99 protein-coding genes and 1 pseudogene (1 of these 100 only partly in view) are annotated in these 113,164 nt (G+C 68.3%); 42 read left to right on the forward strand and 58 right to left on the reverse strand.

Features of this window, described 5'->3' with window-relative positions; translation table 11 throughout:
- The 9 genes from ABE85_RS17690 to ABE85_RS17730 all read right to left on the reverse strand — a co-directional run.
- Positions 1–266: the 5' end (the start) of a class I SAM-dependent methyltransferase gene (locus ABE85_RS17690; protein ID WP_067277506.1), read on the reverse strand. Its footprint begins 460 nt before the window's first position; 266 of the gene's 726 nt are visible here — the first part of the coding sequence; it begins with the start codon at positions 264–266; its stop codon lies beyond the left edge, outside the window.
- A gap of 68 nt (positions 267–334) precedes the next feature.
- Positions 335–1,567: a glycosyltransferase family 4 protein gene (locus tag ABE85_RS17695; RefSeq protein ID WP_067277508.1), complete on the reverse strand. Its 1,233-nt coding sequence runs from the start codon at positions 1,565–1,567 to the stop codon at positions 335–337.
- Positions 1,568–1,600: 33 nt separating this feature from the next.
- Positions 1,601–2,749 (reverse strand): glycosyltransferase family 4 protein, encoded by a 1,149-nt coding sequence (locus ABE85_RS17700; RefSeq protein ID WP_231993114.1) that lies wholly within the window; start codon positions 2,747–2,749, stop codon positions 1,601–1,603.
- Positions 2,746–4,050 carry a lipopolysaccharide biosynthesis protein gene (locus ABE85_RS17705; protein ID WP_067277517.1) on the reverse strand — a complete coding sequence of 435 codons (1,305 nt, stop codon included), beginning with the start codon at positions 4,048–4,050 and terminating at the stop codon, positions 2,746–2,748. Before ABE85_RS17705 ends, ABE85_RS17700 begins: the two co-directional genes overlap by 4 nt.
- Positions 4,047–5,300: a DegT/DnrJ/EryC1/StrS family aminotransferase gene (locus tag ABE85_RS17710; protein ID WP_067277520.1), complete on the reverse strand. Its 1,254-nt coding sequence runs from the start codon at positions 5,298–5,300 to the stop codon at positions 4,047–4,049. The genes ABE85_RS17705 and ABE85_RS17710 overlap by 4 nt, the downstream gene beginning before the upstream one ends.
- The gene (locus ABE85_RS17715; RefSeq protein WP_082938715.1) at positions 5,297–5,857 is read right to left on the reverse strand and encodes a hypothetical protein; all 561 of its coding nucleotides are present in this window, start codon (positions 5,855–5,857) and stop codon (positions 5,297–5,299) included. The genes ABE85_RS17710 and ABE85_RS17715 overlap by 4 nt, the downstream gene beginning before the upstream one ends.
- A gap of 8 nt (positions 5,858–5,865) precedes the next feature.
- The gene (locus tag ABE85_RS17720; protein WP_067277524.1) at positions 5,866–6,969 is read right to left on the reverse strand and encodes a DegT/DnrJ/EryC1/StrS aminotransferase family protein; all 1,104 of its coding nucleotides are present in this window, start codon (positions 6,967–6,969) and stop codon (positions 5,866–5,868) included.
- Complete coding sequence (locus tag ABE85_RS17725; protein ID WP_067277531.1) at positions 6,966–7,562, reverse strand: acyltransferase; 597 nt, start codon at positions 7,560–7,562, stop codon at positions 6,966–6,968. Before ABE85_RS17725 ends, ABE85_RS17720 begins: the two co-directional genes overlap by 4 nt.
- A 1-nt stretch (position 7,563) precedes the next feature.
- Entirely contained in the window at positions 7,564–8,628 is a 1,065-nt protein-coding gene (locus ABE85_RS17730; RefSeq protein WP_067277533.1) for a Gfo/Idh/MocA family protein, read from the reverse strand.
- A 53-nt stretch (positions 8,629–8,681) separates the two neighbouring features.
- On the opposite strand from ABE85_RS17730, the gene lysS reads away from it, so the two are divergent.
- Positions 8,682–10,223, forward strand: coding sequence for a lysine--tRNA ligase (gene lysS, locus ABE85_RS17735; protein ID WP_067283006.1), 1,542 nt, complete (start codon positions 8,682–8,684; stop codon positions 10,221–10,223).
- A 237-nt stretch (positions 10,224–10,460) separates the two neighbouring features.
- Here the strand turns inward: lysS and ABE85_RS17740 are convergent, their stop codons facing one another.
- Positions 10,461–10,745, reverse strand: coding sequence for a DUF4148 domain-containing protein (locus ABE85_RS17740; protein WP_067277536.1), 285 nt, complete (start codon positions 10,743–10,745; stop codon positions 10,461–10,463).
- Between the two features lie 328 nt (positions 10,746–11,073).
- Between ABE85_RS17740 and ABE85_RS17745 the strand changes: the two genes are divergently transcribed.
- Positions 11,074–11,328 (forward strand): hypothetical protein, encoded by a 255-nt coding sequence (locus ABE85_RS17745; protein WP_067277540.1) that lies wholly within the window; start codon positions 11,074–11,076, stop codon positions 11,326–11,328.
- A gap of 20 nt (positions 11,329–11,348) precedes the next feature.
- Positions 11,349–11,756, forward strand: a complete 408-nt coding sequence (locus ABE85_RS17750; RefSeq protein ID WP_197507047.1) for a putative toxin-antitoxin system toxin component, PIN family — start codon at positions 11,349–11,351, stop codon at positions 11,754–11,756.
- 38 nt (positions 11,757–11,794) lie between these two features.
- Here ABE85_RS17750 and ABE85_RS17755 read toward each other — a convergent pair whose 3' ends face one another.
- From ABE85_RS17755 to ABE85_RS17780, 6 genes are all read right to left on the reverse strand, one after another.
- Entirely contained in the window at positions 11,795–12,583 is a 789-nt protein-coding gene (locus ABE85_RS17755; protein WP_067283012.1) for an enoyl-CoA hydratase, read from the reverse strand.
- Between the two features lie 85 nt (positions 12,584–12,668).
- Positions 12,669–13,793 carry a DUF3108 domain-containing protein gene (locus tag ABE85_RS17760; protein WP_067277543.1) on the reverse strand — a complete coding sequence of 375 codons (1,125 nt, stop codon included), beginning with the start codon at positions 13,791–13,793 and terminating at the stop codon, positions 12,669–12,671.
- Positions 13,778–15,544: a M61 family metallopeptidase gene (locus ABE85_RS17765; protein WP_067277546.1), complete on the reverse strand. Its 1,767-nt coding sequence runs from the start codon at positions 15,542–15,544 to the stop codon at positions 13,778–13,780. Before ABE85_RS17765 ends, ABE85_RS17760 begins: the two co-directional genes overlap by 16 nt.
- A 112-nt stretch (positions 15,545–15,656) precedes the next feature.
- Positions 15,657–16,127: a DUF3429 domain-containing protein gene (locus ABE85_RS17770; protein WP_067277549.1), complete on the reverse strand. Its 471-nt coding sequence runs from the start codon at positions 16,125–16,127 to the stop codon at positions 15,657–15,659.
- Positions 16,128–16,185: 58 nt separating this feature from the next.
- On the reverse strand, positions 16,186–16,983 hold the full coding sequence (locus ABE85_RS17775; RefSeq protein WP_231993115.1) for a DsbC family protein: 798 nt from the start codon (positions 16,981–16,983) through the stop codon (positions 16,186–16,188).
- 49 nt (positions 16,984–17,032) lie between these two features.
- Positions 17,033–18,142 carry an FAD-dependent monooxygenase gene (locus ABE85_RS17780; RefSeq protein WP_067277550.1) on the reverse strand — a complete coding sequence of 370 codons (1,110 nt, stop codon included), beginning with the start codon at positions 18,140–18,142 and terminating at the stop codon, positions 17,033–17,035.
- A 148-nt stretch (positions 18,143–18,290) separates the two neighbouring features.
- Here ABE85_RS17780 and ychF point away from each other — a divergent pair, with 148 nt between their 5' ends.
- On the forward strand, positions 18,291–19,382 hold the full coding sequence (ychF, locus tag ABE85_RS17785; protein ID WP_067277552.1) for a redox-regulated ATPase YchF: 1,092 nt from the start codon (positions 18,291–18,293) through the stop codon (positions 19,380–19,382).
- Positions 19,383–19,448: 66 nt separating this feature from the next.
- Here the strand turns inward: ychF and ABE85_RS17790 are convergent, their stop codons facing one another.
- From ABE85_RS17790 to ABE85_RS17800, 3 genes are all read right to left on the reverse strand, one after another.
- The gene (locus ABE85_RS17790; RefSeq protein WP_067277556.1) at positions 19,449–20,273 is read right to left on the reverse strand and encodes a hypothetical protein; all 825 of its coding nucleotides are present in this window, start codon (positions 20,271–20,273) and stop codon (positions 19,449–19,451) included.
- Positions 20,274–20,483: 210 nt separating this feature from the next.
- A complete protein-coding gene (yddG, locus tag ABE85_RS17795) occupies positions 20,484–21,386 on the reverse strand; it encodes an aromatic amino acid DMT transporter YddG (protein ID WP_067277565.1) in 903 nt (300 codons plus the stop codon).
- The gene (locus ABE85_RS17800) at positions 21,373–22,326 is read right to left on the reverse strand and encodes an AraC family transcriptional regulator (protein ID WP_067277575.1); all 954 of its coding nucleotides are present in this window, start codon (positions 22,324–22,326) and stop codon (positions 21,373–21,375) included. The genes yddG and ABE85_RS17800 overlap by 14 nt, the downstream gene beginning before the upstream one ends.
- A 93-nt stretch (positions 22,327–22,419) precedes the next feature.
- Between ABE85_RS17800 and ABE85_RS17805 the strand changes: the two genes are divergently transcribed.
- Positions 22,420–23,193 carry an SDR family oxidoreductase gene (locus tag ABE85_RS17805; protein ID WP_067277576.1) on the forward strand — a complete coding sequence of 258 codons (774 nt, stop codon included), beginning with the start codon at positions 22,420–22,422 and terminating at the stop codon, positions 23,191–23,193.
- 57 nt (positions 23,194–23,250) lie between these two features.
- On the opposite strand, the gene ABE85_RS17810 is transcribed toward ABE85_RS17805, so the two are convergent.
- Positions 23,251–24,669 (reverse strand): ATP-binding protein, encoded by a 1,419-nt coding sequence (locus tag ABE85_RS17810; protein WP_157522574.1) that lies wholly within the window; start codon positions 24,667–24,669, stop codon positions 23,251–23,253.
- Positions 24,666–25,331, reverse strand: a complete 666-nt coding sequence (locus ABE85_RS17815; protein ID WP_067277580.1) for a response regulator — start codon at positions 25,329–25,331, stop codon at positions 24,666–24,668. The genes ABE85_RS17810 and ABE85_RS17815 overlap by 4 nt, the downstream gene beginning before the upstream one ends.
- Before the next feature lie 232 nt (positions 25,332–25,563).
- Between ABE85_RS17815 and ABE85_RS17820 the strand changes: the two genes are divergently transcribed.
- Complete coding sequence (locus ABE85_RS17820; RefSeq protein ID WP_067277582.1) at positions 25,564–26,367, forward strand: MipA/OmpV family protein; 804 nt, start codon at positions 25,564–25,566, stop codon at positions 26,365–26,367.
- Between the two features lie 75 nt (positions 26,368–26,442).
- Here ABE85_RS17820 and ABE85_RS17825 read toward each other — a convergent pair whose 3' ends face one another.
- The 24 genes from ABE85_RS17825 to ABE85_RS17940 form a co-directional block, all read right to left on the reverse strand.
- Entirely contained in the window at positions 26,443–27,468 is a 1,026-nt protein-coding gene (locus ABE85_RS17825) for a methionine synthase (protein WP_067277584.1), read from the reverse strand.
- A 50-nt stretch (positions 27,469–27,518) separates the two neighbouring features.
- Entirely contained in the window at positions 27,519–28,514 is a 996-nt protein-coding gene (locus ABE85_RS17830; protein WP_067277586.1) for a DUF1852 domain-containing protein, read from the reverse strand.
- A gap of 45 nt (positions 28,515–28,559) precedes the next feature.
- Positions 28,560–29,153 (reverse strand): FMN reductase, encoded by a 594-nt coding sequence (msuE, locus tag ABE85_RS17835; protein WP_067277587.1) that lies wholly within the window; start codon positions 29,151–29,153, stop codon positions 28,560–28,562.
- A gap of 115 nt (positions 29,154–29,268) precedes the next feature.
- On the reverse strand, positions 29,269–30,138 hold the full coding sequence (locus tag ABE85_RS17840; protein WP_082938717.1) for a family 16 glycosylhydrolase: 870 nt from the start codon (positions 30,136–30,138) through the stop codon (positions 29,269–29,271).
- A gap of 79 nt (positions 30,139–30,217) precedes the next feature.
- Positions 30,218–31,468, reverse strand: coding sequence for an extracellular solute-binding protein (locus ABE85_RS17845; RefSeq protein WP_067277589.1), 1,251 nt, complete (start codon positions 31,466–31,468; stop codon positions 30,218–30,220).
- Between the two features lie 53 nt (positions 31,469–31,521).
- A complete protein-coding gene (locus ABE85_RS17850; RefSeq protein ID WP_067277591.1) occupies positions 31,522–32,418 on the reverse strand; it encodes an MOSC N-terminal beta barrel domain-containing protein in 897 nt (298 codons plus the stop codon).
- A 7-nt stretch (positions 32,419–32,425) separates the two neighbouring features.
- The gene (locus ABE85_RS17855; protein WP_231993116.1) at positions 32,426–33,829 is read right to left on the reverse strand and encodes a glycoside hydrolase family 30 beta sandwich domain-containing protein; all 1,404 of its coding nucleotides are present in this window, start codon (positions 33,827–33,829) and stop codon (positions 32,426–32,428) included.
- A gap of 153 nt (positions 33,830–33,982) precedes the next feature.
- Positions 33,983–34,612: a diguanylate cyclase gene (locus ABE85_RS17860; RefSeq protein ID WP_067277593.1), complete on the reverse strand. Its 630-nt coding sequence runs from the start codon at positions 34,610–34,612 to the stop codon at positions 33,983–33,985.
- A gap of 131 nt (positions 34,613–34,743) precedes the next feature.
- Positions 34,744–35,850, reverse strand: coding sequence for a glycosyl hydrolase family 43 (locus ABE85_RS17865; RefSeq protein ID WP_067277594.1), 1,107 nt, complete (start codon positions 35,848–35,850; stop codon positions 34,744–34,746).
- Between the two features lie 101 nt (positions 35,851–35,951).
- Positions 35,952–37,940 (reverse strand): RICIN domain-containing protein, encoded by a 1,989-nt coding sequence (locus ABE85_RS17870; protein WP_067277596.1) that lies wholly within the window; start codon positions 37,938–37,940, stop codon positions 35,952–35,954.
- 165 nt (positions 37,941–38,105) lie between these two features.
- Positions 38,106–39,953 carry a glycoside hydrolase family 2 protein gene (locus ABE85_RS17875; RefSeq protein WP_067277598.1) on the reverse strand — a complete coding sequence of 616 codons (1,848 nt, stop codon included), beginning with the start codon at positions 39,951–39,953 and terminating at the stop codon, positions 38,106–38,108.
- A 98-nt stretch (positions 39,954–40,051) separates the two neighbouring features.
- Positions 40,052–41,062 (reverse strand): galactofuranose ABC transporter, permease protein YjfF, encoded by a 1,011-nt coding sequence (gene yjfF, locus ABE85_RS17880; RefSeq protein ID WP_067283023.1) that lies wholly within the window; start codon positions 41,060–41,062, stop codon positions 40,052–40,054.
- Entirely contained in the window at positions 41,059–42,162 is a 1,104-nt protein-coding gene (locus ABE85_RS17885; RefSeq protein WP_082938718.1) for an ABC transporter permease, read from the reverse strand. Before ABE85_RS17885 ends, yjfF begins: the two co-directional genes overlap by 4 nt.
- Positions 42,159–43,814 (reverse strand): sugar ABC transporter ATP-binding protein, encoded by a 1,656-nt coding sequence (locus tag ABE85_RS28475; protein ID WP_067277600.1) that lies wholly within the window; start codon positions 43,812–43,814, stop codon positions 42,159–42,161. The genes ABE85_RS17885 and ABE85_RS28475 overlap by 4 nt, the downstream gene beginning before the upstream one ends.
- A complete protein-coding gene (locus ABE85_RS17895; protein WP_409072588.1) occupies positions 43,814–44,752 on the reverse strand; it encodes an ABC transporter substrate-binding protein in 939 nt (312 codons plus the stop codon). The genes ABE85_RS28475 and ABE85_RS17895 overlap by 1 nt, the downstream gene beginning before the upstream one ends.
- A 217-nt stretch (positions 44,753–44,969) precedes the next feature.
- On the reverse strand, positions 44,970–47,744 hold the full coding sequence (locus ABE85_RS17900; RefSeq protein ID WP_067277616.1) for a TonB-dependent receptor: 2,775 nt from the start codon (positions 47,742–47,744) through the stop codon (positions 44,970–44,972).
- 337 nt (positions 47,745–48,081) lie between these two features.
- A complete protein-coding gene (locus ABE85_RS17905; RefSeq protein WP_067277618.1) occupies positions 48,082–49,539 on the reverse strand; it encodes an extracellular solute-binding protein in 1,458 nt (485 codons plus the stop codon).
- Positions 49,536–50,375, reverse strand: a complete 840-nt coding sequence (locus ABE85_RS17910; RefSeq protein ID WP_067277620.1) for a carbohydrate ABC transporter permease — start codon at positions 50,373–50,375, stop codon at positions 49,536–49,538. The genes ABE85_RS17905 and ABE85_RS17910 overlap by 4 nt, the downstream gene beginning before the upstream one ends.
- The gene (locus ABE85_RS17915) at positions 50,372–51,340 is read right to left on the reverse strand and encodes a carbohydrate ABC transporter permease (RefSeq protein ID WP_231993117.1); all 969 of its coding nucleotides are present in this window, start codon (positions 51,338–51,340) and stop codon (positions 50,372–50,374) included. Before ABE85_RS17915 ends, ABE85_RS17910 begins: the two co-directional genes overlap by 4 nt.
- Positions 51,337–52,500: an ABC transporter ATP-binding protein gene (locus ABE85_RS17920; RefSeq protein WP_067277622.1), complete on the reverse strand. Its 1,164-nt coding sequence runs from the start codon at positions 52,498–52,500 to the stop codon at positions 51,337–51,339. Before ABE85_RS17920 ends, ABE85_RS17915 begins: the two co-directional genes overlap by 4 nt.
- Before the next feature lie 139 nt (positions 52,501–52,639).
- A complete protein-coding gene (locus tag ABE85_RS17925; protein WP_067277631.1) occupies positions 52,640–53,725 on the reverse strand; it encodes a 1,4-beta-xylanase in 1,086 nt (361 codons plus the stop codon).
- Positions 53,726–53,738: 13 nt separating this feature from the next.
- Complete coding sequence (locus ABE85_RS17930) at positions 53,739–54,791, reverse strand: aldose epimerase family protein (RefSeq protein WP_067277633.1); 1,053 nt, start codon at positions 54,789–54,791, stop codon at positions 53,739–53,741.
- Positions 54,788–56,002 (reverse strand): galactokinase, encoded by a 1,215-nt coding sequence (galK, locus tag ABE85_RS17935; protein ID WP_067277636.1) that lies wholly within the window; start codon positions 56,000–56,002, stop codon positions 54,788–54,790. The genes ABE85_RS17930 and galK overlap by 4 nt, the downstream gene beginning before the upstream one ends.
- Complete coding sequence (locus ABE85_RS17940; RefSeq protein ID WP_082939062.1) at positions 55,999–57,141, reverse strand: UDP-glucose--hexose-1-phosphate uridylyltransferase; 1,143 nt, start codon at positions 57,139–57,141, stop codon at positions 55,999–56,001. The genes galK and ABE85_RS17940 overlap by 4 nt, the downstream gene beginning before the upstream one ends.
- Before the next feature lie 201 nt (positions 57,142–57,342).
- On the opposite strand from ABE85_RS17940, the gene ABE85_RS17945 reads away from it, so the two are divergent.
- The 3 genes from ABE85_RS17945 (at position 57,343) to ABE85_RS17960 (ending at position 60,957) form a co-directional block, all read left to right on the forward strand.
- Entirely contained in the window at positions 57,343–58,350 is a 1,008-nt protein-coding gene (locus ABE85_RS17945; RefSeq protein ID WP_067277641.1) for a transcriptional regulator, read from the forward strand.
- A gap of 128 nt (positions 58,351–58,478) precedes the next feature.
- Entirely contained in the window at positions 58,479–59,654 is a 1,176-nt protein-coding gene (locus ABE85_RS17955; RefSeq protein WP_197507049.1) for a family 43 glycosylhydrolase, read from the forward strand.
- A gap of 13 nt (positions 59,655–59,667) precedes the next feature.
- Positions 59,668–60,957: a sialidase family protein gene (locus ABE85_RS17960; RefSeq protein ID WP_157522577.1), complete on the forward strand. Its 1,290-nt coding sequence runs from the start codon at positions 59,668–59,670 to the stop codon at positions 60,955–60,957.
- Between the two features lie 76 nt (positions 60,958–61,033).
- On the opposite strand, the gene ABE85_RS17965 is transcribed toward ABE85_RS17960, so the two are convergent.
- Positions 61,034–63,304, reverse strand: coding sequence for an aminotransferase class V-fold PLP-dependent enzyme (locus ABE85_RS17965; RefSeq protein ID WP_067277652.1), 2,271 nt, complete (start codon positions 63,302–63,304; stop codon positions 61,034–61,036).
- A gap of 103 nt (positions 63,305–63,407) precedes the next feature.
- Here ABE85_RS17965 and ABE85_RS17970 point away from each other — a divergent pair, with 103 nt between their 5' ends.
- A complete protein-coding gene (locus ABE85_RS17970; RefSeq protein WP_067283033.1) occupies positions 63,408–63,869 on the forward strand; it encodes an Lrp/AsnC family transcriptional regulator in 462 nt (153 codons plus the stop codon).
- A gap of 196 nt (positions 63,870–64,065) precedes the next feature.
- Here the strand turns inward: ABE85_RS17970 and ABE85_RS17975 are convergent, their stop codons facing one another.
- Both ABE85_RS17975 and ABE85_RS17980 read right to left on the reverse strand, forming a co-directional pair.
- Positions 64,066–64,707 (reverse strand): NrsF family protein, encoded by a 642-nt coding sequence (locus tag ABE85_RS17975; RefSeq protein ID WP_067277654.1) that lies wholly within the window; start codon positions 64,705–64,707, stop codon positions 64,066–64,068.
- Positions 64,704–65,249: a sigma-70 family RNA polymerase sigma factor gene (locus ABE85_RS17980; RefSeq protein WP_409072549.1), complete on the reverse strand. Its 546-nt coding sequence runs from the start codon at positions 65,247–65,249 to the stop codon at positions 64,704–64,706. Before ABE85_RS17980 ends, ABE85_RS17975 begins: the two co-directional genes overlap by 4 nt.
- A 185-nt stretch (positions 65,250–65,434) precedes the next feature.
- On the opposite strand from ABE85_RS17980, the gene ABE85_RS17985 reads away from it, so the two are divergent.
- The 8 genes from ABE85_RS17985 to ABE85_RS18020 all read left to right on the forward strand — a co-directional run bounded on the left by ABE85_RS17985 (position 65,435) and on the right by ABE85_RS18020 (position 74,879).
- On the forward strand, positions 65,435–65,713 hold the full coding sequence (locus tag ABE85_RS17985; protein WP_067277658.1) for a DUF2282 domain-containing protein: 279 nt from the start codon (positions 65,435–65,437) through the stop codon (positions 65,711–65,713).
- Between the two features lie 25 nt (positions 65,714–65,738).
- Entirely contained in the window at positions 65,739–66,587 is an 849-nt protein-coding gene (locus tag ABE85_RS17990; protein ID WP_067277662.1) for a DUF692 domain-containing protein, read from the forward strand.
- Positions 66,584–67,393 carry a DNA-binding domain-containing protein gene (locus ABE85_RS17995; RefSeq protein WP_067277663.1) on the forward strand — a complete coding sequence of 270 codons (810 nt, stop codon included), beginning with the start codon at positions 66,584–66,586 and terminating at the stop codon, positions 67,391–67,393. The genes ABE85_RS17990 and ABE85_RS17995 overlap by 4 nt, the downstream gene beginning before the upstream one ends.
- Positions 67,390–67,875: a DoxX family protein gene (locus tag ABE85_RS18000; protein ID WP_067277664.1), complete on the forward strand. Its 486-nt coding sequence runs from the start codon at positions 67,390–67,392 to the stop codon at positions 67,873–67,875. The genes ABE85_RS17995 and ABE85_RS18000 overlap by 4 nt, the downstream gene beginning before the upstream one ends.
- A gap of 165 nt (positions 67,876–68,040) precedes the next feature.
- Positions 68,041–68,331 (forward strand): co-chaperone GroES, encoded by a 291-nt coding sequence (gene groES, locus ABE85_RS18005; protein WP_067277665.1) that lies wholly within the window; start codon positions 68,041–68,043, stop codon positions 68,329–68,331.
- 51 nt (positions 68,332–68,382) lie between these two features.
- On the forward strand, positions 68,383–70,020 hold the full coding sequence (gene groL / locus ABE85_RS18010; RefSeq protein WP_067277666.1) for a chaperonin GroEL: 1,638 nt from the start codon (positions 68,383–68,385) through the stop codon (positions 70,018–70,020).
- Positions 70,021–70,282: 262 nt separating this feature from the next.
- Complete coding sequence (locus ABE85_RS18015; protein ID WP_082938720.1) at positions 70,283–72,409, forward strand: DUF1631 family protein; 2,127 nt, start codon at positions 70,283–70,285, stop codon at positions 72,407–72,409.
- Positions 72,410–72,518: 109 nt separating this feature from the next.
- A complete protein-coding gene (locus tag ABE85_RS18020; RefSeq protein WP_197507051.1) occupies positions 72,519–74,879 on the forward strand; it encodes a patatin-like phospholipase family protein in 2,361 nt (786 codons plus the stop codon).
- Between the two features lie 36 nt (positions 74,880–74,915).
- On the opposite strand, the gene yihA is transcribed toward ABE85_RS18020, so the two are convergent.
- The gene (gene yihA, locus ABE85_RS18025) at positions 74,916–75,596 is read right to left on the reverse strand and encodes a ribosome biogenesis GTP-binding protein YihA/YsxC (protein ID WP_409072589.1); all 681 of its coding nucleotides are present in this window, start codon (positions 75,594–75,596) and stop codon (positions 74,916–74,918) included.
- 568 nt (positions 75,597–76,164) lie between these two features.
- Between yihA and ABE85_RS18030 the strand changes: the two genes are divergently transcribed.
- From ABE85_RS18030 to ccsB, 3 genes are all read left to right on the forward strand, one after another.
- A complete protein-coding gene (locus ABE85_RS18030) occupies positions 76,165–76,785 on the forward strand; it encodes a cytochrome c (RefSeq protein ID WP_067277674.1) in 621 nt (206 codons plus the stop codon).
- A 126-nt stretch (positions 76,786–76,911) separates the two neighbouring features.
- The gene (locus ABE85_RS18035; RefSeq protein WP_231993119.1) at positions 76,912–79,059 is read left to right on the forward strand and encodes a cytochrome c biogenesis protein ResB; all 2,148 of its coding nucleotides are present in this window, start codon (positions 76,912–76,914) and stop codon (positions 79,057–79,059) included.
- Between the two features lies 1 nt (position 79,060).
- Positions 79,061–80,482 (forward strand): c-type cytochrome biogenesis protein CcsB, encoded by a 1,422-nt coding sequence (gene ccsB / locus ABE85_RS18040; protein WP_082938722.1) that lies wholly within the window; start codon positions 79,061–79,063, stop codon positions 80,480–80,482.
- 83 nt (positions 80,483–80,565) lie between these two features.
- Here ccsB and ABE85_RS18045 read toward each other — a convergent pair whose 3' ends face one another.
- The 4 genes from ABE85_RS18045 to ABE85_RS18055 are packed head-to-tail and all read right to left on the reverse strand — an operon-like array spanning position 80,566 to position 86,188.
- Positions 80,566–81,069, reverse strand: a complete 504-nt coding sequence (locus tag ABE85_RS18045) for a hypothetical protein (RefSeq protein ID WP_197507053.1) — start codon at positions 81,067–81,069, stop codon at positions 80,566–80,568.
- Positions 81,015–81,332: a hypothetical protein gene (locus tag ABE85_RS27675; RefSeq protein WP_157522580.1), complete on the reverse strand. Its 318-nt coding sequence runs from the start codon at positions 81,330–81,332 to the stop codon at positions 81,015–81,017. The genes ABE85_RS18045 and ABE85_RS27675 overlap by 55 nt, the downstream gene beginning before the upstream one ends.
- Positions 81,333–81,334: 2 nt before the next feature.
- Entirely contained in the window at positions 81,335–83,584 is a 2,250-nt protein-coding gene (locus ABE85_RS18050) for an RHS repeat-associated core domain-containing protein (RefSeq protein WP_067277679.1), read from the reverse strand.
- A gap of 3 nt (positions 83,585–83,587) precedes the next feature.
- A complete protein-coding gene (locus ABE85_RS18055) occupies positions 83,588–86,188 on the reverse strand; it encodes an RHS repeat domain-containing protein (protein ID WP_197507055.1) in 2,601 nt (866 codons plus the stop codon).
- Between the two features lie 252 nt (positions 86,189–86,440).
- Between ABE85_RS18055 and msrP the strand changes: the two genes are divergently transcribed.
- The 4 genes from msrP (at position 86,441) to ABE85_RS18080 (ending at position 89,152) form a co-directional block, all read left to right on the forward strand.
- Positions 86,441–87,430, forward strand: coding sequence for a protein-methionine-sulfoxide reductase catalytic subunit MsrP (msrP, locus tag ABE85_RS18065; protein WP_067277686.1), 990 nt, complete (start codon positions 86,441–86,443; stop codon positions 87,428–87,430).
- 19 nt (positions 87,431–87,449) lie between these two features.
- A complete protein-coding gene (locus tag ABE85_RS18070) occupies positions 87,450–88,133 on the forward strand; it encodes a sulfite oxidase heme-binding subunit YedZ (RefSeq protein WP_082938724.1) in 684 nt (227 codons plus the stop codon).
- Positions 88,134–88,182: 49 nt separating this feature from the next.
- Positions 88,183–88,704 (forward strand): GNAT family N-acetyltransferase, encoded by a 522-nt coding sequence (locus tag ABE85_RS18075; protein WP_067277688.1) that lies wholly within the window; start codon positions 88,183–88,185, stop codon positions 88,702–88,704.
- A gap of 211 nt (positions 88,705–88,915) precedes the next feature.
- Entirely contained in the window at positions 88,916–89,152 is a 237-nt protein-coding gene (locus tag ABE85_RS18080) for a hypothetical protein (protein WP_157522583.1), read from the forward strand.
- Between the two features lie 247 nt (positions 89,153–89,399).
- On the opposite strand, the gene ABE85_RS18085 is transcribed toward ABE85_RS18080, so the two are convergent.
- Positions 89,400–89,870 carry an NUDIX hydrolase gene (locus tag ABE85_RS18085; protein ID WP_197507057.1) on the reverse strand — a complete coding sequence of 157 codons (471 nt, stop codon included), beginning with the start codon at positions 89,868–89,870 and terminating at the stop codon, positions 89,400–89,402.
- A gap of 57 nt (positions 89,871–89,927) precedes the next feature.
- On the opposite strand from ABE85_RS18085, the gene ABE85_RS18090 reads away from it, so the two are divergent.
- From ABE85_RS18090 to ABE85_RS18115, 7 genes and pseudogenes are all read left to right on the forward strand, one after another.
- Positions 89,928–90,758, forward strand: coding sequence for an APH(3') family aminoglycoside O-phosphotransferase (locus tag ABE85_RS18090; protein WP_409072550.1), 831 nt, complete (start codon positions 89,928–89,930; stop codon positions 90,756–90,758).
- A gap of 153 nt (positions 90,759–90,911) precedes the next feature.
- Positions 90,912–91,883 (forward strand): annotated as a pseudogene (locus ABE85_RS28480) (FAD-dependent oxidoreductase); the annotation flags it as partial.
- 84 nt (positions 91,884–91,967) lie between these two features.
- Positions 91,968–92,336, forward strand: coding sequence for a dihydroneopterin aldolase (locus ABE85_RS28485; protein WP_067283054.1), 369 nt, complete (start codon positions 91,968–91,970; stop codon positions 92,334–92,336).
- A gap of 5 nt (positions 92,337–92,341) precedes the next feature.
- Positions 92,342–93,379 (forward strand): tRNA 2-thiocytidine(32) synthetase TtcA, encoded by a 1,038-nt coding sequence (gene ttcA / locus ABE85_RS18100; protein ID WP_082939065.1) that lies wholly within the window; start codon positions 92,342–92,344, stop codon positions 93,377–93,379.
- 152 nt (positions 93,380–93,531) lie between these two features.
- Positions 93,532–94,173 carry a DUF4136 domain-containing protein gene (locus ABE85_RS18105; protein ID WP_231993120.1) on the forward strand — a complete coding sequence of 214 codons (642 nt, stop codon included), beginning with the start codon at positions 93,532–93,534 and terminating at the stop codon, positions 94,171–94,173.
- A gap of 131 nt (positions 94,174–94,304) precedes the next feature.
- On the forward strand, positions 94,305–95,678 hold the full coding sequence (gene glmU / locus ABE85_RS18110) for a bifunctional UDP-N-acetylglucosamine diphosphorylase/glucosamine-1-phosphate N-acetyltransferase GlmU (RefSeq protein WP_067277693.1): 1,374 nt from the start codon (positions 94,305–94,307) through the stop codon (positions 95,676–95,678).
- A 195-nt stretch (positions 95,679–95,873) separates the two neighbouring features.
- Positions 95,874–96,350 (forward strand): hypothetical protein, encoded by a 477-nt coding sequence (locus ABE85_RS18115; RefSeq protein WP_067277696.1) that lies wholly within the window; start codon positions 95,874–95,876, stop codon positions 96,348–96,350.
- A 15-nt stretch (positions 96,351–96,365) separates the two neighbouring features.
- Here ABE85_RS18115 and ABE85_RS18120 read toward each other — a convergent pair whose 3' ends face one another.
- Positions 96,366–97,196 carry a transposase gene (locus ABE85_RS18120; protein ID WP_067277698.1) on the reverse strand — a complete coding sequence of 277 codons (831 nt, stop codon included), beginning with the start codon at positions 97,194–97,196 and terminating at the stop codon, positions 96,366–96,368.
- 193 nt (positions 97,197–97,389) lie between these two features.
- Complete coding sequence (locus ABE85_RS18125) at positions 97,390–97,872, reverse strand: thioredoxin family protein (RefSeq protein ID WP_067277701.1); 483 nt, start codon at positions 97,870–97,872, stop codon at positions 97,390–97,392.
- Positions 97,873–98,050: 178 nt separating this feature from the next.
- On the opposite strand from ABE85_RS18125, the gene ABE85_RS18130 reads away from it, so the two are divergent.
- The 7 genes from ABE85_RS18130 to ABE85_RS27680 all read left to right on the forward strand — a co-directional run bounded on the left by ABE85_RS18130 (position 98,051) and on the right by ABE85_RS27680 (position 102,715).
- Positions 98,051–98,965 carry a DUF808 domain-containing protein gene (locus tag ABE85_RS18130; protein ID WP_067277709.1) on the forward strand — a complete coding sequence of 305 codons (915 nt, stop codon included), beginning with the start codon at positions 98,051–98,053 and terminating at the stop codon, positions 98,963–98,965.
- Positions 98,966–98,970: 5 nt separating this feature from the next.
- Positions 98,971–99,213, forward strand: coding sequence for a hypothetical protein (locus ABE85_RS18135; RefSeq protein ID WP_067277712.1), 243 nt, complete (start codon positions 98,971–98,973; stop codon positions 99,211–99,213).
- 44 nt (positions 99,214–99,257) lie between these two features.
- Entirely contained in the window at positions 99,258–99,869 is a 612-nt protein-coding gene (locus ABE85_RS18140) for a UPF0149 family protein (RefSeq protein WP_067277715.1), read from the forward strand.
- 82 nt (positions 99,870–99,951) lie between these two features.
- Positions 99,952–101,451, forward strand: a complete 1,500-nt coding sequence (locus ABE85_RS18145) for a M48 family metalloprotease (protein ID WP_067277718.1) — start codon at positions 99,952–99,954, stop codon at positions 101,449–101,451.
- Between the two features lie 41 nt (positions 101,452–101,492).
- Entirely contained in the window at positions 101,493–101,948 is a 456-nt protein-coding gene (locus tag ABE85_RS28055) for a hypothetical protein (RefSeq protein ID WP_197507059.1), read from the forward strand.
- 118 nt (positions 101,949–102,066) lie between these two features.
- Complete coding sequence (locus tag ABE85_RS28060) at positions 102,067–102,363, forward strand: helix-turn-helix domain-containing protein (RefSeq protein ID WP_197507061.1); 297 nt, start codon at positions 102,067–102,069, stop codon at positions 102,361–102,363.
- 1 nt (position 102,364) lies between these two features.
- Positions 102,365–102,715, forward strand: a complete 351-nt coding sequence (locus tag ABE85_RS27680) for a hypothetical protein (RefSeq protein WP_157522586.1) — start codon at positions 102,365–102,367, stop codon at positions 102,713–102,715.
- A gap of 155 nt (positions 102,716–102,870) precedes the next feature.
- On the opposite strand, the gene ABE85_RS18150 is transcribed toward ABE85_RS27680, so the two are convergent.
- A complete protein-coding gene (locus ABE85_RS18150; RefSeq protein ID WP_067277721.1) occupies positions 102,871–105,540 on the reverse strand; it encodes a prolyl oligopeptidase family serine peptidase in 2,670 nt (889 codons plus the stop codon).
- 213 nt (positions 105,541–105,753) lie between these two features.
- Here ABE85_RS18150 and ABE85_RS18155 point away from each other — a divergent pair, with 213 nt between their 5' ends.
- The 3 genes from ABE85_RS18155 to ABE85_RS18165 all read left to right on the forward strand — a co-directional run bounded on the left by ABE85_RS18155 (position 105,754) and on the right by ABE85_RS18165 (position 107,152).
- Positions 105,754–106,359 carry a hypothetical protein gene (locus ABE85_RS18155; protein WP_197507063.1) on the forward strand — a complete coding sequence of 202 codons (606 nt, stop codon included), beginning with the start codon at positions 105,754–105,756 and terminating at the stop codon, positions 106,357–106,359.
- A 73-nt stretch (positions 106,360–106,432) separates the two neighbouring features.
- Entirely contained in the window at positions 106,433–106,726 is a 294-nt protein-coding gene (locus ABE85_RS18160) for a hypothetical protein (protein WP_067277723.1), read from the forward strand.
- A 42-nt stretch (positions 106,727–106,768) separates the two neighbouring features.
- Entirely contained in the window at positions 106,769–107,152 is a 384-nt protein-coding gene (locus tag ABE85_RS18165) for a VOC family protein (RefSeq protein WP_067277726.1), read from the forward strand.
- A gap of 41 nt (positions 107,153–107,193) precedes the next feature.
- On the opposite strand, the gene uvrA is transcribed toward ABE85_RS18165, so the two are convergent.
- The gene (uvrA, locus tag ABE85_RS18170) at positions 107,194–112,830 is read right to left on the reverse strand and encodes an excinuclease ABC subunit UvrA (RefSeq protein WP_067277729.1); all 5,637 of its coding nucleotides are present in this window, start codon (positions 112,828–112,830) and stop codon (positions 107,194–107,196) included.
- Between the last annotated feature and the right edge of the window lie 334 nt (positions 112,831–113,164).

Here is a 113,164-nt window from a genome sequence, read left to right on the forward strand (position 1 = left end):
GGCAGCAGACCCAGCCGCAGCATGTCCATCAGATTGCCGCCGGCGCCGCAGCCGACCTCGGCCATGCGCCAGTCGCCCAGCGGCACCGCCGGATCCGCCAGCGCGGCGCGGTGCGCGGCCAGCAGGCGCAGCATCGCGGCCTGGCGCTCATGCAGCATCTGCCAGACCTCGGGACGCAGCAGGCTGTAGCGCTCCAGACCCGCCAGCCGCTGGTCGCGGCGGGCGTAACGCTGGGCGATGGCCTGGAGTTCTCGGTCCTGGGTCATGTCGTCGTCGGCGGAACGCCGTGGTGAGGACTGCGTTGATCGGGACTGCGGAGACAGGGAAAGACGGTTCAGGACACCGCGTCGATGAATCGCTGCGCCAGGACAGGATAGGTGTGATTCGCCAGCACGAACTCGCGACCGCGCCGGCCCATGGCGGCGCGCTCTTCAGCCGTGACGGCGGCGAGCTGGAGCAGGCCCTCGGCGACCGCCTTCGCATCCTGCGGCGGCACCGTCAGGCCAGCGCCGGCCTCGGCGACGGGGTCATTGCCGGCCTCCACCGAATGCAGCACCGGCCGCTGCGCCATCATGTAGTCCATCAGCTTGTTGGGCGCGATGCCGAAGCGATAGATCGGCGTGCGCTGCCAGCCGATGTAGGCGATGTCGAAGCCCTTCAGCAGCGACGGGATCTGCGCCTTCGGGATCGGGGGGAACATCGCGACGTTCGTGATTCCCTCGTCGCGCACGCGCGCTTCGAGTTGGTCCCGCAGGTGCCCGCCGCCGACAAGCACGAAGCTCAACGCGGCGCCCTCCGCGCCATGCGCGTCCTTGAGCCGTTTCGCCGCGTCGAGCAGCACGTCCAGCGCGTTGGGCTCGCCCATCGAGCCCGCGTAGCCGACGACGGTGCGTCCCGCCGCGCGCTCGGCGGCCAGGTGCGCCTGGATCGCGGCGTCCAGCGGCTCGCCCTGCCCGGACCATTCGTCCAGCGTGATGCCGTTGGGCACGATGTGCAGCTTCTTCAGGTCGAGGCCGTGCGCGGCCATGTGCTGATGCACCTTGGGCAGCATGGACACGACGACGTCGGCATCGCGGTAGGCGTCGTTCTCCGCCTTCTGGCAGAGCATCGCGAACGGGTGCCACTTCGACATGCCCGACAGCTCGATCGGCGACAGCGGCCAGAGGTCGTGCACCTCGTACACCAGCTTGGCCTTGGCGAGCTTCGCGACGCGGCGCGCGACCCAGACGTCCATCGGGTAGGTGCTGGACGCGATCACGACGTCCGGCGCGAATTCGCGCGCCAGGATGTCGGCGTCCTTCCAGACCTGGCGGCAGAAGGACCAGATGTTCTTCACCCGGCCCGTGCCGTTGCCCTGGTACTCGGGCGTGTCGTAGAAGAGGTAGTTCACGCCGTTCAACGCGGCCATGCCGGGCTCCGGCTGGGTCGTGCGGACATGCGAGTACGACGCGCCCAGGATCAGCGCCTGGTGCCCGGCCCGGACCCATTCGCGGGCGAGATAGAACGGGCGGAATTCCATGCCGTGCATGGGCGAGCCGGCGTAGTGGTTGATCAGCAGGAGCTTCATGGGGAGGAGAACGGCATGCTCGGACGGGAATGCTCAGAAGCGCTTCAGGCGCTCGACGAAGGTCTTGACGGCGGGCCCGAACATCGCGTGCTCGGCGACCCACGCGCGGTTGGCGGCGCCCAGACGGTCGGCGTCGACCGAGTGCCCGGCCACGTCGGACTGTCCGACCATCAGTTGCAGGCGGTCGGCCAGCGTGGCGAGGTCGTCGCCGTCCTTCAGGATCAAGCCGTGACGACCCAGCAGCTTCGCGTTCGGGTGCATCGCCGCATCGATGCTGGCGATGCCGCCGGTGCCCAGCACCTCGTCGTTGGCGGGCAGGTCGGACAGGATGGGCAGGCACTCGTGGGCCATGGCCTCCAGCACGGAGACCGACACCGAGTCGCTCTGCGGCAGGCTCAGGAACCAGCGCGCCGGCGCGTAGCGGCGGCCTTGCGACGTCGCATCGACGCGACCGATGAACTCGACTCGGTCCGTGAGCCCGAGCGACGCGACCTGCGCCTCCAGCGCGCCGCGCAGCGAGCCGTCGTTGCCGACGACCAGGCGCGCCTCCGGCTGCTTCGCGGCGATCGCGGCGAAAACCTCCATCACGCGATGCGGCCGGTAGATCGGCTCCAGCCCGCGGTTGGTGAAGAACAGCCAGGGCTGCTTGCGGACGTTCTGCTTGGGCAGTTGCTCCAGCCCGAACGGGAAGGTCATCACCTCGGCCGCGCCGAGCTCACGCATGCGGGCGCTCATGTGCTCGGAATCGGAGGTGGTGATCGCGCAGGCCTGCAGCACCTTGGTCGTGAGCCAGCGGTAGGCCCAGCCCTGGTCGGGCGTGACCAGGATGTCGCTGCCCCAGGCGGAGCCGGCGATCCTCGCGCGCAGCTTCCAGCCGCGGCGCGCGGCCCAGGCCAGCGTGCCGTGCGAGGTCAGGTAGTGCGCGTGCAGCCAGTCGGCATCGACCCGCTTGAGCCAGGCGCCCAGCGCCGGCAGCTGCCTGAGCACGGCGATGTTGCCGCCGGCATGCGCGGGATCGGTGTTCATCGCCAGGCGGCGGTCCTCGGGGATCAGGAACTGGAACTCCGGCGCGAAGCCGCGCGTGGACGCCGCCCACAGTTCGACCTCCCGCTGCTGGGACAGCGCGCGGGCCCATTTCAGGAGGTGGGGACTCTCGCCGTCCCCGATCAGGACCAGTCTCATGCAGGCACTCCGTGCAAGGCGGGTCGCGGCGCCGAGCCGCGCACCAGCCATGCGAGATAGATCGCGAAATAGATGGGCAGCAGCACGGCGATGGCGGCCAGCGCCGTCGTCAGCGCACCGCCGGTACTCAGGACCAGCGCGACCGGCAGCACGTACAGCGCATTGCCGACCAGGCTGAAGACCAGTGCGCCGCGCTGCCGGCCGGTGACCATCGGCGTGACCGTCAGCGGCGCGGCGATGAAGTGCGCCGCGACATAGGGGGCGAGCCAGCGGCCGTACTCGCCGGCGCGGGCCCAGTCCGCTCCGAGCAGCCAACCGAACAGCGCGGGACCGATGGCGATCAGCACGACCATGCAGGGCAGCGCGACCATCGCCAGCAGCTTGATGCCGCGCCGCAGGCGCGGGCGCAGGTCGATGCCGCGCTGCCAGTCGCGGGCGAGCTCGCCGAGCAGGGCTTCGGACAAGGCGCCGCCGACCAGCGTCGCCGGCGCTTTCACGAGGCGCACCATCAGCGCGTAGTAGCCCGCCGTCGCGGCATCGGCCCAGGCGGCGATCATCGCCAGCACCAGCGTCTCCTGCGCCGCGTTGACGAAGGCATGCGGGCTGTTGAGCAGCGGGAACTGCTTGTAGCGCCAGCCCAGGCGACGCAGGTGTCGCCAGTGCCAGGTCTTGCCGGCCCGGTCCAGCCGCGTCGCACGGCGCCAGCGGGCGCCGCGCCGCAGCAGCCACAGCGGCGCGAGCAGCGCGGCCAGGCTCTGCGACAGCACCAGCGCCGCCACGCCCGCGAATCCGCCCAGCGCGGCCGCGGCCTGGGCCGCCGCCATCACGCTCTGCTGCAGCACGCGGGCCTGCGCGATCACGTCGATGCGGCCCTGGCGGTTGTTCCAGAGGCTCAGCGCCTGCTGCATGCCGGCCAGCGCGACCACCGGCGCGAGCATCAGCAACCACGGGTCCAGCTGGTCGAGGGACACCCAGCGCCCGCCGAGCTTGGCGTGGTGCGCCATCAGCAGGTGCCAGCCCGTGGCGCCGACTGCCGTGAGCAGGCCCATGCCCAGCGCGATCCACAGCGCCAGCTGCAGCACCAGCGCGGCCTCGCCGTCGCGGCGCGGCAGGACGATGGCGAATTCGTAGCGCGCGTTGGCGATCGTCGCGAGGTTCGCGGCCAGCGCCACGAACAGCGCCCAGTGTCCGAGCGCCTCCGCGCCGTACCAGCGCGTCAGCAGCGGCGCGATCAGCATCGGGATCGCCTGCGTCAGCATCGAGGCGCCGGCCAGCTGCGCGAAACGGCGGCGGACGGTCATCGGACCTTCCCCCCGTGGCGTTCCGCGATCGCGCGCAACGCGGCGCGTTGCGACGGGCTCAGCCGCGCATGACGACCCAAGGGCAGGTTGAGCACGGTGCGCGCGGCGCGCTCGCCGTTCGGGCACTCGCCCTCGGTGTAGCCGAAACGGCGGCAACCGCGCGGATGGACGACGTCGTCGAACCAGGTGCCGCCGACGACGCCCGCCTCCTCCAGCGCGGCGATCGCGGCGTCGCGCGTCGCGGCGTCACGCAGCAGCAGCGGGTACCTGAGCAGCACCGCGCCGGGCGCACGGACGGGCCACTCCCAGCCCGGCAGATTCGCCAGCAGCGCGTCGTAGTCCTGCGCCTGCGCGCGGCGCAGCGCATGGACCTCGTCGAAGCGGCCCGCCTGCATCAGGCCGATGGCCGCGCTCAGCGGGTGCAGGCCGGCACGGTAGTCGGGCTGCGTGTCGCCGGCGACCTCGCTGTCGGGCGTCTTCGCGACCACGCCCAGCATCCGCGACGGCGCCCGCAGCAGCGCGACCAGCGCCTGCAGCGCGGGGCGCGGCAGGCTCATGGTCAGGCGGTGCCAGCACAAGGTCAGCAGCTGCTTGAAGACCGTCGACGTCGCGGGCGCCTGCAGCACGGGCATGCGCGCCGCGAAGCGCTCGCGCAAGGCGGGGTCGTGGATCACCAGCGCGCCGCCGATGCCGGTGGTCAGCGGCTTGGAATACTCGAAGCTGAAGAACGCCGCATGCCCCAGCGTGCCGACCTCGCGGCCGATCGCGTCGGTGCTGCCCCAGGCGTGGGCGGCGTCCTCGATGAACACGACGTCGGGGTGTTTCGCCCGCAACGCGTCCAGGCCCTCGGTGACGAGGCCGAAGTTGTGCGGCACGACGACGAGGCGCGTCGCCTCGCTGATGGCCTGGGAGATCGCGTGGGGCGTGGGATTGAAATCGTCCCGCGCGATGTCGACGTAGCGCACCGCCAGCCCGAGGTGCATGAAGACGTTGGGCACGACGACGCAGGTGTAGCCCGGCAGCAGCACTTCCGAGCCGGCCGGCAGGTCCAGCGACGCGGTGAACGCATGCAGCGCCGCGCGGCCCGTGCCGAAGAGCCGGACCTCGCCGGCCTGCGCCGGATCCAGGCGCAGGCTGCGCGCGAACGCGGCGCGGAAGTCCTCGCCGCTGGCCGCGCCGCGGCGCAGCCAGTGCCGGAGCGCGCCGGGCAGATCGCGCCAGCGCAGCGCGCCGGCGACGTGACCCTTCACGGGGCGGTCGACGGCGGCCTGGCCCCGTCGATCCGGTGGAGCGGGCGGGCCGGCACGCCGCCGTAGACCCAGCCGCTGGGCAGGTGGCCGCGCACCACCGCGTGCGCCGCGACGACGACGCCGTCGTCGATGAAGCTGCCCGGCAGCACCGTCACGCGGGCGCCGATGAACACGTTGCTGCCGATGCGGATCTCGCCGCGCCGGTAGTGATCGCGGAACAGGCCGGTGGCCGTCACCGCGTTGGACTCGCAGAACAGCATCAGGCCGGGGCCGATGGCGACGTCGTCGCCGATGCTCAGGCACTGGTCGCCGACCAGCAGGTAGCCGCCCGGCGCGACATGGCTGCGCGCGCCGATCACGAAGCGGCCCTGGCCGGTGGCGAGGATCTGCACGTCGCGGTACAGGATGGATCCCGCGCCCAGCGTGCTGCCCGCGCCGCAGCGCACGCGCGCGCCGGGGTGGATCTGCGCGCGGGTGCCCACGTCCAGGCCCAGCCATGCCGCGACCCGCGCCCGCATCCGGGCGCGTACGGCATCCAGCGTGTAGCCGATCAGCATCGGGGCGGTCAGGTCAGCGCAGCCCGGAGCGCGGCGACGACCTGGTCCTGCTGCGCCTCGCTCAGGTCGGGACTCATCGGCAGGCTCATCACGCGCCGCGCGGCGGACTCGGCGTTGGGCAGCGGTGTCGCGACGCGGCAGCGCTGCTCGTAGGCTGGCTGCCGGTGCAGCGGTTTCGGGTAATGCACCGCGGTCGGAACGCCGGCCTGCTTCAGCGCCTCGGCGATCTCATCGCGGCGGTCGACCTGCACGGTGAACTGCGCCCAGACGCAATCGCGGTCCTCGCGCACCGCCAGGCGCTGCACCGGCAGTTCGCCGATCAGGCGCTGGTAGCGCTCGCCGATCGCCAGGCGCTGCGCGATCTCCCAGTCGAAGCGTTCCAGCTTGCCCAGCACCACCGCGCATTGCAGCGTGTCCATGCGGCCGCCGACGCCCACCCGCGTGTGCGTGTAGCGCTGGCTCTGGCCGTGGACGCGGATCTCACGCGCGGCCTGCGCCAGCGCGTCGTCGTCGGTGAACAGCGCGCCGCCGTCGCCGTAACAGCCCAGCGGCTTGCTCGGGAAGAAGCTGGTCGCGCCCCAGGTCGACAGGCCGCCGCTCTTCCTGCCCTTATAGGAAGCGCCGAAGCTCTGCGCGGCGTCCTCGATCACGGGGATGTTGCCGTGCTTCGCCGCGATCGCATTGATCGCGTCCATGTCGCAGACCTGGCCGTAGAGGCTCACCGGCATGATCGCCTTCGTGCGCGCCGTGATGGCCGCCTCGATCAGCGTCGCGTCGAGGTTGCAGCTGTCGGGCTCGATGTCGACCAGCACCGGCACGCCGCCCAGCAGCACGATGGTCTCGACCGTCGCGGCGAAGGTGAAGGGCGTCGTGATGACTTCGTCGCCGGGCTGCAGATCCAGCGCCATCAGCGCGATCAGCAGCGCCTCGGTGCCGCTGGCGACGGTGATGCAGTGCTTCGTGCCGACGTAGGCGGCCAGCGCGGTCTCCAGCTCCTTGACCTCGGGGCCCATGATGTACTGGCCGTGGTCCAGCACGCGCTGGATGCGCGCGTCTATCGTCGTCTTCAGCGCGGCGTACTGCGCCTTGAGATCGATGAAGGGAAGGCTCATGACTGGGGATCCTGGGGCGTGACCAGCATCAGCGTCTGGCCGTCGAGTTCGTAGAGGTCGCCGCCGGCGGGGCAGGTCGCGCGCCCGTGGCCGTCGACGGGCAGATCGAGCTTCTCGCCGTGCCGGCTCATCCAGCCGATCTGGCGGGCCGGCACGCCGACCATCAGCGCATGCGGCTTCACGTCGCCCTTGACGACCGCGCCGGCGCCGACGAAGGCGTACTCGCCGATCGTCGCGCCGCAGACCACGGTGCAGTTCGCGCCCAGCGTCGCGCCGCGCTTCACCAGCGTGCGGCGGTACTCGCTCTTGCGCGGCACGGCCGAACGCGGGTTGTAGACATTGGTGAAGACCATGGACGGACCGCAGAAGACGTCGTCCTCCAGCGTCACCGCGTCATAGACCGACACGTTGTTCTGGATCTTCACGTTGCGGCCTATCGTCACGTCGTTGCCGACGTAGACGCCCTGCCCCAGCGAGCAGCCCTCGCCGACGCGCGCACCGGCGCAGACATGGCTGAAGTGCCAGACCTTGGTGCCCTCGCCGAGCTGCGCGCCGTCGTCGACGACGGCCGAGGCGTGTTGCCAGAACGCCATGTCAGAACACCAGCGGCAGGCCGACGCGCTGGCCGTCGCGCGCGCTGCGGTAGCAGGCGATCAGCAGTTCCAGCGAGCGCAGGCCCTCGTAGCCGTCGACCTGCGCCTGCGCCTCGCCGCGCAGCGTCTGGATGACGTTGTCGTAGTACGCGGCGTGGCCGAAGCCGTAGACGCTGGTCGTCTCGTAGCTGGCGTTCTTCACCAGCTCGTCGTCGGGATGCGGCGTGTCGAAGGCCCAGTGCTCGATCTTGTTGACCGCGGTGCCGCCGATCTTGACCGTGCCCTTCTCGCCGAGGATGGTGATCGAGCCTTCCAGGTTCTGCGGGTAGGTCAGCATCGTCACGTTGATGCTGGCCAGGCCGCCGTGGCGCAGGCGCAGCGCCAGCACGCCGGTGTCCTCGGCCTCGATGTCGCGGTCCAGCGTGGCGGTGTAGGCGTGGACGTTGTCCACCGGGCCGACCAGCCAGTCCAGCAGGTCGACGTAATGGCTGGCCTGGTTCATGAAGGCGCCGCCGTCCATGTCCCAGCGGCCGCGCCAGCGGGCGGCGTCGTAATAGCTCTGCGGGCGGGTCCAGAACACGTTGACCGTGCTCATGAAGATGCGGCCGAAGCGGCCTTCTTCCAGCGCCTTCTTCACCAGTTGCACGGTCGCGTTCAGGCGGTTCTGCTTGACGACGAAGAGCTTCACGCCCGCGTCGCGGCAGGCACGGACCATGGCCTGGCCTTCCTCGAACTTCGTCGCCATCGGCTTCTCGCTGAGCACGTGGCGGCCGGCCTGGGCGCAGGCGATGGCCTGCTGCGCGTGCAGCCCGCTGGGCGTGGACAGCACGACCAGGTCGGCGTCCGAGCCCGCCAGCAGCGCGTCCAGCGAGGCGAAGCCGCGGTCGGCCGGCAGGCCGGTCTGGGCCAGCGCGGCCAGCACGGCGTCGGGGCGCGTATCGCAGACGGCGACCAGCTCCGCGCGGCCCTGATGCCGGGTCAGCGCGTCGACGTGGTTCTTCGAAATTCGGCCGCAACCGACCAGGGCGACGCGGACCGGGCGGTCCAGGATGGGGAACTGAGGCATGGGGCGCGATTTTAAGAGCCTAAAATCGCGCCCTGCCCTTTTTGCAGCCCACGATGAGCCAGCCCCAAGACCCCCAGACCGGCAACGACACGCCGGCGCCCGCCCAAGACGAGAACAAGCTGATCGCAGAACGCCGCGAGAAACTCGCCGCCGTCCGCGAAAAAGCCAAGGCCAAGGGGGTCGCGGCCTTCCCCAACGACTTCAAACCGCAGCACCGCGCGCAGCCGCTGCAGGCCCGGTACGGCGAGCTCTCCAACGAGGAACTCGAGCCCCAGGCTGTCGCCGTGACCGTGGCCGGCCGCATGATGCTCAAGCGCATCATGGGCAAGGCCAGCTTCGCCACGCTGCAGGATGCCACCGGCGCGATCCAGCTCTTCCTGTCCAAGGACGCGTTGGGCGAAGAGCTCTACGCCGACTTCAAGCACTTCGACCTGGGCGACATCCTGGGCGCGGAGGGCACGCTCTTCCGCACCCGCACCGGCGAGCTGTCGGTCAAGGTCACGACCCTGCGCCTGCTGACCAAGTCGCTGCGCCCGCTGCCGGACAAGTTCCACGGCATGGCCGACCAGGAGCAGAAATATCGCCAGCGCTATGCCGACCTGATCTCCGACGGCAAGGCGCGCGACCGCTTCGTCGCGCGTTCCAAGGCCGTGTCCTCGATCCGCTCGTACATGGTCGAGAACGGCTTCCTGGAAGTCGAGACGCCCATGCTGCACCCGATCCCGGGTGGCGCGAACGCCAAGCCCTTCATCACGCACCACAACGCGCTGGACCAGGAGATGTACCTGCGCATCGCGCCGGAGCTCTACCTGAAGCGCCTGGTGGTGGGCGGTTTTGAACGCGTCTTCGAGATCAACCGCAACTTCCGCAACGAGGGGATCAGCGTCCGGCACAACCCCGAGTTCACGATGATGGAGTTCTACGCGGCCTACTGGACCCACCAGGAGGTCATGAGCTTCACCGAGGAAGTGATCCGCCACGCCGCGCGCGCCGCCACCGGCAGCGCCCAGGTCACCTACGCCGGCAAGCCGGTCGACCTGGAGAAGCCGTTCACGCGCCTGTCGGTGCGCCAGTCGCTGATCGTGCACGCGGGCGTGAGCGAAGCCGAGGCCGACGACGCCGACGTGCTGCGCGCGAAGCTCAAGGAACTGGGCGAGGAAGCGCCCAAGCACTGGGGCCTCTCGGCGCTGCAGTTCGGCATGTTCGAGGCGGCGGTCGAGGAGAAGCTCTGGGAGCCGACCTTCATCGTCGACTACCCGGTGGAGGTCTCCCCGCTGGCGCGTGCCTCGGATGCGGACCCGACCATCACCGAGCGTTTCGAGCTCTTCATCACCGGTCGCGAGTACGCCAACGGCTTCTCCGAGCTGAACGATGCCGAGGACCAGGCTGCGCGCTTCCAGTCGCAGGTGGCCAACAAGGATGCGGGCGACGAGGAGGCGATGTTCTTCGACGCCGACTTCATCCGTGCGCTCGAGTACGGCATGCCTCCGACGGGCGGTTGCGGCATCGGCATCGATCGTCTGATGATGCTGATCACCGACAGCCCCTCGATCCGCGACGTGATCCTCTTCCCGGCGCTGCGCCGCGAGGCTTGAGTCAAACGCGCACCACCTGACCCCATTCAACGTGCAGTCAACGACTGCGAGTGGGGCCGGAATGGTGCTGGAGGTTCGCGGACGCGAGGCCTCCTGCACCGTGGAGTGCCCGCGCTTGGCCTCACGAACGCAAGCCTTCATGAACGAAAAAAGGACACCCACACGGGTGTCCTTTTTCTTTGCTGGCCCCCCAGGCCGGCCGGTGCATCCGGCAGTGTCGAGGGGGAAGCGTCAGGCTTACTTGGCCGAGTTGCCTTCGGTGGCGGCGCCCTTCTTGGCGGCGGTCTTCACGGCGGCCTTCTTGGCGGCGATCTGGGCCGAGGTCGGCGAATTGATGCCGTTCTCCAGCGAGCCGACGCCTTCCTGCTCGGACGTCAGCGCGGCGAGTTCACCGGATTCACGAGCGGCTTGCAGCTCGGCGATGACTTCGGCGCGGGTCTTCTGGACCGGTTCGGCGGCGAAGGTGGCGCCGGCGGTCAGGAAGGCGGCGGCAATCAGGGTGGTCTTGATCAGGGTGTTCATGGCGGGCTCCTAGCGGTTCGTTGCACCGGACTCCGCACTCCGCGTCGTCCATGGGTTGAACTCTAGGCGCCGCCGCCTAGGGGAAACACTAGGCAATCTGGAAAGATCCGTTCACGGATTGTCAACAATCCCTCAATCGCACACTTAGCGTACAGCGGTCGGGGTCAAGGATTGTTTCAAAAAGATGCTGCCTAGGCAGGGACCACCCTCCCGGAATCGCGGTAATCACGATGCGTTTCCACCACGGGGCTTCAAACGCGTCATCCGCCGCGCTGCTAATAATCACGACATCAGACGCTCGCTCCGGCTGCGTCACGAAGGACTGCCAATGACCACGTTTGAATTCAAGTTGGAACTTTCCGATCGCTTTGCGCGAGATGCCCTGGCCGCAGGCTTCCTGAATGCGAAGGCGGTTCGCGCGCTCATCAAGGACGCCATGGCGCGTCGCGCTGCACAGGAGTTGCTGGACGGTGCCGCCCGCGGCCAGGTAGCGATGTCCAAACCGATGTCGATGAAGGCGATCCAGGCCGAAGTGAATGCCGTGCGCCGTGAGCGCGATTCGAAGGGCGCCATCGGGAAATGAGCGGTCGCGCACGTTGGGTCGTGGACACCAACGTGCTGGTGTCCGCGTTTCTCTGGGGCCGCAATCCCGCCAGGATCATCGAAGCGGTCGCCGAAGGCGAGGTCCAGCTGTTCACCAGCAAGGCACTTCTGGACGAGCTCGCCGCAACACTCGCGAAGAAAAAGCTTGCGAAGGCGGTATCAGCGACCGGTTTTTCTTCGGAGGAACTCGTCGCGCGCTATCGACAGTTCTCCACGCTGATCACTGCCCGGCGACTGGCGTTCACCGCCTGTCGCGATGTTGATGACGACAAGGTGCTTGCCTGCGCGATAACAGCGCGGGCCGTGTTGATCGTGTCTGGCGACGACGATTTGCTATCGATGAAAGACTTCGACGACATCCCGATCATGACGGTGGCGCAGGCGCTGAAAACGCTGCCCGACCGTTGACCGAGTCGCGGCGACGTTCGCCAGCGACTCGGAATCGATCACTGATGCTTGAACGCCGGCGCCCGCTTCGCCAGGAACGCGTCCATGCCTTCGCGCTGGTCGTCGGAGCCGAACAGCGCGTGGAAGTAGCGCCGCTCGATCGCGACGCCGTCGGTCAGCGGGCCCTGGTAGGCCAGGTTGACCAGCTCCTTGATCAGCATCGTCGACGGGCCGCTGAAGCCGTTGATCGTCTCCGCCGCCGTCAGCGCCTCGGCCATCAACTGATCCGCCGGCACCACGCGCGACACCAGCCCGGCGCGTTCCGCCTCGGCCGCGTCCATCATGCGGGCCGTCAGCAGCATGTCCATCGCCTTGCTCTTGCTGACCGCGCGCGGCAGGCGCTGCGTGCCGCCCGCGCCGGGGATGATGCCCAGCTTGATCTCCGGCTGGCCGAAGCGCGCCGTGTCCGCCGCGATGATGAAGTCGCACATCATCGCCAGCTCGCACCCGCCGCCCAGGGCAAAACCTGACACCGCGCCGATCACCGGCTTGCGGACCTGCAGGATGGTCTCCCAGTTCTTCGAGATCAACCCGCTCTTGAACGCCGACATGAACGTGTGCGGCGCCATCGTCGGAATGTCCGCGCCGGCCGCGAAGGCGCGCTCGCTGCCGGTCAGCACGATGCAGCCGATGCCGTCGTCCGCGTCGAAGGCCAGCAGCGCACGGCCCAGTTCGTCCATCAGCGGGTCGCTCAGCGCGTTCAGCTGCTTCGGGCGGTTCAGCCGGATCACACCGGTCTTGCGATCGCCGGCGCCGGCGACCTCCACCAGGATGTTCTCGAACGTCACGCCGGTCAGGGCTGCAATCATGGGATGTCTCCTCGTACTGGAATGGCGGCAACTATAGGGGCGACGAAGAAAGCGCCCGTGACGCTCAAGTACCCGCGCCGGATGTGCCGGATGCGGCGGGAGCGCCCGGAGCGGCAGACGCCGAGGGCGCCGGCGCCAGCGCCTGCTTGGGCGGCGCCTTCAGCACCAGGTCGATGTGGGTGCGCGGGTCGGTCGGACGGTTCTGCCAGATCCGCACCCGCACCGGCAGGTACTGCAGCGACGGCGCCAGCCAGAACTCGGCCTGCATGTCGCCGCGCGTGTCGCTCATGTCCGAATCCACGTGCCACGCCGGGATGGGACCCAGCGGCGTCGCGACCTCTTCCAGCCCCGTCACCTTGTAGCGCCACAGATGCACGTTGCGCGGCAACGCCAGCGGTTGCTGGATCAGCAGGTCGCCCTGCGCGGCCTGGCGGCCGGTCAGGAACAGCCAGGTAAGCTGCACGAACTGGCTGGCCGCGTCCTGCGTGCCGTCGGGCACCGGCGCCCGCCGGCCGTTGGCCAGGCGCACGCCGCCGAGATCGAAAAGCAAGGTCGTCTGCCGGTTCCCGCCCGCGAGCCCGCCGGTCACCTCGTCGAAACGACGCGGCGCGAGGCCCAGCGGCGTGATGTCGCCGTCGCTGCTCATCCGGCGCGACATCAGCGGTGCGATCTTCGGGCCGATCCAGGCTTCGAGATGCACCTGGTAGTGCGAGCCGTCCCGCAGCCATTGCACGCGGGCATCGCCGTACACGGGGCCGCGGAAGTCGCCGGTCAGCTTGTAGTCGAGCTCGGTCGACAGCGGCCATTCGATGCCCGGCATCCACTCGCCGACCGCGTCGGACACCGCGAGCGCCGGCGGCATCGCCAGCGCCTGCAGCTCAGGCGTCGGCTCGCTGGCGGCGGGATCGCGCGGCAGCGGCGCCGGGCCGTCGCCCAGCGCGGGCATCGATTCGATGTGGCGTTGCGGCGCGCCCTGCGGTCCGTCCTTGGGCGGCGTGGTGGCCGGCGGCGGCGGCGGGGCCGGCGCCAGTTCCCGGATGAACGCCGCCTGCAGCCGCTCGGGCTCCGGCGTCCCGGGCGTCCACGCGTCGTGGAGCTCTCGCGCGCCGCTCAGCAGCCAGAGGTGGGCACCGATGACCGCCGCCGTGAGCCCGGCGAGGGGGAGCCGATGTCTCAGCCCCCCAGCCATGCGCGCCGCAGGCTTTGCGCGCGCGCCGGCGCCTTGTCGAGCAGGCCCAGGCAGACCGGCCGCGCGGCACTGTCCTGCAGCGGCAGGGTCAGGGCCAGCGTCAGCATCCGCTGGTCACGCGCCACCAGCAGCTCCAGCCGTTGCGGGTCGACGTGGTTCAGCGTCAGCGGCAGGTCCTCGAGCCTGCGCACGCGCCAGCCGTTGCAGGCGACGATCTCGTCCCCCGCGCTCAGTCCTGCGGCCAGTCCGGCGCTCTCGAGCAGCACGTTCTTGACGATCACGATGCCGTCGTTCTCCGACACCCGCAGCCCCAGGCGCTGCGCCAGCGTCGGCTTGTCCAGGCACCAGCGCACGCCGACGCGCTCCAGCAGCTGCGGCAGCGGCAGGTCCTCGGTGCCGTGCACCCAGGTCGACAGCGTCTGCGCGATCGCCTCGCCGCCGATGTCGACCAGCTTCTGCAGGATGGTCGCCTCGCTGACCGGACCGCCGCCGGTGTCCTTCCACAGGCCGCGCATCAGGTCGTCCACCGACTGCGGCTTCTCGCATTTCTCCGCGCCGCGCAGCGACAGGTCCAGCGCCAGCGCCACCATCGAGCCCTTGGCGTAGTAGCTGACCACCGCGTTGGGCGTGTTCTCGTCCTGGCGGTAGTACTTGGTCCAGGCCTCCAGGCTTGAGCGCGCCACGCTCTGGTGCTTGCGGCCCGGCGCGCCCAGCACCTGCGTGAGCGTGTTGCCGATCAGCTTCAGGTAGCGGGCCTCGTCGATCAGGCCGGCGCGGACCAGGAAGAGGTCGTCGTAGTACGAGGTGAAGCCCTCGAAGAACCAGAGCAGCTCGGTGTAGTTCTCCTGCTCGTAGTCGTAGCGCTCGAACACGTCCGGCCGCAGCCGCTTGACGTTCCAGGTGTGGAAGTACTCGTGGCTGATCAGGCCGAGCAGCTTCACGTAGCCGTCGCTGGTCTCGGACTGCCCCAGGCGCGGCAGGTCGCGCCGCGCGGCGATCAGCGCGGTGCTGGCGCGGTGCTCGAGCCCGCCGTAGCCGTCGTCCGTGCAGTTGAGCAGGAACACGTAGCGCGACATCGGCGGCTTGCTCTTGCCGCCGTGCCAGAAGGCGATCTGCGTCTCGCAGATCTTCTGCGCGTCGCGCAGCAGCCGCTCGCCGTCGAAGATCGGCAGCGCGCCGGACACGACCAGCTCGTGCGGCACGCCGCCGGCGACGAATTCGCCGCGCCAGAACGGGCCCAGCTCGAACGGATGGTCGGCGAGCTCGTCGTAATCGGCGGCCTCGAACTGCAGCGGCGCGTCCTCGACCGGCGCCATCGCCGTGGCGACGTCCCAGCCCGCGGGCAGGCCGGCCAGCTCGACGCGATGCGGCAGATCGTCCTTGCCGTGCGCGCGCAGGCACAGGCCGGTCGCGTTGAAGAAGCCGCGCTGCGCGTCCAGGAAGGCGGCGCGCACGGAGGTATCGAAGGCGTAGACCGGGTAGCTGACGACCAGCGCGCCGCGGCCCGCGCAGTCGAATTCCCAGCGGTTCTTCGCCGTCTGGGTGACGAGCACCTCGCGCTGTCCCTGGCGCGCCGTCACGGCGCCGAGGTGGCGGGAGAACTCGCGCACCAGGTAGCTGCCCGGGATCCAGACCGGCAGGCTCAGGGTCTGGCGCGCCTCGGGCGCCGGCACGGTCAGCGTGACTTCGAAGCGGTGCGCCTGCGGGTCGGCGACGGCGATGCGGTAGTGGATCGTGGGACGAGCGGTCATGAGGAACAGCCTACCAAGCCCGGCGGCCGCATGGTGCGCGACCGGGCGGTTCTCGTTCAAATGAACCGGACCAGGGTTCGTCCGGATCGACGCCCCCGAGGGTTCTGGGGAATCAGGTGCCCTGGGCGGCGATGAAGCAGCTGAGCGCAGCCACGGCGCTCAGCCGGAAGCGCAGCGTCAGCCAGGGCGAGGCGCCCAGCGACGGGTACAGCTTGCGGTCGGCGACGTAGCAGGCGATCAGCAGGAAGCCCTCGATCACCAGCCCGGCGTACGGGGGCATCGTCGAGGCGATCCAGGCCAGCAGCGCCGGCACGATGCCCCAGATGAAGGGCGCGGGCGACGGGATGCTCTGGCGCATGCCCAGGCCCCAGTGGATCGCCCCCAGGAAGGTGATCACGATGGCCGCGTAGCGCGACAGGCCGTCGGTGACGTAGGGGTGCGCGTCCTCCCGCACCAGCCACACCAGCGCCGCGCCGAGCACGAAGGGGATCAGGCCCGCATAGCCCAGTCGCGCGGCGATCGGGTTGACGGAGGCCGAGGCGGCGTGCACCGGAGCGGCGTGGTGGTGGGTGCGGTCGGTCATCGGGAGCGGTCAGTGATCAGTCAAGGATCAGGCGGGATGCCATCGGGATTCGATGGGATCAGGACTTCTTCTGGTTCTTGTCCGCTTCCTGGATCGCCTGGAAGCGTTGCTCGAGCTGCTGCGGGCTGATCGCGCCCGGGGCGCGGGTGCCGTTCTCGAACAGGATGGCGGGCGTGCCGTTGACGCGGATCTTCTGGCTCAGGGCCAGGTTGCGCTGGATGGCGGAGCTGTCGCATTTCGGATCGGCCGGCGGGGCCATCGCGCCGTCGATCATCCAGTTGCGCCAGGCGACGGTGTTGTCCTTGGCGCACCACATGGTGCGCGACTTCTCCGGCGAGTCCCCGCCGAGGATGGGGATCACGAAGGTGTAGACGGTGATGTTGTCGACCTCTTGCAGCGACTTCTCGAAGCGCTTGCAGTAGCCGCAGTTCGGGTCGGCGAAGACGGCGATGCGGCGCTTGCCGTCGCCCTTCTTCCAGACGATCGCGTCCTTGAGCGGCAGCGAGGCGAAGTCGATCGCGGTGAGCTTGTCGACGCGCTCCTGGGTGAGGTTCTTGCGGTTCTTCAGGTCGAGGATCTCGCCCTCGACGAGGTACTGGCCGCCGGCATCCGTGTAGCGGATCTCGCTGCCGATGCGGACTTCCCACAGCCCGGCGATGGGGCTGGGGCGGATCTCGTCGATCTTGATCTCCTTGGGCATCATCGCGGTGAGGTTCTTGCGGATGGTGTCCTCATTGGCCTGGGCCGAACAGCCGTACAGGCCGAGCGCGGCCAGCGAGGCGGCCAGGGCCAGGGTCTTGCGGGAGATCCTGCGGGAGCGCTTGAGGGCGGAGGACGTGGGGAACATGGACGTCATGTGAACTTTCGAAGGCTTTCAGGTGAACGGATGACACCGTTCAGTGCGTTCAGTGGCCGAGCGCGCGCGCCGTGAGCCATTTCTTGAGCGGGCCGGCGCGATCGACCAGGCGCAGGCCCTCGTTGCGCAGCCGGGCGAGGACCGGCGCCTGGCTGGCGAAGCCGCGCAGCAGGCCGTCGGTCAGTTCCCCCATGGCCCAGGTCGGGGCGATGCGGGCGCGGGCGTAGCGGCGCAGCAGCTTCTCGTCGCCGAGGCTGCGCCAGGATTCGCGACGGACGATGACATCGACCAGCGCCTCGACGTCGGCCAGGCCGAGGTTCAGACCCTGCCCCGCCAGCGGATGGACGAGGTGGGCGGCGTCGCCCAGCAGCACCCAGCCGGGGCCGCACAGCGCGTCGGCGCGGCACAGCTGCAAGGGCCAGGACTGGCGCTCCCCGGCCAGCTTCAGCGTGCCGGCGGCGCCGCCTGTGGCTTCCAGCAGGGCGGATTCGAATTCGGCCGGGCCGGCGGCCATCAGGCGGCGGGCCTCGTCCTTGGGCAGCGACCAGACCAGGCCGTAGCTGTGGCCGGGTTCGGGGCGATCGAAAGGCAGCAGCGCCAGCACGTCCGGCGATCGGAACCATTGCCACGCCTGACCCTGGTGCGGCTTGCTGGCGATCAGCCGGGTGGCGACGCCCATGTGGCCGTAGTCGTGGCGCTCGTAGTGCACGCCGAATTCCTGGGCGGCGCCGGTGTCGCGGCCTTCGCACAGGGCCTGCAGCGTGGCGGGGACGGGTTCGGTCACGCGCTGCACGTGCGGGGCGAAGCGCAGCGCGGCGTCGAGCTGGTCCTCCAGCGCCGCGGCGTCGACGATGTGGGCGAGCTCGCCCGCGCCCTGCTGCCAGGCGCTGAAGTGCAGTTCCGCGCCGGCGCGGTCGCCGTGGATGCGCATGTCGTGCACGGGGGTGCGGGCGTCCTCGGCGAGGCCTTCCCACACGCGCAGCCGGGTGAGCAGCGCGACGGAGGCGGCATTGAGCGCATAGGCGCGGACGTCCGCGGAGGACGAGGGGGCGGTCGGCCGGGCCAGCAGGGCCACGCGCAGGCCGCGGGCGCCGAGCGCCAGCGCCAGGCTGCGACCGACGCAGCCGTTGCCGCGCACCAGGACGTCGAACTTTTCCATGGAGGACGATTGTAGGCAGGGGCGATGAGCCCGTCCCGGGCGGACCTCCAGACGGCGCGGACCGCCCGATGGGCGACTAAAATGCCGGTTTCGCCCGCGCGCTGCCGCAGGCCACCCCCGCTTCCAGCATTTCCCCCGAAAGCCAACCATGAGCCTCAAATGCGGCATCGTGGGCCTGCCCAACGTCGGCAAGTCCACCCTCTTCAACGCGCTGACCAAGGCCGGCATCGCCGCCGAGAACTATCCCTTCTGCACGATCGAGCCGAACGTGGGCATCGTCGAGCTGCCCGATCCGCGTCTGGGGAAGCTGGCGGAGATCGTGAAGCCGGAGCGCATCGTGCCGGCGATCGTCGAGTTCGTGGACATCGCGGGTCTGGTGGCGGGCGCGTCCAAGGGTGAAGGCCTGGGCAACCAGTTCCTGTCGCACATTCGCGAGACGGACGCGATCGTGAACGTCGTGCGCTGCTTCGAGGATCCGAACGTGATCCACGTCAACGGCAAGGTGGACCCGATCTCCGACATCGAGGTGATCCAGACCGAGCTGTGCCTGGCGGACCTGGGGACGGTGGAGAAGAGCCTGCACCGCTACAACAAGGTGGCGCGCGCGGGCGACAAGGAGGCGGCGGCGCTGGTGAAGGTGCTGGAGAAGTGCCAGGTCGCGCTGGACCAGGCCCTGCCGGTGCGGTCCATCGACTTCAGCAAGGAAGAGGTGGTGATCCTGAAGCCGCTGTGCCTGATCACGGCCAAGCCGGCGATGTTCGTGGGCAACGTGGCGGAAGACGGGTTCGAGAACAACCCCTTCCTGGACCGCCTGAAGGAGTACGCGGCCAAGCAGAACGCGCCGGTGGTGGCGATCTGCGCGAAGACCGAGGCTGAGCTGTCGGAGATGGAAGACGAGGACCGTGCGATGTTCCTGGCCGAGATGGGCCAGGACGAGCCGGGTCTGAACCGCCTGATCCGCGCGGGCTTCAAGCTGCTGGGCCTGCAGACCTACTTCACGGCGGGCGTGAAGGAAGTGCGGGCCTGGACCATCCACGTCGGCGACACGGCGCCGCAGGCGGCCGGCGTGATCCACACTGACTTCGAACGCGGTTTCATCCGCGCGCAGACGATCGCCTTCGACGACTTCATCCAGTTCAAGGGTGAGCAGGCCGCCAAGGACGCCGGCAAGATGCGCGCGGAAGGCAAGGAATACGTGGTCAAGGACGGCGACGTGCTGAACTTCCTGTTCAGCAGCTGATCGCTCTTCCCGGTCCCCAAGACGCCCGCTCATGCGGGCGTTTTTCATTGCCTCTCCGACTTGTGCTCAATGCGGTGCCTGCAGGTCGGAGACCAACTCCGACTTTGTCGCCCGTTCGAGCTGTTTCCGCTTGAGCTTCAGCTTCTCCAGCATGAAGCCGTTGGTCAGTTCAAAGTTTTCCAAGAGCCAGTGCCAGGTCTTGACATAGAGCTTCATGCGCGGACGGTTCGCGACCAGTCCTGGATCCCCTCGGTCCGAGAACTCCTCAAGGCGATCGTCGATCAGCGCCGGCGTTGACGACACCTGGCGCCCGACAAGCATCAACTCGTAGTGCGTCGATTCGGATTTGAACTGAGGGAGCTTCCTCAGAATCGCGGCGTAATCCTCCAGCTGTCGCAAGTGCTTTGTGTTGAGCGAGATCGCCGGTCGCTTGATCTCAATGACGATGCATTTGTTGATCTTCCGACCTGTCGAGTCGAAAGTAGGAAATTTCCTCGCCAGAAACAGGTCGGGCTGACGCTTCGCCCCAGGCAAGTCGCTCGGACTGTCGACGTCATCCTCATCCAGCTCTGAACGCGAGATCAGATCGTCACGCAACGATTTCGCAATGCTGGTGAAACTGTCGTCCTCGGCCCCGAGCGTCTCGTACTGGGGACCAAACAGCCAAGTGTTGTTCTCGATGATCCGCTGCAGGTCGGGGGTCTCAAGCACATCGCGATAGTGCTCCGTCATCAGATGCCGCATCTGCTCGACGAGCGTCGATTTTCGTTGGAGTACTTCGATCGTTGCCGCGATGTTTTCCAGCGACGATTTGCCCCATTGATTCATCAGCGAAGCGATGTCGCAGGACTCGCCGACTTCGGATAACTGGTCGAGTTCATTCGTTCCCATCGCCTCATCCACCTTCAATGATCACAACAGCGATCATTAAAAGCCTGCCTGGCGGGTGCGAAATTGAAGCGCCGAAGTACCCGTTGCGCACACGCCGCAGGTGCGGGGTCAGTCTTTGCAGAGTTGAGACCGGAGATGACCTGGATAGGTCGGTCGCGGAAGAACCAGACCGACCGACAGGCGAAGCGGATCAGCCGCGGAACGCCCTGTTCAAGCGCTTGCCCGCGCGGATCGTAGACCGACTCCGGCGATCAGCGATCCCACGGCCACCAGGGCCGCACCGGCCCAGAAGATGATAGGCAGCGGCGCGCTGAGCAGCACCGAGGCGAACAGCGCCGACATCAGCGGCGTGCCGTTCGCCGCGAGGCCCAGCACGTGGATGTTCCCGCGCAGCACGCCGATGTTCCACAGCAGGTAGGCGAGCGTCACCGCCGCGCTCGCGAGCGCGACCTGGATGACGACGTGCGTCGACCAGTTCATGGTCGCGCGCTCCGCGTTGAACGCGTGCACGATCCAGAAGCCCACCGCGCTCAGTGCCATGAAGAACCAGAGCGCGTTCTTGCCTTGGGCCATGTGCTTCGTGCAGGTGCTGTAGAGAGCCCACACGATCGCGCCGATGAAGGCCAAGCCGTAGCTGAGCGGATTCGACGCGGCGTTGTGGAAGAAGCGGCTGAGCGACAGCCCCTCCGCCGGCGAGGACGCCGTGATCACGCCGATGAAAGCGAGTCCCAGGCCGGCGAGCATCAGCGCGTTCAACCGCTTGCGATCGGCGATCGCGGAGCACAGCACGGTGAGGCTGGGCCAGAGGTAGTTGACCATGCCGACCTCGATCGCCTCGTGGCGCGTGCGCGCGAATCCGAGCGCCAGCACGAAGCAGAGCTCGTATCCGACGAACAAGGCCGCACCGAGCCAGAGATAACGCCGCGGCAGCTCCCGCAGCGAGGTGCGCGTCGGCAGGAGCAGCAGCGCGGACACCGTGAACAGGACAGCGGGCGCGCCGGTCCGGCCGAGGAATTCGATCGTGCTGCGCGTGACCCCGACGGAGGTGCTCCAGAACAGGATGGCCACGAGGCCCAGCAGCGTGGCGCCCTTCGACAGGTCAGACTTCGACATTCATGCTTTCGTTCGGGGCGAGGTGCTCGGCGACGTTTCTGGCGAATCTTCCGGGAGGCATGCCCACGTGCCGCGTGAACGCCACGCCGAACGGACCGACCGCGCTGTAGCCGACGCGCTCGGCGATCTCCGCGATCGACAGCTCGCGCTGCCGCAGCCATTGTTTGGCCAGCGCCATGCGCCACGCGAGCAGATAAGCCATCGGCGCGACGCCGATCGCACGGCTGAAGCGCTCGAAGAAGGCGGAGCGCGACATCGACGCCTCCTTCGCAAGCTCGACCACCGTCCACGGCAGCGCGGGCGCCTCATGCATGCGCCGCAGCGCCTGCGCGAGCTTCGGATCGGCGAGGCCGCGCACCAGACCCGGCGTCTCCGCCGTGCTGGCCGTCGACCGGAAGGCCTCGATCAGGAGCACTTCCAGCAGGTGCGACATCACGATCTCGCGCGCCGGCCGATGGGCGCGCGATTCGTCGCCCACGAGCTGGACCAGCGTCGACAGCCGGCTTTCCCCGCGCACGTGGACCCACTGCGGCAGCAGCGACACCAGCAGCGCCGCGTCCGGCGAGCCGAGCACGCAATGGCCGACCAGCATCCGCAGATCGACCTTCCCGTCGGGATCGCCGATGCGGGCGCCGCCGGGCATGGGAACGATCGGGGTCGTGACGGGCTCGTCTTCGCGCGGCGGCTGGCGGTCCAGGCTGGAGGTCGCGAAACCGCGCGCCGCCGGAAGCAGCACGAAGTCGCCCGGCTGGACCGTGATCGTCTCGCTGCGCGACGCCCCGTCGATCGTCAGATGGCAGGCGCCTTCGAGTACGACGAAGTAAAACGGCCGGCCCGTCTCGCTGCGGCGCACGGCCCACGGCGCCGAGGCCACGACGAGCTTGGAGAACGGCGCCTGCGGCCGCAACAGGGACACGACTTCGGCCAACGGGTCGATCATCTGGACGATCTCGACAAAGGAATGGACTCGACAGTGTAGTCAGTCCGGAGGCTGATCCCTATCGTGTGGACATCCCCAACCCAGGAGTTCCTGATGTCCCATACGTCCACCGTCCTGATCACCGGCTGCTCATCGGGCTTCGGCCTCGAGACCGCGCGCTTCTTCCTCGACAAGGGCTGGCGCGTCGTCGCCACGATGCGCACGCCGCGCGAGGACCTGCTGCCGCGCTCCGAGCTGCTGCGCGTACTGCCGCTCGACGTCACCGATGCCGAGAGCATCCGCCAATGCCTCTGGGACGCCGGTCCGATCGACGCGCTGGTCAACAACGCCGGCGTCGGTCTGCTGGCGCCGCTGGAGGCCGTCGACATGGACAACGCCCGCGCGCTCTACGAGACCAACGTGCTCGGCACGATCGCGATGACGCAGGCGGTGCTGCCGCAGTTCCGCGAGCGCCGCGCCGGCGTGGTGGTGAACGTCACGTCGAGCGTGACGCTGAAGTCGCTGCCGCTGCTGTCGGTCTACACCGGCAGCAAGGCGGCGGTGAATGCCTTCACCGAGTCGCTCGCGCTGGAGCTCGAGCCTTTCAACATCCGCGCACGGCTGGTGCTGCCGGGGCGTTCGCCGAGCACGAGCTTCGGCGACAACGCGCGCAAGCTGATGCCCGAGACCGTGCCTGATGCGTATGTCGCGTTCCGTGACGCCGTCTTCGCCGCGGTCCGCGATGCGTCGGCGCCGATGACCTACGCGCAGGACGTGGCCGAGGCCGTCTGGCGCGCCGTCACGGATCCGCAGGCGCCGATGCGCATTCCGGCCGGAGCGGATGCGGTGGCGGTGGCGCAGGCACTGGCGTCGACCTCGGCGAGCTGAACGTGAGGGGCTGACCGCGAGGGGCTCACCGCGACGTGCCGCGACGTGCCGCAACGATCACGGCGCGTGCGGCCCGTCGCCCTCCCGGGCCAGGCGCCACAGCAGCGTCACCTTGAGGCCCGTCCCCCCGAGGCCCGGCGACAGCTTGACCCGTCCCCCCAGCTGGCGCGCGGCGGCCAGCACGATGGACAGGCCGAGCCCCGAGCCCGAGGTGGACACGCTCGCCGCGTGGCCGCGCCAGAAGCGCTCGAAGACCTGCTCGCGGTCGCCGTCGGCGATGCCCGGCCCGTCGTCGCTGACGCTGATCGCGCACCAGTCGTTCTCGCCGCGTTCCAGCACCGCCTCGACCTGTCCCCCGGCGCGGCCATGGCGGATGGCGTTGCTGACGAGGTTGTGGACGATGGTCTCGACGCCGTGTTCCGGCACCCAGGCGATCAGGCTGTCGCAGCCCTGGTAGCTCAATTCGATCCCGCGCGTGGCGGCGTCGCTCGCATGGAGCGCCAGACAGTCGCGCATCAGGTTCGCCAGATCGATGCGTGCCCGGCGCGCGCCGTCGCCCGCCTCCAGGCGCGCCAGCACCAGCAGCTGGTTCACCAGTCGCGCCGAGCGTCCCACGCCCAGGCCCAGGCGCTGCATCGCCTCGTCGCGTTGCGGTCCCTGCGGCGATTGCTTCAGCGTGTCGTACTGGGCCGAGATGACGGCCAAGGGCGTCCGCAACTCATGCGCGGCATCGGCGAGGAAGGCCCGCTCCCGCAGCAGCAGCTCGGACAGCCGCGCCAGCGTGTCGTTGAGCGCGTCGGCCATCGGCATCAGCTCGCGATGCGGCGGATCGAGGTGGACCGGCGCCAGGTCGCCGACCTGCCGCGCCGCGAGGCTCTCCGACAGCCGCCGCAACGGCGCCAGGCCTGTCCAGACCGCCAGCCAGATGGGCAGGAAGAGCAAAGGGATGCAAGCCAGCAGCTGGGCCAGCGCGGTCGCGTTGAAGGTGCCGGCGCGGAGCATCCTGATGCGCATCTCCCGGGTCTGCGCCACCAGGATCACGCGAGCGCCGCCCAGGGACACCTCGCGATGCACCCGCCACCGTCGGCCGTCGACGTCGGCATCGAAGAAGCCGTCGGCGACCTCCGCCCGGAAATCCGGCAGCGGCACGCCGCCGCGCGCGATCAGCGCGTGCGCGCCGTCCCGGATCTCGAAGCCGTAGGGCGCGCCGTCCACGCCCGACATGATCCCGTCTTCCACCAGCTTCAGGCGCGCGCTCTCCAGCGCCGAATGCAACGACAGGCCGGGGTCGTTGAGCACGCTGTCGATCACGTGCGACATCGCGCGCATCTCCTTGTCGAAGTCCCCCGAGTCCGACCAGGTCGAGGCACTGAACGAGATGCCGGTCACCACCACCCAGACCACCGCGTAGGCGCCCAGCAGGGAGAAGAGCTGCCTGCGGGCGATCGACGGTCGCGTCAGCCAGCGGCGCATCATTCGGCCAGGCTGTAGCCCACGCCGCGCGTGGTGAGGATGCGGGTCTCGCCCAGCTTGCGGCGCAGGTTGGCGATGTGCCACTCCAGCGCGCCGAAGTCCAGCGGCTCCGACAAGGGCGACACGGCTTGCGCGAGGCGATGCTTGGGCACGACTTCGCCCGGACGCCGCGCCAGTTCCGCGAGCACGCCGAATTCCTTGGGCGACAACGCGACGAGGGTGTCGTCCAGCATGACCTCGTGGCGCGCGGTGTCGATGCGCAGCGGGCCTATCGTCCAGATCGCGGTCGCATAGCCGCCCGCGCGCCGCGTCACGGCACGGATGCGCGAGGCCAGTTCCTCCGCGGCCACCGGCTTGAGGACGTAGTCGTCGGCGCCCGCGTCCAGCCCCGCCACGCGCGTCTCCAGCGCGTCGCGCGCCGTCAGCACGATCACCGGGACCTTCAGGCCCTGCTGGCGCCAGTGCGTCAGCAGCTTGAGGCCGTCGCCGTCCGGCAGTCCCAGATCGAGCAGCACGCAGGCGAAACGCGCCGCGTCGTCGCCGTCGGTCAGCGCACGGGCCGGCGCCACGCCGCGCACCCATTCGCTCGTGAGCCCGCAACCGGCCAGCGCGCGCTGCACGTCGGCCCCGAGATCAAGGTCGTCTTCAACGAGGAGGAGGTGCACCGGCGGGGCCCGAATGGCTGCGAAGGAGTCAGTCTAGCCAACGCCAACCCAGGACTTGCCCAGGCCGGCCGCCCCCCCTCTCGCCCCGAGGCGCTTCGGCCTCTCCCCGGCTTCCCCTGGGCATTTCCTGGGCGTCGGCTTTGAACAATCCCGTCACGTTCTCCCGACCCGTCGTGGCCACCGGCGCCAGCAGCGCCCACGGCACCGGCATCCCTCGACTCACCACTGAACCATGACCTCACTTCACCAGTTCCGACTCACGCTCACGGCCGCCCTGCTGGCCTATGGCTGCTCCGCCTTCGCCCAGGAGGCCGCCCCACCGCTGGGCCTCAGCGGCCAGGTCGGCGTCGCCGCCGTGAGCACCTCGACCTATCTCGGCAGCCCGAACCGCGTGACGCTGCCGGCGCTCGACCTCGGCCTGAGCTATCGCACCCGCGACTGGGGCCACATCGATCTCGACGGGCGCTCCGGCCTGAGCTGGAACACCGAGATGGGCGCGTTCTGGGGCGGTATCCTGCTGGGTGTCGATCCGGGCCGCAAGGAGCGCAAGCCGAGCGGCGGCTTTCCGATCCCCGGCGACGCGCGCCTCAAGGGCATGGGCGACATCCGCAGCAGCGCGCAGGTCGGCGCGATGGCGGGCTACGGCCCGGTCGGCGTCATGGTCCTGAAGTCGGTCGGCAGCCGCGGCCGCGAGGGCGCGCAGTTCAGCCTGCTGGCCCGGCACGCGATGCCTGTGGGCGACCGGCTCTCCCTCACGCTGGACGCCAGCGCGACCTGGGCCGACCGCAAGCAGATGCAGGCCTACTTCGGCGTCACGCCGGCGCAGTCGGCCGCCAGCGGCTTCGCGGCCTACGCGCCCAAGTCCGGCCTGGAGAAGGCGGACCTGGCGGTGGGCGTCGAATACAAGATCGCCGATCACTGGACGGTGAAGGGCAACGTCGGCGCGACGCGCCTGCTCGGCGATGCTCGTCGCAGTCCGATCGTGAGCAAGCCCACGGTGGCCACCGTCGGAGCCGGTGTGGCCTACCAGTTCTGATCGAACGGCTGAGCGATAGCAGGGCGATCGCAGAGCAATGGCAGAGCCAGGGCGGCAAGGACGCCCCGGCGGGCGTCACGCCCGGGCGAGCCGCTCCTTTGCCAGCCTCGTGCCTTCTGCCAGCGCCTGCAGCTTGCGCCACGCCACGTCCCGCGCCATCGGCGCCAGGCCGCAGTTCGTGCAAGGGAACAGGCGCTCCTTCGGCACGAACTGCAGCGCCCGGCCGATGGTGTCGGCCACCTCCTCGGGGGTCTCGACCACGTCGCTGGCCACATCGATCACGCCGACCATCACGTCCTTGCCGGCCAGCAGCTTCATCAGGTCGGGCGGCACGTGGGAGTGGATGCATTCCAGGCTCACCTGGTCGATGCGGCTGCTGGCCAGCGCGGGGAACACCGTCTCGTACTGGCGCCATTCGTCGCCCAGGGTGCTCTTCCAGTCGGTATTGGCCTTGATGCCGTAGCCGTAGCAGATGTGGACGGCCGTCGTGCAGGTGAGGCCCTGCGCCGCGCGCTCCAGCGCCTCCACACCCCAGTCGGCGGCGTCCTTCATGTAGACGTTGAAGGCGGGCTCGTCGAACTGGATGATGTCGACGCCATCGGCCTGAAGCGCCAGGGCCTCCTGGTTGAGCAGCTCGGCGAACGCGAAGGCCAGCTTCACCTTGTCGCCGTAGAAGCGGTCCGCCACGGTGTCGACGATGGTCATGGGGCCCGGCAGCGTGAACTTCAGTTTCTTCTTCGTGTGCGCACGCGCCAGCTGCGCCTCGAAGGCATGCACGCGGCCCTTCAGGCGCAGGGCCGACACCACCTGCGGCACCATCGCGTCGTAGCGGTTGTCGCGGATGCCCATCTTCACCTTGTTCTCGAAGTCGATGCCGTCGACCTGCTCGAGGAAGCCGTGCACGAAGTGCTGTCGCGATTGCTCGCCGTCGCACACGATGTCCAGGCCGGCGTCCTCCTGGGCCTTGATCCACAGCAGGGTCGCGTCGGCCTTGGCCTGGCGGAGCGCGTCGCCTTCTGCTGTCCATCGAGGCCAGAGCTTGTTGGTTTCAGCGAGCCAGGCCGGCTTCGGCAGACTGCCGGCGATGGAAGTTTCAAACACAGGGGATTCCTTTCAGGCAAAGAGGGATGCGGCGAGTGATGTCGGCGGATTCACTCGGCGGGTTGGAGATCGACATGGGCCGCCCATTGGTCGAGCAGGTGCCGGTAGGGCTTGATGAACTGCTCCTCCGCGAACTTGCCCTGCTTGACGGCGAGCTGACTGCGCTCTTCCCGGTCGTAGACGATCTGCGTCAACGAGTAGTCCTGGTGCTTCAAGCTCGGTTGGTAGAACTGCCCCGCCGCAGAATTGGCGTTGTAGATCTCCGGGCGATAGATCTTCTGGAAGGTTTCCATCGTGCTGATGGTCCCGATCAACTCCAGGCTCGAGTAGTCGCCCAGCAGGTCGCCGAAGAAGTAGAAGGCCAAGGGCGCGACGCCGTTCGGCGGCATGAAGAACCGGACCTGCATCCCCATCTTCGCGAAGTACTGGTCGGTCGACGAGCGATCGCTCTGTTGGTACTCGACGCCCAGCACGGGGTGGACGTTCCCCGTGCGCCGATAGGTCTTGCTGGTCGAGGCGCTGATGCAGATGACCGGCGGCTTGTCGAATCGCGCCTGGTAGGCACTGGAGTTCGCGAACTCCTTGAACAGCTTGCCGTGCAGGTCGCCGAAGCCTTCCGGCGTTCCGAATTCGGGGCGGTCGAGGTTGTACGCCGGCAGCAGGACGCTGAAGTCGTAGTCGCGCACGTAGGAGGAGAAGTTGTTCCCCACGATGCCGGCGATGCGCTGGCCGGTCTTCCTGTCGAGGATGCGGGGCTGGAGGATCTCGATCAGCGGAAATGCCTGATCACCGCTGGCCGTCTCGAGGTTCATCTCGACCGAGATGATGTCGAGCTCGACCGTGTAGCGATCGCCGCTCGGGTTGTCCCAGGACGCCAGGTCGTTGAAGCGGTTGTCGATCATCCGCAGCGTGTTGCGCAGGTTCTGCTGCCGACGCTCTCCACGGGCCAGGTTGGCGAAGTTGGTCGTGATGCGCGTGCTGTCCGACGGCTGGTAGTCCTCGTCGAAGCGGAGGCTCTTGAGGCTGAAGGTGAAGGCTTCGTTCATGGCGGTGGGGTCGGCTGATGGCTGGGAGAGGCGTCGATCGCGGGGTCAGGCCACGGCCACGGCCACGGCCATGTCCTGAGTCCGACGGGCCGGGACGTGGCGCGCCAGATCGATCAGCGGCAGCGCCCGCTGGACCGCCAAGGTGGCGCGCTGAAGCAGCGCTTCGTCCCGCAGACGGTGGTCGACGAATTCCTTGTCGGTCGCGTAGACGCCCAGCGGCAAGGTGCGCGCTTGGAAGAAGCTGAACAGGGGTCGCAGCTGGTGGTCGATGACCAGGGCGTGGCGATCGCTGCCGCCGGTGGCGGCCAGCAGGACCGGCTTGTCGATCAGGGCGTCCTGATCGATGAAGTCGAAGAAGTGCTTGAACAGGCCCGTGTACGCGCCGCGGAACACGGGCGTCGCCACCACCAGGACGTCGGCCTGCTCGACCTCCACCAGCGCCCGCTCCACCGGGTCGGGCAACTGGGAGCGCCAGACCGCGCCGGCGAGGTCGGGCGCCAACTGACCCAGCTCGATCAGCCGCTGTTCGACGGGGACTGCTTCGGCAATCAGGTCCAGCAGATGCTCTGCCAGGGCGGCGGATTTGGAGGGGCGTTGCAGCCCGCCGGAGACAGCGACTAAACGGAGTGGACGGTTCATAGGAAGCGGATGCTATCCAGTGAACCTCATGAAGTTAAATGGTTTAATCTCACGAATCCATGAAAACGGCTCATCTGAATGATGGCGCGCATTCACGTCGCCATCGTCCAGCCGCTCACTTCGCCGTCTGATACACCTTCACATATTCGATCTCGTACCCGATGGGGAAGATCCTGTCGTCGATCTCCCCGCCGAGGTCGCCGCCGATCGCGAGGTTGAGGATCAGGAACTGCGGCTTGTCGAACGGCCATTGCGCCGTTCCCTGGCCCAGGTTCGGATAGGCCGCATGGACCTGGCCGTCGATGCCGAAGCGGATCTCCTGGGGCGTCCACAGCATCTGGTAGTTGTGGAACTCGCCGCAGGCCGTGGCGAGCTTGCGTCCGTCTCCCACGCCATGCCCGCCGTGCCCCGACGTCGTGTGCACCGTGCTGAACACCCAGTCCGGCTTCTGGCCCATGTGCTCGAGGATGTCGAGCTCGCCCGAGGCCGGCCAGTCGCCCTGGCTGCCGAGCGTCCAGATCGCCGGCCACGTGCCCTGACCGCAGGGCAGCTTCGCGCGGGTCTCGAAGTAGCCGTAGGTCCACTCGGCCTTGCCCTTCGTGATCAGCCGCGTCGAGGTGTACTTCTGCCCGCCCCAGTCGGGCTGCGACGACAGCGATTCCTTGCGCGCCGTGATCACCAGCCGGCCGCCCTTCAGCGCGGCGTTTTCCGCGCGCGGACCCGAGTAGTACTGCTTCTCCCGGTTGTGCCAGCCCTGCTTGTTCATGCCGGTGTCGTAGGCCCACTTCGACTCGTCGGGCAAGGTGCCCTTGTCGAATTCATCGGACCACACCAGCGTGTACCCCGCGGGCAGTCCGATCGGTCCGGTCGCCGCGCCGCCCTTGCCTGTCGCCGTCTGCGCCTGCGCGAACGCCGCGCCGCCGTCGATCGCCAAGGCCGCCAGCAGGGGCACGGCGGCCCAGTGCCGCGTCAGTCGTTGCTTCATGAACGAGGTCTCCTTCGTTGTGATCCATCGTCGTCGATGGTGATCGGTCCTCACGCGCGGCCCGTCGGCCGCGGTGCGCTCAGCGCTTCGCGCGCCGCTGCAGCAGCTGCTCGGCGTCCGCGAGCGCCACCTTGATCGTCTTCTGCCCGCGCAGCACCTTGTCGAGTTCGGTCTGCACGACCTCCTCGGCGAACTTGGCCTGCTTGTGCACCGGCAGCGCCGTGATGCGCAGCGCGTCGTCGCGCCACAGCAGCCGCGCGCGCTGACCACCGAGGAAGTCCACCGGCTCGCTGAAGAACGGGTCGTCGTGGACGTCCCGCAAGGCCGGGAAGGCATCGTAGGACTTGAAGGCCTGCAACTGCCGCTGCGGGTCCAGCGTCATCAGCTGGATGAAGCGCCACGCCAGCAGCTTGCGCGACGGCGCCGACTTGCGCGCGATCGCGTAGAAGGTGCCGCCGTACGGCGCATGCGAGCCGCCCGGCAGCGAGGACGCCCGCCACAGGCCCTTGGTCTCCGGCGCGATGAAGGCGTTGAGCTGGCCGACCAGCCACGCCCCCGACAGCTCCGTCGCCAGCCGCCCCTGCTTGAAGCCGGCGCCCCAGTCGTTCGACCAGGCCGGGACTTTCGCATCGAGGCCCTTCTGCCGCGCCTGCAACGAGACCTCGAACGCGCGCTCGAAGCGCGGCGAGTTCACCAGCACGCGGGACTCGGTGTCGAAGTAGATGCCCTCGCCCGGCTTCAGGCCGTCGGCGATCAGGATGTCCTTGATCTCCTGCACGTTGGCGATCAGGTACGCGCCGGTGCGGGCCTTGATGCGCTCGCCCATCGCCACGTAGCTGTCCCAGCTGCGCGTGAGTTCCTCGGGCGCCACGCCGGCGCGATCGAGGATGTCCTTGCGATACAGCATCGTGCCGGGGCCGATGTCCGCCGGCACCGCGACCACCGCGCCGCTGCGCGCGACCGCCTGGTCATACGCATACGGCACGAGCCGCTGGCGGAAGGCCTCGATGCCGAAAGGCGCCTGCCGCAGATCGTCCAGCCCGCCGCCTTGCGCGAAGCGGCCGACGAAGCTGGACTCCAGCGCCATCACGTCCGGCAGTCCCACCGCCGTCGACAGCGCCGTCGTCATCGCCGTGTGGTGGTCGGTGTACTGGCGCATCAGGATGCGCAGCTCCACGTCGGGATGCATCGCCTGCCACGCCGGGATCGCCGCCTTGGCGATCTCGTCCATCAGGGGGAAGGCCGCGATCGTCAGCACTTCGCGCGTCTGCGCCAGCGCCGGCACCACGAGCACGCCGGTCCACGCCGGCGCCGTCATCGCCGCGAGCATCCCGCGGCGCGTGAGTCCCGGGCGGAGGCGCCTGTCACGTCGGTTGTCCGCGCTCAAAAGTCGAGCTCCATCGTCATGACCGTGCCTTCACTCAGCGAGCTGCCGGCGGGCGGGCTCAGATAGACGCCGAAGCGCGAGGCATGACCCGGCCAGCGCTGCGCGCTGAGCTCCGCGATCGCCGTATCGATGCCGGATTGCGCCTCGCCGCTGTCCGGATCGACGTTGGGCACGACGCAGCGCTCGCAGGCCGCCGCATGGGTCATCCGACGCCACCAGCCTTCGCCGTCGCGCCAGACCAGCTGCATCAGGTGTTCCTCGATGAACGGCACCAGGGCCTCCTGCATGCCGCGCAGCACGAGGTTGGGACGCAGCCGCCGCACGTCGACGCGGGCGCGCCCGTGCGCGGCCAGCATTTCGTTGAGCTCGACCACCGATCCCGTGGAGACCGCATGCAGCGCGTTCGGGGCCGTCGCCAGCGCCGAACTGCGCTCGAGCTTCACCAGCCGGAGGTCCTCGCCCGTGACCTCGCGCAGGAACTGCGCGGCCACCGCGCCGGCATCGCGGCCCGGGTGGATCACCAGGCGACGCTCCTCCGCGTTCCAGATCAAGGCGTGCGTCACCTCGCCTTCCGCCGCACGCGACAAGCGCACCGGCTGCTGACCCTGCGCGCACAGCAGCAAGGCATCGGCCAGCAGCTTGGGCTGCACGCGCGCCAGCTTTGGATGCGAGCCGAGCCACGCCAGTTCGCCGCGCGCATCGACGACGATCCATTCGCGGTCGCCGACGATCCGGCCGTCCGCGTCGAAGCGCAAGTCGGACACGCGCACCCCGGCGCAGGACTTCACCGGATACACATACAACGCCTCGACGCAGGCGTAGGCCGTGGACGAGACCGCCGAGCGGTCGCCGTCGATGGCGGCCATGGCGGCGAGGACGTTGTTCCGGTCCACGTCGCCCTCAGCGCGGCAACACGTAGGTCGCGATGCAGCGCGGCGGCAGCGCCGCGACGCCGGCCTGTCCGTCGATGCGCAGCGAGAAGCGATGCTCCCGCTCGCTGCGGTTCATCACGACGACGGCGATGCTGCCGTCCTCGTTGACGGCCGCGGTGCATTCGAGGTCCTGGCTGCTCGCCGAGCACAGCACGCGGAACGCGCCCGGCTTGATGAAGCGGCTGAAGTGGCCCAGGTAGTCGTAGGAGCTCTGCGGCATCAGCCGGTTGTGCTCGCGGTCCGCGAGCATGGGCGCGCTGCACAGGTTGCCGACGTGGTTGGGACCGCCGGTCTCGTCGAGCAGCAGGTTCCAGTCGATCCAGCCCACGGTCCAGCGGTTCAGGTCGTTGAGGATGCTGCGACCGTAGCGCTCGCCGGTGTTCCATGAGCCGATGTGCGGGCCGCCTTCCTGGCAACCTTCGGTGAACAGCAGCTGCTTGTCGGGATAGGCGTCATGCAGCAAGCCGACATGGTCGAAGTGGTCCTCGACGTACCAGTGGAAGCCGCAGCCCCACACGTACTTCGCGGCCTCGGGGTCCGAGTACACGACGTCGGCGCGCTGCACCATCTGGTCGCGGTTGTGGTCCCAGATGACGACCTTGATGCGCTGCAACCCTGCCGCATGCAGTGCGGGTCCGAGGTGGTCGCGGACGAAGTCGCGTTCCTCCTCGGCGGTGTAGACGCAGGAGTCCCAGCGCTGCACCGCGTCGGGCTCGTTCTGCACGGACACGCCCCACACGGGCACGCCTTCGGCCTCATAGGCCTGGATGAACTTCACGTAGCACTGCGCCCAGGCCTTCGCGTACTGCGGCAGCAGCTTGCCGCCGTTGTTCATCTGGCCGTTGGTCTTCATCCACGCCGGCGGGCTCCACGGCGAGACCAGCAGCTTCATCGGCCCCGGCGCGACCTTCATCGCGGCCTGGATCATCGGCAGCAGCGCGCGGCGGTCGCGGTCGATGTTGAAGTGGGTCAGCGCCTCGTCGCCCGGGACGTCCGCATGCGCGTAGTTGCCCAGCGCGAAGTCGCAGCTGTTCATGTGGACGCGGTTGAACGTGTAGCCGTGGCCCGCGTTGGCGTCGAAGTAGGCGTGCAGCAGCGCGTTGGCCTCGGCGGGCGGCAGCTTCTGCCAGGTGGTCGCGGAGGCTTCGGTGAACGCGCCGCCGAAGCCTTCGATGCGCTGGAAGCGTCGCGCGCTGTTCACCACCAGCTTGGGCATGCCGGCGATCGCGGCATCGGCCATCAGTTGCGCCACCGGCTGCAGCGCGAGCTCGGGCTGCGTGGCGAGGCGCGTCGAACTCGCCAGGTCCGCGCCTTTGGCGGACAGGGTCCATCGCAGGGACGCACGTGCGCCCGCTGAAGTTGTCTCCGTCATCGAACTACCTTTGTTGTCGTGTTCAGGCCAGCGCTTGAAAGCGCTTTCATGACGCGAGCATAGAGGCAGTCGGGACGACGGTCAATTCAGGGATGGCCCGGAGGCGGGGCGGTCCGCGCACGGCGGCCGAGGCCTGCGCGGGACCCCGATGCTTCAGCGACTCGTCGCCCCTTGCTTCGGATGCAGCGTGTCGGTGCCCGTTGCCGCGGCGCGGCGTGCCGGCTCGGGCATCAGTCGACGACCCCCTTGTCGCCAGCCGCGCCACAGCTCTTCGAGATACGGCACGAACTCGAGGAAGACCACCACCGCGAGGACGCCGACGATGTAGCCCACCGGCAGCGCGGGCGACTTCCAGTGCAGGGCCCAGTCCGCCGGCTCCGTGCCGCCGCCGAAGAGGGCGAGGAACTGCGGCCAGTGGATGGAGGCGACCGCGATGATCGCCATCAGCGGCACCATCTCGAGGAAGCTGTGGACGTGTTGCTCGATCGGCGTCACCACGCGCGCGGTGACGGCGTAGCTGACGTCCCAGAGCGCCGTCGCCTCGTGGACGAAGAAGGCCACGATCATGAGCGCGATGACGCCCGCGTTGATCTGCAGGAACAGCCCGGCCAGCACGGGCAGGCCGACCTCCGCGAACATCAGCAGATGGATCAGCGACTCCTTCGCGCCGGTCGTGCGGCCGATGCCGGAGGCGCGATGGCAGAACCAGTCGACCATGCCGGCGATCAGCCAGACGGGCACGATGAAGTACAGCAGGATCAGCTCGGTGGGATCGTGGGTCATGGGAAGACGCAATGCGTGCAAGGAGTTCCGTTGAACTCCCGCAGCAAGCGCGGCTCCCATGCAGGCGGTTCTAGATCCCCGCCCCTAATGGACGGCGTCCCGCGGGTCCCGCCCGACGATCCGTCACGTCGTCACTTCTCGGCCTTCGCCGCCTTCTCCGACTTCTCCGCGCCTTCCGGATAGGCTTTGCGCAGCGCCTCGTACTGCGCCTTCGTGATTGGCATCATCGAGCCATGCCGCAGCTGCGCGGGCATCTCGAAGCGATCCCACTCCTTGCGGCGCGAGTTGCCCCAGACCTCCACCCACGGCCCTTCCAGCCGCGGCGCCATCGACAGGCCGTAGCCGTTCCCCGCGTACTGCTCGTAGTACAGGAGCCAATCGACGCCGTTTGGCGCGCGGACCAGCGTCGGCGCTTCGCGGAACGCGGGGCTCAGCGCCGGGCCGGGCTCGGGGTACGGGCCCAGCAGCTCCTGCGCGCAGCTCATGCGGATCGTCTTGCCCGTCGTCCAGATGTAGGACGGATAACGCTCATCCTTGATCACCGCGCAGTAGCCACCTTCCGGATTCGCGATCAGGAAGGTGTCGATCGTCGCGATCTCCCACTTGAACAGCCGCTTGGGCGGCGCGTCGAAACGCTTCAGGTCCGGCGACAGCGCATAGAGCGTGCGCTGGCTCGACCAGTAGCGCTCGGGATCCTCGGGGACACCGGGCACCGTCGCCGTGTGCCACAGCACGACGAACTGATTCGACGGCTTGTCGAAGTAGATCTTGGGCGCGCCGATGCGCTGCATCGCGTTGGGCAGGCCCGCCACCTTCGACAGGTCCGGCCGGTAGGTGCCGAAGACCTGCCACTTCACCAGGTCGTCGGAGACCCAGAAGCGGATGTCCGGATCGTCGTCGCTCTTGTTGCCGACCAGGTAGAAGCGACCGTCCGGACCTTGCGCGATGGACGGGTGGCCGTGGTACTCCTCGTTGACGGCCTTGCCGCCGTTGAGCTTGGACCAGTGCAAGCCGTCCAGGCTCACCGCGTAGTGCAGCACGCCGTAGCGCGCGTCGGTCATGTGGGCGAAGAGGTAGGCCTCGGGGCCGGTCTTCGCGAGCGCGGCCGCGCTTGGCGGACCGGCCGTGTGGGCCGGGTTCGCCACGACGGCGGGCCGCGCCGCCGAGGTCTGCGCCACGGCCGTGGACACCGCGACCACCGCCAGGATCGCGCCCGCAAGCGCTTGGATTCGTCTCATGTCTCTCTCCTTGTTTGCATTTCTGATTCGATCCTTCGCGATGGCGTCCTCAGCGGAAGCGGCGCGCCTCGACGCGCCGCCCTGCTGTCACACGCTCGGCGTCACGGCGCCGAGATCGCCCATCGCTGGCAGTCGCCGCCCAGCCATTCCCATTGCTGGACCTTGGCGCCGTTGGTCGTCGAGCAACCGTCGACGTCGAGCACGCGACCGCTGTTCTTGTTGATGAAGCGCCAGTAGCCGGCGCCCACGTTCTCGATGCCCCAACGCTGCGTCGCTGCGTTGTTGCTCATCCACTGCCGCACCTGCGCGCCCATCGCGAGCGAGGCGTCCTGCACTTCGAGCTTCAGGCCGCTGTTCACCGAGGTCAGCTCGTAGAAGCCGTCCGAGGTCGCGGTGACGTTCCAGCGCTGGCAGTTGGCGCCGCTGTACGGCCATTGCTGGACGAGACCGCCCGCGGCCGTCGAGCAGGCCGCCACGTCGAGCGCCTGAGCGCTGTGCTTCGCGATCACCTTGTAGGTGCCGTTGGCGATGTTGTTCGGGCTCACGCGTTCGAACTTCCACCGCTGGCAGTCGCCGCCGATCCAGCTCCATTGCTGGACCTTGGTCCCCGCCACCGTCGAGCACGCATCGACATCCAGCACCAGGTTGCTGTTCTTGTTGATGACGCGGAAGTAGCCGTCTTCCACCGGCTCGATGCGCCACTTCTGGCAGTTGTTGTTGACCACCGTCCAGGTCTGCACCTTGCCGCCGTTGGTCGTCGAGCAACCATCGACGTCGAGCTGCTGCCCGCTGTGCTGCGCCGTCAGCGTGTAGTCGCCGTTGCCGGTGTTGGCCACGCGCCAGCGCTGGCAGTCGCCGCCGACCCAGCTCCACTGCTCGATCTGCGTGCCGGCTGCAGTGGAGCAGCCCGTCACGTCGAGCACCTGCCCGCTGTGCTTCGCGACCAGGCGATAGACGCCGTCCGCGACCGGTTGGTTCAGCGGCACGCTTGCGAACTGCACGCGGCAGGCGATGTTGGCCATCTGCAGCACGCGCGTGCCGTCCGTCGACGGCAGCAGCTGGCTGCTGTAGTTGCTGCACGGATCGGTGCCGGTGTTCGGCGTCACCAGCGGCGCCGCGGCCTCGGTCCACTGCCCTGCACCACCGTTCGTGTTGAACATGTAGATGCGGCCGTTGACGTCGTCGTTGATCGCGTTGCCGGCGTTGCGACGCACGATCTGCCCGATCAGCAGCAAGCGCCCTTGCGCGCTGCCGTCGTTCATCCACGACACCGTCGGCGCGTGCGAGAAATGGTTGCCCGCCGTCGACTCGACGCGCGTGCCCATGTTGCTCGCCGTGCCCCAGCCGCTGCCGTTGGTCGAGGTCCGGAGGTACACGTCGCAGCTGCGCGAGCCGCAGATCTCGTAGCTCATCACGTAGCTGCCGTTGGGCAGCCTGCGCACGATGGGCATGCCGGGACGCAGGTCGCCGTTGTCGCTGATGCCGACATCGATGGTGTCCGCGCTCCAGGTGAGTCCGCCGTCGGTCGAGACCTTGTGCGCGATCAGCTGGTTGAAACCGCCGGACTTGTACTCCTCGCTCGAATAGAACATCAGCAGCCGGCCGGCGCTGTCGACGGAGAACTCCGGCTCCCAGGTGCCGACGCTGCCGGTGGCCGCGACGCTGTGCGAGGTCCAGGTCCGTCCCACGTCCGTGCTGCGGTAGATGCGGATCGAGTACGCGCTGCCGTTGCGCGTCGTCGTCGCCCAGAAGAGCGTGCCGGGCGCGGTCGAGCCGAGCTGCTGCGGCACCTCCCACATCCCGCTGCAGCAATGCCACGGCTCAGGCACCGTGACGCTGCCGACCTGGGTCCAGGTCGTGCCCTGGTTGGTGCTCTCGTAGATCAGCGACTGCGCGCCGCCGAGGTCGTAGGACGCGATCAGGCGTCCGTTGGCGCCGCCGCTGGCGGCCAGGCGGATCATCCGCGGGTAGAAGCTGTCCTGGTTGCCCAGGACCGTCTCCGCCGCCTGCGACGGTCCGGCGACGAAGGCCGTCGCCGCCATCACCATCGCGAGCAGCCAGCGCCACCCACTCCAAGCGAACTTGCTCATGCGTGTCTCCAAATGCGGCCTCGCGGGCCGCGTTGCTGTCGTCGATCGGCGAGGTAAGCGGCGCCGGTCAGGGGAATGGGGCGGCTCTGCGGCCGCCGCCGGGTCAGGTGTTGCCCGGACCCACGTCGCATCGAAGACGATCCGACGTCGGTCCGCAACGATTGCTCATCGACCGTCGATCAACGCCTTGTTGGCCGTGCTCACGCGGTCGAAGTCCAGCTTCTTCACGCGGCGGTCGTAGGTGAAGAAGCCGTTGAGCTCCTCCTCGACGTCCGTCGTCTCGGTGTAGATCGCGGCGCTCAGGCCCTTGTCGGCGCGGAAGCCGCGCAGCTTGTCGACCTGCGCCACGTAGGCGTCGTTGATCGCCGCCGCGCTGTCGAAGAGGTGGTAGCAGCACTTCGACTCGGGCCGGTACATGTGGCCGGGCACTTTCAGGCTGTTGCCGCCGTATTCGCCGAGCACGGCGATGCGCCACGGCTGGTACGTCGGCGCGGCGGGGCCGGGATAGTCGTGCAGGTCGATGAGGTCGCCGCCGCCTTCGTCATGCGGCGCGAAGTTGATGCCGGAGTGCGCGTTGATCAGCCGCGTCGGGTCCATCGCGCGGAACTGCGCGGCCATGCGGCGGTGCTCGAAGTCGCCCCAGCTCTCGTTGAAGATCACCCAGGTGACGATGGACGTCTCCGAGCGCAGCTGATCGACGATCTCGCGCCACTCGACCTCGGTCTTCGCGCGCACGGCGAGGTCGGTCTCGGCGTCCCAGGCCTGCGGCATGTCCTGCCACACCAGCAGGCCAAGCTTGTCCGCGTGGTAGAACCAGCGTGCCGGCTCCACCTTGATGTGCTTGCGGACCATGTTGAAGCCGAGCTTCTTCGTCTCCTCGAGATCGAAGCGCAGCGCGGCGTCGGTCGGCGCGGTGTAGAGGCCGTCAGGCCAGAAGCCCTGGTCCAGCGGGCCGAACTGGAACACGAACTTCCCGTTGAGCAGCGGACGCGGCACGCCGTCGATCATGCCGACCTCGATGCTGCGCATGCCGAAGTAGCTGTCGACCTGGTCGACCACCTTGCCGTCGCGGCGCAGCGTGATCTTCAGGTCGTAGAGGAAGGGATCGTCGGGCGACCACAGGCGCGGCTGCGGCACGGGCAGCGAGAGCGCCTTGTCGGCGGCGCCGCGCACGCGGCCGACGACCTGACCGTCCTTGAGCGCGACGGCCTCGACCTGCAGGCCCTTCGCCTCTCCGGCGCGCACGGTCAGCGCGAGGCGCTGTTCACCGACGACTGGCGTCATGTCGAGCTTCGCGACGTGCGCCTGGCCCACGGGCTCCAGCCACACCGTCTGCCAGATGCCGGAACTCGGCGTGTAGAAGATGCCGCCCGGTTTCAGCGACTGCTTGCCGAGCGTGCCGTCGTTGGTGCTCGGGTCGAAGGCGGCGACGACCAGCTCGTTGCGGCCGGGCTTGAGCATCGGCGTGATGTCGAAGCCGAAGGACGTGTAGCCGCCCTCGTGCTGACCGACGCGCGTGCCGTTGACGTAGACGGTGGCCAGGCGGTCGACGGCGCCGAAGTTGATGCGCACGCGCTGGCCCTTCCAGGTGGCGGGCACCTCGAAGCTGCGCCGGTACCAGAGGTTCACTTCGCCGAGGCGCTCCACGCCGGACAGCGTCGATTCCACCGGATAGGGGACGCGGACGCGCTCGGTCTTCTCGGGGAAGCGCGGCGCAGAGGTCGGCGCGAGGCGCGCATCCGGCGCGCCCTTCCCGCCCCAGTACTCCCACTGCCCGTTGAGGTTGAGCCACTCCGCGCGGACCAGCTGCGGGCGCGGGTACTCGGGGAACGGCACCGGGGCCTTCAAGGCCTCGTCGGTCCACGGCGTGGTCAGGTGCACATGCGGCGCGGGCGCGACGACTGCCTGCGCGTCCTGCGTCGGCTGGGCCGCGGCCGTTCCGCTCAGCGACGCGAGCGCCGCGAAGGTCGCCGCGAAGCTGGCCGCGATCAGCAGGGAATGTTTCGAAGACATCGATCTGTTTCCTCGTTGTTCTGATGAACGTTCTCGTGAAAGCTCTCGTGAAAGTTCTCGTGAGCGTTCTGGTGAAGTGCCGATGAAGGAAGACGGACTCAGGCGCGCCGCGACGAGCGGCCGTGCCACAGCACCATCACGCGCTGCAGTCCGCAGAACAGCCCCAGCAGCGCGCCGATGACGATGCGGGTCCACCACGAGCTCAAGGTGCCGTCGAACAGGATCAGCGTCTGGATCAGGCCGAGCATCAGCACGCCGGTCAGCGCGCCCAGCACATGGCCGATGCCGCCGCTGAGCAGCGCGCCGCCGATGACGACCGCGGCGATCGCGTCGAGCTCCAGCCCCTGCGCATGCAGGCCGTAGCCCGACAGCGTGTAGATGCCGAAGAGCACGCCGCCGAGCGCGGCGCATCCGCCGCTGAGTGCGTACACGCCGATGCGCGTCGCGGCGACGGGCAGGCCCATCAGGCGCGCGGAGGTCTCCTGTCCGCCGAGCGCGAAGACGGCCCGGCCGAACGGCGTCGACCGCGACACGGCCACCGCCAGCGCGAGCATGGCGAGCGCCGTCACCGCGCCCGGTGTGATCTCGCCGAGCGGCCCTAGCGACCAGCGCGACTGCGACCACGCGGTGAGCGTTGCATCGGTGATGGGGATCGAATCGACGCTCAGCAGGTAGCAGAGGCCGCGCGCCAGGAAGAGCCCGGCCAGCGTGACGATGAAGGGCGGAATCGCGAAGACGTGGATCACCGCGCCCATCAGCGCGCCGAACGCGGTCCCGCCGATCAGCAGCAGCGGGATCAGCACCAGCGGCGACAGATGCGCGCGCTCGACACCGAGCGCCAGCAGCATGGTCGTCAGCGCGACGACCGACCCCACGGACAGGTCGATGCCGCCGGACAGGATCACGAAGCTCATGCCGACGGCGACGACCAGCAGGAAGGCGTTGTCGATCATCAGGTTGAGCAAGACCTGGCTCGACAGCAGGCCCGGATAGGCGGAGGCGCCGGCCAGCGCGCCCACCACCAGCAGCAGCACCGAGGCCCAGCTCGGCAGGTCGCGGGCGTGCACGAGGGAGCGGGCATTCTTCATGCCGTTCTGGAGCTCGCTCATGACGCCGCTCCCGCGCGGCGTTGCCAGCGCTCGCGCCAGGAGCGCCACACCGGCGCCTGGCTGATCGACACGGCGAAGACGACGGCAGCCTTCACCACCAGCGTGACCTCGGGCGCGATGCCCAACGCGTAGATGCTGGTCGTCAGCGTCTGGATGATGAGCGCGCCCAGCAGGCTGCCGCGCAGGCTGAAGCGACCGCCGAGCAGCGATGTGCCGCCGAGCGCCACCGCGAGGATCGCGTCGAGCTCCAGCATCAGGCCCGCGTTGTTGGCGTCGGCGCTCTTGATGTTGGCGCTGATCATCAGCCCGGCCACGCCGGCGCAGAGGCCGCACGCGATGTAGACCGCCAGCATCAGGCCGGCGGCGTGCACGCCCGCCAGACGCGCGCCGGCCGGGTTGGCGCCGCTGGCCTGGAGGAACAGCCCGAGCGCCGTGCGGTGCTTCAGCAAGCCGAACAGCGCGGCGACGCCCAGCGCGATCCACGGCGCGAACGGCAGTCCGAAGAGGAAGCCGCTGCCGAGGAAGAAGTAGGGCTCGTGATAGATCGTGATGATCTGGCCGTCGGTGATCAGCTGCGCGATGCCGCGGCCCGCGACCATGAGGATCAGCGTGGCAATGATCGGCTGGATGCCGCCGGCGACGACGAGCAGGCCGTTGAACAGGCCGCATACCGCAGCCGCGCCGAGCGCGCCGAGGATCGCCGCCGTCATCGGCATCGCCGCGCCGTCTTGCGTCACCAGCGTGGCCGCCACCGCGCCCGCGATCGCGACCACGGCGCCGACTGAGATGTCGATCCCGCGCACCGCGATCACCAGCGTCATGCCCATCGCGACGACCATCAGCGGCGCCGCGCGGTTCAGGATGTCGATCAATGGGCCGTAGGCATGGCCGTCCTGCCAGCGCAGGCTGAGGAACTGGGGATTCAGGATCGCGTTCAGCGCCCAGAGGGCGAGCAGGACGTAGGCCGCATGCCGCGCGCCTGCGTGGTGATCGGCCGATCGCCGTGCAGGGCGATTCGCGAGGGCGTCCGCGCCCGTCTCCGCGTTCGCATCCGCAGCAGCGGCACGTCGCCAGCGACGCAGGAAAGCCGGCGCGCTCATGCGTGCGCCTCCGTGGCGCCGGCCATCACGTGCAGCAGGCGTTCTTCGTCGAGTCCGTCTGCGTCGAGCTCCGCCACCTGGCGACGCTCGCGCAGCACGGTGATGCGGTCGCTCGCGCGCAGGACTTCGGACAGCTCCGACGAGATGAAGATCAATGCCATGCCTTGCCGGCACAGCGACAGCACCTGGTCCATCAGGTCCTGCTTCGCGGCGATGTCGATGCCGCGGGTGGGTTCGTCGAGGATCAGCAAGCGAGGCTCGGTCGCGAGCCAGCGCGCGAGGATGGCCTTCTGCTGATTGCCGCCGGAGAGAAGGCCGATGGGCGTTTCCGCGTCGGCGGTCTTGATGCCGAGCTGCCGGATGAAGCGCTCGGCGAGCTCGCGTTGCGCGCCGCCGGAGAGCGTGCGCAGGATGCCGCGCCGCGCCTGCAGTGCGAGCACGATGTTCTCGCGCACGCTGAGTTCGGCGACGATGCCGTCGACCTTGCGCTCCTCGGGGCAGAAGGCCAGGCCGGCGCGAACGGCGTCGCGCGGGCTGCGCAGTCGCGCGGCGCTGCCGTCGATGCGGATCTCGCCGGTGTCGGCGCGGTCGGCGCCGAAGAGCAGGCGCGCGGTCTCGGTCCGGCCGGCGCCGAGCAGGCCCGCCAGACCCAGCACTTCGCCGGCGGCGACGTGAAGGTCGACGCCCTCGACCGCGCCACGGCGCCCGAGCCCGAGGGTGGAGAGGATCGACGGCCGCTGGCCCTCACCCCCACCCTCTCCCGCGGTGCGGGAGAGGGAGCCACCCCAGTGCGCCGACGCCCGCACCGCGCCTCTTCCTAAGTGCGCATGCGTGTCGGAGGACAAGGCGTCCGGTGGCTCCGCGAAGGAATGCGGAGCATGCGACGCGATTGACTGAGCGGGGCCACCGGATGCCTTGTCCTCGTGCTCGGTCCCGAGCATGAGGTGCACCAGTTTCATCCGCGACAGTTCCACGGCACCACGCTCGCCGACGAACTCGCCATTGCGGAACACCGTGAAGCGATCGGCGACTGCGTAGGCCTGATCGAGGAAGTGCGTGACCAGCAGCACCGCGACGCCCTCTTCGCGCAGCTGACGGACCATCTGCAGCAGTCGTGCCGTCTCCGCTTCATCGAGCGACGACGTCGGTTCATCGAGGATCAGCACCCTCGCCTGCTGATGCAGCGCGCGGGCGATGGCGATCATCTGCTGGACGGCGACGGGAAAGTCGCCCAAAGGCTGCCGCACGTCGGCCTGGATGCCGAGCCGCGCCAGCGCCGCATCGGCTTCCTCGCGCACCTTCGGCCAGTCGATCGCCACCCCGCCCCAGCGGCGCGGGAAGCGTCCGGCCAGCACGTTCTCCGCCACCGAGAGATTCGGGCAGAGCTGCACTTCCTGATGGACGACCGCGATGCCGGCGCGTTGCGCCTCCAGCGGAGACCGCGCCGCGAAAGGCACCCCATCGAGCGCGATCGTCCCCGCGTCGCGATCCTGCACCCCGGCGAGGATCTTGATCAGCGTGGACTTCCCCGCGCCGTTCTGCCCCATCAGCACCTGCACTTCGCCGGCGCGCAGCGTCAGCGCCGCGTCCACCAATGCGGGCACCCCGCGGAAGGCCTTCGCCACCCCGCGTGCCTCCAGCACGACGGTCATCAGTACTTCCGCTTGGGGAGTTCCTGCGCCGCGACCTCGGCGGGGAAGACGCCCTCCTCGGTCACAATGCGGCGCGGCACGGTCTTGCCGGCCTTCAGGTCTTTCACCGTCTGCATGAGCTGAGGCCCCAGCAGCGGACTGCATTCCACGGTGACGTTGAGCTTGCCCGCGACCATCGCCTGGAACGCGCCCTTCACACCGTCGATCGAGATGATCAGGATGTCCTTCGCCGGCTTCAGCCCGGCCTCCTCGATCGCCTGGATCGCGCCGATCGCCATGTCGTCGTTATGCGCGTAGAGCACGTCGATGTTGCGGCCCTCGGCCTTCAGGAAGGCCTCCATGACCTCCTTGCCCTTCGCGCGGCTGAAATCGCCCGTCTGCGAGCGAACGATCTTCAGGCGCGGGTCGGCCTTGATGCCTTCCTCGAAGCCCTTCTTGCGATCGAGCGCTGGAGCGGCACCCACCGTGCCCTGCAGTTCGACGATGCGGATCTCCTTGCCCGCGGGCCGGCTCTTGACCTTGTCGGTCAGCCACTTCGCCGCGCGACGGCCTTCCTCGACGAAGTCGGAACCCATGAAGGTCGCCCACAGCGTCTGGTCCGTCTCCTGCACCGTGCGGTCGGTCAGGATCACCGGGATGCCGGCGGCTTTCGCCTCGCGCAGCACCGTGCCCCAGCCGGTCTCCACGACCGGCGAGAGCGCGATCACATCGACCTTCTGCGCGATGAAGGCGCGCAAGGCCTTGATCTGGTTCTCCTGCTTCTGCTGCGCATCGGCGAACTTGAGATCGATGCCGGACTCCTTCGCGGCCGATTTGATGGAGGCCGAATTGGCGGTACGCCATTCCGACTCCGCACCGATCTGGGAGAAGCCCAGGACGATCTTCTTGTCGGCGGCAAACGCAGTGGGCATCGCGCCGATGGCGGCGATCACGCCCATGGCGACGGACCCGAGAACGAAACGGCGGCGTGCCGCCGGACGAGCTTGGCGCATGAAAACTCCTTGGTATGCGACGGTCGCTGGCCCTCACCCCTGCCCTCTCCCGCAAGCGGGAGAGGGAGTCCGACCGACGCCCTTCTGACCCCCTCTCCCGCTTGCGGGAGAGGGTGGTGGTGAGGGCCAGCGGCGGTGGAAGTGAAGAGGCCTCGTGAACGGATCAGTACTTCGCGTTGAAGCTCAAGCCGTAGAACTTGTCGTCCGACCGGATGTCGTGCGGGAAGCTCTCGTTCTGGAAGTAGCTGTAGTACTTCGACCCGGTCAGGTTGTTGGCGTTGAAGCTCACGCTCAGCTTCTCGCTGAACGCGTAGCCGATCGCGAAGTCCAGCCGGCCGTAGTCCTTGACGCGGTTGTAGGTCGGGGCCACGTTCGGGTCGCAGGCCGCGACGGCCATGCCGTTCTCGGTCGACGGCGCCAGCAGGCAGCCGAAGGAGCCTTCGTTGAACTTGCTGCGCCAGGTGTAGGTCAGCCGGCTGGTGAAGCCGTACTTCTCGTACAGCACGCCCGCGTTGTAGCTGTGCTTGGACACACCCAGCAGCGGCTTGCCGAACAGCGGATCGGTCCTGGTGTTCACCTTGCTGTCCGCCAGCGTGTAGTTGCCGAAGACGCCCAGCCCGCTGAACGCGCCCGGCAGGAAGTCCATGAAGTACTGGCCGCTCAGCTCCAGGCCCTTCAGCGTCGCCTTGCCCAGGTTGCGCGGACGGCTGATGTCGTACTCGACGCCGTCGATGACTTCCGGCGCGGTCGAGCGCACGACGCGGTTCTTCAGCACGCGGTGGTACACCGCCGCCTGCAGGTAGCTGCCCTTGTTGAAGTACTTCTCGATCGACAGGTCGTAGGCCGTGCTGGTCTGGTCCTTCAAGTCGGAGTTGCCGCCGCTGCCGCTCGGACGGATGTTGGCGTTGGTCGGGATCGAGTAGGTCAGCGAGGGGTTCAGGTCACCCAGCGCCGGACGCGACATCGTCTTGCCCGCCGTGGCGCGCACCAGCAGGTTGGGCACCACCTCCAGCTTGGCGCTGAAGTTGGGCAGGAAGCGCGAGGCCGTCGACGACGCGGTCTGCGGCGTCACCACGCCGTTGATCCGACCGGCGCCGCTGATGTCACGCTCCAGACGCACGAAGCGGCCACCGATCACGCCGTCCAGCGGCAGGCCGGCGAGCTTGGTCTCGTAATGCGGCTGCACGTAGACCGCGTAGGTCTTCTCGTCGCTGTCGTAGTTGTTGAGCGGGTCGTAGGACGGATCCCCCAAAGCGCCGCCGTACAGCGCGCGCAGCGTGTCCGTGTTGTTGAGCAGGTAGTCCGGATTCGGCGTCATCCACGGCGAGCAGTTGTTGATCTGCGGGATGCAATTCGGCGCCGTGATCAGGAAGTTGCCCGGCAGCTGCGTCGCGCTGCTCACCAGCGTCGCGCGGTTGCCGCCGGGGGCGTTCGGGCCGCCCGGCGCATTGGCGCGCCAGTGCGATTCGCGCTTGGTCACGCGGGCGCCGAAGTCGACGTTGCTGATGAAGCCGCCCAGCTCGTAGTTGCCGCTCAGGGCCACCGCGTCCTGCTTGGACTTGGCGCGGTTGATGTCCTGGAACAGCGAGTTGGCGAAGCGGAAGTCCGTCGCCTGGCCGAGCGGGTTGCCCGGCATGTTGGTCGTGCCGTAGCCGCCGTTGTTGATCACGATGTCGACGGCGCTGATCTGCTTGCCGAGGTCGACGATGACCGTGCGATTGCTGTTGGTCGACTCCATCCGCGACAGGTCGAGATTCATCGACAGCGGACCCGAGTTGTACTTCCAGCCGCCGGCCAGCACGCGCTGGTCGGTGGACTGCTTCTTGGCCTGCGTGCTGGTCAGGCCGGGCACGTTGTTGAAGGTCGCCGACACGCCGTTGCACAGGCGCTGGATCGGCTGCGACGACGGGCCGAGGAAGCCCGCGCCGTCGACGTGCGCGTCGAAGCAGTCGTCGCTGCCCTTCGGGTTGGTGATGTTCTGCGCCGCGAAGATGTCCGAGAAGATGAAGAAGGTCGCGAACTTCGCGCGATAGCCGGCGTAGAGGCCGTCGACGTAGAACTCGTTCTCCTGGTTCGGGCGCCACTGGAAGGACGCGTTGACCTGCGGACGCTGGTACTCGCCGGTGTCGGTCAGGCCGCCGACGCAGGTCGGCAGTACCAGGCCGGGGGCTCCGGGCGGGCCGTTGGTGCCCGAGCGCGGATCGCAGTTGAACGAGATCGGCCGGTTGAACTTGTGGTCGGCGTAGGAGATGTCGACCAGGCCGCCCATCTCGCCCGCGGGCGTGTTGGTGCGGTAGGAACCGAGCACGCCCAGCTTGGTGCTGGGCTTGTCGGCGTAGTCGCCCTGGCTCGCGCGGCCGTTGACGACCAGCGTCAGGCCCTTGGCGAACTCCATGGGCTTGCGCAGCTTCAGGTCGATCGCGCCGGCGACGCCGCCTTCGATCAGGTTGGCGCCGGCCGACTTGTAGACGTTGGCGCGCGAGATCGCTTCCGCGGGCAAGTCCTGGAACGCGAAGCCGCGGCCCACGCCGGTGAACATCTCGCGACCGTCGACGGTCGTGATGATGTCGCCGATGCCGCGGATCAGCGGGTTCACGATCTCGTTGTTGAAGTTGACGACGGTCTGCACGCCGGGCACGCGCTGCAGCGCCTCGGCCACCGTGTTGTCGGGGAACTTGCCGATGTCGTCGGCGACGATGGATTCGACGACCTGGTCGGCGTCGCGCTTGGTCTGCACCGCCGCCGCGCGGCTGGCGCGCTGGCCGACGATGACCACCTGCTCCAGCTTCGTGCCCGCCGCGCCCGAAGCGGCAGTCTCAGGAGCGGCAGGCGCCTTGGGCGCGTCCTGCGCCAGGACCTGCTGGCCGGCCAGGCACAGCGTGAGGCAGGCGGCGGCCGAGATCGGCGAAAGCCGGAGGGAGTTGGGGATTCGATTCATTGTTGTCTCCAAGGGCCTCGTGACCGGTGCGCGGGGAGGAACGCGCGCCTGGTCCGGGCCGGGTTTTAATACAAACAACTTTTCTTGCAGTATTCGACGAGATTCGGCGCCCTGCCGGCACTCGATGCGTGCCTGCCGTTGCCCCGGTGTGGCGGGATCTCCGCCCGGACCGGTCCTACTGAAAGCTCTTCAGGAAGCTCTGCATGCCGTGGGAATCGGCGCGAACGCTCTGACCGCTGCCCGGGCCCGGCAGTGCGCTCCGGGCAGTTCCAGCACGGTCTTTCAGGACCTTAGCGTTCGGTTTTTGTGATTATTCACAAATTAATTCGTTATAAACCTAGCGCAAACCATGAGAGACGTCGGCCTGTGCCGTCGGCGCCACGCCGAGGAAGCGCGACTCGCGCTCCAGCAGGCGGTTGATGCGTTCCTGACCCTTGGCCAGGGTCGCGTCCAGCGGCTCGCCGGAGACCACGATGGAGGCCACCGTGTCGCCCAGCAGGCCCATCACGCGGGACTGCCGCGCGACCGTCGTCGGCAGGCCGGTGCCGTGCGCGGCGACCGGTCCGAGCGACGCGCGCATCGGCAGCGCCTTGAACGCGGCGCTGTCGACCGCCGACTGCCGCGCGGGCAGTTGGCCGGTGCGGGCCCAGGCCAGGCTCTCGTCGTTGAGGAAGCGCAGGAAACGCAGCGCCGCGGCGCGCTCCTGCGGCGTCTGCCGCGGGTTGCGCAGCATCACCCAGACGTGGCTGTCGGCCCAGGTCGCCGGTTGTCCGAAGAGGGAGGGCTCGGGCAGCGCCTCGTACTGGTTGCTCAGCGGATTGCCGGGCTTGGCCGCGCGCGTGGTGAGCTCGCCCAGCAGCCAGGTGCCGTTGGGCATCACGCCACCGGCGCCGCCCATGAAGGCCTGCAGCGCGGCGCTGTAGTCCATGTTGCGCGTGGACAGGCCCTCGGCGTAGACGGTGCGCATGAACTGCACGGCCTCGCGGACCTGCGGGCTGGTCAGATCGACGGCCTGGTCGCCGCGCGGGAACAGCGTGCCGCCCTGCTGCGCGACCAGCCCCAGCACCGAGCGCGCGAAGAAGCTCGGATCGTTCAGCGTCAGCCAGACGAAGTAGGGCTTGCCGGTCGCGCGCTTGAAGGCGCGCGCCTGGGCTAGCGCCTGCGCCGTGGAGGTCGGCAGGCGTGCATGGCCCTTCGCATCGACGAGTCCCGCCTGCTTCATCAGCCCGAGGTTGATGTGCCACAGCGCCGCATGCGAGTCGTACGGCAGCGCGACGACGTGGCCGCCGAAGGTCACGCCGTGGCGCGCATGCGGGGTGAAGTCGGCGACGTCCACGCCCTCGCGGGCGAAGCCGTTCTCGAGCGGCTGCAGCAGGTCGCGCTTGGCGAAGTCGCCCAGCACCGAGCTGTGCATGATCGCGATGCTCGGCAGGTCGCCGCCCACGATGCGCGCGCCGAGTTGCTGGTAGTAGGCCGAGTGCTCCACCACCTGCGTGTCGACGCGGATGCGGCCGGCCTCGCGGGCGTTGAAGCGGTTGGTGAGCGCGGTGATGATCCCGCACTCGCTGCTGGCCTTGGACGGGTCGGTGACCTGGCCGTACTCGGCATCGCAGCTGCCGAAGAAGCGGGCGAGCGTGATGTGGATCTCGCCGCCCTGCCCCGCCTGACCCTGCGCGAAGGCAGCGATGCCGGCGAGGCTCAGACACGTGGCGACGGCGAGCCGGCGCCACGGCGAGCGCGCACAGGCCATCGCGCCTTGCTTGATGCGTTGCTGCTTCATGCGTTGCTGCTTCATGCGGCCTTCCCTCCCGCCACCGCCGCGACGATGTGCCGCTGGAAGAAGGCATAGAGCACCAGCACCGGCAGCGCCGCGAAGACCGCCTGCGCCATCAGGAAGCCCAGGCCCTCGGACTGCGCGAAGTTGGTCTGCGTGGCCGCCAGGCCCAGCGTCAGCGTGTACATCTCGGGACGGGTCGCGGAGATCAGCGGCCACAGGTAGTCGTTCCAAGCGGCCAGGAAGCTGAAGATGCCCAGCGTCGCCTGCGCCGGCAGCGTCTGCGGCAGGATCACGCGCCAGAAGATCTTCCAGCGCGAGGCGTTGTCCATCAGCGCGGCTTCTTCGAGTTCACGCGGGATCGCCTTGAAGAACTGCGTCATAAGGAACACACCGAACGGCGCGGCCAGGCGCGGCAGGATCAGCCCGGCATAGCTGTTGTGCAGGCCGAGTTCCGCGAAGATGCGGTGCAGCGGGATCACGACCGCGGGCTCCGGGACCGCGAGGCCGGCCAGCGCGAGCGCGAAGGCGATGCGGCGGCCGGGGAACTCGCAGCGCGCGAATCCGTAGCCCGCGAGCGAGGAGATGAACAGCACCAGCGCCGTCTGCACCAGCGCCACCACGCAGCTGTTGAGCACCCAGCGGAACACGGCGGGATTGGCGAGGATGTCCGCGTAGTTGCGCAGCGTGAAGGGCGTGGTGAGGATGGCGTCGGTGCGCTCCATCAGGACCGCGTTCGACTTCAGCGACAGTGCGAAGACCCACGCGAGCGGCAGCATCCACAGCAACGCCAGCGCGATCGCCGCGCCGAGGAGCGCCCGGTCCCACGGACCGTTCTGCCAGACGCGGGCGCTCATGCCTGTGCTCCTTCGCGGCGCTCGGCCCAGCGTTGGAACGACACGCCCAGCACCATCAGCACGAACAGGATCTGCGCCGCCGCGGCGGAGTAGCCCAGCGCCCACTGGTCGAAGAGCGCCTCGTAGATGAACATCACCATCGTGCGGGTGCTGTTGTTCGGACCGCCATTGGTCAGCAGCTGCGCCTGGCCAAAGACCTGCAACTGGCCGATGACCTGGATGATGGCGACCATGATGAGCGTGCGGCGCAGTGCCGGCAGCGTGATGAAGCGGAAGCTGCGCCAGCGGCTGGCGTTGTCCAGCGCGGCGGCTTCGTAGAGGTCGGGCGGGATCTGCTGCAGCGCGGCGAGGATCAGCATCATCGGCAGGCCGATGCCCCACCACAGCGTGACCAGGGCGATGAAGGGCAGCGCGAGGGATTCGTTGCTCAGCGGGGCGAGGTCCGGCAGGCCGAAAGCCGCGAGGCTCTGGCTCAGCAGCCCGCGGTCGGGCAGCAGCACGAGACGCCAGATCAGCGTGACGACCGTCACCGAGAGCACGTTGGACGCGAAGAAGGTGCCGCGCAGCCACGCGCCGGTGCGGCCGGGGCGGTTGAGCACCAGCGCGAGCGCCAGGCCCAACCCGACGAAGGCCGGCGTGCAGATCGCCGCGAAGAAGATGGTGTTGCGCGCGCAGCGCAGGAAGGTCTCGTCGCGCACCAGGTCGAGGAAGTTGGCCAGCCCGACGAACTGGCCCTTGCCGGTCAGCAGGTCGACGGCATTGAAGGACAGCCAGAAGCCTTCCAGCACCGGCGCCGCAAGCAGGCCCAGGTAGCAGAGCGCGAACGGCGCGATGAAGGCCCAGCCCACCCAGGCCGGGCCGTCCATCGCGGAGCGGCCCAGCGCGCCGCGCGGCGGCTCGGCGCCGGTCGCGACGTCCGCCGCTTCCCGCACGGCGTCGTTGGCGGTGAGGTTCGCGGCGCTCATCGGGCCTCCGCGGCCGCGGCGGTGCCATCCGCGCCAACGAGGCCTACCGGGCTCCCGAGCGCCACCGCCTCGTCCAGCACGACGTCGGCGTGATATGCCAGACCAGCGCCGTCGAAGAGATGCACCTGATCGAGGTCCGGCCGCAGGCGGACGGTCTCGCCCATGGCGAGCGTCTTGTTCACCGGCACCTCGGCCACGACGACGGTGCCGTCGCCCAGACCCACGTGCGCGAGGCTCCGCTCGCCCAGGCGCTCCAGCAGCTCGACGCAACCGGTGATCGGGCCGTCGGCGGCGAGGCGCAGGCCCTCGGGCCGCACGCCGATTTCCAGTTGACCCGCGATCGACGTCGCCGCGATCTGCGTGACCACCGTCGCCCCGCCGGGCAGGCGCACGGCGATGCGCCCCTGCTGATCGGCCATGCGTTCGACCGGCAGGAAGTTCATCGACGGACTGCCGACGAAGCCCGCGACGAAGCGCGTGCGCGGGCGTTGATAGATGTCCATCGGCGCGCCGGCCTGCTCGATGCGGCCGCCGTTGAGCACGACGATGCGGTCGGCCAGCGTCATCGCCTCGACCTGGTCGTGGGTGACGAAGACCATGGTCGCGCCCAGCCGCTTGTGCAGCCGCGCGAGCTCGATGCGGGTGCGGTTGCGCAGCTTGGCGTCGAGGTTGGACAGCGGCTCGTCGAACAGGAAGGCCTTGGGCTCCTTGACCACGGCGCGGCCGATGGCGACGCGCTGGCGTTGACCGCCGGAGAGCTGCGCGGGGCGGCGCTGCAGCAGCGTGTCGAGTTCCAGCATGCGCGCGGCGACATCGACGCGGCGCCGCACTTCTGCATCGGCGAGGCCGATGTTGCGCAGGCCGAAGGCCATGTTGTCGAACACGCTCATGTGCGGGTACAGCGCGTATTGCTGGAACACCATCGCCAGCCCACGGCGGCCGGGCGGCAGCGCGGTGACGTCCTGGTCGGCCAGCAGGATGCGGCCACCGGAAACGCTCTCCAGCCCCGCCAGCATGCGCAGCAGCGTGGACTTGCCGCAGCCCGAAGGGCCGAGCAGCACGATGAACTCGCCCGCACCGATGGTGAGCGAGAAGTCGGGAATGATCTCGACGCTGCCGTAGCGTTTAGCCACGCCGGCGAACTCGATGCTTGCAGTCATACGTCTCCTACCCGATTCGGGCGCCCCGCGTCGTTGCAAATCCTCGCCATAGCGCTGCTATGGCTCCGGTTTGCGCCTAGCGCTGCATCCCGAATCGCAGCGCTGGCTATATTTTTGGGGGCTGGTTCTTTGGGAATCTTCAGCGCTTGAGAGCCCCATAGTGCCGCAACAATTCGGCCTCGCGGGCCCGGTACGGCGTGCCGTCGGTGTGCAGCACGTCGTGGAACCACACCAGCGGCGGATCGATCGTGTAGGGCTTCTTCCAGGAGTCCCACGGCATCTTCGTCTGGCTCTTGCCGTCGACGAAGCCCCAGTTGAGCATGCCCACGTCCTCGCGCCACGCGATCGGCAGCGCGACGTCGAAGGTCGATCCCAGGCTGCGCGCCATGTACTCGGTGCAGATCAGCGGGCGGCCGTAGGCCTGCAGCTGCTTGATGCGGGCCTCGAGCTTCTCGGGCCAGCTGTAGTCGTGGAAGCTGACGACGTCGGAGCCGGCGAGCTGCGCCTGCTGCACCGCGTTCAGGTCCTTGGATTCGGGACTCCAGTCGTCGCCCAGCCACACGCCGCTGGTCAGCGGCTGCGACGGCCGCTGCGCGCGCGCCCAGTCGAAGACCTGGGGGATCAGCTCCGCGACCAGCGCGATCTTGTCCTTGGCTTCGCGCGGCAGGTAGTAACCCATGCCGCCGCCCTGGTTGTCGGGCTCGTTCCAGACGTCCCAGTAGGTGACGCGCGGATCCTGGCCGTAGGTCTTGACGATGTCCTCGACGTAGGCGCGCAGCGCGGGCCAGGTCGAGCGGTCGGCGAGCTGCGTCGCGGACGGGCTCTGCACCCATCCGGAGTTGTGCACGCCGGGGATGGGCTCGCGCTGCGGGCCCAGCTTCGGATGCGGATCCCAGCAGGAATCGAAGAGCACGAACATCGTCTTGACGCCGTGGCGGTCGGCGATGTCCAGGTACTGGCCGATGCGGCCCTTGAAGCCTTCGGCGTCCTGCGCCCACAGCAGGTCGTGCAGGAACACGCGCATCGTGTTCATGCCCAGGCCGGCGGCCCAGCCGAGTTCGAGATCGATGCGCTCGGCGTCGAAGCTGTCGGCCTGCCACATGGCGAGCTGGTTGATGGCGGACGCGGGCACGAAGTTCGCGCCCAGCGACCGGGGCTGCGCCTTGAACCAGGTGTGGGCCTGCTCGGGCGTCCAGCGGGCGGGAGCGGTGGGGGAATTGCTCATGATGGTCTCGGGGTCAGGTCTTGTCGGCCAGCGTGGCCGGAGAGGACGAAGAGGGCGAAGAAGACGAGGGAAGGAAGCGGTAGGTCAGGCGATGGCGGTAGACCTCGCCGGGACGCAGCACCGCGCCGGGTTGCGGCCATTCGGGATGATGAGGACTGTCGGGCAGCGCCTCGGGCTCGATGGCGAGGCCGCCGTGCTTGAGGTGCGGACGGCCTTGGCGATCGGGCGTCTCGGGCAGGAACTCGCCGGCGTAGAACTGGAGCCCCGGCGCGTCGCTGTGCAGCGCGAGCGTCAGTTGCCGGTCACCGGAGCGCAGCGTCGCGGCATCGTCCTCGCCGAGCGGATCGTCGATCAGCCAGCAATGATCGTGGCAGGCGGGCTGCACGTCGAGCCGGCGAAGCGCCTCCAGCGCATCGCCGATGCGGCGCGGCTGGCGGAAGTCGAAGGGCGTGCCGGCTACCGGCTGCTGCTCGCCGGTCGGGATCAGGTCGACGCGCACCGGCAGGTAGCGGCTGCCCGCGATCTGCAGTTGCTGATCGAGGATGTCGCGACCGGGACCGTCGAGGTTGAAGTAGGCATGGCTGCTGATATTGACCAGCGTCGGCGCATCGGTGCGGGCCTCGAAGCTCACGCTGACGGTCAGCGGCGCTTCGACGCGGTAGGTCACGCGGACGTCGAGACGACCCGGATAGCCCTGGTCGCCGTCCTCCGAGCGCAGCGCCAGTTCGAGCGTGTGTTCGTCCTGATGGGTCACGTCCCACACCTTGCGGTGGAAACCGCCGGTGCCGCCGTGCAGCTGGTTCGGACCTTCGTTGGCGTCGAGCGCGAAGCGCCGGCCGTCGAGCTCGAACGAAGCGCCCGCGATGCGGTTGGCGTAGCGGCCGACGACAGCGCCGAGATACCCGGGTTGGCGCAGGTAGTCCTCAGGCGTCTCGTAGCCGAGCAGGACCTCGCGGTCATCGCCGTTCACGGGAACCACGCAGGACATCCACGACGCGCCCGCATCGGTGACGGCGATGCGCAGTCCGTCCGGCGAGCGCAGCTCAAAGGTCTTGAGCGCGCTCATGCGAGCACTCCCGCGCCATCGGACGCCGCGCAGACATGGACCTCCGCCGCGCGGCCGTCCGGCGAGCGGTAGCCGCGTCCGACCGCGACGCGGATCTCGTCGACCATCGCCCGCGGCGCCAGCGCGATGACGCAACCACCGAAGCCGCCGCCGGTCATGCGCGCGCCGCCGTGTTCGCCGATGACGTCCTGCATCAGCGCGGCGAGCGCGTCGATCGCGGGAACGGTGATCTCGAAGTCGTCCCGCATGGACCAGTGGGATTCGCGCATGAGGTGGCTGATCGCGGCGAAGTCGCCGCGCGACAGCGCGTCGGCCAGGCCGGCGCAGCGGTGGCTGTCGGTGATGATGTGGCGCGCGCGGCGGCGCACGACCGGGTCGAGTTGTCCGCCCAGCCGCGACCACAGGCCGTCGTCGACATCGCGCAGCGCCTTCACGCCCAGCCCCTTGGCCGCCGCCTCGCATTGCTGGCGGCGCAGGTTGTATTCGCTGTCGACCAGGCCGCGCTGGATCTTCGAATCGACGACCAGCACCGCGATGTCCTCGGGCATCGGGATCGGACGGACCTCCAGACTGCGGCAGTCCATCAGCAGCGCATGGCCCTTCACGCCGAGCGAGGACGACAGCTGGTCCAGCACGCCGCAGCGGCAGCCGGCGTAGACGTTCTCGGCGCGCTGGCCGGCGAGCGCCATCGTCGTGGGCGGCAGCGTCCAGCCGTTGAGCGCGGAGAACGCGTGGCCGATCGCCATCTCCAGCGAGGCCGACGAGCTCAATCCCGCGCCCTGCGGCACGTTGCCCGCGATCGACAACGTCGCGCCGCCAACGGCGTGGCCCTGCTCGCGCAGCACGGCGACCATGCCTTGGACATAGCGCAGCCATTGAGGACTGGCGGAGACATCCGCCGCATCGCCGATGCGGAAGCGGCCTCGGGCACCTTCGCCGCTCACGCTGGCGATGCCGCTCGAACCGCCCGCCTCGGCGGGCAGGTCGCAGGCGAGAACCTCGATCACATCGTCGTCGCGCTGCGCTGCGGCCACGACGGTGTCGCGGTCGATCGCGCACGGCATCGCGAAGCCCTCGTTGTAATCGGTGTGCTCGCCGATCAGGTTCACGCGCGCCGGAGCGCGGCTCAGGCGCTCGGGCGCCTGGCCGAAGGCGCGCTCGAACCCTTGCACCGCGCGCTCACGCGGTGTCGCTTGAAGATCCTGGCTCATGCGCCCTCCGCCTGCGCGGCGCGACGCGCCTGCCGGTAATGCACCGTGTCGCTGACCTCGCGCAACCGCTGCGCGGCGGTCTCGGGCGTGAGGTCGCGCTGCGCCTCGCCGAGCATCTCGAAGCCGACCATGAACTTGCGCACCGTCGCCGAGCGCAGCAGCGGCGGATAGAAATGCGCATGCAGCTGCCAGTGGCGATTCGCGTCGTCGTCGGGCTGTCCGGCGCCGTGCGGCGCGCCGTGCCAGCCCATCGAATACGGGAACGAGCACTGGAACAGGTTGTCGTAGCGCGTCGTCAGGCGGCGCACGGCGACCGCGAGGTCGTCGGCCTGCGCCGTCGTCATCGCGTCGAGGCGCAGCGTGGGCGCCTTCGGCAGCAGCAGCGTCTCGAAGGGCCACGCGGCCCAGTACGGCACGACGGCGACCCAATGGTCGGTCTCGACGATCACGCGTTCGCCGGCGGCGAGCTCGTCGCGGACGTAGCGGACCAGCAGCGGTTCGCCGTGGCGATCGAGGTAGTCGCGCTGATGCGTGTCGGCGAGCACGGCCTCGTCGGGCAACTGGTCCAGGCCCCAGACCTGGCCGTGCGGATGCGGATTGGAGCAGCCCATCGCCGCGCCCTTGTTCTCGAAGACCTGCACCCAGCGGTGACGCGCGCCCATGTCGATGGACTGCTCCATCCAGGCCCGCACGACGGCGCGCAGTTCAGGCAGTTCGAGCTCGGGCAGCGTGCGGGCGTGGTCCGGGGAGAAGCACAGCACGCGGCACTCGCCCGCCACCGGCATCGCCTGCAGCAGGTCGGCGCCGGCCTCATCCGCCACGGCCAGGCTCGCCTCGTCGCCTTGCGCCGGCTGCAAAGCCGCGAAGTCGTTCGTGAAAACGAACGTGTTCGTGTAGTCCGGATTGCGCTGGCCGTTCGCCCGCACGTTGCCGGCGCAGAGGTAGCAGGTCGGATCGTGGCTGGGCAGCGGCGAGTCGTCGACCGGCTCCTGCGCGCCCTGCCAGGGCCGTTGGGTGCGGTGCGGGGAGACCAGCACGTGACGGCCGGTCAGCGGGTTGCGGCGGCGGTGCACGCGCCCGGGGGAATCAGCGGAGGTGGCGGTCTCGGCGCCTCGCCCGTCATGGTGTGCGGGGTTCATGGCAGCCATTATCACGAACTTGTTTGTTATTAATGATCGGTCTTTACCCTAGGAACCTCGGAAAGCGCACCGGACAGGCCCTGGGCGGGCCACCCGCGCGGGGCGATCCGCATAAACTCCCCAATCCTTTCGGCCCTATGGCGGGCGAGAAAGACGGTCCAGACAACGACGAGCTGCGGCGACGCAGAGAGGGGACGCGCAATGGTGGAGGTCTCGGGCAGCCGGGTCTTGATGGTCGAGGGGGACGCGGCATTGGCCGTCGCCAAGGCCCTGGCCTCGGACACGCGGCAGGCGATGCTGGGCCTGCTCACGCACCAGGTGCTGAACGTCTCCGAGCTGGCGGGCGCGATGAACCTGCCGCATTCGACGGTGAGCTTCAACATCAACCAGCTGCAGGCCGTGGGCCTGGTCTCGGTCGAGGTGGAGCCCGGCACGCGCGGCCAGCAGAAGCTCTGCTCCAAGCGCTACGACGAGGTGCGCCTGCGCCTGCCCGGCGCGGCGATCGAGTCCCGTCCCAACGTCATCTCGATCAGCATGCCCATCGGCAGCTACCGCCACGTCGAGGCCAAGCCCACCTGCGGCCTGGTCAGCGAGAGCAAGATCATCGGCATGCTGGACGACTCGCGCTCCTTCTTCGAGCCGGAGCACGTCTACGCGCAGCTGCTGTGGTTCGGCGGCTCGGGCTACGTGGACTACGCCTTCCCCAACAACCTGCCCTACGGCGCGGTGCCCAGCCACCTCGAGCTGTCGATGGAGATCTGCTCCGAGGCGCCCCAGTTCAACGAGGATTTCCCCTCCGACATCACGCTCTGGATCAACGACCGGGAGATCGGCACCTGGACCAGCCCCGGCGACTACGGCGGCAAGCCTTCGCTGCTGATGCCGAGCTGGTGGCAGGTCGACCGCACGACGCACGGGCTGCTCAAGCAGTGGAGCGTGGGCGAGAAGGGCTCCATGATCGACGGCGTCGCGCTGGGCGCGGTGAAGATCGGCGACCTGGACCTGCCGCAGACCAACCACATCAAGGTGAGGCTGGGCATCAAGGACGACGCGCGCAACCGCGGCGGGCTCAACCTGTTCGGCCGCAAGTTCGGCAACTACCCGCAGGACATCGTGATGCGGATCGCGTTCGACTTCCCTCGGGGGCACGGGCCCGACGCGGTCGGCGCGGACGCCTCGGCCTCGCCCAGACCGCGCGAGATGCGCTGAGCGCCAGCAAGCTCGTTAGTAACAAACATACTTGTTATTAACGACCGATGCGGTCTACCATCCGCGCCGATCCCCACCCGGGGCGCGGCATGTGGCCGTGCCGATGCGGCGGGACAGGAGACTTCCCCATGCATCCAGACTCGGACGCGGACCTGCCGCGCCGCCGTTGGCTCGGTCTGGCCGCCGGACTGGGACTCGCGGGCGCCGCGATGTCGACCGGCTGCGCCAGCGCCTCCTCCGCTCGCCCTGCCGCCTCATCGGGCTCCTCAGCGACCGCTTCCTCCTCCGCTTCGTCCGCCGTGAAAGCGGCCTCCGGGACCGCCATGTCGACCACCTTCACCAACCCCGTGCTGCCGGACCGCGAGGCCGGCGATCCCTTCGTCGTCTTCCACGAGGGCGCCTACTACCTGACCGCGACCTTCGACCCCAATGGCGGCGTGTGGGTCTACCGCTCGGACCGGCTGAGCGACTGGCGCGAGGCCGAGCGCAAGAAGGTCTGGACCGCGGACGCCAGCGGCCCGCGCAGCGCCATGATCTGGGCGCCGGAGTTGCACCACCTCAACGGCCGCTGGTACCTGTACTTCACCGCGTCCGATCAGGTCGACGCGAACCACCGGCACTACGTGCTCGAAGCCGATCACCCGATGGGGCCGTACCGCGATCTCGGGCGCGTGCACCTGGCGCATGAGCGCTACTCGATCGACGGCTCGGTGCTGCAGCTGGCCGACGGCCGCCTGTTCTGGATGTACGCCGACTCGGGCCTGTGGATCGCGCCGATGTCGAGTCCCGCCAAGGCCATCGGCCCCGGCGTGCGCATCGTCCAGGGCGAGCACGATTGGGAGCGCGGCTGGCACAAGGTCGACGGCAAGTGGCAGGTCCAGCCGAACGACTACTGGATCGAGGCGCCGCAGCCGCTGCGGCACGGCGGGCGCGACTTCGTCGCGTACTCCGCGGGGCACACGGCGGCGGTGTACTACCTCGGGCTGCTCGAGTTGACCGGCAAGGATCCGATGGATCCGAAGAGCTGGACCAAGCATCCGAAGCCCGTCTTCGGCCCGTCGGACGGACCGACCGGCGTGGCCGGCGTCGACGGCGTTTTCGTCCCGGGCCACAACAGCTTCACGAAGTCGCCCGACGGCACCGAGGACTGGCTGGTCTATCACGCCAAGGACAGCGCCGAGAACGACGCGCACGGCCGCACGATGCGCATCCAGCGTTTCACCTGGACGGCGGACGGCAGGCCGGAGTTCGGCCGGCCCATCCCGTCCGGCGTGCCGCAGCGCAAGCCTTCCGGCGAAGTCTGAACGGGAGCACGCCATGACACCTCGTTCCCCCCTCCTCCGCGCGCTGGCGACCGGCGCTTCGGCATTGACGATCGGCGTCCTGCTCGCTGCCTGCGCCAGTTGCGGCGGCGGTGGCGGCTCGTCGGGCTCCGGGACCGCGACACCCACCGCACCGCCGCCCGTCACGACACCGCCGGTCACGCGTACCGGCACGCTGCTCAACGGCGACGCGCCGGCCTTCTATCCGCGACTGATCCGGCTCCAGCATCAGACCGATGCGACGCTCAACGGCGCGCTGCTCGCCAGCACGATCACCTTCGACGGCGATCGCGGCCAGGGCAAGCTGTTCCTGAGCAAGGACGACGGCGCCAGCTTCCAATCGCAGGGCGCGGTGACCGATGCGGCCTGGCCGAAGGGCCTGTGCTGCGGCTCGGTCTTCGAGTTGCCGACAGCGGTCGGCGCGCTGCCGGCGGGGACGCTGCTGTGGTCGGCGTCGGTCGGGCAGGACACGCCCGGGCAACCGATGACGCATCCCATCCATCGCAGCAACGACGGAGGCAAGACCTGGCGCTTCCTCGCGAACTGCGGCGTCGGCAACAAGCCGCGCGGCGGTGAAGGCACGGGCATCTGGGAGCCGGAGTTCCTCGTGTCGCGGGATGGTGCCCTTGCCTGTCTGTACTCGGACGAGACGGACGGAACGGCCGCCGGCGCGTCGCAGACGCTCAAGATCATGAGCACAACGGACGGTGCGATGTGGACGGCGCCGCGCGTGATCGCGTCGGCGGTGAAGCCGTCGGATCGCCCCGGCATGGCGGTGACGAGCCGGTTGGGCGACGGCAGTTTCCTGCTGAGCTACGAGCATTGCAGCACTGCGGGGCTGGACTGCCGCGTGGCGCTGAAGCGCTCGGCGGACGGGCTCGATTGGGGTGACCCCGCCGTCCGCGGTGCGGAGCCGAAGACGGCCGACGGTCGCTTCTTCCGGCATGCGCCGACGCACGTGTGGTTGCCGGGTCGGCAGCGGATCGCGCTGATCGGGCAGATCCTGTTCAACGCTGCGGGACAGGTCGATACCGCCGGCAACGGCGCGACGATCTTCCTGAGCTCGACCGCCGATGGCACCGGCACCTGGACGACGATGGAAGCGCCGGTGAAGCCGCTGAGTCCGCCGGCGCAGACGAACTGGTGTCAGAACTACTCGTCGCCCCTGCTGCCGAGCGCGGACGGTTCGCGGCTGATCATGCTCGCGAGCGACTTCGAGACGAATGCAGCCGGCCAGCAGGTCTGCCGCACGCGGTTCGGCAGCGCCGCGCTGCCAGCGCCCTGAGCCCCTCTTGCTCCCTCTCCCGCTTGCGGGAGAGGGCGGGGGGTGAGGGCCAGCGGCCGCTGCAGTACGCCCGTGTTCAGATCGCGATCGCGTCGAGCACGTGCGTGACGCGGCTGGTCGGCCACAGCGCCAAACCGCCGGCCAGGCTCCACGCCTGGCCATGCCCGAGCCGCCGCAGCGCCCGCGCCGCCTGCGCGCTGCGGTTGCCGCTGCGGCAGAAGAAGATCACCGGCGTCTGTTCCGGCAGCGCGCGCCAGCGCGGCAGCGCGTTGATCAGCGCCGACAGCGGCACCGCCTCCGGCGCGAGTTCCTCGGTCGGGCTCATCCGCGCCTCATAGGCTTCTCGGACATCGACCAGCACCGGCTTCGGTCCGAAGCCGTCACCCAGCATCGACTGCAGTCCGACGACGTCGAGCTCCACGCGTTCCGTGGTCCGCGCGCAGTCCACGCGCGCACCGCAAGCCATCGTCTGGTATTCGGTGGGTGCCAGGTCGTGCTCCAGCACGCCCTTGCCGATCGCGAAGGCGTCGGCGCTCAGACGCCCCTTCAGCACGCCATCGAGCAAAGGCTGCGCGCCGCACTCCACTGCCAGCGTCGTCGCAAACCGGTCGTCGTAATCGTGCCCAGGCAGCAGCAGGCCGTTCAGGCCGACATTGCGCTCCAGCGTCTTCAGCGATGGGCCGAACGCGGCCGGCGCGCTCTGCTCGAAATCGCTGCGACCGAGCGCCCCCGGCATCACGGTGTCACCGACGAAGGCCGTGATCAGTTCGCCGCCCGTGTGCAGCAGGTAGGCGGTGGAATCTTCCGTGTGGCCGGGAATCGCGAGCCGCGACAGCCGATGCGCGCCGAGCGCGATCACTTCGCTGCCCTTCGGCCAGCCCAGCGCGTCGACGCGGTCGGCGAGCGCTTCCTCGGCGAGCAGGCTCGTCATCGCGTCTCGCAGCGACTGGGCCGACGACGCATGGTCGCCATGGCTGTGCGTGTCCAGCACCGCGGCCAGCGTCAGTCCGCGACATCGCATCCACTGCGCCAGCGTGCCGGTCAGTTCAGGCAGCGGGTCGACGACCACGCAACGGCGGCTGGTCACATCAGCGACGACGTAGCAGCAGGCGCCATCGACGGCAAAGCGCGTGAACAGCTCCGGCGCCTGCGGGGTCTCATTCGGTGCCGGCGACTGGCAGGTCGCGCGCAGCGAGTCGCCGCAGGCGCGCAGGCGTCTGCAGGCCTCGTCGATGGTCGACTCGGCATCGGCCGCGCCGAAGGACAGGCGCACCGCGGAGCCGGCGCGCCACGCCGGCAGGCCCATCGCCTGCAGCACGTAGCTCGGTGCCGCCTTCGCCGCGCCGCAGGCGGAGCCGCCGCTCACGCGAAGTCCTGCGGCATCGAACAGGTCCAGCAGCAGCTTCGCGCTCAACCCGGGAACGGAGACGTTGAGCGTCGTCGGCAGGCTGATGTCGAACGGCGCATTGAACACGACGCCGGGGAAGGCCTCGCGCAGCGCATCGGCCAGGCGCTGCCGGCGATCCAGCAACTGCCCGAGCGACGCGAACACACCGCCGCCTTCGAGCGCCTCCAGCACGGCCCCCAGCGCCGCGATGCCGGCCATGTTCTCGGTGCCCGAGCGCTGCGCGCCTTCCTGCCCGCCGCCGGCCATCAGCGGCGTGAACGGCGCGCCCTCGCGGACGTAGAGCATGCCGACGCCCTTGGGCGCATAGAGCTTGTGGCCGGAGAACGGCGCGTAGTCGATCGCGCGTTCGCCGAGCAGCAGCGGCAGCTTGCCGAGCGCCTGCACGCCGTCGACCAGCCACAGCGCGCCGGTGCCGCGCAGCGCATCGGCGATGCCGTCGAGGTTGCTGATGACGCCGGTCTCGTTGTTCGCGGCCATCGTGCAGACCAGGCCCGCGGAGGACGCGTTCGCGCGCAACCAGGCGAGGTCATGGCGGCCGTCGATGCCGACCGGGATCGCGACGATGTCCAGCTTCAGGCCCAGCAACGTGTTCCAGTGCCGGAGCGCTTCGGGAACCGCCTTGTGCTCGGTGGCGCCGTAGAGCAGCTGCGGCGGGATGGCCTGACCGGCCTCGCGACGCTGGCGCAAGGCGGTCAGCGCGGACAGCACGGCGGTCTGGATGCCCTCGGTCGCGCCGCTGGTGAAGACCAGCCGACCGCCCGGCGCGCCCAGCACGCGCCGCGCGGTGGCGCGGACCGCATCGAGCCGGGCCCGGGCCTTGAGTCCGCTGCCGTGGATGCTGCTGGGGTTCCCGAACGCGTCCGCCATCACGGAGAGCGCGGCGTCGCGCGCCTGCGGCAGGACGGGGGTGGTGGCGTTGGCGTCGAGATAGATTTCCATGGGGGTCGATTGTCAGAATTCACGCTTGGAATCCACGTGCAAAATCCGTCTTTCCTTGGCCGATTTCGGCAATTGAATTCCAAGGTTGGCTGAAATGACGAAACTGGATTCCATCGACCGCAAGATTCTGGATGTCCTGCAGCGTGACGCATCCGTGCAGGTGAGTGAACTGGCGGCGGAGGTCGGGCTGTCGACGACGCCCTGCTGGCGCCGGGTGCAACGCCTGAAGGAATCGGGCGTGATCACGCGCAACGTGATGCTCGTGGATCCGAAGAAGGTGAACGTCGGGGTGACGGTGTTCGTCTCGGTGCGGACGAACGTGCACTCGCAGGCCTGGTTCGACCAGTTCCGCGCGGCGATCGAGGCGATCCCGGAGGTGGTGGAGTTCTACCGGATGAGCGGCGACGTGGACTACCTGCTGCGCGTGGTGGTGCCGGACATCGCCGCCTACGACCAGGTCTACCGCCGGCTGATCGCGGGGACGCAGCTGTCGGACGTGAGCTCGAGCTTCGCGATGGAGGAACTGAAGTTCACGACGGCGTTGCCGTTGTCGTATATCGCGTGAGGGGAAAAATCTTCGCAACCGAGGAGGACGGCTGAGAGACCAGCTTCCGACCCTTGGTCGGTCGCCTCGTCCGGCGAAACGCCGCAAGGTCTCCCATCTTCCTCATCAATATCGAGTCGAATGCACTGAGCTCGATCACCGGGACGCCTTTCCGGGTCTCTCAGTTGCGAAGTGGGTTGAGTTTACCGGCGCCCGCTCACCATCTCAGCCAATGCCGACCCGCGAGGGCGCCGAGCGCCGCCGACATGCCCATCCCGAGCACGTACCAGATCGCCACGAAGGGCGCGGCCATCTCGGGGCAGTGCAGCGAGTAGACGCACGCCCCCACCGCCCCCGCCAGCCAGCCGGCCGCCGCGCCGGTCAGTACCGGCCGTGTCGGAGCCAGGCCGCGCAGCGCCCACAGCAGCCCGACGCCGATCGGCAGCGCCGTCGCCGTCACGTTGAAGACGCAGACCCGCCACGTCGTGCCCATCACCAGCGGGATACGCGCGCCGGGCTCGGCCATCCAGAGCACCACCGCCGCCCAGATCCACAGCAGCGACACCGGCAGCCACACCCCCAGCCACCAGCCGTTCATTCGCGCGCCGGGGTGACCCAGCCGGAACACCACGACCAGGCCGGTCGCGGCCACCGCCAGCGGCATCGCCACCTTCTGCCAGAACGCGGGCATCGCCATCACCTCCGCCAGGTCCGAGCGGATGCCGAAAGCCCCCTGCACCCACGCCAGCGCGAGCGCCACCCCCACCAGCAGCGCGAGGGCGAAGCGCCGCTCGCCCGTGCGCGTCGGCACCGGGCCGGCGTCCTGCGCCAGCAGTCCGATCAGGTCGTCGGTCTTCATGTCATGTCCTTCCACAGCCGAGCCAGCGTCTTCAATCCCCGGTGCACGCCGACCTTCACCGCCGACTCGCTCAGGCCGGTGAGCTGCGCGGTCTCCTGGACCGACAGCCCCTCGACCTTCGTGTGCAGGATCGGCAGGCGCTGGTTGGTCGGCAGTTGATCCAGCAGCCGGCTCAGGTCGCGGCGCGAGTCGCCGGCCTCGTGGTCGGCGGTCGCGAAGACCGCCAGGTCGTCGTCGAGCGGGTCGTTCAGTGCGTCATGCCGCTCGCGCCGGCGCCAGAGGTCCACCAGCTTGTAGCGCGCGACCGCGTGCACCCAGGCCGTCAGCGGCTCGCCGCGGCGATAGGTCTGGCGTTGCGCATGCACGGCCATCAGCGTCTCCTGCACCAGGTCCTCGACCTCGTCCGGCAGTTGCTGCAGCCGCCGCCGGAAGTACCCGCGCAGCAGCGCCCCCAGGCGCTGGAGGAAGCGGTGGTAAGCCCCCGCGTCCCCGTCCAGCCCGGCCACGAAAAGGTCGTGCAACTCATGCTCTGTCGCGATCACGGGATCTATTCGCGTCATGGGGCCGGAAGGTTACAGGGGGCTCGAAAAAAGAATCCGAAATTTTTTGAGCGGCGCTGTAACCCCCGGCGAGATTGGCACGAACTAGCTACCGGATGCGGCGGACAAACCATCGCGTTCATCACGCAAACAACTTTCAACCCGCACACACGCACAAGGAGTGCCCCATGAAGTCGACCACCCTGAGCCTCGCCCTCGTCACCCTGACCGCCCTGTCCGCCTCCGCGATGGCGCAGGACGCCAAGCCGGCCGCCGCCGAGAAGGAGCGCTGCTACGGCGTCTCGATGGCCGGCAAGAACGACTGCGCCGCCGGACCCGGCACCACCTGCGCCGGCACCTCCAAGATGGACTACCAGGCCAACGCCTGGAAGTACGTCCCGGCGGGCACCTGCACGACGATCAAGACGCCCAAGGGCATGGGTTCGCTGGCCCCGGTCAAGTCCTGACCCTGACACCCGCCGTTCCACCATCATGTCGCACACGCTGGGTGCCGGCCTGGGCTTCAAGCCCGAGTTCGCGGAAGACGCGCTGACCGTGCGCGATCCCGGACTCTGGTTCGAGGTCCATCCCGAGAACTACCTCGTCGCGGGCGGACCGCGCCTGGCGCTGCTGGAGGCCCTCCGTGCGACACATCCGCTGTCGCTGCACGGGGTGTCGATGTCGCTGGGCGGCGCGGCGCCGCCGGATCCGGATCATCTGCGACGCTTCGCCGCGTTGGCAGACCGGCTGCAGCCGGCATTGGTGTCGGAGCATCTGGCGTGGAGCCGCTTAGTCGGCGCGTACGCGCCGGACCTGCTGCCGATACCGCGCACGACGGAGGCACTGCATCACGTCGCCGCGAACCTCTCCCGCATGCAGGACGCGCTGCGGCGCCGCGTCGCCATCGAGAACCCCACGCATTACCTGACCCTCGCCCACGAGTGGGGCGAGGTCGACTTCCTGCATGAGCTGGTCCGCCGCTCCGGCTGCGGGCTGCTCGTCGACGTGAACAACGTGTTCGTGTCCGCGAGCAACCTCGGCGTGGACGCCGAGGCATGGATAGACGCGATCGACGGCGACGCGGTGATGGAGATCCACGTCGCCGGTCATCGTGCCGACGCCGATGCCACCACGGGGCTGCTGATCGACAGCCACGATGCGGCCGTTGCGGCGCCGGTCTGGGCGCTGCTGGAACGATTGACCGCGCGCATCGGTCCCAGACCGACGCTGGTCGAGCGCGACGGCAACCTGCCGCCCTTCGCTGAGTTGATCAACGAGCGAGCGCGTGCGCAGTCGGTGCTCGACACGATGGCGCGAGCGCCACTGGAGGCGCTCGCATGACACGCGTCGACGCGCCCACCGGATCACACGTCGAGTCGTACGCCGAGTCGCTCGCGAGATTCCAGGAAGACTTCTGGCGCGCGCTGTGGGCCGAACCCGACAGCGCCGACGCTCGCCTGGCCACGTCGGCGCAGCCCGGCTTCGCCGTGTACCGCAACACCGTGCTGAAGGGCTGCGCGGATGCGCTGCTCTCGCTGTATCCGTCGGTGCATCGATTGACCGGCGATGCGTGGATGCAGGCCGTCGCGCTCGACGCCGTGCGGGCCGATCCGCCGTCGGGCGGCGACCTTCAACATTACGGCGAGCGTTTCCCCGCATTCCTCGATGCCGCGCTCGCCGGCGGTGATCTGCCGTGGCTCGGCGAAGTCGCACGCCTGGACCGGCTCTGGAGCGAGAGCCACGTCGCGGCAGACGCAGCGGTGCTCGACGTGGCGACGATCGCCCGCCTCGATCCCGGACGGCTGGCCGCCTCCACCCTGGTTCCCCATCCCGCGGCGCGCTGGCGCTGGTCCGCCCGTTGGCCGGCGTTCAGCCTGTGGCGCGCCGCGCGCGAGCACGCCGCCGATCCGAATCCGCCGCACTGGCAAGGCCAGGGCGCGCTGCTGACGCGCCCCGCGGGCGCGGTCGTCGCGCTCGAGATCGACGCCGCCGAGTGCGCGCTGCTCGACGCCTGCGCCGACGGCGCGCTGCTCAGCGCCGCGCTGGACGCCGTCCAGGCCCGTTTCCCCTCCTTCGACCCCGGCGCCGCGCTGGGCCGTCTGCTCAATCAAGGCGCCTTCGCCGGCGTCACGGAGATCCCGTCATGAACACGATCACTTCCACCTCCCGCACCGGACGCGACGCCTCCGGGTCGCTGGCCGCGATCCGTGAGCGCCTGGAGCGCCTCATCTCGCACGACCTGATCGCCCTGGCCTGCCGGTTCAGCATCGCGGGCGTCTTCTGGCTGTCCGGCCGCACCAAGGTCGAGGGCTGGTTCACGCTGACCGACACCACCTTCCTGCTGTTCCGGCAGGACTACGCGCTCCCGCTGATCCCGCCGGAATGGGCGGCGTACCTGGCCACGGGCGCCGAGCACCTCCTGCCGATCCTCCTCGTGCTCGGGTTGTTCACCCGGATCGCGGCGCTCGGCGTACTGGGCATGACCGCGGTGATCCAGACCTTCGTCTATCCGTCGGGCTGGCCGACCCACCTGAGCTGGGCGGCGCCCATGCTTTACCTGCTGGGCCGGGGGCCCGGCCGGTGGTCGCTGGACCATGTATTCGGCTGGGGTGTTCGACCGCGCCCTTGAAACGCCAGGACCCGTCCATATAATCTCCCTGCTAGCACTCGCGATGGTCGAGTGCTAACGAGCCCCGCGGCCCTGCCGAGGGGCTTACTTCTTGTGAAGGGCTGGCCGGTGCGATGAGCGCACGGCGGGTCCTTGAAGCAAGTCTGCATTAGTCAAGGAGATCTGATGAAACTGCGTCCTCTGCACGATCGCGTGATCGTTAAGCGCCTGGAAAACGAAACCAAGACGGCCTCCGGCATCGTCATCCCCGACAACGCCGCCGAGAAGCCCGACCAGGGCGAAGTGCTGGCCGTCGGCCCGGGCAAGCGCAACGACAAGGGTGAATTCGTCGCCCTGAACGTCGCCGTCGGCGACCGCGTCCTGTTCGGCAAGTACAGCGGCCAGACCGTCAAGGTCGACGGCGACGAGCTGCTCGTCATGCGCGAAGAGGATCTGTTCGCCGTCATCGCCAAGTAATCGGCGACCGCGACAGACTTTCATCCAGATAGAGATTTCGGAGAGATACACATGGCAGCAAAAGACGTTGTCTTCGGCGGCGAGGCCCGTGCCCGCATGGTCGAAGGCGTGAACATCCTGGCCAACGCGGTCAAGGTCACGCTGGGCCCCAAGGGCCGTAACGTGGTGCTGGAGCGCTCGTTCGGCGCCCCCACCGTCACCAAGGACGGTGTCTCGGTCGCCAAGGAGATCGAGCTCAAGGACAAGCTGCAGAACATGGGCGCCCAGATGGTCAAGGAAGTCGCTTCCAAGACCTCGGACAACGCCGGTGACGGCACCACCACCGCCACGGTCCTGGCCCAGGCCATCGTCCGCGAAGGCATGAAGTACGTGGCCGCCGGCATGAACCCGATGGACCTGAAGCGCGGCATCGACAAGGCGGTCACCGCCCTGGTCGCCCAGCTGAAGGCGGCCTCCAAGGCCACCACGACCTCCAAGGAAATCGCCCAGGTCGGCACCATCTCCGCCAACTCCGACGCGGACGTCGGCGAGATCATCGCCAAGGCGATGGACAAGGTCGGCAAGGAAGGCGTGATCACCGTCGAAGACGGCAAGAGCCTGGACAACGAGCTCGACATCGTCGAAGGCATGCAGTTCGACCGCGGCTACCTGTCGCCGTACTTCATCAACAACCCGGAAAAGCAGTCGGCGATCCTGGACAACCCGTTTGTCCTGCTCTACGACAAGAAGATCTCGAACATCCGCGATCTGCTGCCGACCCTGGAAGCCGTGGCGAAGTCGGGCCGTCCCCTGCTGATCATTGCCGAAGAAGTCGACGGCGAAGCGCTGGCGACCCTGGTCGTCAACACGATCCGCGGCATCCTGAAGGTCGTCGCCGTCAAGGCGCCGGGCTTCGGCGACCGCCGCAAGGCGATGCTGGAAGACCTGGCCATCCTGACCGGCGGCAAGGTGATCGCCGAGGAAGTCGGCATGTCGCTCGAGAAGGTCACGCTGGCTGACCTGGGTCAGGCCAAGCGCGTCGAAGTGGGCAAGGAAAACACCACCGTCATCGACGGCAACGGTTCCAACGACGACATCCAGGCGCGCGTCAAGCAGATCCGCGTCCAGATCGAGGAAGCCACCAGCGACTACGACCGCGAGAAGCTGCAAGAGCGCGTGGCCAAGCTGGCCGGCGGTGTTGCCGTCATCAAGGTCGGTGCTGCCACCGAAGTCGAGATGAAGGAAAAGAAGGCCCGCGTCGAAGACGCGCTGCACGCCACCCGTGCCGCCGTTGAAGAAGGCATCGTGGCTGGCGGCGGCGTCGCGCTGCTGCGCGCCCGTCAGGCTGCTGGCGCCATCAAGGGCGACAACGCCGACCAGGACGCCGGCATCAAGCTGATCCTGAAGGCCATCGAAGCCCCGCTGCGCGAGATCGTCTACAACGCCGGCGAAGAGTCGTCGGTCGTCGTCAACACCGTGCTGGCCGGCTCCGGCAACCACGGCTACAACGCGGCCAACGGCACCTACGGCGACATGATCGAGATGGGCATCCTGGACCCGACCAAGGTGACCCGCACCGCGCTGCAGAACGCCGCGTCCGTGGCCTCGCTGATGCTGACGACCGAGTGCATGGTCGCCGAAGCGCCGAAGGACGAGTCCGCCGGCCCGGCCATGCCCGGCGGCATGGGCGGCATGGGCATGGACATGTGATGTCCGCCTGAGCAGGTCGCGCGGTGCTTGCACCGCGCGTCACGCTCGGGACCCACGCTCTCGAAAGGGGTCGCTTCGGCGACCCCTTTTTTCGTTCGCACGGCGCCAGCCTGTTGCGTCTGGATACGAAGTAGGCTCATCCCTTGCCGCTGCCCGGTGCGGCATTCACCCAGAATCAGTCGTCCCCGCCGGCCGCGAGGTCGGGCATCCACCGGGCTTTCCCCAGGTCGCACGTCCCCGTGCCCCAGGGGATGTCACCTGAATGAGGGGCGACCATAATGCGGCTGACAACTTGTCACAAATGATGGTCCAAGCGTCTTCGCCTTCCCTGCAGTCCCTGCTCGACGACATGCTCACGCATGTGCCTTCGCTGGCGCATGCGGTCTACAACGGCCTGCAGGACGAGCTCAAGAGCCGACTCGAACACCACCAGCTGCTGGCCGGCTGGTCCAGGCGGCGCGCGAGCTTCGCCTCCGACTTCGAAGGCTCGCTCAGCCTCCTGCTGAAGATCGCCCGCGACGGCGGTGATCCGCTGCAGCGGGAGCGTCCGCCCCAGCGCGGCGGTGACCTGTCCTTCAGCCTCGTCGACGAGAGCCAGGCCCTGAAGGACGTCGCGATCGCGCATGTGATCACCGCGATCGAGGACCAGTCCCGGGCCGAGCTGCACCAGCTGAGCAATTTCTTCGCCGCGCTGCGCGGCATCGCGCGACCGCTGAAGAACGACAACCCGTTGCGGGCCGCCCTGTTCGCGCAGGCGCTGGCGCGCACCATCGAAGGCGTGGACCTCGACGCCGACGGCCGCTACGCGCTGATGCGCCTGGCCGCGCAGCCGCTGGCCACCCGGCTGCAGCCGATCTACACCCTGCTCTGCCAGGGGCTGAGACAGGCGCATCTGAGCGGCATGCTGACCAGTCACGGCTCGGCCATCAAGGAATCGGAACTGCGCCTGCGCCAGTTCAAGACCCTGACCGACACCCCGACGCAGAACGCCACGCTGGACCAGGTCGCGATGAAGCTCGACCTGATGAACACGCGGGCCGCCGAACTCGGATCGACCCGCGCCGCGGCGTCCCCCTCGCCGGCATCGGCCACGGGCGCCCTGGCTCCGCCGCCGCACAAGCTGGGGCCGGGCGTCGGCGCGCCGGGCACGGATCTGCTGTCGCGCCTGTACGACCAGATCCTGGCCGACGACAGCCTGCAGCCGCCGCTCAAGGTGCTGATGGGCCGCCTGCAGGTCGCGATCGTGCGGCTGTCCAAGACCGATCCCACGCTGCTGCGCCGACAGGACCATCCGACCTGGCAACTGCTGAACCGCTTGGCCGCGCACGGCGCGGGCTTCCGGCGCAGCGACGACGCGGAACTGAAGGCCTTCCTGCAGTTCCTCGATCGCGTGATCCAGCCGCTGCTGGACAGCGCGCATCCGTCGGCACTGCAGTTCCAGCAGGCCTTGACCGAGGTCGACGCCCACATCCGCGCCCAGGCGGAGGCACGAGGCCAGCGCAGCGCCGTGGCGCTCGAGCGCCTGGACCGCGAGCAGCGCCGCCAGGAATGGCAGCGCATGCTGCGCGACCAGCTGCAGCACCAGCTCGACGACGCCCAGGCGGGCAAGCTGATGCGGCGCTTCCTGCTCGGCCCGTGGGTCGAGGTCATCGCGCAGGCGATGGTCCAGCACGGCCGGGATGCGTCTGAACCGCAGACCTACATCGAACTCGTGGACGCACTGCTGCACAGCGTGGCGCCGCAACCGGACGAGGCCGCCCGCGTGCGCCTGCGCGGCCAGTTGCCGGACCTCGTCCGTGCGCTGGACCGCGGCATGGATGCCATCGCGCTGCCGCCCATGCAGCGGCAGACCTTCCTCGACGAACTCATGCGCCAGCATGCCCGCGTGCTGCGCGGACTGCCGGCGGTGGAAGAGGCCGCGCCGGCCGTGCCCTCGCTGCGACGCCGGGCGCAGACGCCCGAGGAACTCCTGCAGCAGCTGCTCGACGAACGCGAATCGCAGCTTCCCTCGCGCTGGGCCTACGAGCGCGTCGACCGCGGCCAGTTGCCGACGGTGCCGGTGGCGCTCTACAGCGAGGAGCACTCGCCCCATGCGCACGCGGCGCTGCAGGACTGGATCGCCGGCGTGCACATCGGCGGCTGGTACCACCTCTTCCACCAGAGCGAGTGGGTCACCGCGCAGATCGCGTGGATCAGCGACAGCCGGCAGATGTTCCTGTTCATCGGCCAGGTGGCGGAGGAGCGCCACTCGGTCACCCGCGGCGCGCTGGAGCAACTGGTCGCCGCCGGCCTGATCACGCAGCTGGAAGACGAGCCGCTGCTGCAGCGCGCGATCGGCACGCTGATGCTGGACCTGGACCGCGCGCCGCCCAACGGCGACGATCACTGACGATCACGGTCCGGAGACCGCCGGGGGCCTGCTCGCGGGCCCGGTTCGGGTCACAATGCGCCCGCCTCGCGCCGTTGCCGCGGGGATGTCCCGCAGCCCGATGTCCGCCGTGTCCAGAGATTCCCGCGCCCTTCCCCGCCCTCACCGTTCCGGCCACGTCCGCCGCCTGACGCTGGCGGCCGCCCTGACGGCCCTGACGGCGCTGACCGCCCTGGTCGCGCCGGTCGCACTCCTGGCGCAGACGGTCCCGCCCAATCCTCCGCCGGGACCGGTGGCGACGCCGGCGGCCGAGCGCGCCCAGCGGCCCAAGCTCGGCCTGGTGCTGTCGGGCGGCGGCGCGCGCGGCCTGGCGCACGTCGGGATCCTGAAGGTGCTCGAGCGCGAGCGCATCCCCGTCGACATCGTCACCGGCACCTCGATGGGCGCGATCATCGGCGGCCTCTACGCCAGCGGCATGTCGGCCGACGACCTCGATCGCGAGCTGTCGCGGATCGCGTGGGACCGCCTGTTCGCGAGCCGCGTCGACCGCCAGGATCTCTCGCAGCGCCGCAAGGAGGAGGACTTCGAGTTCTCCGCCACGATCGAGTTCGGCCTGCGCGACGGCGAAGTCCGCGTGCCCACCGGCACGCTCTCCAGCCGCGGGCTCGAGGCGCTGCTGCGCCGCTTGACGCTGCCGGTGCGGGACGTCCACCAGTTCGACCGCCTGCCGACGCCCTTCCGCGCCGTCTCCACCGACATGGAGAACGGCCACGAGCGCATCCTGGCCGAGGGCGATCTCGCGCTGGCGCTGCGCTCCAGCATGAGCGTGCCCGGCGTGTTCGCGCCGGTCGAGTGGGAGGACCGCATCCTCGGCGACGGCGGCCTGGTCAACAACCTGCCGGTCGACGTCGCCCGCGAGATGGGCGCGACGCGCCTGATCGCGGTGAACGTCGGCACGCCGGTGGGCGGCCGAGACACGTTGAACTCGCTGCTCGGGCTGACCGCGCAGATGATCAACATCCTCACCGAGCAGAACGTGCAGCGCTCCATCGCCAGCATGTCCGCCGGCGAGGACCTGCTGATCACGCCCAAGCTGGGCAAGCTGACCTCGGGCGATTTCGACAAGGTCCGCGACCTGATCCGCGCCGGCGAGGAAGCCGCCGAGGCGATGCTGCCGCAGTTGCGCGCCTATGCCGTCGACGAGCGCACCTACACGGACTGGCAGATCGCGCGCATCGGCACCAAGGCGCCGGGCGTGTTCCTCGCCGCGGTGAAGCTGGAAGGCTCCGACAACACCAACCCGGAGCGCTTCCGCACCCAGCTCGAATCGAAGCCGGGCCAGCCCTTCAACAACGAGACGGCGGAACGCGACATGCGCTTCCTGTCCTCCAGCGGCGACTACAACCGCGTCGACTATCACGTCGAACAGCGCGCCGAGGGCGAGACGCTGGTCTTCAACATGGAAGACAAGCCCTGGGGACCGAACTACTTCCGCGTCGGGATGGATCTGTCGACCGACTCCAGCGGCGACAGCTTCTTCAACCTGAGGCTGAGCCACAACCGCCACTGGCTGACCGACAAGGGCACCGAGTGGCGCAACCAGATCACGATCGGCGAGACGCCGCGGCTCTACACCGAGCTGTACCACCCGCTGGGCCTGAAGCTGGGCGTGGCCGACGACTGGTTCGTCAGCGCCTGGGGCGAGGCCAACCAGCGCAAGCAGATCGTCTATGACGACAACGACCCGGACAACGCCTCCGTGGGCCAGGCGCGGCTGGTGCGGCGCGACGCTTCGGTGGGCCTGGACCTGGGCCAGCCGTGGGGGCGCTGGGGCGAGGTGCGCCTGGGCGTCATCAGCCAGATCCGCCATGCGAAGCCGGACCTGATCACGCTGCTCACGCCGGACATGGGCAAGCTGCGCTGGACCAGCTACGAGCGCGGCTTCCGGCTCCGGACCGTCGTCGACCAGCTCGATTACGCGAACTTCCCGCAGCACGGCTACCGCTTCACCGTCGAGGCACAGGGCGGCCGGCAGGACAACCGCAACCTCAACAGCGGCCGCTTCCTGCGGCTGAACACGGACGGGAACGTGGTGCGCAGCTTCGGCGGACACACGGTCAGCCTGTACGCACGCGCCGTGGCGTCGCAGCAGCCGGACGACACGGGCCTGGGCGGCTACACGCTGGGCGGCTTCCACCAGCTCTCGGGCTACAACCCGAACCAGCTGAGCGGCAACTCGCTGCTGTTCACACGGGCGACCTACTACCGGCGGCTGAACGACCAGCCCTTCCTGTCGCGCGGCTTCTTCATCGGCGGCACGCTCGAGGCAGGCAACACCTGGCTCTCGCACCGCGACATCAGCGTCAAGGACATGCGCTACGCGAGCAGCATCTTCCTGGGCTCGGACACGGGGCTGGGGCCGCTGTACGTGGGCATCGGCTACGCGCCGCGCGGCGGCACGGCGTTCTACGTGTTCATCGGCCGGCCCTGAGCGGCATCGCCGGCCACGGGCCGGCGATGTGCGGGGTCAGGCCTTGCCGGCCTCGTCTTCCGCGACGTCATCCAAGGCTTCATCCGAGGCTTCATCCGAGTCGTCCTCGGCAGACTCGTCGTCCGACGCGCGCGGCTCGGCGTGCGCCCAGTCGTAGATGACCTCGGCGACGTCTTCCAGGCCCTGCTTGTTCAGCGCCGAAAACAGCGTGACGCCGATGTCGGAGTCCTCCGTCGCCAGCACGCCCAGGTCCTTCTGGACCTGCGCCAGGATGGCGGCGCCTTCCTTGCGGTTGAGCTTGTCGGCCTTGGTCAGTACGACCAGCAGGCTGACCTCGCCGGCGGTGACGCGGTCGGACACGTATTCGAGCAGCTGCTTGTCGAGGTCGGTCAATCCCAGGCGGGAGTCGACCATCAGCACCACGCCCGACAGCTCCTCGCGCTGGCCGAGGTAGTCGGCCATGACGCGCTGCCAGCGCAGCTTGGCGTCGCGCGCCACCGCGGCATAGCCATAGCCGGGCAGGTCGGCGAACAGCGCGTTGGGCGCGTCGCGCGGGCCCACCGCGAACAGGTTGATGTGCTGCGTGCGGCCCGGCGTCTTCGACGCGAAGGCCAGGCGCTTCTGCTGCGCCAGCGTGTTGACCGCCGTCGACTTGCCGGCGTTGGAACGGCCGACGAAGGCGATCTCCGGCAGGCCGCGCGGGGCCAGCGGGGCCAGGTCTTGCGCGCGCGCCTCGCCCTCGCCGACGTCCTCGCCGACCGCTTCGGATGCCGGGGCGTCTTCGGCGTCGCCTTCCGAGTCGGCTTGCGCCGCGCCGACGTCGGCGTCAAGCAACTCCTCGTCGAACTCGTCGAACCCGGCGGCCTCGGCCTCGGCCAGCGCCGCCTCCGCGCGCGCCCGGGCCTCACCCGGCAGCACGCCGTCGACCGGCAGGTGCTTGAGCTGGCTCGCGGTCGTCAGGAAACGCGCGGTGTGCGTCCAGGCCAGCGCGCGCTTGCCCGGCGTCATCGGCTCGGTGCTGGCGGTCTTCTTCACCGGCGGGGGCAGGCCTTGCGCCTTCGCCTTTTCGGCGTTCTTCGCACGGGCCTTGGCGGCCGCGCGCATACCCGTTTTCCCGGGGCCCTGCTTCTTCTTCAATGCGCCAGCGCGTCCCGCGCCACGGCCTGCGGGTTTCCCTGGGGCCGCAGGGGCGGGTTTCTTGTTGGAATCGGTCATCGGGCTGCGCGGGCTCTAAAGAGGTGCATTGTAAGATCCCGCGGTTGCGCTCACCCAACCCTCAACATTCATGAAGACTGCCGCTTTCCTGTTGTCGAGCATGGTTTTGATGTCCGGCGCCGCCAACGCCAACGAACCCCCAGCAGCGGCCAAGCCCGATCTGACCAAGGGCCAGGCCATCAGCTCCCAGGTCTGTGCCGCCTGCCACACGGCGGACGGTACCCGGGGCAGTCCCGCCAATCCCATCATCGCCGGCCAGCACGCCGACTACCTCGCCAAGCAATTGCACGAGTTCAAGTCGGGCAAGCGCAAGAACGCGGTGATGTCGGGCATGGCCGCGCCGCTGACGGATGACGACATCCGCAACGTCTCCGCGTTCTACGCCAGCAAGGGCTCCAAGCCCGGCTTCGCGAAGAACAAGGAGCTGATCACCCTGGGCGAGAAGATCTACCGGGGCGGCATCGCGGACAAGCAGGTGCCCGCCTGCGCCGGCTGTCACAGCCCGAACGGCGCCGGCATCCCGGCGCAGTACCCGCGCCTGGGCGGCCAGCACAGCGACTACACCGAGGCCCAGCTGACGGCGTTCCGCGCCGGTGGCCGCCCCAACAGCCCGCAGATGCTGGCCATCGCCGCCAAGATGAGCGACCGCGAGATCAAGGCGGTCTCGGACTACATCGCCGGCCTGCGCTGAGCGATCGCCCGCGGGGCGCACCTTTCGGGGAAGCTTCCGACGAACGAGGCCGGTGATCCGATCACCGGCCTTCGCTTTTGCCGGCCCTCGCCCGATTCGTCACCCGGGGCAACGAGAATGCCGGCCATGACCGAGAAGTCCCCCGAGAGTCCTCCCCGCCAGCCAGCCCGGACCGCCCAGGCGGTCGCGCGCGTCGCGCTCGACGACGCGATGGAGCTCGTGGCGTCGATGCGCTTCGCCATCGCGCTGCTGACGGTGCTGTGCATCGCCTCCGTGATCGGCACCGTCGTGCAGCAGCGCCAGCCGATGCCCAACTACGTCAACCAGTTCGGACCGTTCTGGTCGGAGCTGTTCGGCAAGTTCGACCTCTACACCGTCTACAGCGCCTGGTGGTTCCTGCTGATGCTGGGTTTCCTGGTCGTGTCGACCAGCCTGTGCATCGCGCGCCATACGCCCAAGATCCTGCGCGACCTGAAGACCTACAAGGAGTCGATGCGCGAGCAATCGATCCAGGCCTTCAAGCACAAGGCGCTGGGATACCTGCACATGAATCCGGAGGCCGCGCTCGGCCAGATCAACGCGTGGCTGAGCGCCGAGGGCTGGAAGGCCCGCGCCCAGGTGCGCAACGGCGGCGTGATGATCGGGGCGCGCAAGGGCTCGGCGCACAAGATCGGCTATCTGGCGGCGCATTCGGCCATCGTGCTGATCTGCCTGGGCGGGCTGTTCGACGGCGACCTGGTCGTGCGCGTGATGATGTGGGCGCAGGGCAAGCACATCTACCAGGGCGACGACCTCACCAAGGTCACCGACATCAACCGCCTGACGCCGGCCAACCCGAGCTTCCGCGGCAACCTGTACGTGCCCGAGGGCAGCCGCTCGTCGACGGCGCTGATCTCGATGCCCAGCGGCGTCGTGGTGCAGGACCTGCCCTTCGACGTGGAGCTCAAGAAGTTCATCGTCGAGTACTACTCGACCGGCATGCCCAAGCTGTTCGCCAGCGACGTCATCCTGCACGACCGCCGCGACGGTTCAACGACCAAGGCCACCGTCAAGGTCAACGAGCCGGTGACCTACCGCGGCGTGACGCTCTACCAGAGCAGTTTCGAGGACGGCGGCTCCACGCTGAAGCTCAAGCTGCGCGCGCTGCAGGCGGCGCATGACACGCCGCTGGAAGGCAAGGTCAACGGCACGACGACGCTGACGGCGGACGGCGAGAAATACGGGCTCGAGTTCACCGGGCTGCGCGTCATCAACGTCGAGAACTTCGCCGACGACGGCAAGGACAAGAACGGCACCGACGTGCGCAAGGTCGACCTGGTCGGCCGGCTGGAGCAGCACCTGGGCTCGGGCGCCAACCTCGAAGGCAAGAAGACGCTGCGCAACGTCGGTCCCTCGTTCAGCTACAAGCTGCGCGACGCCAGCGGCCAGGCGCGCGAGTACAGCAACTACATGCTGCCGCTGGAGCTGGACGGCCACCGCGTGATCCTGCTGGGCGTGCGCGACACGCTGTCGGACAGCTTCCGCTACCTGCGCATCCCCGTGGACGGCAAGGACAGCATGGAAGGCTGGCTGGCGCTGCGGCGCGGGCTGGCCGATCCGGCGCAGCGGCTGCAGGCGGCCCGGAGCTACGCGCTGGGCGCGAGCCCGCCGGACAAGCCGGCGATGCAGGCGCAGCTGGAGGCGACCGCGCTGCGGACGCTGACGCTGTTCGCCGGCGCCGAGGGCCTGAAGGCCGATGCGCCCGCGCAGGGCGCGGCGGTGGGCGGCCTGCCGGCGCTGTCGCAGTTCATCGAGCGCGAGGTCCCCGAAGGCGAGCGCGCCCGCGTGTCCGAGGTGCTGCTGCGCATCCTCAACGGCAGCCTGTTCGAGCTCCACAAGCAGGCCGAGGAACAGCTCGGCCATCCGGCGCCCCAGCCGGGCGAGGCGACGCAGGCCTTCATGACGCAGTCGGTGATGTCGCTGTCGGACGCGATGTTCTATCCGGCGCCGGTCGTCATCCAGCTGGACGATTTCCAGCAGGTGCAGGCCAGCGTGTTCCAGGTGACGCGCGCGCCGGGGCAGACGCTGGTCTACCTCGGAGCGGTATTGCTCATCATCGGCGTGTTTGCGATGCTCTACATCAAGGAACGCCGGCTGTGGCTGTGGCTGGAAGCCGCGCCGGGCCGGAACGAACAGACCCGCGTCCGCATGGCGCTGTCCAGCAACCGCGATACCCCCGACCTGCCCGTCGAATTCGAATCGCTCAAGCAGCGTCTGCTGCATGAGGAGGCCTGACATGAACACCACCACCGCGGACTCGTCCCACCTGCCCTCCCAGCTGCCTTCGCAGCTGCCGGGCTCGGGCGAGGCGACGCCCACACGCTCGCTGGTCATCGGCAAGCACGGCTACTTCCAGGGTCGCAACACCTTCGACTGGATCTTCGCGGCGCTGGTGCTGATCGGCGCGGGCTTCGCGTTCAGCCGCTACCACGCGTCGATGGATGTCTACGAGAAGGGCATCCTGGCCGGCGCCACGCCGGCGCTGATCGCGCTGGGCTGGTTCTGGCGGCCGCTGCGGCTGCTGTGCCTGATCGTGGGCGCGGCCAGCCTCTTCGCCATCCAGCTCTACCTGCGCCAGACCGACAGCTTCGGCGCCGACCTGGCGGCGGGCGAGAAGGTCTTCTTCCTGAAGTACATGCTGTCCAGCCAGAGCGCGATCCTGTGGATGAGCGTGCTGGTGTGGATGAGCACGCTGTTCTACTGGCTGGGCTTCCTGAAGAAGGACGGCGTCAGCGCGGCCGAGGCGATCGGCACGCGGCTGGCCTGGGGCGCCGTGGGCATGGCGCTGATCGGCACGATGGTGCGCTGGTTCGAGAGCCACCAGATCGCGCCCGACATCGGCCACATCCCGGTCAGCAACCTGTACGAGGTGTTCGTCCTCTTCACCTGGCTGACGACGCTGATGTACCTGTACTACGAGCAGCGCTTCGCGACGCGGGCGCTGGGCGCCTACGTGATGCTGGTGGTGAGTTCGGCGGTCGGTTTCCTGCTCTGGTACACGATGGCGCGTGAGGCGCACGAGATCCAGCCGCTGGTGCCGGCGCTGCAGAGCTGGTGGATGAAGATCCACGTGCCGGCGAACTTCATCGGATACGGCAGCTTCGCGTTGGCCGCGATGGTGGCCCTGGCGACGCTGCTCAAGACGGCGACGCCGCGCGCGCTGGTGATCGGTCTGATCGGCGTGCCGGTGGGTCTGGTGCTGGTGCTGGTGGGCTTCCGCTTCGGCGCGAACGTCTCGCCGGAGATCGCGACGGGCCTGAACGGCTGGGCCGGCAAGATGGCCGGCGTGGCGGTGTTCCTGGCCGCGAGCGTCGCGTTGCGCGGTCCGCTGACGGCACGGCTGCCGGCGCTGACGGTGCTGGACGACCTGACGTACAAGTCGATCGCGCTGGGCTTCGCCTTCTTCACGATCGCGACCATCCTGGGCGCGTTCTGGGCGGCGGAAGCCTGGGGCGGCTACTGGAGCTGGGACCCGAAGGAAACCTGGGCGCTGATCGTCTGGCTGAACTATGCGGCCTGGCTGCACATGCGGCTGATCAAGGGCCTGCGCGGCGTGGTCGGCGCATGGTGGGCGCTGATCGGGCTGCTGGTCACGACCTTCGCGTTCCTCGGGGTCAACATGTTCCTGTCGGGGCTGCACTCGTACGGGACGCTGTAAGACCGCTGAGCCTTCAACAGGGCGGCGTCGGGTGCAAACCCGAAGCCGCCCTGATTCATTTCACACGAGCCGTTTTCGGTCCGTCATTCGATCAGGAAATGGCCCGCGACCTCCCCGTCATGTGACACGTAAAGGGTGTCTCCTTTTTCAAGACGCCCCGAAACCTTGATCTTGAGCGCCCTTTGGCACTCGCATCCGGAGCTGAACCAAGCGTCATCCTTCTCTCGCAGGACCAGAGTCGCTTTGTGATCGACGCTCAGCGTCAGATACGGGTCGACCAGCGTTCCGCTGCAAGACGCGGGGCCCACCACATCCACGATGTAGTCGGCTTCTTGCCTCTTCAATACAAGACTTTGCGCCTTCGACGCATCCTGGCAAGGGGACGCCTCGATCACCTCAATCCCAGTCGAAAGCGTGAACGTTGGGGGCGGCGGCTTGGAGCAGGCCGTGCCAATCAAGGCGGCCAGTGCAATGAGGCTGTATGTACAGGCGCTCTCCAATCTGAAATCAAACGCCGTCCAGTTCAACTGATTCAGTGGACGCCGTATCGCTCGGTGCGAACGACTTTTCCTGATGCGTCGAGCCATCGCCACTCACCTTCCTGCTTGTCCCGCGAGTATTGCCCTTGAATCTTGATCTGTCCGTGTTCCGAAACCACGGAAGGACCATGCCGCTGAAGACATGTGGCCTCTAACCCGGATTCACCCCATGGCAAGTACTCGAGATGAGAGCCTTCGGGGCACTGGATCTTCTGGCCGGCCAGAACTTCATAGTCGGCATTCGATTTGGAGCAACCTGCTATTGCTGCAGCGAGGCCAATGAGGGCGAGAAAGGAATAGTTCAGTTTCATGTCTAACGAGCAGGCGCGCCTGCTGCCAATGGTGGTGCCGGAATCAAGGACGACTCACGAAGCGTCCGTTGTGCGAAGGACTGGCATTGGTTGGTGGGTCCCCAGCGGCCTAGTGGCCGGCCGATTCTCAAAGCCTCGTTGACCTTGTTCTCGTCAACGTCGGGAACTCTCCCACATGAGGCGCCAGCCTCGCTACTTCTGCCCCTGTGACTCGTTACTTGGACCAAATCACCAGGGAGGTCGCCACTTTCATTCCCCGGGACGTTGCCCCTCGTGCCCCCCATGCCCGCCTCAGCGGTGTCTGTCTTCAACCATTGATGGTCCACTGGATTCCAAGGGATCCCAAATGCCGGTTGAGAGCACAGATAGACGTCCAAGCCGCTCGGGTCGATCCAACTCACAGGGTCCCCGTAGACGTACGCATAGGTGTTGATTCCACCGGCAAGGCCGATAGGATCAGATTGCGCATATCGACCGCTCGTCCCGTCATAGTCCCGGAAGTAGTTGTAGTTCAGCCCCGACTCCTTGTCGAAGTACTGGCCGGGGAAGCGCAGGTTGACGACGAGGTTCTCGAGCGAGTTGGGGATGCTCTCCGCCGCCGTGGTGCCGAAGGGCTCGGCGATCCAGCGCCAGCGAACGTCGCCCGCCGAGTTCACGATCACGCGGGGCGTGTTGAGGTGATCCGAGTACGCGTAGTAGACACGCGGCTCCGCCGTCGACGAGTTGGTCAAAACGGCGATCAGCGTGTTGCCCAGCCACACGAACTCCTGCAGTGCGCCGCCTGAGCTGTTGTACTCGCCGAGCAGTTGTCCGTCCTGGTCGTACGCAAAGTGGGGTCGGGACGTGCCTGTCACCTTGCGCACGCGCTGGCCACCAGCGTCGTAGTTGTAGGTCGTGGTGACGCCAGCGCTCGTGAGCGTGGCCAGACGGTTATCGAGCCCGTACGTGGTCGTGTAGCCGAGCCCGGTGTCTGTGAGCGTGTTGCCTGCGGCGTCGTGGGTGAAGCTGCGTACCGGGTTATCGATACCGGTGAGCCGGTTGCTCGTCGTCGCGGTGGTGTAGTTCCTGGCCGCGCCGTTGAGCGTCATCCCGGTCCGGTTGCCGTTGGCGTCGTAGCCGATGGTCCAGGAATTGGCGGGCGTGACGATGCTGGTCAGACGCCCGAGCTCGTCATAGCCGAAGCTCTGGTTCATCGCCTGCGCTTCAGCCGTCACCGCTCCAGTTGTCGCGTCCAGATGCGTGTAGCTGACGATGCGATCGGCGGCGTCGTAGGTGATGTCGCGCACCACGCCGTTCAGCGGGTAGCGGACGAGACGTCCGTAAGTGTCGAAGACCCGTTCGATCGTCTTCGGCCCTGCCGTCAGCTGGATCTGCCAACTGCTCATCGGTCCGAACGGATCCCACTGGACGTTGGTGACCAACGGCTTGGCGGTGCTGACCGCATCCTTGGCCAGCGTCATGCCGGTCATGAAACCGTCTTCGTACTGGATTGTCAGCAGTCGACCCGACGGATACGTGATGGAGGTGACGTGGTCCGCGCGGTCGTAGCCGTAGCGGGTGGTGAGCACCACGCCGCCCACGCTTTGAACCACGGTGATGAGCCGCCCCTTGATGTCGTAGCCGTACTTCGTGGTCGTCGATGGGCTGACAGCCGTGGTCAGACGTTTGGTGCCTATGCCGAAGTCGCCGCCCGTCTGGTCGTAGGTCCACGAGTAGTTCTGCGCCGCCTGTCCGCTCTTCGTGTAGATCGCCGATGTCATTCGGTTGAGACCGTCATAGACGTAGGTCCCCTGGACGCCTCGGCTGTCGATGCGGGTGAGCAGATTCCCGTTGGGGTCGTAGGTGCTGTTGGCAGTGCCCGTGTCGGGACTCACCAACTGCGCGAGGTCACCCAGCCCATTGCGCTGATAGCTCGTCACCAGGTTGCGAGGATCGGTGACCTGCTTCAGCTGATCGATGCCGTCGTAGCCGAGCTGCGTCACGCCGTTGCGCGCGTCCGTGCTGGTCTTGACCCGGTCCAGTGGGTCATAAGCATTGGTTGTCGCGAAGCCGAAGCCGCTCACGCCCTTGGCCTTGATCACCTTGGTCGGATTGCCCTTGGCGTCGTACTCGTAGTCGGTGACCGGGGCCGGCGAGACCGGTGGAGGCGGGAGCGTCGCTGCATGCGTGCCGAAGGCGAAGAGTCCGATGAACGCAGCCACGATGGGCGCGAGCGTGCTCCGGCACTTCCCGTGCTTCTTGATTCCGTTCATGTCTTATTCCCTCCCTGTCGTCTGTTGTGCGCGACCCAGCGCATCGAACGCGCGGCTCATCGTCCGCTTGAGCGCTCCACTCGGGTCCTTGGCGTTTTCCTTGATCCGCTTGCCTTCCGCGTCGAGCGTGTACTCGACCCGATTGCCACGCGAGTCCGCCACCGCGGTCAGGCGCCGCGCGTCGTCGTACTCATAGTTCACGGTGCTGCCGTCGGCTTGCGAAGTGCGCTTGAGCTCTCCGGTCGGCCAGTAGTCGAAGGTCGTGGTCGAGCCGGACGTCGTCGTCGTTTTCACGCGCTGACGCGCGTCGTAGGTGTAGACCGTGCTGGCCGCATTCGCATCCACGACCTCGAGCGGCTGTCCGTACGCGTTGTAGCGAAGGAAGCTCGTCTTGTGCCCGACCGCGTTGGTCGTCGACTTCAGATCGTTCTTCGTGTAGTCGGCGGTCGTCGCCGCGTAGTACTCGTTGGTCACGATGGTGACGCCGCGAGCATCTCTCTCCGTCAACACCTTGCCTTGCGATGTGTAGGTCCAGGTCGCCATGCGTGTGGCCACGCCCGGCTTCGGCTGCGCATCGAAACCCTGCTCTCCGGTTTCATCCGTCGTCGCCTGCTCCACGCGCTTGCACACGACGGCAATCGGTTCGCGGTTGCTGAGAACACCGTCCGAAGGCGCGCAACTCGCGATGGCGTTTCCGTTGAATGGATCCGGCTGGCCGTTGTGGATGATCGTCGTCACACGCAACGGCTCCGCCGTCCTGGTGGCCATGCGCCACAGCGGGTGCCATTGCGTGCTGATCTTTCGTGCGCCGGCCGGCAACGCCGCCGTCCTGACGACATCGCAGACCGCCGTGGCGTTCAACCCCTCGATGCGCGTCAGCTCGACATTTCGGTCCGCTGCATAGGTCATGCACGACCGGACACCGTTGTAGTCGTCAAGCTGGGTCACGTTCATCCGCGCGTCGAAAGCCCGACGTGTCGTTCGCGACAGGCCATCCACGCCGGTCTGTGTCTTCGCCGACCATTTCAGGAGGCCGAAAGTCCCGTCCATCTCGAGCGCCTCGGTCGAGCCGTTCGGGAAAGTCACCAAGCCGTCCTTCGGGGCATCAATGTAGAGATCGCGCCAGATGACCCGATGCTCCGGGTCGTACGTTTCGCTGACCCACTTGTTGCGAGGGCCCTTCGTCCACCTGACCGAGAAGGCATCCAGGCCGAGCGCGCGCTCGGTGGAGATGGCCCGGCCCGTCGCGTCGTAGCGGTAGGTTCCGGCCCGAACCCCGGCTTCGTTCACATAGCCGCTCAACAGCCGCGCGTTCCCGTCTTCGTACAGGAATCGCCGCGACGTCCCGTCGGGCCATCGGATGCCTGTGACGCCTGAAGCGGTACTGTCGATCGACACGACCTTCCCCGCCGGGTCAGTCACGCTCACGACGAAGCCGGCGCGATAGCCGAGAGACCATCGACGCCCGTCCTGGTCCTCCACGTAGAGCGGCGCATACAGCGGATAGTCCGCGGTCGCCGATTGCGCGCGGCTAAAAGTCAGGCGCTTCCCGGTCGCGTGATGCAGCGTGGTGACTCTGCGCAGATCCCGATCGAATTCCTCCAGGACCATCGCACTGGCGTCCCGGAAGTACGTCCAGCCCGCCCCCCATGCCTGGTCGTTCACCACCGGGCTGGCGGGGATGCGCAGATCGGCGCTCGATCCGGAGGCTGACGCCCCGTAGGTGAGGAGATTGCCGTCGGGTCTGACGAAATTGACCAGGGCTCCGCTAGGGCCGGAATAGAAGAACTCGCGCTCCAGACTGAGCGACCAAAAGCCTGGCAGAAGCGGCGTGGCGTTGCCGACGTACGGGGCAGCGCCGTCCTCGAACGGCAGCGCGTCGATCGAATTGAACGTCAGGTGCAGCGGCAGCCAAGGCTGCCAGCCGAGTTCCTGGATCTGCAGCTTGGTGCCGTTGCCGACGACCAGCGGGTTGCCGTGGCACGTGTCGCAGGGCAAGGTGATCCGGCGGTCTGCGCGCGGGAGGCACGCATTCTCCGGCGGGTAGAAGACGCTGTCGTTGGCGCAATAGCACCGAGCGCTGTCGACATCGAACAATGCGCCTTGTGTTCGGCTCTGGCAGGCCTTCGTGGCCATGACGCCGCCTTCCGTTTCCGCGATCCGCACGGGCCCCTCGCAAGCGTCAGTTCCCGGGTTGTAGTCCTGGATACGGCGAGTGCCGGTCACCGGGCAGCTGAAGTACCCGCTCTGCGCTCCGTCAAACCGGCAGGCGCCGCCGGCCGCCCACGACACGGTGACGCACTTCGACTCCTTCTTGCAGGCCGAATTGCCGAATGAAAGGGCCTCGGCCAGTGCCATGGCAGCGAACCCCCGCCCCAGGTGGGGGTCATCGGGCGCCGGGATGTGATGCTTGGTCCCGTCGACTTCGCCGCAGGCCACCGGGGCATAGCTGATGGTGGCGTAATCCCAAGGCCCCGGCACCCATTTGCTGTATTCGGCAGATGCCGGCTGGATACCGGTCAAGACCAGCGCGCCGAGCGTCAACCACCGAGAGGAACTGCAGGCACGCAGGCGCAGACCGTTCAAGATCGAAGAGAGGGGCATGTGAAGGGGACTCCCGGGCACGCAGCGGGGCGCCCGCGAGCCACCATGGCCCACGCCTGCACCGGCCTGGTCCACGTCAAATGCGCGGATCCAGTACCGTCCTCCCTGCTTGCTGCGGCGCGATTCTGCCAAATCGCCGACGAACGCCTGACGCCCCGAACGAGGGGGCCTCAAGGGGGCCTTAAGCACGCCCTCATGAAAACCTTCAGCCAACAGCGTAAGGTTCGAACCTTCCTTCCCCCGAGGTCCGCCATGCATTTCCACAAGCCCCGCGACGGTCAGCGCATCCCGTCCTCCGAGATCACCTCCCGCGAGGTCTACGACAGCCGCCGTGGCTGGCTGAAGTCGGCCGGCGCGCTCGGTCTGACCGGTCTGGGTTTGAGCGGCATGTCCGGCGCGAACGCGCAGACGGCCGGCCCCGGCAAGCTGGCGAAGCTGCCCGGCGTGAAGAGCACCGTGCCGGGCGCGACCGTGATGGAAAAGGTGACGGCCTACAAGGACGTCACCTCGTACAACAACTTCTACGAGTTCGGCACGGACAAGTCGGACCCCGCCGAGAACGCGCACACGCTCAAGCCGCGGCCCTGGTCCGTCGTCATCGAAGGCGAATGCGCCAAGCCGGGCCGCTTCGGCCTGGACGACCTGCTGAAGGTCGCGCCGATGGAAGAGCGCGTCTACCGCCTGCGCTGCGTCGAGGGCTGGTCGATGGTGATCCCCTGGGTTGGGTACTCGCTGGCGGAGCTGCTGAAGAAGGCGGAGCCGACGTCCAAGGCGAAGTACGTCGAGTTCACGACGCTGGCCGACAAGGCGCAGATGCCGGGTGTGCGCTCGGGCGTGCTGGACTGGCCGTACACCGAAGGCCTGCGCCTGGACGAGGCGATGAACCCGCTGACGCTGATGGCCTTCGGCCTGTACGGCGAAGTGCTGCCGAATCAGAACGGCGCGCCGCTGCGGCTGGTGGTGCCCTGGAAGTACGGCTTCAAGTCGGCCAAGTCCATCGTGAAGATCCGCTTCGTCGAGAAGCAGCCGGTGAGCAGCTGGACCAAGGCCGCGCAGCAGGAGTACGGCTTCTTCTCCAATGTGAATCCGCAGGTCGATCACCCGCGTTGGAGCCAGGCCACCGAGCGCCGCATCGGCGAAGACGGCCTCTTCGCCAAGCGCCGCCAGACCTTGATGTTCAACGGCTACGAGGCGCAGGTCGGCCAGCTCTACGCCGGCATGGATCTGAAGAAGAACTTCTGACGCCGCCAGGGATCCCATCATGAGTGCCACGCCCGCCGCGCCGTCACGGTCGCCGCCAGCCCAGTCCGCGCCCAGGCGCCCGCCCGCGAAACGTCATCCGCTGCTGCATCCGGCGGCGAAGGTCGTGCTCTTCGTGCTGTGCCTGCTGCCTTTGAGTTGGTACGTCTTCGGCGCCTTCGCGGACCGGTTGGGCGCGAATCCGGCGGAAACGCTGATCCGCGGCCTGGGCGACTGGACGCTGCGCTTCCTGTGGATCACGCTGGCGGTGACGCCGGTGCGCACCTGGACCAACCAGCCCGCGCTGGCGCGCTTCCGGCGGATGGTGGGGCTGTTCACCTTCTTCTACGCCAGCCTGCACCTGCTGGCCTACGGCTGGCTCGACAAGAGCCTGGACCTGTCCGACATCCTGCGCGACATCGCCAAGCGACCGTTCATCCTGATGGGCTTCGTGGCCTGGCTGCTGCTGGTGCCGCTGGCGGCGACCTCGTTCAACCGCGCGATCAAGGCGCTGGGCGCGGCGCGCTGGCAGATGCTGCACAAGCTCGTCTACGCGATCTCGGTCATCGGGCTGATGCACTTCATCTGGATGCGCGCGGGGAAGAACAACTTCGCCGAGCCCATCGTGTACGGGACGATCCTGGCGGTGCTGCTGGGATGGCGGGTGTGGAAGCGCGTGAAGACGGCGAAGCCTGTGAAGCGCTGAAGCGGTCGGGCGCCGGCCCGCGTGTCGGGCGCCGCTATGCTCGGCGCCCATGCTGAGCCTCCACCCTGTCTCCGAGCGCGACCTCGCCGATCTGCGCCGCTTCGAACACGACAACCGCGCGTTCTTCGAAGCCCACATCAACGCGAGGCCGACGTCGTACTACGCCGATGGCGGCATCGAAGCCGCCATCGCGACCGCGCGCCGCGAGGCCGACGCGGACACAGGGCACCAGTTCCTGATCCGCGGCATCGCGGGCGCGCTGATCGGCCGCATCAACCTGAGCCAGATCAAGCGCAGGCACTACCACTCCTGCGAGCTCGGCTACCGCATCGCGGAGCGCGAGAACGGCAAGGGCCATGCGAAGGAGGCGGTGCGCCTCGTGCTGGAAAAGGCGTTCGGCGAGCTGGATCTGGTCCGCGTCGAGGCCAAGGCCCGCGCGGGGAACGCCGGCTCGATCAAGATCCTTCAGCGCAACGGCTTCACCGAATTCGGCCGCTCGACGCGGAGCTTCCAGCTCGTCGGGGAGTGGGAGGACATGCTGTATTTCGAGTGCCGCGCACCGGGGCGTTGATCCGCATCGCGACAGCGTCGGCCCAGGCGGCCGTGATGGATTTGTCGATCGCTCCAGTCAGGTTGAAGGACAGCCCCGGTGCCGTCGAGTCGTCGATCTACATTCCGCGCTCTCTTCAACTTTGCGCGTGCCTCCGATGATCTGCCCGAGCTGCCAACAATCGAACGACGCCCTGAGCGTCCACTGCTTCAACTGCCGGCAGACGCTGATCGTGAGTGGTGACAAACAGCTATCGTCGCAGTCGCAGCGCACCGTGCGCAAGATGACGGGTCGGCTGACGTCGGGCATCGGCGGCATGATCGGCTTCTTCACGGTCTGGATCGGATTGACGAAGGTCTACACCGATCACTGGTTGTCCGGACCGCAGGTCGCCATCATCGGCATTGCTGGAGCGCTGGTGGGCGGCATCGCGTGGGAACTCTGCTTCTCACGTCCCTGGCGGCGCTGAGGCGCGAACCACAAACCCCTCACACCGGCCAGCGCTGCCCGGCGACTGCGGCCGACCACGCTCGCTCGAACTCGAATGCGTCACGAGCCGCGAATCCGGACCGCGCAGGGTCCGCGCTGCATCTCCGTCGGGACCTGCCAACAGGAGGCTGGGCAGCCACTGTCCATCCTCATCGCGCGTTTCCCAGACTTCATGCAGCAATTGAGCCATCGAAGCGTTCTCCGCGATCGATGCGCCGTCGGCCTGCCTACCAATGTCCCGTCGCGCGCAGCATGTCCGGCAGATTCTCCGGCCACACCGTGGCCGTCGTGGTGGCCAGCTCGGCGGCGGACCACCAGCGATGGCCGGCCATGACTTCGCGCTCCAACACCGTCCACGCATCGCGCGTCAGCGCGCGATCGACGACGTGAATGACGAAGAACTGCTCCAGCGCCCACACGCGTTCGCCATCGGGCAATTGAAGCTCGAACTCGCGCTCTGCCATGGACGCTCCAACGTCCGTCGCAACGAAGCCGGTCTCTTCCCTCAACTCGCGGATCGCGGCCTCGGCGAAAGACTCGCCTGGCTCGACGCCGCCGCCCGGCGTCGCCCAGAAGTCCGCGCCCGCCATCGGCCCGTCCTTGTGGACGAAGCGGAACAGCAGCAGATTCGAGTCTGCGTCGAGGACGAGCAATCGAGCCGACGGACGGCGGCGCAGGGGAGCAGCTTCAAGCGTCATTGGCGGCGATTGTCCGCCGTCGATACTCGCCCGGTCTTCATCGCCTCATCGCGCCTCATGACCGACCACGACGAGTCCGACTCCCCGAGAGAAGTTCCCACGGACGCGCCCGAACTGCCGCCCGCGATGGCAGCGAGACTCACCGGCTACGACTGGCATCGCAACCTCGTCGGCGAGGCCGGCGCGCGCGTCCATCGTCTGCATCGAGCCGATGCGCCGACGCTGTATCTCAAACATGGCGACGGAAATGCGGCGATCGCCATCGTCGACGAGTTCGCCCGACTGCAGTGGTTCGCCGAGCGCTGGCCGGTACCTCGCGTCGAGCACTTCGAATGGGCGGGCGACACGGCCTGGTTACTCACCCTCGCGCTCCCCGGTCGCACCGCCTACGAATGGCTCGAAGACGATCCCGCTAGGGCCGAGGCGATCGTGACCTCCCTCGGGCGATGCCTTCGCGACCTGCACAAGCTACCGGTCAACACCTGCCCCTTCAATGCGAATCACCGGCTGCAACTCGACCTCGCGCGGGAGCGCCTGGCCGCCGGCCTCATCGATGCCGACGACTTCGACGAGGCGCGTCAAGGCTGGACGCCGCAGCAGGTGTGGGACGCGCTGGTCGCAATGCTGCCGCTGGCCGAGGACCCCGTGGTGAGCCACGGCGACTTCTCGCTCGACAACCTCCTCATGAGCGAGGACGGCGAGGTCGTCGGCGTGATCGACCTCGGCCGCGCGGGCGTCGCGGATCGCTCCCGCGACCTCGCCATCCTGGCGAACTGCCTCGATGAATTCGGCCCGACGCTGCGCGACACGCTCTTCAGCGCGTACGGCATCGCCCAGCCCGATCTGCGCAAGCTCGAATTCCACCTGCTGCTCGACGAGTGTTTCTGAGGCCGCGTTTCGGCAGGACGTGAAGGGCGACGGCGCCCGGCGCACCGAGACGTGAGGGCCCGGGAAGGCCCCGGGCAGTGCCATTTCAACGCCCATCCGGGATAATCGGCGGTTTGCTCCGGCGCCGCCCGTCCGCCGCCACCTGCCCTCCCCATGTTCCAGCCCACGCCCGACCGACTGCCCGCCAGCCTGCCAGCGCTCGTCGACGCCGCCATCATCGGCGGCGGGCCGGCCGGCTGCAGCGCCGCGAGCTGGCTCACGCAGCTGGGCCTGAGCGTCGCGCTGATCGAGCGCGCGCCGCGCCTGTGCGACAGCCTGCGGCCCCTCGATTACAAGCAGGACTGGCTGCTCGGCGCGCCCGCCGAATCGCTGGCCGAGCTCGGCGAACGCTACGCCCGCCATGCCATCGCGCAGCCCGGCGTGCACACGGTGCTGGGCCAGACGATCAACACCCTCGACTGGCAGGCCGAACAGGGCTGGACGCTCTACTTCGACGGCGGCCCCGCCTTCGCCGCGCAGGCCGGTGACACCGCCGAACCGGCCGCCACCGGCAACCTGCGGCCGCTGCGGGCCCGGTCGCTGCTGCTCGCCACCGGCCTTACGCCCCGCCATCCGTCGCCGCTCTATCCCGAGCGGGACCGCCACGATCGCGTGCTCGACGCCATCGAGCTGACCGCCGCGCGCGACCGTCTGCCGCCGGGCAAGGTCCTGCTGCTGGGCGGCGGCGACAACGCCATCGAGAACGCGCTGTACCTCGCCGGCCGCGGCCACACGGTCACGCTGTGGTCGCGCTCCGAATGGCGCGCGCAGAGCCATCTGATCCAGCAGCTCGACGGCGCGAACGGCCTGCGTCGCCGACCCGCCCAATCACTGCCGACCGCAGTGACAGCCTCGCCCGACGGCGTGACCGTCACCTCCAAGGCCTACGGCGAGGAGCGCTTCGACCACGTCGCCGTGCTGCTTGGCTACGAGCCCGCGCCGTCCGCCTGGCTGCTCGTCGCCGATGCGCTGCAGCGCGCCGGCGTCACCGCCCCCTCGCAGCCGTTCCGCGATGAACCCCGCTTCGGCGTGCTGGGCCTGTTCGTCGCGGGCGATGCCAGCGGCCGCCAGCATCCGTGCGTGCAGACGGCCCTCGGCGACGGCGTCGTCGCGGCCAAGCAGATCGAATCCTTCCTGCGCCCGCTGCGTGAATCGCAGCCGCCGCCGGCGCTGCGCCGCAACAACCGCCAGGTCATCCACATCAACGGGCTGCGCTTCGGCGCCAACCTCGGCGTGCTCGACTTCGAGCGCCAGGGGCCGCAGCCCATCCTGGTCGACGCCGAGATCAACCTCGGCGCGCAGACCATCGTCTCGCGCGACGCCGACATCGGCCACGTGCTGGACTACCGCCGCGTGCGCACCATCATCATCGACGAGTGCACCGCGGAACACACCGACCTGCTCGAAGCCCTGCTGGGCAAGCTCTGCGTCCGGCTGATGAAGCTGCCCGGTGTGGTGGGCGTGCGCATCAAGGTGACCAAGCTCGAAATCTTCCCCGACTGCCAAGTCGCAATCAGCGCCGAATGTGGCCAGTGGTGATCCCCATGACAACCGAAATCCTCTCCCCCGTCGCCGACACCGCCATCGACAGCGCCATCGACGCGAGCGCCGCCGAGGCGATCCAGGCCTCCGAGGCCGCGAAGAAGCACGCGCACGAGATGAACAAGCTCTCGAAGCGTCTGCACCGCCAGGTCGGCCAGGCGATCGGCGACTTCAACATGATCGAGGACGGCGACAAGGTCATGGTCTGCGTGTCCGGCGGCAAGGACAGCTACTCGCTGCTGGACATCCTGATCAACCTGCGCGACCGCGCGCCGATCAAGTTCAGCATCGTGGCCGTCAACCTCGACCAGAAGCAGCCCGGCTTCCCCGAGGACATCCTGCCCGCCTACCTGAAGTCGCGCGGCGTGGACTTCCACATCGAGGAGCAGGACACCTACTCCATCGTCAAGCGCCTGGTGCCCGAGGGCAAGACCACCTGCTCGCTGTGCTCGCGCCTGCGGCGCGGCATCCTGTATCGCGTGGCGGGCGAACTCGGCGCGACCAAGATCGCGCTGGGCCACCACCGCGACGACATCGTCACCACGCTGATGCTGAACATGTTCTTCGGCAGCCGCATGAAGGGCATGCCCGCCAAGCTCGTCAGCGACGACGGCAAGAACGTCGTCATCCGCCCGCTGGCCTATGTGAAGGAATCGGACCTGGAACGCTGGGCCGAGCACCGCGAGTTCCCCATCATCCCGTGCAACCTCTGCGGCAGCCAGCCCAACCTGCAGCGCGCCACCGTCAAGGCCATGCTGCAGGACTGGGACAAGCGCTTCCCGGGCCGCGTGGACAACATGTTCACGGCGATGGGCAACATCGTGACCTCGCACATGATGGACCGCGAGCTGTTCCCGTTCCAGACGATCAAGGCCACCGGCGCCCCGGTCGCCGACGGCGACATCGCCTTCGACGAGGACGAGCAGTGCGGCACCCCGGCGCCGGCCACCGGTGTCGTCAACTTCGTCCGTCCAGGCGCGAAGGGGCAAGTCCCGGCCCCCGTCGACGACGCAGGCGAGGCGTACTCGGCCGCCGACTGAACATAGGTTTACCGAGCCGTCACGCCCTCCGCACGCCCGGGTCAACCGGGTCAGGCCACAATCGTTGGACTGTCACGCCGTGAAGCGGTGTCACCGGGCGCGGCGCGTGCCCTGTTCGACGACCCCGAGCGGTATCCGACCTGGAGGTCTCCATGTTCACCTTGAATCGTCGAGTCGCCCTGATGAGCCTGGGCGCGGCGGCGGCGCTGTCCCTCGCCGGCTGTGCCGCCCTCAGTACCGTGGTCGCCGATGCGCAGACCTTCGGCAGTTGGCCGGCAGGTCGCCAGCCCGGCACCTTCGCCTTCGAGCGGCTGCCCTCGCAGCAGCGCAATGAAGCCAACCAGGCCTCGCTCGAGGACGCCGCCCGCGGCGCGCTGCTGAAGGCCGGCTTCACCGAGTCCGCCGATCCCAAGGCCGCCGACATCATCGTGTCGCTGGGCGCGCGCGTCTCGCGCTCCGGCCCGGCGCCGTGGGACGACCCGCTCTGGTGGCGCTGGAACGGCAGCTACTGGGGCTGGCGCTACGGCCCGGCCTGGCGTCCGTACTACAGCCGCTGGGGCTATTCGTACCCGATGGATCCGATGATGGAGCGCCGCTACGACCGCGAGGTCGCCATGCTGCTGCGCGACCGCAAGACCAACGAGCCGCTGTATGAGGCGCGCGCCTCCAACGACGGTCTGACGGAGGGCGGCAAGGAGCTCTTCGGCGCGCTCTTCGAGGCGTCGATGACCGACTTCCCGCAGACCCGTCCCGAGCCGCATCGCGTGAGCGTGCAGCTGCCGCCGTCGAAGTAGGACGGCCTCCCGCCCGGGGGCGCCGGCCGGCACCCACAAGTGGCGACAACCGGTCACCGCGACGCCATCAAGTCCGTCGCGGGCGACCCCGATAATCGCGGTCTCTCCACCAGGGAACCGCGATTCTTCTTATGTCGCTGAACATCGTCGTCATGGCCGCGGGCAAGGGCACCCGCATGAAGTCCAGCCTGCCCAAGGTGCTGCACAAGCTGGCCGGCCGCGGGCTGCTCCAGCACGTGCTCGGCAACACCGCCGCGCTGGACGCGCAGGCCCGCATCGTCATCACCGGTCACGGCGCGGAGCAGGTCGAAGCGGCCGTCGGCGGCGAGGGCGTCCGCTTCGTGCGCCAGGAACCCCAGCTCGGCACCGGGCACGCGATCCAGCAGACCATCCCGGCGCTGGTCGCCGGCGGCAGCACGCTGATCCTCAGCGGCGACACCCCGCTGATCAGCACCGCGACGACGCGCGCGCTGGTCGAGGCCTGCGGCGGCGAGAAGCTCGTGCTGCTGACCATCGAGTACGCCGACCCGACCGGCTACGGCCGCATCGTCCGCGAGGGGGAAGCGGTCAAGGCCATCGTCGAGCACAAGGACGCCAGCGACGCGCAGCGCGCTATCCGCGAGTGCTACACCGGCATCATGGCCGCACCCACCGAGGCGCTGAAGCGCTGGGTCGGTCAGCTGACCAACAACAACGCCCAGGGCGAGTACTACCTGACCGACATCGTCGCGATGGCCGTCGCCGAAGGCGTCTCCGTCGTCGGCGTGAAGACGCGCGACGAGACCGAAGTGCTGGGCGTCAACAGCCCCTCGCAGCTCGCTCAACTGGAGCGTCGCTTCCAGCTCGTCCAGGCGGAGACGCTGATGACGGCGGGCGTGCGTCTGGCCGATCCGTCGCGCTTCGACCTGCGCGGCACGCTAAGCTGCGGCAAGGACGTCGAGATCGACGTCAACTGCGTCTTCGAAGGCGACGTCACGCTGGGCGACGGCGTGCGCATCGGCGCGAACTGCGTGATCCGCAACGCGACGATCGCCGCCAACGCCCGCATCCATGAGTTCACCCACATCGACGGCGAGGCCGCCGGCGCCAGCGTCGGCGAGGGCGCGCTGATCGGCCCGTTCGCGCGGCTGCGTCCGGGCGCCCAGCTCGGCGCCGAGGTCCACATCGGCAACTTCGTCGAGGTGAAGAACTCCACGCTGGCCAAGGGCGCCAAGGCCAACCACCTGGCCTACCTGGGCGACGCCACCGTCGGCGAACGCGTCAACTTCGGCGCCGGCAGCATCACCGCCAACTACGACGGCGCCAACAAGCACCGCACGACCATCGGCGCGGACGTGCACGTGGGCTCCAACTGCGTGCTGGTCGCACCCGTCACGCTGGGCGACGGCGCCACCATCGGCGGCGGATCGACCATCACCAAGGAGGTCGCCCCCGGCCAGTTGGCTGTGGCGCGGGGCCGACAAACGGCGATTTCCGGCTGGAGCCGGCCCAAGAAGGGGAAGTGATTCACCCAAACCGGCGATGAAACGCCGTAAGCTCGGTCTGTTCGTGTCACGAAGTGTGACAAGTTCCCGTAGATCGGCGCGTCAGGCGCTTGTACGGTGAGCGCTCCCCCCGAGCTGTGGGAGGCGCGTTTGCCGGTCACTGCCTAGCATTCGTGTCGTTGATTGGCTGAACCGCTGTTCCCCAGCTGAACTCTCATGGCGAACTCCAAGACCGCTTCCCCGCTGCTGCCCCAGGACGACGATTTCCTCGCCGTCCCCCCGGCGTCCGCCGCGCTGGACGCGTTGGCGGACCGCTCGGACGATCCGGCCGCCCAGGCGGCCCGGGCCGAGTCGCTGGAGCAGTTGGCGATGTCGCATGCGATGTCGGATCAGGCGGCGGAAGCCTGCTTCTATCTCTGCCGCAGCTTGGGGCTGGCTCGCCAGCAACGGGCGCCGGACGCCGAGCCGGATCTGGAACTGCTGTTCCAGCTGCTGGGCGCGCTGGCGGATCTGCCGGGTGAAGTGTCCGCCCTGCCGATGCCGGAAGGCGAAGCCGACGGCCTGGGTGTGGCCGAACTCTGCCATCAGCTGAGCGCCGCTCGCGAAATGACAACGGCCGCCTGGAACGAGGCGGCCGAGGTGGATGAGTCGGTGGCAGCTTGCCCGGCTGCCCCTGCTCGGGCTCTGCACTGAGCCCCTGGCGGCGCTTCAGCGCTGCCGTTCGTGGCCGGCGATCAGCCGGCTCACTCGAGACACTGACAATCCCAATTCCCGTGCGAGTTCAGTCATCGACTGGCCGCCTTCGGTGTGCGCGCGATACAGCGCCTCTTCCCTGCTGCCGCTGGCCTTGAGCCAATCGCCCCAGCGTCGCGGACGCGGTGTGCGCGGCGGGTGCTCGCTCAGCCGCACGGTGCGTTGAACGAAGGCCGCATCGCCGAGGAAGATCTGGTGTCGCAGCTGGCTCCAGATGTCGAGATCCGGTTCTGACTCCACGATCGCCTGATAGCGCTGCGCCGCCTTGCGACGGTCGGCCGCGTTCTGCGGCACGCGGCCCAGGACGTTCGTCCACAGGCCGTCGATCTCCAGCCATTCCGGCGCGGTCACCAGCCCGGCGTGCGCCTGCAGACTGCTCCACCGCCAGGCCGTCGGCGAGGACGCCAGTCCGGAACGACGCCCGATCAGTTCCACGTAGCGGCAGGCGTCCAGCAGCAGATGCTCGCGATCCACCAGCACCGCCTTGAACCGGCCTTGGAAGACATGCCCGATCTGCCCATGCCGCCGGTTGTGCGCCTGGGTGTACACGCCGTTCAGATGGCGCATCAGCCGGGAGAGGTTCGCCTGCCGCGTGAACAGCAGCAGCTCGTAGTGCTCCCGGCCCAGCCCGTAGGCGAGCACCTGGGCGTCGAAGCGGTCAGCCGCCTGCTCGATGAGGCTGAGCAGCGTCTGACGATCCTCGTCGTCGGAGAAGACGGGGGCGTCGGCACGTGTCGCCACGTGATAGACGGCGCCGGGGAATTCGATGCGGAGGGGCCTGGCCATGCCCAATAACTAGGCGATGAGCGCACAAAAGACAAGCACCCGGGCCGGTATTCGGGTCCGGACGCAAGACTTGACCCCTGATCGCGGGGCCTGAGCGGCCCTCGCGATAGCGCGAGCGCTATCGGGGGTCAGGACTCAACAGCAAAACCTGGAACCCGAACCCCTGCCTATGCATGGATCCGGAGGCGCCGATTCAGCTCTTCCCGAGCGAATCCAGCACCTTGATCACGGCGTCCTCGCCCATGTTGCGGGCGTCGGCCAGTTCGCCGCCCTTGGTCGTGCCCAGGACCTGGCCGTCGGCACCGATCACCGCGACGGTCGGGATGCCCTTCTTCAGCGTCACGCCCATCTGGTTGGCGACATCGACGTTCTTGTCGAAGCGGCCGACGTTGACCTTGACCGTCACGAAGCGCTTGTCGACGGCGGTACCGAGGTGGCCATCGCCGAAGCCCTTGTTCAGCGCCAGGCAGTCCTTGCACCAGTTGGCGCCGTAGACCACCAGCACCTGCTTGCCCTCCTTCGCGGCGCGGGCGACGGCATTGTTGATGTCGGCGCGGGCGTCGGCCTGCTCGTCATAGGGACCAGGTCCCGAGACGGCGTCGGCGGCATGGACCGAGGTCACGGACACCGCGGCGAGCGCGGCGGCGAACAGCAAGGAGGCGGTGCGGCGTTTCATGACGGCGGAGTGTGCCACCGGTGGCAAAACCGTGACGGTGATGAGGAGGCGAAGAGGAGGCGAACAGGCGCCGGCAAGACCGAGAAACCGCGGTTGGCGACTCGAAAGCCTGACGGCTTGCGGTACAAAGGCGGGCTTCGCACAAACCATCACTTTCCGGGAACGGGACTCTTCCGCCATGGCCTCCAGCCTGCTCGCACTGCTCGACGACATCACCACGGTCCTGGACGACGTGGCCCTGCTCTCCAAGATGGCCGCGAAGAAGACGTCCGGCGTCCTCGGCGACGACCTGGCGCTCAACGCGCAGCAGGTCACCGGCGTCAGCGCCGACCGCGAACTGCCGGTGGTCTGGGGCGTCTTCAAGGGCTCGATGGTCAACAAGGCCATCCTGGTCCCGGCGGCGCTGGCGATCAGCGCCTGGGCGCCCTGGCTGGTCACGCCGCTGCTGATGATTGGCGGCGCCTACCTCTGCTTCGAGGGCGTCGAGAAGCTCGCCCACAAGTGGCTGCACTCCGCCGAGGACGACGCCCATGAGGCGGCGCTGTCCGAAGCGGTCAAGAACCCGGCCGTCGACCTCGCCGCGCTGGAACGCGACAAGGTCAAGGGCGCGATCCGCACCGACTTCATCCTCTCCGCCGAGATCATCGCGATCACGCTGGGCACGGTGGCCGACGCTCCGTTCACGACGCGGCTGCTGGTGCTGTCCGGCATCGCCGTCGTGATGACGATCGGCGTCTACGGCCTGGTCGCCGGCATCGTGAAGCTGGACGACGCCGGACTCTGGCTGAGCCGCAAGGCGGCCGCCTGGCAGCAGGCGCTGGGCCGCGGCCTGCTCTGGCTGGCGCCGTGGCTGATGAAGGCGCTGTCGGTGGCGGGCACGGCGGCCATGTTCCTGGTCGGCGGCGGGATCCTGACGCACGGGGCCCCCTTCCTGCATCACTTGATCCAGCATGTCGTCGAAGCGCTGGGCGTGAGCGGCTTCGCGCGCACGATCGTCGAGGTCCTGGGCGATGCGATCGCCGGCATCCTGGCGGGCATCGTCGTCGTGGCGGTGGTGACCGGTATCCAGCGCCTGCGTCATCGCCGAGAATGACGCCCATGAAGACGCATCACATCGAAGTCCAGAAGCTCAAGGGCGCCTCGAACTCCTCCACCAGCGGCCTGGTGACCTTCAAGCTGGACGCTTTGGTCAAGGAACGCGAGCCGGTCGACGGGATCGAGCCGAGCACCCTGCTCGTCCTGACCGAAGCCAACGCCCGCGTGCTGATGGCGCTGCTCAAGACGCAGCTGACCGACATGGACGGCCGCAAGCCCAAGAGCCGTCACGGCCGCCACGGCTGACTCCGCTGAATCACTGAACATCGCCCGACTCTCCAGGATCCGACATGGACTTTCCGCAGTACCAGCCTGACAAGGCCCTCTACACCCCGCTGACCGACGACGAGCTGTCGGACCTGGACGATTTCCTGTCCGAGCTGGACAACGACGCCGCGATGAACATCGAGGCGCTGGACGGCTACCTCAGCGCGCAGCTGCTGAGCCCGCTGCCGCTGAGCGACAAGCCCGGCGCCGAATGGATGGCTCCGGTGTGGGGCGGCGGTGATCCCTTCCCCAGCGGCAAGCAGCGCAAGAAGATCGCCCTGCTGCTGCTGCGCCACGTGCACAGCCTGTCGGTGCAGTGGACGTCCAAGCAGGACGAATGGGAACCCATCTTCAGCGTCGCCGAGGAAGGCGAACAGCAGCTGGTGGACGCCGAGGACTGGTGCACCGGTTTCATGATCGGCGTCGACCAGGACGGCGAGGCGTGGACGCCGCTGTTCGACCACGTCAAGACCGCGGCCGCGCTCGCGCCCATCGCGCTGCTGGGCGGCGACGAAAGCCAGCTCAGCGCCGAGGACCAGGAAAAGCTCACCGACCTGCATTGGCGCGACGCGCTCAGCCGCGAGGTGCCGGAAGGCGTGCTGACGCTGTGGACGCTGCGCACGCAGGCCGGGTGAACGCCTGAACGGCCGCCCCGACTGACCACCGGCCCGGTCGAATGACCGGGCGCCCTTTCCCCCTCATCCATCGCTGGTTCCGATGAAGCGCAACTTCCCCTTCGCGGTGCTGGCCACCGCCGCCTTGCTGACGATCGCCGGCTGCGGCACCAACGTCGTCAATCCGGTCACCGGCCGCACCGAACGCAGCGCGATGAGCCCGCAGCAGGAAGTCGCGACGGGACGTCAGGCGCATCAGGACGTGCTCAAGGAGTATTCGGTCGTCGACGACGCGAAGCTCCAGGCCTACGTGACCGCGCTGGGCAACAAGCTGGCGGCGCAGTCGCACCGGGCGGAGCTCGAGTGGCACTTCACCGTGCTCGACAGCCCGGAGGTCAACGCCTTCGCGCTGCCCGGCGGGTATGTCTACGTGACGCGGGGCATCCTCGCGTACATGGAGAACGAAGCCGACCTCGCCGGCGTCATGGGCCATGAGATCGGCCACGTCACCGCACGCCACGGCGCACAGCGCGCGACGCGTCAGCAGAACGCCGGCATCGGCGTGCTGGCCGCGACGGTGCTGGGTGCGGTGCTCGAATCGCGCGGCGTGAGCGGCGCGACGGACATCGCGGGTCAGGTCTCGCAGAACGCCGCGGCGGGCTACGTCGCCTCCTACAGCCGCGAACAGGAACTGCAGGCCGACCAGCTCGGCGCCGAGTATCTGGCGCGCAACCGCTACGACCCCAAGCACATGGTCGACGTGATCCAGGTGCTGAAGGACCAGGAGCAGTTCGCGGCCGACCAGGCCAAGGCGCAGGGCAAGCAGCCGCAGAGCGGCAACAGCTGGCTGGCCTCGCACCCGAGCAACGAGCAGCGCCTGCAACGCATCCGCGACGAGGCGGCGCAACTCACCGGCGACAAGCCGGTCGACGAGAACCGCGCGGCCTTCCTGCAGGCGATCGACGGCATGGTCTTCGGCGACAGTCCCGCGCAGGGGCTGGTGCGGGGCCAGCAGTTCCTGCATCCGTCGCTGGACATCGCGCTGACGGCACCGGCCGGCTGGGCGCTGCAGAACGGCAGCGAGACGCTGACGGTGATGAGTCCGCAGCGCGATGCGGCGCTGATCCTGCAGCCGGTGCCGGAGAAGGCGGGCACGGTGCACGACGACATCCTGCGCCGCTGGGGTGCGGAGCAGGGTCGCACGGATGCGAAGACGATCAACGGCTTGAAGGCCACGCACTTCAGCGGCGTTCGCAAGAACGCGCAGGGCCAGCGCGGCAACGCCGAGATCACGCTGATCACGAGCGCCAAGGGCGCGGTGTATGCGCTGGTCTATGCGGCGAAGGATGGCCAGTCGCTGCAGACGCGGCGCGCCGCGCTGACGCAGGCGGAGGAGAGCTTCCGCGCGCTGACAGCGGAGGACAAGAAACTCGCCAAGCCGTGGAAGGTCGCGCTGCGCCCCTATCCGACCGGCGGCTTCGCCGAGATGGCGAAGAGCTCGGTGATCACCGAGGCGCAGCTGAAGCTGCTCAACGGCCGCTACGGCGGCGAGGCGCTGCCGAAAGTGGGTGAGCGCGTGAAGACGGTGGTCGCGGCGCCCTAGTGCATGACCGAGAGCACCATCTTGCAAGGAGAACATTACGCATGGGAGCGAAGCCGATTGGGAAATGGAACTTCCACGAACGTCAAAAGAACGGCAAGGGAGTGATCTCAACCTGGGTAGAGAAGTCGAACTTCAGTCCGAAATCCGAAGCTCGGATGGACCGAGCGATTGACCAACTTCGTCAATTGCCGAAGACCTCGTGGCACAAGCCACATCCAGCCAGCGGGATCGGCGATCACATCTTTGTGATACGCTTTACTGACGTGACGAACGCGCAAAAGCGCATTTTCGGCCACTTCAACGACAGTCACGAATGCTTCGTGATGACTCTCGACGGATATGAAAAGGACGACGTCTATGTCCCGTCCAATTACAAAGCGCTGGCCCTCGAACATCGAGGGGAATGCGAAAAAGATTTTTTCGTCAACACGCGCAAATACGGCAACCTATGTCCGCTTTGCGAAGAGCAGCGAAACTCCTCCGTTGCTCGACATTGATTTGGATGACGCTGAGGTAAACCCAAAAGTCCCACATCTCACGTCATTCAAGGATGTCGCTCGACAGGCACTCTCGTCAAAACCCAAGTGGACCAATCGAGAATATCGAGAGGCATACATGGAAGCTGCGATTGACCAAGGGGTAGCTTGGCAGATTCGAATAAACAGGCAAGCTCGCGGATTGTCCCAAAGTCAATTGGCCGCAGCTATTGGGAGTAGGCAATCAGCCATTTCTCGCGTCGAAGACCCTGAATATGGCAGCCACTCGTTAGACACTTTAATATCTTTGGCAAAAGCTTTTGACTGTGCGCTCATCGTGAAGTTTGCTCCGTATTCCGCGTTGGCTGCAGAGAGTAGCAGTCTTTCAGAGGAAGATCAGTTTGCCGCGCCGTACAGTCTAGAGAAGGAATATTGAAATGGGCAAGTCCATCGAGCGCTATGGGGCGCCGCCGCTCTTCTACGCTGACCAACCTGCCGAAATGATGTTGGGGCCATTTACGACACGGATCACTTTCGGGGTAGCTGAGAACGATGACAGCGATTTTCCGCGTCCCGTTGTGACGCTCGCGATGCCGACAGAGGCGTTACGCTCTTTGGCCGAAGACATCCTCAAGCAGATTGATGCTCCATCATTCAAAAAGCAACGGGCACAAACGCTTCTTCGCCTAGCTGAATCCCTTCTAGATGGAGGCAGCGGCAAATCCCCTCCTGCGTTGAAGATGGTTCGAAAGCCGGTAGGCAAGCGAGCACCGAAGCTATCAGAATAATGGATAGGTCGGGCTGTCGATTTCCACCCTCATAGAATAACGACTACCTGCCCTCAGCCGCTTCACGAGGAAAACAAGGCCCGCTACCGAAAGGAATGTGGGCCTTGTTTTCACACGGGTCAACAAAGTTGCCTCGGGCTTGATTCAACCAACGATCACTTCTGCTGCGCCGCCCCGAGGTTCCGCAGCCAGAACTGCTCGTACTTCCGATGCCAGCCGACGGCCTTCACCGCGCCGCCGAGGGCGTGCTCGCCGTCCGGGTCCAGGAAGAGTTCAACGAGTCCTTCCTTGCCCGACTCCAGCAGCGCGCGGTACACGTTGACGGTGTCCTGGTAGAGGACGTTCGGGTCCTGCATCCCGTGCACCAGCAGCAGCGGCTTCTTGAGGTTTTTCGCCAGCGGCAGCAGCGAGTACTTGCGCAGCACGGGTTTGGTCCGATCGACCTTGCCGATGGTGCGTCCGCTGTACCAGCTGTTGTAGTTCTCCCATTCCGTCGGGCCTGCGCCCGCGATGCCGGCCGCGAAGAGGTCAGGCTTCGTGTACATCGTGTACTGGGTCTGGAAGCCGCCGAAGCTCCAGCCGTTCAGCCCGACGCGCGCGCCGTCGACGCCCAGGTTGGACTTCATGTACGCGGCCAGGTCCTCGAGGTCTTCGGTCTGCGGCGCGCCGGGCTTCTCCCAGTTGGCGTCGGCGAACTTCTCGCCGTAGTTGGAGTGGCCGCGCGGGTCCACCGTCACCGTGACGTAGCCGTGCTTGGCCGCCATGTACATCGCGAAGACGTAGCCGGTCGGTTGGAAGCTGTCGGTCTCCACCGAGTGGCGGTCGTTGAGCGGGCCGCCGTAGGTGTAGACGATGGCTGCGCGCTTGTCGGTGGGCGCCCAGCCCAGCGGCTTGAACACGTAGGCGGGGATCATGTCGCCGTGGCGGTTCTTGAAGCTGAAGCGCTCTGGCCGCAGCACGTCGACCTGCGCCCAGGCGGGATCGTGGCTCTGCGTCAGCAGCTTGCCCGCTTCCGCGCCGGCCGCGGGGGCCTGGCCCTTCAGGAGCTTGAGCTCGGGACGCTCGGCCCAGTTGCCGGCCACCGCCGCCGCCCACTGGCCGTTGCGGGCCACCACCGCGTTGCGGTGGTAGTCCGGCGAGCGACCCAGCGCGGTCATGCGACCGTCCTTCAGGTCGACGCGCCAGACGTTCATCGCCGCATAGTCGTCCTTGTTGGCCACGACGAACATCGTCTTCGCATCCGGCGTGAAGCCCAGCACCTGGAAGGCCTCGAACTCGCCCGTCAGCAGCGGCTTCACCGAACGGTCCGCGCCGGCCGCGAGGCTCATCGCGTACGGTTGACGCCAGCCGTTGTCGGCCAGGATCAGCACCAGCTGCTTCGAGTCCGGCGTGAACGACGGCGTCATCACGTTGACCAGCTCGTGGTGGATGGGCGCGCGGCGCTCCAGCACCATCTCCGGCTTCGCCTCGCCCGGCTTGCCGAGGTAGACGCGGAACTGGTCCTTCTCACGCTCGAAGGTCGTGAAGACGTAGACGCTGCCGTCGCGGGCCCACACGACCGGCGAGATCTCGAACCAGCTGTCGCCGCCCGGATGCGTGAACACCGGCTGCGGCTGGCGCTCCGGCGCGGCGCCGGGCGCCGGCACCTTGCGGATGTAGATCGCCATCGAGGGCACGCCGCGCTTGTCGTCGGAGACCTCGCGGTCGACCTTCTTCGCGGTCGCCCAGCGGTCGTTGAAGTTCATGATCTCGACCTGCCGGCCCGGCTTGGGCAGCGGCTTGCCGTCGGCGCCGACCAGCGGCGCGTTGGCGACCAGCGCCATCCAGCGGCCGTCCTCGCTCATCGCCGTCTGGGCGATCTTGAACTTGCGGTCCTCGTCGTCCGGATTGAACAGCTCGCGGTTGATCACCTCGATGCCGGCCGTGGCCAGACGCACCCGCAGCACGCGGGTCTCGTCCTGCACGATCAGGGACTGGTCGTCCGGCGCGTAGGCCACCGGCTTGAGCGTGCGCCCGGTGGCGAGCAGCGGCTCGGCGCGCTCGCCGCCGGCCTTCCAGCGCAGCAGCTGGCCGCGGTAGGCCAGGACGAGTTCCTCGCCCTTGGACGCCCACACGAACTGCGACACGCCGGGGTACAGGTCCTCGGGCTTGAGCTTCTCGCGTTCGCGCTTCTTCTTGAGCTCGTCGCGGAGCTCCCAGAGCGCCATGTCCTTCGGATCCTTGGCCGGCTTCTTCGCCTCGGGCGCCGAAGCGCCGGAGGCGGGTGCGGCAGCCGCGACGGCGGCATCGCCCCAGGCGGCCTTCTCGGCGGCCTTGCGGGCGTCCTCGCGCGCCTTGCGCTCGGCCAGCTCGACCTTCAGCTCGTCGATGGCCTTGCGCTCCCACTGCTCAAGGTCGACCGCCTCGCCGCGCAGGTAGGCGGCCTGCGCCTCCTCGCGAGCCTGGCGCTCCGCCACCTCGTCTCGCTTCTGCTTGAGCTTCTTCGCGTAGCGGTCCAGGTTCTCCGGCGTCTCCACCGCGGCCATCAGCGTCGGGGACGTCAGGCGCAGCGTCTTGCCCGTCTGCGTGTCATGCACGTAGAGGTCGCTGCCCGGCTCGCCGAACGGGTTCCACAGATAGGCGACGTACCGGCCGCTCGCGCTGAAGCGCGCGTCCTTGGCGGCCTCGCCGCGATAGGGCTCGGCGCGGAACAGCTGTTCCAGCGTCAGCGGCCGGTTGGCCACGGCCACCGGTGCGGCGGCCGTCTGTGCCAGCGATCCCTCGCTGGCGCCCAGTCCCGTGGCCAGGGTCGCCAGCACCAGGGAAGTCAGGATCCATTGCTTCAATCGTTGCTCCACGCCCCGCAGGTTCGGCGGGGTCGCGGGATTCTAGGGACGCGCTCAACAACTGCTTACCGCTGGCGTGTCCACCGCATCCGTCAAGCGCGCGTTAACTGTCCATACTTTCCCTAGGCTGGCCCTTTCCGGACGCCTCGCCCATGACCTCCGACAGGGGGTTGGGTCGCGAGACGAACAGAAAGCACCAAAGAGAGGTTCACGATGAAGCACCTGATCCAACGCATCCTCGGCGCCGTGGCGCTGACGGCTGGCGCCCTGGCCGCGCCGCCGGCCTTCGCGGGCGACGTGGGCGTGTCCATCAGCGTCGGTCAACCGGGCTTCTACGGCCGGATCGACGTGGGCAACGTCAGACCCGACGTGGTGTACGCACAACCGATGGTGATCGAGCGCGTGTACGCGCCGGCCCCCCCGCTCTACCTGCGCGTGCCGCCGGGCCATTACCGTTCCTGGGCGCGCCATTGCGGCTACTACGGGGCCTGCGGCCGGCAGGTGTACTTCGTGCAGGAGGGCTGGTACTCCCGCGCCTACGCGCCGGCGTATTACGGCCGCCCGCACGTGCATCCGATGCCGGTGTACGCGCCGCCCCCGCCGCGCTGGGATCCGCCGCGCCGCGATTGGGATCGACGGGACTGGGACGGCCGCCGCGACTGGCACGACCATCGCGACGACCGTCGCGGCTGGGAAGGTCGTCGCTGGGACGAGCGCCGGGACGACCACCGCGGCGGTGACCGCGGCGGCGGGGATCGTGGCGACCGGGGTGGCGATCGTGGCGACCACGGGCACGGCCACGGACGGCATCGCGACTGACAGACGGGCCGCGAGGCCTCGCGTATAGTGGTCGGCTTACACACCAGCAAGGTGTGAGCCACAGCGCCGACGTATGTTCGCCAAAGTCCTCGCCGCTCTCGGTCTGCTGACCTGCGTGTTCCTCGCGATCGACATGGCCTTGCCGCGCCGGCATCAACTGGCCTGGCGCGGCTGGTTCAAGCGAACCGGGCTCCTCATCAGCGGGTTCAGCCTGCGTGGCCGCTTCAACTCCCGCGACCGCCGCCGGGCGGCGCACGATGCGGCGCGCGACGCGATCGCCCGGGCGAAGAACCGATCCGGCACCTGGGACGGCAACGTCTATCACGGCGACGACTTCGAGCAGCGGCAGCGGCGCAAGCCGCACTGAGATCGCCGCAACCCACCGAGCAATCGATCCGGAAGTGCCGCGATGGCCGTCCTCGATCACCTCATCCTGAAGGTCAACGACCTCGCCGACAGCGTCGCGTTCTACGTCGGCATCCTGGGTTTCTCGAACGAAGGGGCCTCAGGGCCGTTCACGGTGATCCGTGTCGGCCGCGATTGCCAGCTGCAGCTCGCGCCGTGGGGCACATCCGGCATGGAGCACTACGCGTTCTCGGTGACACCCGAAGAATTCGATCGCATCTTCGACCGCGTGAAGGCTGCAGGCATCGGATACGGACCGAGCTTCCACTCGGTCGGCACCAACACCGGTCCCGGTGAAGAGATCGGCGCCCGCGGCGCGGCACCGACGCTGTACTTCAACGATCCGAACAAGCACCTGATCGAGATCAGGGCGTATCCGGTCGTCTGAGTGGACGCCTCCGAGCGGCCGTCTGGGCAGCCGCTCGAGCCTCACCGCCGCGCCAGCACCGGCGCCAGCGCCTTCCCGGTATGCGTCCCCTGCTCGACCAGCGTCTCCGGCCTTCCTTGCGCGACCACCAGTCCGCCCGCCGAGCCGCCCTCCGGCCCGAGGTCCAGCACCCAGTCCGCTTCCGCGATCACGTCGAGGTCGTGCTCGATGACGACCACGCTGTGGCCGCCGTCCACCAGGCGGTGCAGCACGCGGATCAGCTTCTCCACGTCCGCCATGTGCAGCCCCACCGTGGGCTCGTCCAGCACGTACAGCGTGTGCGGCGGCTTCTGGCCGCGTCGCGTGACGTCGTCGCGCACCTTCACCAGTTCGGACACCAGCTTGATCCGTTGCGCCTCGCCGCCCGACAGCGTCGGGCTCGGCTGCCCCAGCGTCAGGTAGCCCAGCCCGACGTCCTGCAGCAGCTTCAGCGGATGCGAGATTGAGGTCATCGCGGCGAAGAACTCCACCGCCTCGTCGACCTCCATCTGCAGCACCTCGCCGATGCTCTTGCCGCGCCAGCTCACCGCCAGCGTCTCCGGATTGAAGCGCTGTCCGTGGCACTGGTCGCAGAGCACCTTCACGTCCGGCAGGAAGCTCATCGCGATCGTGCGCATGCCCTGACCCTCGCAGCCCGGGCAGCGGCCTTCGCCGGTGTTGAAGCTGAAGCGGGCCGGCGTGTAGCCGCGCGCCTTCGCTTCCAGCGTCTCGGCGAAGAGCTTGCGGATCGCATCCCAGAAACCGATGTAGGTCGCCGGGCAGCTGCGCGGCGTCTTGCCGATCGGCGTCTGGTCGACTTCCAGCACCCGGTCCACCTTCGCGTGGCCCTCGACCGCGTCGCAGCCCACCCACTTCGACGGCGCCCGGCGCAGCGGCACGGCCGCGGCCATGTTGGCCAGCAGCACGTCCCGCGCCAGCGTGGACTTGCCGGAACCCGACACGCCCGTGATCGCCACCAGCCGGTGCAGCGGCACATCCACGGTCACGCCACGCAGGTTGTGCAGCGTCGCGTTGAGCACCGTGAGCTTGGGGGCGTCAGCCTCCATCACGCGGCGCTCCTTCAGCGGATGCACCAGCGGATGGGAAAGGAAGCGGCCCGTGATCGAGTCCGGGTTCTTCGCGATCTCTTCCGCCGTGCCCTCGGCGATCACGCGACCGCCGCGCTTGCCCGCGCTCGGGCCGATGTCGATGATGTGGTCGGCACGACGGATCGTGTCCTCGTCGTGCTCGACGACCACCAGCGTGTTGCCCTTGTCGCCCAGCGTCGCCAGCGCCTTCAGCAGGATCTGGTTGTCGCGCGGGTGCAGGCCGATCGTCGGCTCGTCCAGCACGTAGCAGACGCCCTGCAGGTTGCTGCCGAGCTGCGCCGCCAAGCGGATGCGCTGCGCCTCGCCGCCCGACAAGGTCGGCGCGGCGCGGTCCAGCGTCAGGTAGCCCAGTCCCACTTCCTCCAGGAACTCCAGACGGCCCTTGATCTCGACGACCACGTCGCGCGCGATCTCCGCGTCGCGGCCGGTCAGGGTCAGGGCCGCGATCCACTCGCGCGCTTCCTTCACGCTCCACGACGCGACCGTGCCGATCGTCTCGTGCTCGAAGCTCACCGCGCGCGCCACCGGGTTCAGCCGCGCGCCGTGGCAGTCGGGACACGGCGCATCGCTCAGGTCCTCGATCTCGGCTTCTTCCGCGGGGAAGCTCTGCTCGCGGCCGCGGTTGTCCTTGTCCTGCTGAGTGTCGTCGAGCGCCTTGCGCTGCTCGCGCGTCAGCGCCAGGCCCGTGCCGACGCAGGTCGTGCACCAGCCATGCTTGGAGTTGTAGCTGAACAGCCGCGGATCCAGTTCCGGATAGCTGGTGCCGCACTGCGGGCACGCCCGCTTGGTGGAGAACACGCGCAGTTCGCCGATGCCGCGCGTCGCCTTGCCGCTGCGCAGCGCGTCATGCAGGCCGTCCAGCGGCGAGAGCACATGCACCACGCCCTTGCCGTGATCCAGCGCCTTGGCCAGCAGCTCGCGCAGCGCCGACTCGGTCTCCGGCGTGATCGTCATGTCGCCGACCGGCAGTTCGATGCTGTGCTCCTTGAAGCGGTCCAGGCGCGGCCACGGACTGGTCGGCAGGAACTCGCCGTCCACGCGCAGATGCGTGTGGCCGCGCTGCTTGGCCCACTTCGCGAGGTCGGTGTAGACGCCCTTGCGGTTGACCACCAGCGGCGCGAGCAGCCCGATGTGCCGGCCCTTGTAGTCGCGCAGCAGCTGCGCGGCGATGGCCTCGACGCTCTGCGGCTTCACCGGCGTGCCGTCGTGCGCGCAATGCTGGACGCCCAGCTTCACGTAGAGCAGGCGCAGGAAGTGCCAGACCTCGGTCGTCGTCGCGACCGTGCTCTTGCGCCCGCCGCGCGACAGGCGCTGCTCGATGGCGACGGTGGGAGGAATGCCCCACACCGCGTCGACCTCGGGCCGCCCCGCCGGCTGCACGATCGAGCGCGCATACGCGTTCAGCGATTCCAGGTAGCGGCGCTGCCCCTCGTTGAACAGGATGTCGAAGGCGAGCGTGCTCTTGCCCGAACCCGACACGCCGGTCACGACGTTGAACTTGCCGCGCGGGATGCTGACGTCGACCGACTTCAGGTTGTGCTCGCGCGCGTTGACGATGCGGATCACCTCGTCTTCCTGGCGGCGCCGGCGCAGCAGCGACTGCAGCGGCTGGCCTTCCGACACCTTCACCGGCGCGCGGTCCATCTCCAGCGCGTACTCGCGCAGCGCCTTCGCGGTGTGCGAGGTCGGATGGTCCTTGAGATGCTCCGGCGTGCCGGTGGCGACGACCAGGCCGCCGTCCTCGCCGCCCTCGGGGCCGAGGTCGATGACCCAGTCCGACGCGCGGATCACGTCGAGGTTGTGCTCGATCAGGATCAGCGAGTGTCCCGCCGACAGCAGCTTGCGCATGGCGCGCATCAGCTTGGCGATGTCGTCGAAGTGCAGGCCCGTCGTGGGCTCGTCGAAGAGGAACAGCGTGCCCTTGGTCGCCGTCGCCTGGCGCGGCTTGGAGGCCGCCTCCGCCAGGTAGCCGGCGAGCTTGAGCCGCTGCGCCTCGCCGCCCGACAAGGTCGGCACCGGCTGACCCAGCGTCAGATAGTCGAGCCCGACGTCCGACAGCGGCTGCAGCTTGTTGAGCACCTCGCGGTCGACGCTGAAGACCTGCAGCGCCTCGGCCACCGTCAGCTCCAGCACGTCCGACACGCTCAGTTGCCGCCCGGCGCGCTCGAGCTTGACCTCGAGCAGCTCGGCGCGGAAGCGCTTGCCGTCGCAGTCGGGGCAGCGCAGGTAGACGTCGGACAGGAACTGCATCTCGACGTGCTCGAAGCCCGAGCCGCCGCAGGTCGGGCAGCGGCCGTCGCCGGCGTTGAAGCTGAACATGCCCGCGCCGTAGCTGCGTTCCTTGGCCATGGGCGTGTCGGCGAAGCGCTTGCGGATCTCGTCGAAGACGCCGACGTAGCTCGCCGGGTTCGAACGCGCCGTCTTGCCGATCGGCGACTGGTCGACGAAGACCGCGTCGGCCAGCCAGTCCGCGCCCAGCAGCCGGTCGTGCTGGCCCGGCGTCTCGGTGGCCTGGCCGAACCAGCGCGCCAGCGCCGGATAGAGCACGTCCTGCATCAGCGTGCTCTTGCCCGAGCCGGAGACGCCGGTCACGGCGACCATGCGCTGCAGCGGGAACTCGACGCTGACGTTCTTGAGGTTGTGCTCGCGCGCGCCTTCGAGGATGAGGCGCGGCGTGCTCTCCTCGACCACCCGCTTCAGGCCCATGCCCACATGCTTGCGCGCGCCCAGGTAGGAGCCGGTCAAGGTGTCGGCCGACCGGATCTGTTCCGGCGTGCCGTCGAAGACGATCTGCCCGCCCTGCTGGCCCGGTCCGGGGCCCATGTCGATGAGCCGGTCCGCCGCCAGCATCACCGCCGGGTCATGTTCGACGACGACCAGCGTGTTGCCCGCGTCGCGCAGCCGCTGCATCGCCTCGACGATGCGGTTCATGTCGCGCGGATGCAGGCCGATGCTGGGCTCGTCCAGCACGAACAGCGTGTTGACCAGCGAGGTTCCCAGCGCCGTCGTCAGGTTGATGCGCTGCACCTCGCCGCCCGACAAGGTGCGGCTCTGCCGGTCCAGCGTCAGGTAGCCGATGCCGACGTCGACGAGGTACTTGAGCCGGTTGCGGATCTCGTCGAGCAGCAGCTTGAGCGCCTCGTCGAGCATCGACCCCGGCAACTGCAGGTCATCCATGAAGCGTCTCAGCCGATGGATGGGCAGCTGCATCAGGTCATGGACGGCCAGCCCCGGCAGCGCTTCCAGCTGCACGCGGTTCCACTTCACGCCCTCCGGCATGAAGCGCAGGTCGGGCGGCAGCGCCGCGTCGGCCAGCGCCTTCGAGCCGACGCGCCACAGCAGCGCCTCGGTCTTGAGCCGCGCGCCACGGCAGGTGGGACACTCGGTGTAGCTGCGGTACTTCGACAGCAGCACCCGGATGTGCATCTTGTAGGCCTTGCTCTCCAGGTACTCGAAGAACCGGCTCACGCCGTACCACTGCTTGTTCCAGTTGCCGTTCCAGTTCGGGCTGCCGCCTATGACCCAGTCGCGCTGGGCCTGCGTCATCTGGTTCCACGCCGTGTCGCGCGGGATGCCGGCATCGCCCGCGTACTTCAGCATGTCGTCCTGGCTCTCCTTCCAGGCCGGCGTCTGCATCGGCTTGATCGCGCCGCCGCGCAGCGTCTTGCGCTCGTCGGGGATCACCAGGCCCAGGTCCACGCCGATCACGCGGCCGAAGCCGCGGCAGGTCTCGCACGCGCCCATCGCCGAATTGAACGAGAACAGCGCCGGTTGGGGATCGGCATAGCGGATGTCGCTCTCCGGGCAATGCAGGCCGGTGGAGTAGCGCCACAGCGTCGGCTCGACGCCCTCCACCGCGCTGAGCACGTGGACCGTCAGGCGGCCGCTGCCGCGCTTGAGCGCCAGCTCGATCGCCTCCATCGCGCGCGCCTGCTCGACGCCCTGCATGCGGAAGCGGTCGGCCACGACGTCGAGCACCTTGCGCCCGTTGACGACGCGCTCGGACTGCACGCGCGTGAAGCCCGAGGCGGACAGCCATTGCTCGACCTCGCCGGCGCTGACCGACTCGGGCAGCTCGACCGGGAAGGTCAGCACCAGACGCGGGTCGTCGCCCACCGTGCGCGCCAGCAGTTCGGCATAGATCGTCTGCGGCGTGTCATGGCGGACCGGCAGCGCGGTGTCGCGGTCGAACAGCTCGGCGCCGCGCGCGAACAGCAGCTTCAGGTGGTCGTTGAGCTCCGTCATCGTGCCGACGGTGGAGCGGCTGGTGCGGACCGGGTTGGTCTGGTCGATCGCGATGGCGGGCGGCACGCCCTCCACCTTGTCGACCGCCGGACGGTCCATCCGGTCCAGGAACTGGCGCGCGTAGGCGGAGAAGGTCTCCACGTAGCGGCGCTGGCCCTCGGCATACAGGGTGTCGAAGACCAGGCTGGACTTGCCCGACCCGCTGGGCCCGGTCACCACCGTCAGCTCCCCCGTGCGGATGTCCAGGTCGAGGTTCTTGAGGTTGTGCTGGCGGGCGCCCCGGATGCGGATATCGGAATCGGACATGTGGTGTGGGCCTTGGAGCCTCGAAAAAGGCAGTGGGCGGTGATTCTAGGGAGCACCGGTGCCATGAAGTGGCAGCAGCGGGCGAGGAAGGGCCGGAGCGGCAGGCGTGGCGGGCGCGACGACACAGTGGTAAGCAAATGAAAGCAGGCGACCGCTCAGGAAGCCTTCCCCTACCTCTTGTCAAGGCCTCCGATCGATGACTTCCGCACACTTGCTAGTCTTCGGGGGCTGCGGCAACAATGGACCCCGTCGTCGCCGAGCAACACACGCTGCCGGTTCCACCCGAACGGCGGACGGCTTTTCTAGGGAATACCCGCATCCTGATCGGATCGGG

It is taken from the genome of Mitsuaria sp. 7, from assembly GCF_001653795.1.
Taxonomy (GTDB): domain Bacteria; phylum Pseudomonadota; class Gammaproteobacteria; order Burkholderiales; family Burkholderiaceae_C; genus Roseateles.

What these genes read in the sequence shown, in the direction of transcription:
- ABE85_RS17870 (WP_067277596.1), bottom strand. Translation starts at nt 37,940, where the DNA reads ATGAGCAAGTTCGCTTGGAGTGGGTGGCGCTGGCTGCTCGCGATGGTG.
- groES (WP_067277665.1), top strand. Translation starts at nt 68,041, where the DNA reads ATGAAACTGCGTCCTCTGCACGATCGCGTGATCGTTAAGCGCCTGGAA.
- ABE85_RS17955 (WP_197507049.1), top strand. Translation starts at nt 58,479, where the DNA reads ATGCATCCAGACTCGGACGCGGACCTGCCGCGCCGCCGTTGGCTCGGT.
- msuE (WP_067277587.1), bottom strand. Translation starts at nt 29,153, where the DNA reads ATGAACCGTCCACTCCGTTTAGTCGCTGTCTCCGGCGGGCTGCAACGC.
- ABE85_RS17695 (WP_067277508.1), bottom strand. Translation starts at nt 1,567, where the DNA reads ATGAAGCTCCTGCTGATCAACCACTACGCCGGCTCGCCCATGCACGGC.
- ABE85_RS18160 (WP_067277723.1), top strand. Translation starts at nt 106,433, where the DNA reads ATGTTCGCCAAAGTCCTCGCCGCTCTCGGTCTGCTGACCTGCGTGTTC.
- ABE85_RS17860 (WP_067277593.1), bottom strand. Translation starts at nt 34,612, where the DNA reads ATGACCCACGATCCCACCGAGCTGATCCTGCTGTACTTCATCGTGCCC.
- ABE85_RS18090 (WP_409072550.1), top strand. Translation starts at nt 89,928, where the DNA reads ATGACCGACCACGACGAGTCCGACTCCCCGAGAGAAGTTCCCACGGAC.
- ABE85_RS17820 (WP_067277582.1), top strand. Translation starts at nt 25,564, where the DNA reads ATGACCTCACTTCACCAGTTCCGACTCACGCTCACGGCCGCCCTGCTG.
- ABE85_RS18070 (WP_082938724.1), top strand. Translation starts at nt 87,450, where the DNA reads ATGAGTGCCACGCCCGCCGCGCCGTCACGGTCGCCGCCAGCCCAGTCC.
- ttcA (WP_082939065.1), top strand. Translation starts at nt 92,342, where the DNA reads ATGACAACCGAAATCCTCTCCCCCGTCGCCGACACCGCCATCGACAGC.
- ABE85_RS18000 (WP_067277664.1), top strand. Translation starts at nt 67,390, where the DNA reads ATGAACACGATCACTTCCACCTCCCGCACCGGACGCGACGCCTCCGGG.
- uvrA (WP_067277729.1), bottom strand. Translation starts at nt 112,830, where the DNA reads ATGTCCGATTCCGATATCCGCATCCGGGGCGCCCGCCAGCACAACCTC.
- ABE85_RS18045 (WP_197507053.1), bottom strand. Translation starts at nt 81,069, where the DNA reads ATGGCTCGACGCATCAGGAAAAGTCGTTCGCACCGAGCGATACGGCGT.
- yjfF (WP_067283023.1), bottom strand. Translation starts at nt 41,062, where the DNA reads ATGAGCGAGCTCCAGAACGGCATGAAGAATGCCCGCTCCCTCGTGCAC.
- ABE85_RS27675 (WP_157522580.1), bottom strand. Translation starts at nt 81,332, where the DNA reads ATGAAACTGAACTATTCCTTTCTCGCCCTCATTGGCCTCGCTGCAGCA.
- ABE85_RS18085 (WP_197507057.1), bottom strand. Translation starts at nt 89,870, where the DNA reads ATGACGCTTGAAGCTGCTCCCCTGCGCCGCCGTCCGTCGGCTCGATTG.
- ABE85_RS18115 (WP_067277696.1), top strand. Translation starts at nt 95,874, where the DNA reads ATGGCGAACTCCAAGACCGCTTCCCCGCTGCTGCCCCAGGACGACGAT.
- ABE85_RS17925 (WP_067277631.1), bottom strand. Translation starts at nt 53,725, where the DNA reads ATGAGCAATTCCCCCACCGCTCCCGCCCGCTGGACGCCCGAGCAGGCC.
- ABE85_RS17760 (WP_067277543.1), bottom strand. Translation starts at nt 13,793, where the DNA reads ATGGCTGGGGGGCTGAGACATCGGCTCCCCCTCGCCGGGCTCACGGCG.
- ABE85_RS17885 (WP_082938718.1), bottom strand. Translation starts at nt 42,162, where the DNA reads ATGAGCGCGCCGGCTTTCCTGCGTCGCTGGCGACGTGCCGCTGCTGCG.
- ABE85_RS27680 (WP_157522586.1), top strand. Translation starts at nt 102,365, where the DNA reads ATGGGCAAGTCCATCGAGCGCTATGGGGCGCCGCCGCTCTTCTACGCT.
- ABE85_RS17790 (WP_067277556.1), bottom strand. Translation starts at nt 20,273, where the DNA reads ATGGGAACGAATGAACTCGACCAGTTATCCGAAGTCGGCGAGTCCTGC.
- ABE85_RS18165 (WP_067277726.1), top strand. Translation starts at nt 106,769, where the DNA reads ATGGCCGTCCTCGATCACCTCATCCTGAAGGTCAACGACCTCGCCGAC.
- ABE85_RS18050 (WP_067277679.1), bottom strand. Translation starts at nt 83,584, where the DNA reads ATGAACGGAATCAAGAAGCACGGGAAGTGCCGGAGCACGCTCGCGCCC.
- ABE85_RS17940 (WP_082939062.1), bottom strand. Translation starts at nt 57,141, where the DNA reads ATGAACCCCGCACACCATGACGGGCGAGGCGCCGAGACCGCCACCTCC.
- ABE85_RS17720 (WP_067277524.1), bottom strand. Translation starts at nt 6,969, where the DNA reads ATGAGCCTTCCCTTCATCGATCTCAAGGCGCAGTACGCCGCGCTGAAG.
- ABE85_RS18105 (WP_231993120.1), top strand. Translation starts at nt 93,532, where the DNA reads ATGTTCACCTTGAATCGTCGAGTCGCCCTGATGAGCCTGGGCGCGGCG.
- ABE85_RS28475 (WP_067277600.1), bottom strand. Translation starts at nt 43,814, where the DNA reads ATGACCGTCGTGCTGGAGGCACGCGGGGTGGCGAAGGCCTTCCGCGGG.
- msrP (WP_067277686.1), top strand. Translation starts at nt 86,441, where the DNA reads ATGCATTTCCACAAGCCCCGCGACGGTCAGCGCATCCCGTCCTCCGAG.
- ABE85_RS17855 (WP_231993116.1), bottom strand. Translation starts at nt 33,829, where the DNA reads ATGACGGAGACAACTTCAGCGGGCGCACGTGCGTCCCTGCGATGGACC.
- ABE85_RS17725 (WP_067277531.1), bottom strand. Translation starts at nt 7,562, where the DNA reads ATGGCGTTCTGGCAACACGCCTCGGCCGTCGTCGACGACGGCGCGCAG.
- ABE85_RS18140 (WP_067277715.1), top strand. Translation starts at nt 99,258, where the DNA reads ATGGACTTTCCGCAGTACCAGCCTGACAAGGCCCTCTACACCCCGCTG.
- ABE85_RS17915 (WP_231993117.1), bottom strand. Translation starts at nt 51,340, where the DNA reads ATGAGCGCCGCGAACCTCACCGCCAACGACGCCGTGCGGGAAGCGGCG.
- ABE85_RS17975 (WP_067277654.1), bottom strand. Translation starts at nt 64,707, where the DNA reads ATGAAGACCGACGACCTGATCGGACTGCTGGCGCAGGACGCCGGCCCG.
- ABE85_RS17810 (WP_157522574.1), bottom strand. Translation starts at nt 24,669, where the DNA reads ATGATGCGCCGCTGGCTGACGCGACCGTCGATCGCCCGCAGGCAGCTC.
- ABE85_RS17840 (WP_082938717.1), bottom strand. Translation starts at nt 30,138, where the DNA reads ATGAAGCAACGACTGACGCGGCACTGGGCCGCCGTGCCCCTGCTGGCG.
- ABE85_RS17770 (WP_067277549.1), bottom strand. Translation starts at nt 16,127, where the DNA reads ATGACCGACCGCACCCACCACCACGCCGCTCCGGTGCACGCCGCCTCG.
- ABE85_RS17775 (WP_231993115.1), bottom strand. Translation starts at nt 16,983, where the DNA reads ATGACGTCCATGTTCCCCACGTCCTCCGCCCTCAAGCGCTCCCGCAGG.
- ABE85_RS17780 (WP_067277550.1), bottom strand. Translation starts at nt 18,142, where the DNA reads ATGGAAAAGTTCGACGTCCTGGTGCGCGGCAACGGCTGCGTCGGTCGC.
- ABE85_RS17830 (WP_067277586.1), bottom strand. Translation starts at nt 28,514, where the DNA reads ATGAACGAAGCCTTCACCTTCAGCCTCAAGAGCCTCCGCTTCGACGAG.
- ABE85_RS17800 (WP_067277575.1), bottom strand. Translation starts at nt 22,326, where the DNA reads ATGATCGACCCGTTGGCCGAAGTCGTGTCCCTGTTGCGGCCGCAGGCG.
- ABE85_RS17945 (WP_067277641.1), top strand. Translation starts at nt 57,343, where the DNA reads ATGGTGGAGGTCTCGGGCAGCCGGGTCTTGATGGTCGAGGGGGACGCG.
- ABE85_RS17715 (WP_082938715.1), bottom strand. Translation starts at nt 5,857, where the DNA reads ATGCTGATCGGCTACACGCTGGATGCCGTACGCGCCCGGATGCGGGCG.
- ABE85_RS17965 (WP_067277652.1), bottom strand. Translation starts at nt 63,304, where the DNA reads ATGGAAATCTATCTCGACGCCAACGCCACCACCCCCGTCCTGCCGCAG.
- ABE85_RS17905 (WP_067277618.1), bottom strand. Translation starts at nt 49,539, where the DNA reads ATGAAGCAGCAACGCATGAAGCAGCAACGCATCAAGCAAGGCGCGATG.
- ABE85_RS17930 (WP_067277633.1), bottom strand. Translation starts at nt 54,791, where the DNA reads ATGAGCGCGCTCAAGACCTTTGAGCTGCGCTCGCCGGACGGACTGCGC.
- ABE85_RS17845 (WP_067277589.1), bottom strand. Translation starts at nt 31,468, where the DNA reads ATGCTCGCGGCGATGACGGCGCCGGCGTGGACCGGCGTGCTCGTGGTG.
- ABE85_RS18135 (WP_067277712.1), top strand. Translation starts at nt 98,971, where the DNA reads ATGAAGACGCATCACATCGAAGTCCAGAAGCTCAAGGGCGCCTCGAAC.
- ABE85_RS17900 (WP_067277616.1), bottom strand. Translation starts at nt 47,744, where the DNA reads ATGAATCGAATCCCCAACTCCCTCCGGCTTTCGCCGATCTCGGCCGCC.
- ABE85_RS17765 (WP_067277546.1), bottom strand. Translation starts at nt 15,544, where the DNA reads ATGACCGCTCGTCCCACGATCCACTACCGCATCGCCGTCGCCGACCCG.
- ABE85_RS17985 (WP_067277658.1), top strand. Translation starts at nt 65,435, where the DNA reads ATGAAGTCGACCACCCTGAGCCTCGCCCTCGTCACCCTGACCGCCCTG.
- ABE85_RS17705 (WP_067277517.1), bottom strand. Translation starts at nt 4,050, where the DNA reads ATGACCGTCCGCCGCCGTTTCGCGCAGCTGGCCGGCGCCTCGATGCTG.
- lysS (WP_067283006.1), top strand. Translation starts at nt 8,682, where the DNA reads ATGAGCCAGCCCCAAGACCCCCAGACCGGCAACGACACGCCGGCGCCC.
- ABE85_RS17995 (WP_067277663.1), top strand. Translation starts at nt 66,584, where the DNA reads ATGACACGCGTCGACGCGCCCACCGGATCACACGTCGAGTCGTACGCC.
- ABE85_RS18145 (WP_067277718.1), top strand. Translation starts at nt 99,952, where the DNA reads ATGAAGCGCAACTTCCCCTTCGCGGTGCTGGCCACCGCCGCCTTGCTG.
- ABE85_RS17865 (WP_067277594.1), bottom strand. Translation starts at nt 35,850, where the DNA reads ATGAGACGAATCCAAGCGCTTGCGGGCGCGATCCTGGCGGTGGTCGCG.
- ABE85_RS18120 (WP_067277698.1), bottom strand. Translation starts at nt 97,196, where the DNA reads ATGGCCAGGCCCCTCCGCATCGAATTCCCCGGCGCCGTCTATCACGTG.
- ABE85_RS17745 (WP_067277540.1), top strand. Translation starts at nt 11,074, where the DNA reads ATGACCACGTTTGAATTCAAGTTGGAACTTTCCGATCGCTTTGCGCGA.
- ABE85_RS17740 (WP_067277536.1), bottom strand. Translation starts at nt 10,745, where the DNA reads ATGAACACCCTGATCAAGACCACCCTGATTGCCGCCGCCTTCCTGACC.
- ABE85_RS17960 (WP_157522577.1), top strand. Translation starts at nt 59,668, where the DNA reads ATGACACCTCGTTCCCCCCTCCTCCGCGCGCTGGCGACCGGCGCTTCG.
- ABE85_RS17920 (WP_067277622.1), bottom strand. Translation starts at nt 52,500, where the DNA reads ATGACTGCAAGCATCGAGTTCGCCGGCGTGGCTAAACGCTACGGCAGC.
- ABE85_RS17875 (WP_067277598.1), bottom strand. Translation starts at nt 39,953, where the DNA reads ATGTCTTCGAAACATTCCCTGCTGATCGCGGCCAGCTTCGCGGCGACC.
- ABE85_RS18015 (WP_082938720.1), top strand. Translation starts at nt 70,283, where the DNA reads ATGAGGGGCGACCATAATGCGGCTGACAACTTGTCACAAATGATGGTC.
- ABE85_RS17895 (WP_409072588.1), bottom strand. Translation starts at nt 44,752, where the DNA reads ATGGGCGTGATCGCCGCCATCGGCGCGATGCCCACTGCGTTTGCCGCC.
- glmU (WP_067277693.1), top strand. Translation starts at nt 94,305, where the DNA reads ATGTCGCTGAACATCGTCGTCATGGCCGCGGGCAAGGGCACCCGCATG.
- ABE85_RS17700 (WP_231993114.1), bottom strand. Translation starts at nt 2,749, where the DNA reads ATGAGACTGGTCCTGATCGGGGACGGCGAGAGTCCCCACCTCCTGAAA.
- ABE85_RS17805 (WP_067277576.1), top strand. Translation starts at nt 22,420, where the DNA reads ATGTCCCATACGTCCACCGTCCTGATCACCGGCTGCTCATCGGGCTTC.
- ychF (WP_067277552.1), top strand. Translation starts at nt 18,291, where the DNA reads ATGAGCCTCAAATGCGGCATCGTGGGCCTGCCCAACGTCGGCAAGTCC.
- ABE85_RS18130 (WP_067277709.1), top strand. Translation starts at nt 98,051, where the DNA reads ATGGCCTCCAGCCTGCTCGCACTGCTCGACGACATCACCACGGTCCTG.
- ABE85_RS28060 (WP_197507061.1), top strand. Translation starts at nt 102,067, where the DNA reads ATGGAAGCTGCGATTGACCAAGGGGTAGCTTGGCAGATTCGAATAAAC.
- ABE85_RS18030 (WP_067277674.1), top strand. Translation starts at nt 76,165, where the DNA reads ATGAAGACTGCCGCTTTCCTGTTGTCGAGCATGGTTTTGATGTCCGGC.
- ABE85_RS18125 (WP_067277701.1), bottom strand. Translation starts at nt 97,872, where the DNA reads ATGAAACGCCGCACCGCCTCCTTGCTGTTCGCCGCCGCGCTCGCCGCG.
- groL (WP_067277666.1), top strand. Translation starts at nt 68,383, where the DNA reads ATGGCAGCAAAAGACGTTGTCTTCGGCGGCGAGGCCCGTGCCCGCATG.
- ABE85_RS18075 (WP_067277688.1), top strand. Translation starts at nt 88,183, where the DNA reads ATGCTGAGCCTCCACCCTGTCTCCGAGCGCGACCTCGCCGATCTGCGC.
- ABE85_RS18055 (WP_197507055.1), bottom strand. Translation starts at nt 86,188, where the DNA reads ATGCCCCTCTCTTCGATCTTGAACGGTCTGCGCCTGCGTGCCTGCAGT.
- ccsB (WP_082938722.1), top strand. Translation starts at nt 79,061, where the DNA reads ATGAACACCACCACCGCGGACTCGTCCCACCTGCCCTCCCAGCTGCCT.
- ABE85_RS17990 (WP_067277662.1), top strand. Translation starts at nt 65,739, where the DNA reads ATGTCGCACACGCTGGGTGCCGGCCTGGGCTTCAAGCCCGAGTTCGCG.
- yddG (WP_067277565.1), bottom strand. Translation starts at nt 21,386, where the DNA reads ATGTCGAAGTCTGACCTGTCGAAGGGCGCCACGCTGCTGGGCCTCGTG.
- ABE85_RS28055 (WP_197507059.1), top strand. Translation starts at nt 101,493, where the DNA reads ATGGGAGCGAAGCCGATTGGGAAATGGAACTTCCACGAACGTCAAAAG.
- ABE85_RS18035 (WP_231993119.1), top strand. Translation starts at nt 76,912, where the DNA reads ATGACCGAGAAGTCCCCCGAGAGTCCTCCCCGCCAGCCAGCCCGGACC.
- ABE85_RS18155 (WP_197507063.1), top strand. Translation starts at nt 105,754, where the DNA reads ATGAAGCACCTGATCCAACGCATCCTCGGCGCCGTGGCGCTGACGGCT.
- ABE85_RS17910 (WP_067277620.1), bottom strand. Translation starts at nt 50,375, where the DNA reads ATGAGCGCCCGCGTCTGGCAGAACGGTCCGTGGGACCGGGCGCTCCTC.
- galK (WP_067277636.1), bottom strand. Translation starts at nt 56,002, where the DNA reads ATGAGCCAGGATCTTCAAGCGACACCGCGTGAGCGCGCGGTGCAAGGG.
- ABE85_RS17730 (WP_067277533.1), bottom strand. Translation starts at nt 8,628, where the DNA reads ATGCCTCAGTTCCCCATCCTGGACCGCCCGGTCCGCGTCGCCCTGGTC.